Below are 84551 nucleotides of genomic sequence, written 5' to 3' on the forward strand. Positions count from 1 at the left end.
CTCGGTTCCGGTGGATGGCCAGTCCTTTCCGGTTCGGGACTTTCACCCGGCGGGTCACAATAAGAGGTTTCCGATCACTCAAATCATTTCGCGATCATCCCCCTCTTCCAGGCTTTGCCTGGCGCAAGGAAAAGCTCGTACCGAATTGCGCAGGATTGTCGTTTGTCTTCGAGGAGCGTCGCCGGGAGCATAGCCGGGCTATGTGACCGGCGGCGCGACGAAGAAGGCGAGCGAAAAGACCAGCAAGGCGGTATGAGCTTTGACAGAAATCGCCTTAGCCTAGATGGAAACTGCCGCCATTCTGTCGCCTGCTGATTCTGCAACCAGCGGCTGGCGTCGAGTGGTGGCGGCGCTGGTGGCATTTGAGTCTAGTAGACCGTTCCAGCTTGTCGTGCCACTCTGTGCCGGCGGCGAGCTAACGGCTTTGGCACTGGGTTCCAGCATCCTGCCGGAACGACGGCAAAATAAGGTGGAACGTGGGACTAGCCACGCCGGCGACGGGCGTTAACGAGCAGAAGGAGGCCGCTCACGATCAATACGCCAGTCGTAGGGGCAGGGACTTGAACAGGATCACCCAGGAGATCCTGGCCTCCGTCGAGCTGAAACCAGCGAACACCGCGGTCGCTCAACGGCTCGGTGGTTAACATGGCGGTGAAGGAGCGTTCTAGGAGCTCAACGCCCCTTGAATCCAGTGCATTCCAACTATCACTGGACGGAGAGACACGAAAAATGCCACTTGTGATGTCCATGTCCTCGGCCGCGTCCACTTCATAAAGGCTCTCCCAAATCCCGATTTGGATCGCACCGCTCATCCAGCCAGCCTGCGGATTGAGCCAATTCTGCTCGCCATAGGCCAAACCATAGGTGTATTGATCCGTACCGAGCACCCAATTCAGTGCCCCGAGAAAGTCGAGCACTTGACCAAAGTTGCGGATGACATCTGTACCGTTCGTCGCCGTCTGAACCAACGTATCGTCCGAGATACGGAGGACGCCGTAGGTGTTCTGCTCTTTCTTTAGATTTTCGAAGAGGTCGGCACAGTAGAGCAGCACATCATCCTCGCTGCGGTACAGCGAGGCAGGGTCGAACGGATCACCGGGTACGGCCTCCGCCTCGCCACCAAACAGACCGGCATCGACTCGCACTGTGCGGCCCATTTTGCCGTTGTTGAACTCTACCTTGACGCGATCGCGTCCGGCGGCAAAAAGCTGCCCGCCGAAGTCAAATTGGATCTGGCCCTCTTGGTTCGCTGCTTGATACTCTGACAACCATATCGGCCCTGCGACCGCTCCGGACATGATGCCCAACATCAGCGCCGCTGAGCACGATACCGCGATCCTAATCCTGCGCCGATGAGGGTTTGCGCAATTCGTTAGTGCTCCCAGTCGGTTAATGAGCCGCATCGTTATCTAGCCTCGCGCTGATTCAGGAAAACCACGTTGACGGTATAGCAATTCTGTCGCTGCACCCAAGGAACTGGGTCACAGATGTCAAGTGGCTTAGCGAATCGGTGGCCAAAAGGCCGCACGATTTCACGGATTGCAGCGCATTAGAGCGGTGTGTCGGTTCGTTCGGCCACGGCAGCTGGCCAGTCGATGCGAGACTCGGCAATGTTGATCTCGAAGATCATGACCCAGCTGGCAATGCCGCTGAGCGTCAGCGGTTTGTTGATTTTGATGGGAATGCTAGTGCTGCTGCTGCGACGCTCGTTGGTGAGCGTCGGCCTAGTATTGGCGGGGCTGGCGTGGCTCTGGCTTTGGGCGATGCCGGCGTTCTCCGAGGGCGTACGCGCCATGTTGGAAGGCCAGTATCCGCCGTTGGCGCTGGAGGCGATCCCAGAGGCTGGCGCCGTGGTGGTGCTGGGCGGCGGCGTAGAGCCCGCTGTTCCGCCTCGCCTGTTTCCGGACCTCGGTGATGCTTCCGATCGGGTCTGGCACGGGGTGCGTTTGCTTCAAGCCGGGAAGGCGCCTCGTTTGGTATTGAGCGGCGGGGCGTTGCCCTGGCACGCCGAGGGCGGCCCGGAGTCACAAGCGATGCTTGCGTTCGTCACGGATCTCGGCGTGCCAAGGGAACGCGTGTTGATCGAGTCGCAAAGCGCGACGACGCGCGGCAACGCCGTTGAGACGGCCCAGCTGATGGCCGAGCGGGGCGTCAGGCGTGTCCTGCTGGTGACCTCCGCGCTCCATATGCGCCGGGCGGAGGCGGCGTTTCGGGCGGTTGGGCTCGAGGTGGTCCCGGCGGCGACGGACCATGAGGTCGTCGAGCAGGCGAGCACCGCGTTGGACTATCTGCCTGATGCCCAGGCACTGGCGGACAGCTCCCGGGCGTTTAAGGAGATCTTGGGGCTGTTTGTTTATCGGCTGCGCGGCTGGGCGCGCTAAAGGATGGGGTCAGCGTTGTACCGGGCTATTCTGCTGGCAGGCGATGCTGTCCGAGGCGTCGGCGTAAGAATCCGGAACGAACGGCTCAGGTTCGGCAGCGCTCGTGTCAGAGACGACTCCAGATGCCGCCCCACTGATGATTGCGTGAACGAGAAGAACCGTTTAGCTTCCGCGAGTCAAGGGGAGCTGCGCTGGTCTAGGCCTCGTGCCGAAATACGGCGAGCCAGACATTGTTGTGGACCACTGGCCAGATTCTGCTGCTTTGGGCTGGCGTAAGCCGCTATAATCGGAGTCTGGTCAGACTCTTAGAGATGGTGCCGAGGAGAGGACTTGAACCTCCACCTGGTTTCCCAGACATGGACCTGAACCATGCGCGTCTACCAATTCCGCCACCTCGGCAGGGTGGGCCGTCGACGGCCGCAACCGTGACGAGCCGTGAAGCTTAGTGAGACAGGACGGCCTTGTCAACGGTAGACTAGCAAGTTCGATGGACGTAACCAGAGTACAGCGTGGCACGACGAAAAAAGGCCCAATCCGCCCGGAACCTTGACCCGCATCGCGAGCGCGAGGCGAAGAAGTACGAGAATCCCATCCCGAGTCGGGAGTTCATCCTCGACACCCTGACCGAGCACGGCGCACCAGCGCGCTTCGATGAGATCACCGCGCTGCTCGGTCTCGCCGACGAGCAGGACCAGGTCGCGCTCGAGCGCCGGCTCGGTGCGATGGTGCGCGACGGCCAGCTCCTGCGGAACCGGCGCGATGCCTTCTGCCTGGTCAACAAGCGCGATCTCGTCGCCGGCCGGGTGATCGGCCATCCGGACGGCTTCGGCTTCGTGAAGCCGGATGATGGCGGCGATGACCTCTACCTCTATCCGAAGGAGATGCGCGCCTTGTTCCACGGCGATCGCATCGTCGCGCGGGTCACCGGCAAGGATCGGCGCGGGCGGCTCGAGGGCGCCGTGGTCGAGATCCTCGAGCGCAGCACCCAGAGCGTGGTCGGGCGGCTCTATTCGGAGAGCGGCGTCGGCTTCGTGGTGCCGGACAACAAGCGCCTGACCCATGATGTGATCATCCCGAGCGATCGGCTCGGCGGGGCGGAGCAGGGCCAGATCGTGGTCGCCGAGATCACCGATCAACCGACCAAGCGCACGCAGCCGATCGGGCGCGTGGCCGAGGTGCTCGGCGAGCACATGGCGGCCGGGATGGAGACCGACATCGCCATCCGTGCGCATGACCTGCCAGTGCACTGGCCGGAGGCGGTCGAGCAGGCGACCAGTGCCTTCGGCGAAACGGTGCCGGAGGCCGCCAAGGAAGGCCGAACCGATCTGCGCGCGCTGCCGCTGGTGACCATCGATGGCGCCGATGCGCGTGACTTCGATGATGCGGTCTACTGCGAGCGCAAGCCCAAGGGCTGGAAACTGCTCGTCTGCATCGCCGATGTCTCGGCCTATGTGACGCCGGACAGCGCCTTGGACCAGGAAGGCTTCGAGCGCGGGAACTCGGTCTACTTCCCGGATCGGGTAATCCCGATGCTGCCTGAGGTGCTCTCGAACGGCCTCTGCTCGCTGAATCCGCAGGTCGACCGGCTGTGCATGGCCTGCGAGCTCTATGTCAGCCGTGACGGCAAGGTGACGCGCACCCGCTTCTTCGAGGCGGTGATGCGCTCGCACGCGCGCCTGACCTATGATCAGGTCGCGGCGATGCTCGATGACGGCGACCCCGAGCTCAGCGAGCGGCATGCCGGGCTGCTGCCGCACCTGCATGAGCTCTACGCGCTGTACCAGGCGCTGCTCGAGGCCCGGGCGGCGCGCGGCGCGATCGATTTCGACACCGTCGAGACCCAATTCGTCATCGACGAGGCTGGCCGGATCGCGAGCATCGAGCCGACCGTTCGCAACGACGCCCACCGGATCATTGAGGAGTGCATGCTCGCGGCCAATGTGGCCGCCGCGCGTCTGTTCCAGCGCAAGAAGATGCCGGCGCTCTATCGTATCCACGAGACGCCCAAAGAGGAGAAGCTCTCCGATCTGCGCGATTTCCTGGCCGAGCTCGGGCTCAATCTGCCGGGCGGCAGCAAGCCGACCGCAAAGGACTACGGCACCCTGCTCGATGCGGTGCGGGGGCGGCCAGATTTCCACCTGATCCAGACTGTGCTGCTGCGTTCGATGCAGCAGGCGATGTACAGCTCGGACAACGTCGGTCACTTCGGGCTCGCCTACGACGCTTACACCCATTTCACGTCGCCGATCCGCCGTTACCCGGATCTGGTCGTGCATCGGATCATCAAGCACATCCTGGCCGGCGGCACTGCGGCCGATCTCGACTACTCGAAACCGGAGTTGCAGCAGATCGGCGAGCATTGCTCCGGCACCGAGCGGCGCGCTGACGAGGCGACGCGCGATGTCGAGCACTGGCTCAAGTGTGAGTTCATGCGCGACAAGCTCGGCGAGGAGTACGAGGGCACCATCACCAGCGTGCAGGGGTTCGGCCTGTTCGTCGAGCTCGACGGGGTCTATGTCGACGGGTTGGTGCACATCACCGCGCTCGACAACGACTACTATCACTTCGACCCGGTCGGGCACCGGCTCACCGGCGAGCGCACCGGGCAGGTGTATCGGCTCGGGGATCGCTTGCGGGTCAAGGTCGCGGCGGTGAATCTCGAGGACCGCAAGATCGACTTCGTGCTCGCCCAGCCCGCGCCGCCGCCTAAACGGCGCACGCGCTCGAAGCGGCGCAAAAAGCCGTCGTCGGCGTGATCCGGCGCGCAGTCACCAGCAGCGGCCAGGTACTGCCGATTGGGAGGCCTTCGCGCGATACGTCCGCGAGCGTGGGCGATGGTTGGCCCTGCGCTTGCCGGTACGCTTGCTCCTGCGCAATGCTGGGCGGTCGCTGGTGCTGCTGGCATCCGTTGGTCGCCGGGTCCGAGCCATTGAGCGGCCCGTCCGGGCTATCACAGCGGCTGCCGCGAACAGATGCCTGAGAGCCGGCCGAAGCATGCATCGCTCGTCGCCGGCATCAACAGTGTGCGCAGCGCGTTGAAGTTCGGCCCGGGCGGTGTCGCCGAGCTGTGGCTGGATCGCCAGCGCCGTGATCGGCGGCTCGCGGAGCTGGCGGCGCTGGCCCGTGAGGCCGGGGTGGCGGTGCGGCAACTCGAGCGTGAGGCGCTGGACTTGGCAGCTGAGCAGGCCAATCACCAGGGCGTGCTCGCCTGGGTGCGGATGCCCGCGGCCCGCGGCGAGCGGGATCTCGACGGCATCCTTGATGCCGCCCAATCACCGCCGCTGGTGCTGGTGCTCGACGGGGTGAGCGATCCGCACAATCTCGGCGCCTGCCTGCGCAGTGCCGATGCGGCCGGCGCAGCGGCGGTCATCGCCCCGAAGGACAAGGCGGTCGGGCTGACCCCGGTGGCGGTCAAGGTCGCCAGCGGCGCGGCGGGCTCGGTGCCGTTCGTGCAGGTCACCAATCTGGCGCGGACCTTGGCGGCCCTGCAGGCGCGGGGCCTCTGGCTCGTCGGTCTCGCCGAGGAGGCCTCGGCATCGCTGTTCGAGACCGAGCTCAGCGGTCCGATCGCGTTGGTCCTCGGTAATGAGGGCAGTGGTCTGCGTCGCCTGACGCGCGAGCGCTGCGATCTGCTCGCCGCACTGCCGATGCGCGGCCAGGTCGAGAGCCTCAATGTCTCGGTCGCTGCCGGGGTCTGCCTGTATGAGGCGTTGCGTCAGCGCTTGGACGTCGATTAGGCCCAGCGTCATGGGGTCTGTCTGGACCTTCAAGGAACGCTGTCTTCGGTCGAACAGTCTGTCTGAATCAGTGGCGCCAAATCTGTCTTACCCGAACGCGCTCCAGCGGAGGTAAGGTAACGATTGTTTCCGTCGGCGGTGTGGAATCCTGTCTAAACCGCGTCCAGAGACAGAAACGTCATTTTTCCGCAGCAGGCGCGGTCAAAATTGCACATCCCAAACTGGACGCAGTGTAGACGAGGTTGCACATGACCAAAGAAGAAGAGCTAAAACAGGCGATCTTGCGCGACCTGCCGGCACTGTTGCGGTCCGATCCCGAGCTGCGGGCCTGGGTGCTGGCGGTTACCAATGATGCCTATGCGGATCGGCAGCGCACCGAAAGCCGATTCGACCGGTTGCTCGACGAGCTGCGCCGCGACCGCGAGGAGCAGTCGCGCAAGTGGGAAGAGCAGAGTCGTCAATGGCAAGAGCAGGGTCGCCAATGGCAAGAGCAGAATCGTAAGTGGGATGAGCAGAATCGCAAGTGGGAAGAGCAAAACCGCAAATGGGATGAGCAAAACCGCAGGTGGGAGACGCTACGGATCGAAAGCGATCGTCGCTGGGAGAAGGCCGACCAACGTTTTGAACAGCTCCATCAAGAGATCATGGAGCAAGCCAAGAAGCATGATCGCGGCATTGGTGCGCTGGGATCACGCTGGGGGATGCAGGCCGAGTCGACCTTTCGCAATGCGCTTGCCGGTATCTTGGAGGAGAACTTCGGGGTCAATGTGCGCCATGTGGATGAGTATGACGACGAGGGAGAGGTCTTCGGTCGCCCCGATCAAGTCGAGCTGGATATCATCATCTACGATGGCCAGCTGCTGATCTGCGAGCTGAAGTCGTCGATCGACAAGGCGGGGATGTACAGTTTCGAGCGCAAGGCACGGTTCTACGAGCGCAAGCACGGCCGCAAAGCGACGCGGCTCCTCGTGATCTCGCCGATGGTCGACCCGCGCGCCCAACAGGTCGCCGAGCGGCTCGGGATCGAGACCTACAGCGACTCGATCGATGTGAAGACGCTGTAACCGGCCTGCGCTCGGTGCGCGAGCGCATGCGGACAGCTGGCCGCGCGCGGCGCGGTTGCGCACAGTGTTCGGGGCGGGCAAGCGCTAATCGGGAGGCAGCTCCCCGTTGGCGATGGCTTCGGCTTGCCTGCCGGAATCGGCCTGGATGCCAACCTGATCCGAGGCCTCGCCATTGTCCACCAGCGGCTCCCCGCTCAACAACGCCAACACGAGCAGCGCCAGGATGCCGATCCAAAGCGCACCGGCGACCGACCAAGCCCGGAGACCCCGCTCGACATCGCCAGGGGGCTCGTTGCAGACGCGCTCATAGCGGTCGATCGCGAAGCGCGCGATCCGGGCCGCGGACCGTCCGAGCGGACGCCAGAGCCAGCCGCCGAACGCCTTCACGAGCGCGCCAATCGGTCGGCTCAGTACGATCAGGTCCCCAGCGGGGATCAGACCGATCAGCGGCTTGAGCCAATCAGGATTGCGCCAGGCCGCGAGCGCGACCAGCGTCGCCAGCACGACGCCGAGCGGCACCGCGACGCTGTTGGTGGTCCAGCTCGTCGCCTTGCCGAGCACGAACGGGAACAGCGCGACCAGCGCGATCAACAGCGCCCAGGCGATCCCGGGCCAGAGATAGCCGGGCGCCGAATGCGTGCGGGTGCCGGCGCTGACCCAGATGAGGCGGCCCATCAACAGGGTCGTGCCGACGGTCGAGACCGTGACGGCCGCCGCCACCCAGGGCCAGTCGGCGCCCTCGATGACCGGTTTCAGCGCATATTTGGCGACCGCGCCGCTGGTGAACGGCGCGCCGACCAGGGCCAACGCGAGGAAGAGCAAGCCGCCGAGTACGAGCGGTTGGACCAGGGCCGGCCGCAAAGCCGCCTGCTTGCGCAGCCCCACCCCGAGGAACAGGCCACCCTTGGCCAGCGCATGACTGGCGGCATAGAGGGCGATGCCGGCGACCCCGACCGGCGCCAGCGCCGGCTCCATCAAGACCAGGCCGAGGACCAGCATCAGCAGGCCCATCTTGCTGACACTGGAGTAGGCCAAAATGGCCTTGGGGTCGGCCTGGACGAGCCCGACCGGCAGCGCATAGAAGAGCGTGAGCAGCCCGCCGGCAGCCAAGAGACCACCCCATTCCGGCAGCGCCTGGGTGCCGACCGGCAGGAAGCGCAGCCAGCCCAGCAACGCGACCTTGATCATGGTGCCGCTGAGCACGGCACTGGCCGGCACCGGCGCGGCCGGATGGGCGAGTGGCAGCCAAAGATGTAACGGGACCAGTCCAGCCTTGACGCCGAGGCCGAGCAGGACCAGCGCAATGGGCAATGCGGTGAGCTGCGCCAGATCCTCGGGGCTCGGCTCGGTCGAGCCGGTCTGCTGGGCGATGATCACCAGGGCCGCGAACAGGCTCACCTCGCCGAGCAGCGCCATCACCAGATAGACCTTGCCGGCGCGCAGTGCCGACGGTGTCGCGTCGTGGATCACCAGCCCATAGGAGGCAAGGCCCATCATCGCGAAGCCGGCATAGAAGCTGAACAGGTCCTGACCGACAATCAGCCAGAGGTTGCCGGCCATCGCCAGCAAGAACAGTGCACCGAAGCGTCCCGCGTGCTCGGCAGTGCGAAGACTGAAGGCGCTGTAGACACTCGCGATCAGCCATAGCATTGCGGTGAAGAGCAGATAGACCTGACCGACCGGGTCGAGCTCCAAGGCCGTGCCGAGGAACAGCCAGGGCAGCTCGAGGCGCGTGCCGACCGGCAACAGCAGCGCCGCGAGCAGCGCCGGCAGCGGGCCTAGGATCGTCAGGAAGCCGCGCCAATGGGCCTTGCTGGGAACCGTGATGGGGGCCGTGCTGGGGACCGCAGCGGTAACGGCCCCATCGGTGGCGCTGCTGGCCCGCCAGCTACCGCCCTGACCGGCCACCGGCCAGGCCAGTAGCAGCGGCCACACCCAGGCCGCGACGAGAAGCCAAGGGATCAAGGTCATAAACCGTACTCGCGTCTGGCGATCAGCGTGGCCCACTCGAGTGGGCTGAACGGCGCGGCCGCTAGCAGCCCGGCGATCAGGCAGAACGCGGCGGTGATCACCGGCGGCCAGAGCAGCGCACCCAGGGTCTCGAAGCGCGATTCGAAGCGGTGCTCGTTCGGCCAGGCGTCTGGCGGCGGCCGGAACCAGGCCTTATAGAGGATCGGCAGGAAGTAGCCAGCGTTCAACAACGTGCTCGCCGCGAGCACCAGCAGGACCCAATGCTGACCCGCCTCGACCGCGCCGAGGCCGAGGTACCATTTGCTGACGAAGCCGGCGATCGGCGGGATGCCGATCATGCCAAGGGCGCCGACGGTGAAGGCGAGCGTCGTCCAGGGCATCCGACGGCCGACGCCATCCATCTGACTGACCTTGTGCACGCCGAGCGTCTCGGCGTAATTGCCGGCGCAGAAGAACAGGGTGATCTTCATGATGCCCTGATGCACCAGGTGCACCATGCCGCCAATGGTCGCCACTGGCCCGAGGATCGAGGCGCCGAGCGCGATGTAGGAGACCTGGCTCACGGTCGAATAGGCAAGGCGGGCCTTGAGCCCATCCTGGGTCAGGGCCTTCACCGAGCCATAGACGATGGTGAGCGAGGCCCAGACCCCGAGGATGATCAACAGGCCGAGCTCGGCGGCGAAGTCGACGCCGTAGACATCATAGACCACGCGCACGATGCCGAAGGCACCGGCCTTGACCACGGCGACCGCATGCAGCAAGGAGCTCACCGGTGCCGGCGCCACCATCGATTGCGGCAGCCAGCCATGCAGCGGCACCAGCGCCGCCTTCACCCCCAAGCCGAGCAGCAGCAGCAGGAAGATGGCGATGAGCTGCGGATGCAGCGTGCTCGCCATGTCGGACAGGACCCCGCCTTCGACGAAATCCACCGGCCCGGTCAGGGCGCGCAGCCAGACCGCCCCGACCAGCAGCGCCACCCCGCCGCCCATGGTGTAGGCGAGATAGATCTTGGCGCCGCGCGTCGCCTCCGGCGTGCCGCGATGCGCGACCAGCGGATAGGTCGCCAGCGTCAGGATCTCGTAGAAGATCACGAAGGTGAGCAGGTTGCCCGCGAGCGCGATGCCGACGGTCGCCGAGACGCAGAGGCTGAAGAACCCGAAGAAGCGGCTGCGGTTCGGCGAGTGCTCGAGATAGCCAATCGCATAGACCGTGGTGACCAGCCAGAGCACCGACGAGAGGGTGACGAACAGCACCGACAGCGCGTCGGCATGCAGCACCAGGTCGAGCCCTGGGGCGATGGTCAGGCGGCTCTCGAACACGCCGCCGAGAAAGACGCCCCAGATCAGCGTACCGACGAGCACCAGCTTGATGATGGCGCCAAACATATTGAGCACGCCGCGCAGCAGATGGCTCTCTTCCTTGACCAGGAAGATGAACGCGCCCGGCAGCATCGAGCTGAGCACGATGGCGCCGGGAAGCAGCGCGGTCCAGGACAGCATCTGGCTCATGCCGGTGCGGCTCCAAAGCCGAGAATGGCCCAGACCGGGCCGGCCGCAAGGCCGAGCAGGGCGACCGAGGCGAACGCGAGCAGCAGGGCCGGGATCTCGGAGCGGGCGTTGGTAACGAACTGCAATGGCGTCGGTTCGAGGCCGAAGGCGCGGCTCAGCACCCGAAAGACATAGGCCGCGGCGAGCAAGGTGCCAAGGACGGTCACCGGTAGCCACCACCATTGCCCGGTCTCGAACGCGCCGCGCATCAGCACCCATTTGCCGATGAAGCTGCCGCTCGGCGGCAGGCCGACCAGCGCCGAGCCGGCCAGCGCGATGCTGAAGGTGGTCGCCGGCATGCGCTGGGCGACGCCGCCGAGCTCGCTGATCCGGTCATGGCCGGCCTTCCGCTGCACCAGCCCGGCGGCGAGGAAGAAACCGGCCTTGGCAAAGCCATGCGTCAGCGCCATCAGCACGCAGGCCGCGAACAGATCGTCGCGCGCCGTGCCCGGCGGCAGGCTCGCCAGCAACGGAAAGAACAGGAACAGATAGCCGATCTGGGCGACCGTCGAGTAGGCCGCGAGCAGCTTCAGACGCTGCGCCCTCAGCGCGCGCCAGGAGCCCCAGAGCACGGCGCCGGCTCCGAGCAGGCCGAGCAGGGTGGCCGCACCAATATCGGCGATCGGCGCGAACAGCTCGGTCCACAGGCGCAGGATGAGATAAAACGACGCCTTCACCACCAACGCCGAGAGGGCCGCGCTGACCGGCGCCGGGGCGTTCGCGTGTGCCGGCGGCAGCCAGAAATGCAGCGGGAACAGCGCCGTCTTCAGCGCCAGGCCGCTGACCATCAACGCCAGCGCAGTCGCGGCGATCGGGGTCGGGCCGAGGCGCTCGCCGAGCAGGCCGATATCCAGGGTTCCGTAAGCGGTATAGAGCAGCGCGACGCCGAGCAGATAGGTCAGCGAACCGAGTAGCCCGACCAGGAGATAGCGCAGATTCGCCGCGATCGCCTCGCGCTTGCCTGTCAGCGCGCCGAGGGCGGCGGCACTCAAGCCGAGCAGCTCGAGCATTACATAGAGATTGAATAGATCGGCGGCGAGGAAGACGCCGTTGAGCGCGCTCCAGAGCAGCAGCCACAGCGGCCAGAAATGGCGCGCCTGCGCGCTGCCCGCGAAGTAGCTGCCAGCGTAGATGCTGATCGCCAGCGCGACCAGGCTGGCCATCGCCAGCAGCGCCGCCGACAGGCCATCGGCGCTGAGGCCGATGCCCAAGGGCACGCCCCAACCGCCGAGCACAGTACCCAGATCACCATGCAGCCAGACCAATAAGGTGATACCGAGGCCACTGAGGCTGGTGGCGAGCGCTGCAAGCGTGCCTACCAGCGCGGACCGGACCGGCAGCGCGGTCGCCAGCAGGCCGCCGAGCAGCGGCACCAGGACCGGCAGGATCAGCAGATCAGCCATGGGGCGTCTCTGGATGGAGCGTCTCTGGGGTGAGATCGGCTGGGGTGAGATCGGCTGGGGTGAGCTCGGTTGGGGTGCGCTCGGTTGGGGTGCGCTCGGTTGGGGTGCGAGGTGGAGGCGCTGCGGAGGACGCTGACGCGGACTCCGAGCGCCCCTCTGCATCAGCGGCTGACTCCTCGGCCTGCTCGAGCCGCCGATGGAGCGCAAGCACGAGCGCGGTGGCGCTGACTGCGACGACGATCCCGGTGAGCACCAGTGCATGAGGCACAGGGTCCGGCGGCGCCGTGTCGCCGCGGTAGGCGATGGCGATGAAGACATGGAATACGCCGCCGCCGGCGATGTTGATCGCGATCAGCTTGCGCAGCAGCGCCTCGTGCACCAGCAGCGACCAGAGCCCGAGCGCAAACAGCAGGATGCCGGCGCCGCCATACAGGAATTGTGCGCTCATCGCTGGACTGTTCTGCTTTGGCCCGTTCCGTTATGGGCTGTCCCGCTGCCCGGGCGGCCACCGACATAGGCGGCGGTCAGGGTCACGCCGATCGCGACTGTCGCCGCGCTCTCGATCAACAGGATCAGCCATTTCGCCTGCCCAGGCGGGTAGGTGAGAAAGCCGAAGCCGCTCGCCAGCAAGCCGCCGCCGACCACTGCGAACACCCCGGCGCCCAGGACCACCAGCCAGCGTTGGGCAGGCTCGCCCGGAAGTCCTGCCGACGGTTCGCCGGACAGGCGCAGGATGACACCGGCCGCGCCGAGCAGAGCGCCGGCCTGGAACGCGCCGCCCGGTGCATGACCTCCAACCCAGAGCAGGTAGCCGCCAGCCAGGATCGCGAGCGGCACGATCCAGTCCACGAGCGCGGCGAGTGCCGGCCCGGAACGCTGATAGCCGGCCGGTGCCGGGCCCAGGGACCAGATCCCGAGCAGCGCTGCGAGCAGGACCGCGAGCTCGAGCAAGGTATCGTAGGCGCGGTAGTTGAGCAGGACCGCCGTCACTGGATTGCTCACCCCCGTCTCCTCGAGCCGCGCCGAGGCCAGCTCGGCTAGACGCGGCCCGGGCTCGAGCGCCAGCGTCGCATGCAACGCCCACAGCAGCAGTGCGGCGAGCAGCGCCAGCAGGATGCCCAGCAGCAACGCGAGATCACGCTTCATGCGCGCTTGTCTCCATCGCCCCCGGCGGCCTCGTCGCGGTGAGCGGCGCGCCGCGCCGCGGCCAGCATCAGCGCCCCACCCATGCCGGCGCCGATGGCCGCCTCCGCCAGCGCGATATCAGGCGCTCGCAGGCGCGCCCAGACCAGCGCCAGCCAGAGCCCAAAGGCGATGAACAGCATCACCGCGCGCCGCGGCTCGGGGCTGAGCACGGTGGCGAGTGCGAGCACGATCAGGGTGGCCAGCAGCACCAGGTCGAACAGCAACAGCAGCGTTGGCATGCAGACGGCTCCCGGCTACAGGATGTCTTCGCCGTCGCCGCGCACGGCCCGTTTGGCGATCAGGTGGGCGCCGGTCGCGCCGGCGATCATGACCAGCACCCAGAGCAAGAGCATCTTGAGGGCGAAGAACAGGTCTGGTGCCTGTGGAAGCACGGCGAGCATGATCAAGCCGAGCCCGAGGTTGTCGGCCTTGGTGAGCGCATGCAGACGCGAATACAGATCCGGGAGCCGCAGCAGCCCGACGGTGCCGGCGATGAAGAACAGGGCGCCGCCGCAGGCGAGCAGCGTCGAGATCAGGTTCAGGATGAGCCCGAAGGTTGGCTGGTCCATCGCGAAAGCCCCAGTTCAGCTTCGATCTTGACCGATTCGGCGTCGAGTAAAGGCCGCGACCGAGACCGCAGCGAGCAGAGCGAAGATCAGGCCGACATCGATCAAGGCGGGGATGCCGAGCGTCGCGGCGAGCAGCAGCAGGACGGCGATGCCCGAGGTACCGAGCAGCTGAGCCGCCATCATTCGGTCCGCCGGCGAGGGGCCGATGATGACGCGCACGAGGCCGGCAGCCATGGTGATCAACAGGACCAGCGCTATCGCCAGGAACGCAGTGGATGGGGTCATCTTGGGCCCGATTCCAGTGAGTCGCCGAATAGGGCCGCGACGACCGCCTCCAAGCGGGCGAGGCCGGGCTCGAGGTCATCACGCGCATCCAACGCATGGATGTGGATCAAGCCGTCGCGCAGATCGGCGCTCAGGGTGCCAGGCAAGAGACTGATGGTATCGAGGAACACGACCCGGGCCAGGGGATCGCCGAGGCGCGGGCGATAGGACTGGAACCCCGGATGAATCCGCACCCGCGGGCGCAGCACGCGGAGTGCCACATCGAGACCACCGCGGATTGATTGGAGCAAGAAGAAGGGCGTGAAACGCACCAGGCCGAGCAGCCGCATCCCGGCGCGCCCGTCGCGACCGGTGTCGGGATGCAGCCGCAACGAGGCCCAGGTCGCGGACAGCACGGTCGGGGCCCCGATGATCCAGCTCGCTGGGCTGCCCCCGGCGAGCACCGCCCACAGCGCCGAGAACAGGCCCAAACGTCCGAGTGGGCCCATGAACCGGTGTAGTGATCGCGGTCGGATCATTGGAACATCATCCGGGTAGCGGCTTTGGCTCAGCCGCGCTCCAGCAGCACGCGCAGATCGATGATCGCGGCATTCGTGCGCCCGAGATAGGACGCGAGCACCAGCGAGTGGTTCGCGAGCACGCCGAAGCCATGGCCGTTGAGCACCATCGGGCTGTACTTACGCACGACCGCTTGCTCGAGATCACGCAGGATCTGCTCCATCGAGATCTCGGCGTTCTTCTGCCGCAGGACCTGGGCAAAGTCGATCCGCACCGCCTTCATCATGTGCAGCAGCGCCCAGGCATAGCCGCGCGCCTCGTAGAAGACATCATCGATCTGGGTCCAGGGCGTCGCCTCGGCGGCCGTCGCCTCGGCCTCCGTGGCTTCGCCCGCGGCGTTGGACTGCTGGCCTTCGATCGCGGCGGTCAGCTCGGGGTCGCCGACACTGGCGGCAAGGCGCTGGCCATAGCTGCCCAGGCGTTTCTCGACCACCTCGAGGTAGGCGCGCAGGTTGTCGGCCCGAGCGTAGAAGCTCGCGCTATTGTCATTGCCCGAGACCAGGGCCTCGAGGAACTGCTCGAGGTTATCGACGCCGTCCACGTACATCTCCTCGGCCGAGGGCAGGAACCAGGCCTCGGAGTCGAAGTTGAAGTCGGAGTCGGCGCGCTGCAACAATGGACTTTCGATCGACTGCGACTGCGAACGGGTGAAATCGTTGCGCAGCGAGCGCACCGAGTCGCGCAGCTCGGTGAGGACGCCGAACTCCCAGTTCGGCATGTTATCCATCAGCACACCCGGCGGGAGCATGTCATTACGCAGATAACCGCCCGGCTTGTGCAGCATGGTTTTGGCGACGCGGATCTGGGTCGCGACCACCGCCGTGCCCGGCACCTTCGACGCCGGCGCAGCGTCACCGGAGATCGCATCGCTGCCGATCATCTCGGCGAGGTTTTCTTTGACCGAGAATGGCTTGGGCTGGACCGACCAAAACATGCCCAGGCCGCTGATGACCAGGACCAGGACGATCAGCCCCACCGGCCCGAGGCGGGCGATGTTGGCCTTCTTGTGCTTGCCGCTCGCGCTTGCGGCGCCAGCCTGCTCGGCCGCACCAGAGAGCGGCCGAGAGGCTTGCGGCTCCGCCTTTCCGGAACTCTGTTCTGCGCTCATTTTTGAGATACCCAATAAACTGTTTGCAAGAGCATGTAAGAATACGCAGTCGATCGCGCGCTTGGCCATGCCATCGCGCAGCCGCGCCGGGCAGGATGCCTTGCGGTTGCATGCGTTGCAACGGTGACCGCACGGCCCTTGATCTTCGTCTCGACTGCGTCTTGATGACTGCCAGCGAAGTGGCAGCGCTCTATATTAAAGCAACTTGGGTGCGGCCGCGGCGGCGCAATCCGGTCGGTGCGCCGTTCGCTCGACCGCGGGCCGAAAAAAGGGGGGCCGCAGCCCCCCGTCCAAACAGTCCGTTGGCCGGCCATTGAGGCCGGCGAGCGCACCTCGGTCGTCAGCTGAAGATGTCGTGCACGATATTGTCGTACCAGCTGTAGGCATACTCGACCTCACGCTTGAGCGCGAAATCGGGTGCATCGGCGGGAGTCAGTCCACCAGAGCCTTCGACGCCGGCGATGGTCGAGCCGTCTTCACTCAGACGATAGACGGCAGCCACCGAGATGCCGTAGTCCTTGCCGATGATCGAGTAGCAGGTGTTCACATAAGCGGGGATGCCTGGCTCCTCGTCGTTCAGCAGCGCGATCACGGCGGCGGCGGCGACCTTGCCCTGGCTGTTGGCCGAGTAACCTGACTTCGGCATCGCCGTCGCGATACAGGCATCGCCGATCACATGGATACCCTTGTGCAGGGTCGACTCGAAGGTCTTCTTATCGACCGGGCACCAGCCGCTGTCGTCGGTCAGACCGGCATCCTGGGCGATCTTGCCGGCCGCTTGCGGCGGGATCACGTTGGCGACGTCGGCCTTGACCTCATCGAAGTTGGTGTAGAGCGTCATCGTCTCCGGATCGACCCGATTGACGCCGGCATCCGGGCCGGGCCGCCATTCGATCAGGCTGTCATCGGTGCCGAAGCCGTAGAGTCGCTCCCAGCCCTGGGTGAACAGGCCCTGCTTGGAGAACTTCTGCTTGTTGTCGAGGATGATTACCTTCGACTTCGGCTTCTCGTTCTGCAGATACATCGCGATCTGGCTGGCGCGCTCGTACGGCCCCGGCGGGCAGCGGAACGGATTCGGCGGTGCCGCGATCGCGACCACGCCGCCATCGTCCATCGCCTCGAGCTGACTGCGCAGGATCTTGGTCTGCTCGCCGGCCTTCCAGGCGTGCGGCATCGTCTTGGCCGTCTCCTCGCTGTAGCCCTCGATCTTGTCGTAGAGGATCGAGATGCCGGGCGCGACGATCGCGCGGTCGTAGGCGAAGGTCTCACCCCCTTCGGTCTTGACCTCGTTCTTCTCGGCATCGATGGCGGTCGCCTTGTCGTGCACGATATTGATGCCGCGCGCCTTGAGGCCGTCGTATCCGTGCTTGATCGCCTCGAGCTTCCGGGCGCCGCTGATCACCTCATTGCTCATGTAGCAGGTGTAATACTCCTTATTCGGCTCGATGAGGGTCACATCGATGCTGTCGTCGGCCATCTTGATGTACTTGGCCGCGGTGGCCCCGCCGGTGCCGCCGCCAACGACGACAACCTTCTTGGACTCGGCGCGTGCAATGTGCGGGAAGCCGACCGCGCTGACGGCAGCGATGGCGCCAGTCGCTTTGACGAATTCACGGCGATTGAGACTCATGGGCGATCACTCCTGCTTGTAGTCTTGCTGGCTGGCGTAATAGGCGTAGAGGGCGTCGAGCGATTCCTCGCCGTGCTCCTCGAGCATCTGGTCGAGCTTTCGTCCCATCTTCTTCGGCAGCATTCGACGGTCGGCGCGGAAGTCGGCCATCGCGTTTTCGAGGTAAGGGGTCCATTGCCCGGCGAGGATGATGTAGTCCTCCACATCGACAAGTGCCTTGCCGCCCTCTTCGTGGCACTTCTCGCAGAAGCGGTCGTGCAGCTCCTCGCCGTCGGCGACCAACGACTCATCGTAGGACTGGTCAACGGGCTGGAACGCCTGCTCCTTCAGGTATTCACCCATCTGGATGAGCTCGTCCTCGCTATACCCGCGGGCGATCCGCCCCATGATCGTCGAATAGGTATCCCCCTCCTGAAAGGCGATCATCATGTCGACGAAGACCAGCGGGTCCATGCCGGCGATGCTGGGCGAGGCTGGCCCGACGCTGTTGCCATGGGTGCCGTGGCAGCCTGCGCAAGTGTCGACGAGCATCTTGCCGGTCGCGATATCGGTTAGGTCTTCGGCACTGACGCCGTGCGACAGGCCGAGGGCGAGCGCCCCGCCTGCAAGTGCCGTGATTAGACGATGCTTGGCCATGCTTCCTCCTTTGGGAAATGTGCAAGGTGGGGTTTGGAGTCGATCTCCGTCCCGATATGCCGGGACTCGGCCCTTAGTCCTCGGGTCCCGGGCATCCAGTCGGGGCGCGCCGGAGGCTACGGCGGCCCCATGGATTCAATGGCCTCCAGATTGCCGCTGCGGCGTGCTAGGTCGGCGGCCGAGAGGCCCTCATTGTCCTGCAGTGTCGGGTCCGCGCCGTGCTCGAGGAGCGCGTTGACGATCTCGACATGACCCTGGCTTGCGGCCCACATCAGCGCTGTGTCGCCGAGCTCATCCCGTGCATCGACCTTTGCGCCGAGTGCGAGCAGGGTCTCAACGACCTGCTTCTGGCCCTGGTCGGCGGCAATGATCAGCGCTGTCGCGCCTTCCTCATCGCGGCCATCGATGTCAGCGCCGTGCTTTGCCAGCAGTTCGACCACCTCGGCGTGCCCCTTCGCTGCAGCCTGCATCAGCGCCGTGCGTCCATGCTTGTCAGCCGCCTTGGGGTCGGCACCACGGTAGAGGAGCTGCTCGACGATCTCGGTCAGGCCATAGCGGGCACTGATCATCAGGGCATCCCAGCCGGCGCGGGTGCGGTCATGGACGTGCGCGCCGCGCTCGATGAGCATCGCAGTAATGCCGTAGTGGCCATTCTCAGCGGCGAAGGTCAGCGCTGTGCAGCCGGCAACGGTGCGGGCATTGACATCGGCCCCGCGTGCGAGCAGCGCTGAAACCGTGTCGAGATTGCCGCCTTCCACTGCCGTCATCAGCGCCGTCTTGCCGAATTCACTGGCCGAGTTGATGTTTGCGCCTTGGTCGAGCAGCGCGTCGACGGTCTCGGTGTCACCAATCATCGCAGCGAGTCGCATCTCGCGGTCGAGCTCGGCGTCGCCGGCCATCACCGCTGCAGCGGTCGTCATCATCGCAGCGAACAAGGCCCGGCGAATCTTCGGGATGGTCACCATCTCGGTCGTCCTCCGCTGTCGATCCGCGTCAGGCTGGATGGATGCCAGGGGACGCGGTACCTGGTGGCGATCCGTCGAGACCGAGGACTTGGACTCACTCATCGTCCGGCTCATAGGGCTCATAGTGAACGAGACCCTTGTGGCAGTCGATGCAGGTCTTGCCCCGCTCCTCGGCACTGGCGTGACGGCTGCGCGCGGAGCGGCCTTGCTCGGAGAGGTCCATGTTCGAGAATTCATGGCAGCTGCGACATTCCCTTGAATCGTTGCGCTCCATCCGCGCCCAGACCCGTGAGGCCATGTCCCAGCGGTGCGCTTCGAACTTCTCGGGCGTGTCGATCGTGCCGGCGATCTCGTGGTAGACGTCCTTCATCGCGACGACCTTGGCGATCATCTTTGGGATGAAGGGTTTGGGTACATGACAGTCCGCGCAGGTGGCCTGGACGCCGGACTGGTTCTTGTAGTGCAGGCTCTCCTTGTACTCTTCATACGGGATCTGAAGCGAGTGGCAGGAGACGCAGAAATCCATCTCATTGGTGTAAGCGAGGCCCGTGGAAAAGAGCCCGGCGAACAGGATTCCTGCGATAAAGATGACGCTGACGAGCACGACTCCCAAGCGGCGACCGCGCTTTGGGGTTCTCGCCGCGCCTTGCCCATTCGGGGTCGGCATTGGCACCCTCTCGGCTTATGGTAATCATGGGTTCCGAGCATCGGCCGCGACTCGTGTCGACCCAGCTGTGCTCGTTCCCCTCGGGACGGGCCTGAGTCCAGACCCGTTCCGCTTATCGGTTGTTTTTCACGCCGCCGATACTACGGGATCGCAATGACAATTGCCAAGTCGGTGCAGTGTTACTTGACGGTTGCGCTAGGGTATCGCTGCCGGATGACGCGGCCCCGGCCGGGCGCGGTTGAAGGGGGCGTCTGTTCGGGGGGCTCAGCCTTGATCGCTCCGCTGCGATGTCCCGTTCCAGAGCCGCAGCGCGTTGCGCAGTCCGGCACGCTCGAACTGCGCGCGCGAGATCCCTTGCCGGCGGATCGCGTCGAGCAGGCGGTCGATCTGCCTTTCGGCGGTGAGCCAGTCGTCGGTGGCACCATCTGGCGTGAAGCCGCGCTGCTCGGCGAGGAAGTAGGCAGCGACTGCGATCATCTCGCTGCGCTCCTCGGGGCTCACGATCATCGGGACATGATCTTCTCTGGGAGCAATCATCGGTTCTGTTCAAGGGAGCCCAAAACGACACCGGGATGGATAGCGAACCGATTATGCCAGCCTGGGGTGGCAGATCGGCGTGTCGCGGATGATGCGAATCAACCGGACGCGGTAACATGGAAGGCTGTGGCAGCACCATGCCCTATTGCCTGAGGAGAGGACCGTTCAGATGACCGATGAGAAGCCGTCGCTGTTTGAGCGATTGCAGCCCCTGATGCAACGATTGCAGCCCCTGATGCAGGAGGCCAAGCGCCTTTCCATCCGAGGCTTGAAACTCGCGCGCCACTGGCTGGGGATCGCTGCGCGCGAGACCTGGATCGTACTGAAGAGGCTGCCGATCGCGTCGTACAGCTTCTTTTGGGCGATGGTGAGCCCTGAGTACGCGCAGCGCCTAACGGACCTCTATATCGACGGCGCATCGACCCTGACCAATAAGGCGTCGCGGCAACGGGCGGTGGAGGCCCCTCGGCCACCGCAGGCGGTGCTGCAGGAATCGGGGCCGGATTCGGCGTTGGTGCTGCTGTCGTTGCTGCAGAAGGAGGGCCGCTTCCTAGACTTCCTTCAGGAAGAGGTCTCAGGGTATTCGGACCATGAGGTCGGCGCTGCGGCGCGGGTCGTGCACGACGGCTGCCGCCGTGTCCTCGATGATCATCTCAGCATTGCGCCGGTGCGTGATGAGGCGGAGGGGAGTCAGGTGACGCTGCAGAAGGGCTTCGATCCCTCGGCCGAGCGCCCAACCGGTCATGTCATCGGCGAGCCTCCGTTCACCGGATCGCTCGTGCATCGGGGCTGGCGTGCGCTGGACGTCCGCCTGCCCCAGGTCGCGAGCAGTCGCGACGTTCGGATTCTCGCACCAGCGGAGGTAGAGCTGTGAGCGCTGCGCGTTATGCCATCGGGATCGATCTGGGGACCACCCATTCGGCCTTGTCCTATGTCGAGATCGCAAAATGCGAAGGCGAGGAGGTCGACCAACGCATCCTGGCGATCCCGCAGCTGACCGCCGCAGGCTCGGTCGAGGAGCGGCCGCTGCTGCCGTCGTTCATCTACCTGCCGCACCCGGATGAGCACACACCGGGCGATCTAACCCTGCCTTGGGGCGGTGATCCGAACCGGGTCATCGGCGAACATGCGCGGCGTCAGGGCGTGACCACGCCGATCCGCCTGGTCGCCAGCGCCAAGAGCTGGCTCTGCCATCCGGATGTGGATCGCAAGGCCGCGATCCTTCCGCCCGAGGTGCCGAGCGACGTCCAGCAGCTCTCGCCATTCGAGGCCAGTGTGCTCTATCTGAGTCACCTGCGCGAGGCCTGGAACGGTGCCCATCCCTATGATCCGCTCGACGGGCAGGATGTCACCGTCACGGTGCCGGCCTCATTCGATCCGGCCGCGCGCGAACTGACGGCCGAGGCCGCGAAGGCGGTCGGCATCGACAACCTGGTGCTTCTGGAGGAGCCGCAGGCGGCGCTCTACAGTTGGGTCAACGACAGCGTCGGACGCTGGCGCCATGATGTGAAGGTGGGCGACATCATCCTGGTGGTCGATGTCGGCGGCGGCACCAGTGACTTCTCGCTGATCGCGGTGACCGAGCAGGACGGCGCGCTGGAGCTGACTCGGGTTGCGGTCGGCGAGCACATCCTGCTCGGCGGCGACAACATGGACCTGACCCTGGCCCATGTCGTCAAGCAGAAGCTCAAGAAGAACGGTGTCGAGCTCGACCGCTGGCAGCTGCAGGCGCTCACCCACGGCTGCCGCCAGGCCAAGGAGGCGCTTCTGGCCGATGCCGAGCGCGAGGCCTATCCGATCGTGGTCCCGAGCCGCGGCGCCAAGCTGATCGGTGGCTCGATCCGCACCGAGCTCACCCGCGATGAGGTGACCGATACCCTTATCGAGGGCTTCTTCCCCGAGGTCTCGGTCGACGAGCGCCCGGCCCAGCGCGCCCGCGGCGCCCTGACCAAGGTGGGGCTGCCCTTCGCGCAGGACCCAGCCGTGACCCGCCATCTGGCGGCCTTCCTCGGCAAGCAGGCTGGTGCGACCGAGGATCTCGAGGGCTTTGTCGAGCATGCGCACTGGGCGAGCTTCCTGCACCCGACCGCGGTGCTGTTCAACGGCGGCGTCTTCAATGCCGAGGTGCTGCGCGACCGGGTGCTGCACGTGCTGAACCAATGGCTCGCGGCCGAGGACGCGCCGGCGGCGCGGTTGCTTGAGGCACATGACATGGACCTGGCCGTCGCGCGGGGTGCGGCGTTCTATTCGTATGCCCGCAATCACGGCGGTGTGCGCATCCGCGGCGGCACCTCGCACTCCTACTATGTCGGCATCGAGCGCAGCATGCCCGCGATCCCGGGCATGGAGCCGGAGCTGCATGCCCTCTGCGTCGTTCCATTCGGGCTCGAGGAGGGCAGCGAGCCGGTGATGCCGCCGCAGGAGTTCGGGCTCGTGGTCGGCGAGCCGGTACGCTTCCGTTTCTTCGGCTCCAGCGTTCGGCGCGAGGATCAGGTCGGCGATCTGCTCGAGGAATGGTCCGAGGACGAGCTCGAGGAGCTCGAAGAGATCCAGACCAGCCTGCCGGCGGACAAGCTCAAGCGTAGCGAGGTCGTCCCGGTGCGCCTGCAGGCGGCGGTGTCGGAGGTCGGCACCTTGGAGCTGACCGCGATCCCGACCCAGGGCAAGGCGGTCGGGGAGACCAGCGATTGGAAGGTGTCGTTCAATACGCGCGGCGGCAGTAACGCCGACGCCGAGTGAGGCGATTGCCTCAGCACGCCCAAGGCCCGCGAGTTGCGTCTCAGCAGACGGCGTAGGCGCTTGTCTGTCAATAACTTGAACACGATTTGCCAGCCGGTCGGGTCGTTTTGCTCGCTCGCGAGCGATGCCTGATTCAGTTTCTTCGCGGACAACCCCTAAGGAGTTTTGATGACGCTATCCGTCGGTTTCATTGGTCTCGGTATCATGGGGCGGCCGATGGCACTCAATCTGCGGCGGGCCGGTCATGCGTTGGCGGTCTGGGCGCGGCGTCCGGAGGCGACGGCGGCATTGACCGAGGCCGGGGCCGAGGTCTGCGCCTCGCCGGCCGCGGTGGCCGCCCGCAGCGAGGTCTGCTTCACGATGGTCGCGGATACCGAGGACGTCGAGCAGGTGCTCCTCGGCACTGGGGACTCGGGGATGGAGCCGGTCATCGCCGGTGCCCAGCCGGGCAGTGTCGTGGTCGACATGAGCACGATCGCGCCGTCGGCCGCAAGGCGCATCGCCGAGCGCCTCGCCTCCGCCGGGATCGAGATGCTCGATGCGCCGGTCTCGGGCGGCGAGCAGGGCGCGATCGACGGCACCCTGTCGATCATGGTCGGCGGTCCGGCTTCGACCTTCGCGCGGGTGCAGCCGCTGTTCGAGCGGATGGGCCGCCACATCGTCCATGTCGGCGACCAGGGCGCCGGCCAGGTCTGCAAGGCCTGCAATCAGGTGCTCGTCGGCCACACCATCGCCGGGGTCGCCGAGGCGTTGCTCTTGGCCGAGGCCTCGGGGGTGGACGGGGCCAAGGTGCGTGAGGCGCTGCTCGGCGGTTTTGCCAACAGCCGCATCCTCGAGGTCCATGGAAAACGGATGCTGGACGGCGATTTCGCCCCCGGCTTCAAGGCCAGGCTGCATCAGAAGGACCTGCGCATCGTGCTCGAGGCGGCCAACGAGCTCGGCCTGGCGCTGCCGGGAGCGGCGCAGGTGCAGCAGGGGCTGAACGCGCTGGTCGGCCAGGGCGATGGCGAGCTCGATTCGGCCGCCCTGTATCAGGTGCTGAAGCGGCTGAACGGCGGCGACTCGACACATCCCGACCGTGATCCCTGATCGTTTTACTGGTGGTCTACACTTCATTGGGTAAGAGGGGAAATGCGGTAACGGGACATGACGCAACGACAATCCAGTGATGACGCCGAGCGTGTCGATGCGGCCTTCAATCGGGTGCTGAAGGCGGAGGCCGAGGCGCAGCGCGCGTTGGAGGATTGTCGCAAGCGGGCCGCCGAGCAGATTGCAGCGGCGGAACAGGAGGCGCGGGCGATCCAGAGTCGGGCGGAACGGCGTATCGCAGCGGCCCATCGGATCGCCGATCAGGGGATCGAACGCGCGCTCGATTCGCTGGCGCAGCATGCGAGCGCGCGCCCTGAGCCGGACATGCCGCCGCGCGCCCGGATCGATGCGCTCGTCGCAGCGCTCGCCGCCGAGCTCACGGACGGGGACCCGGACGGGAACCTGGACGCTCACCCGGATGGGAACTGGGGCGAGTAGCGCGATGAGACTCGCCTCCCGGCAGCGGCGGTTCGCATTCGCGCAGGCGCGTATCCAGGCTCGCTATGGCGAGCTACCGGATGCGGCCGACTGGCGCCGGCTCGCCGGTACGCGCGGGTTCGGTGCTTGGCTCGAGGAGGCGCGCAACGGCCCGTTCCGGGACTGGATCAAGGGGCTTTCAGCCGCGAGCCGGGCGCAGGAGATCGAAGCGGTGCTGCGCAATCGGCTGCTCTTGGAGATCGAGGCGGTCGCCGACTTCGTGCCCGCTCCCTGGGCAGATGCGGTGCGCTGGACCGGATGGCTGCCGTTGCTGGGATTGCTGGAGCACCTGCGTGCTGGCTGTCCCGCGCCAGCCTGGGCCTTGACGCTTGCGCCGATGCAGTCGCTGCTCGATGACGCGGGCACGCTGCTGCCCGATCGGGTCCAGCGCTCGGAGCTCGCTCCGCTGTTGGAGACCGATGCAGAGGGCTCGTTGGGCCAGCACTGGATCGCCACCTGGCGGCAACGCTGGCCAGCGACGACTGCGGCGGTACGCGCCGACCGAGCCGCGGTCGAGCAGCGTGTCCAGGGCCATCTGAGCCGCTTTCGTCACAGCACGACGGAGGCGGCCTGGAACGCCCGGCAGCAACTGCGCGAGCAGCTGCGGCTCGACTTTCACGGCCTTGGTCTGTCTCCGGTGGCGCCGTTCGTCTACCTCCTGTTGTTGGCGCTCGACCTGGAACGGGTCCGCGGCGCCTTGCTTGACCGGGCGCTCTTCGTCGAGCCTGCTTCTGCGCCTACTGCGCCTACTGCGCCTACTGCGCCTACTGCCCCTGCTGCGCTGGAGGCGGCCTGATGCTGCGGCCGGTCGCCACGCGCTGGTTCGAGGTGCTGTGTCCGCGCCGCGAGGCGGTGCGGACGCTCGCCGAGCTGGCACGGACCGGCGCGGTCGAGCTGGAGCTGCGGCGGCCGGAGGCGGGCGAGCGGCTGCTGGCGGAGATCACCTCTGGCCTGGATCGCTACCAGGGCCTGGCGCGACGCTATCAGCGCTATTGGCAGCGCGGCCGGCTGCGTCACGGCCCCTTGCTGGAGGCCCCGGCGCAGGTGATGGAACGGGCGCTGGCACGCATCGCGGCCTGGCGTCGCGAGGCCGATCCGCTGATCGATCAGCTCCAAGCCAGTGAAGAGGAGCTGACCGGTCTGCGCTGGCTCGCGCAGATCATCGAGCAGTTGCGCACCAGCACCCTCGACTTTGCGGGCTTGACCGCGGCCGGGCCGTTCCTCGGCAGCTTCTGCACGATCCTGCCGAAGCACACCCGGCTCGATCTGCCGCTGCCGATGTTGGCGCGCAGCGTGCCCTGGCATCAGGAGGATTGCTGGGTCCTGCTCGGGCCTCGACGGCGTCTCGAGGGCGCGATGGCACAGGTCAAGGCGCAGCATGGGCGCATCCTGATCCGCCCGGATTGGCTCAAGGGCGATGCAGCGACCGCATTGACCCTGATCCAAGCCCGTCGCGCCGAGCTCTCGGAGCGCATCGTCGAGCATGATGCAGCGCTCGATACGCTGTTCGACGCGTATGCGCTGGGCGACTGCCTCGGCGACCTGCTGTGGCTGGACTGGTTCAGCCGCCAGGTCGGTGGGCTCGAGCCCGCCAGTGCAAACCTCTCCTGGATCACCGGCTGGACCGACGATCTCGACGGGCAGCGGATCAGCGCGGCCCTGGATCAGGCCGGAACCCGGGCGCTGCTGCGTCTCACGCGGCCGCCGCCGGGTGCAAGGCCGCCGCAGATCCTGCGCAATCCGGGCTGGCTGCAACCGTTCGAGCTGTTCGCCCGGGCACTCGGCGTGCCGGGTGCGGACGAGGCCGATCCGACGCCGCTCTTGGCGCTGGTGGTGCCGCTGCTGTTCGGCTACATGTTCGGCGATGTCGGCCAGGGACTGGTGCTGATGGGCCTCGGGCTCTGGCTGATGCGCCGCCACCTGCTCGCGCGCCTGCTCGTGCTCTGCGGCGCCTCGGCGACCGTCTTCGGCCTGTTGTTCGGCAGCCTGTTCGGCATCGAGGGGCTGATCCCGGCGCTCTGGCTGCATCCGCTCGCGCATCCGCTGACCGTGCTCCTGGTGCCGCTGGTGTTCGCGGTGGGGCTGTTGTCGGTCGGTCAGCTGCTCGCCGGCTTCGGGGCGCTGCAGGCGGGGCGCCTGGGCCAGTGGCTCGCGGTCGATGCCGGCCTGCTGCTGCTCTATCTGGGCCTGGCCGGGATGCTCGCCTGGCCGGAGGCGGGGCTGGGCTGGATCGCGCTGCTCGGGCTGGGCTGGTACCTCGGCGGTGCCTATTGGCTGGCCCAGCGGCTGCTCGGGGCGCTGGCGGCGGTCGGGCATCTGGCCGAGAGCGCGCTGCAACTGCTCACCAATACCCTGTCGTTCGCGCGCGTCGGCGCCTTCGCGCTGGCCCACGCGGCCTTGTCGGTGGCCGTGGTCACCATGGCCGAGGCCGCGCCCGGCTGGGCCGCGCTGCTGATCCTGCTGCTCGGCAACCTGGTCATCGTTTTGCTCGAAGGGCTGGTGGTCTCGATCCAGACCACGCGGCTGGTGCTGTTCGAGTTCTTCAATCGCTTTCTTCAGGGCACGGGGCGCGTCTTCCGGCCGCTGCCGGCGCCGCCAGCCCTGGTATCCGGAGGTGCCTCATGAACAAGTCCGTTCTCGTCGCGGCAAGCCTTTTCGTCAGCGCCCTGCTGGTGGCCGGGCTGGCAAGTGTGATCCTCTGGCAGCCGCACGCCTTCGCCGAGACCGAGATGGTCGCGGTCACCGAGCGCATCATCGATCCCAGTGTGCAGAAATGGGGCTTCTTTGCAGCGGCGCTCGCGACTACGATCGGCGCCTTGGGCGCGGCCTATGCGGTGGCGACGGTCGGCGCCGCATCGGTCGGGGCCTTGGCCGAGAAGCCGGAGATCTTCGGCCGGGTCGTGATCCTGGTCGGTCTGGCCGAGGGGGTGGCCATCTACGGCCTCATCATCTCGGTGCTGATCCTGAACAAACTCTGAGCCGGACGCATGGCGAGCCACTGCGTCTTCATCGGCGACGCGATCGGCGCCGCGGCCTGGCGGCTGGCCGGCGCGGACTGCCGCACGCCGGCGCTGAATGCGGTTCCGGCCCTGCTGCGGAGGTTGCAGCATGCGCCGCGACCGGACCTGATCCTGATCAGCGCCGACTATGCGGCGGCCGTGCCGACCGCGCAGCTCGATGCGCTGCTCGCCGCCCAGGCGCCGCGCTGTCTGGTGATCGCCGATGTGAGGGGCCAGCGTGAGCCGGCCGATCAGACCGCGGCCCTGAAGCGGCAGCTGGGGCTGGCGGAATGAACCTCGACGCGCGCGAGCGGGCGTTGCTGAAGCTGGTGCAGGACGAGCGCGAGCGGGCCTGCCGCGCGCTCCTGAGCGAGGCCTCCCAACGGGCGCAGGCAATCCGGCAGACGGCCTATCGACGCGAGCGCGCCGCGCTGCATCAGCGCATCGTCGCCGAGCGCGCCCGGGCCGAGGAGCTGGTGCGCGCGGCCGCCGCGCAGCGGGCAACGGCCGAGCGCCGGCTCGCCGAGCAGACCGATGCCCAACTGCTGGCCGCAGCCTGGCCGCAGCTGCGCGCGCAGTTGCAGGAACGCTGGGCGCAGGCGCCGACCCGCCGGCTCTGGGTGCAGCGTGCATTGGAGCAGGCGCGCCATCGGCTGCCGCCGCGCGCCTGGAGCATCCGCTATGCCGCGGGCTGGACCGGAGACGAGCAGGAAGCCGCCCTGTCCGCGCTCGACCCGACCTCGCTGCGTGAGCCCGCGCCGAGACCCGATCCGGCGCTGAGACCGGAGCCGGATCGGCGCCTTGATGAGGGGCTCACCGCCGGACTGGTGGTGACCGCCGACCAGGCGGTGCTGGATATGAGTCTGGAGGGACTGCTCCGGGATCGGGCCTGGATCGAGGCCCGGCTGTTGGCGCTGGCCAAGCATAAGAGCACGAGGTCGCCGCGATGAGCGCGCGCGCGATCGCGACCTGGCTCAGCGGCCCGGTGCTGCGCGCCGCGCCCGAGGGCGCCTTCGTGCTGCGCGAGGCGGTGCTCGTCGGGGAGCAGCGCCTGTTGGGCGAGGTCATCCGGGTCGCGCGCGACGAGATCACGATCCAGGTCTACGAAGACACCTCGGGGCTAAGGCTGGGTGAGGTGGTGCAGGGGACCGAACGGCTGCTCTCGGTGCGCCTGGGCCCCGGTATCCTCGGTGGGATCTTCGACGGCCTGCTGCGGCCGATCGCGTTCGACCCGAATGATCCCGAGACCGCCTGGGTCCAGCCGGGACTGCATCAGCGGGCGCCGGGCCGATTCCATTTTCGGCCCTCGGTCGCGGTCGGCGACAGGCTCGCGCCCGGCGCCGTCCTCGGTGAGGTCGCACCGGAGGCTGAGCCAGGCCCCGAGCGAGACCTTGCCGAGCGGGGCCCTGCCGGGTCCGGCCCTGCCGACGAGGCAGAGGCCGCGCCCAGGCTGCGGCAACGGTGCCTCTTGCCGCCGGACGCCCAGCCCGGCGAGCTGATCGCACTCGCCGCGGCCGGCGATGTCCTCGAGGATGCCCCGATCGGGCGGATGCGGGCCGCCGACGGCAGTGAGTATGCGATCAGGCTCGCGCATCCCTGGCCGGTGCGCCTGCCGCGCCCGGTCGCGAAGCGGCTGCCGGCCGACGAGCCGATGCTGACCGGTCAGCGCATCCTCGATTGCCTGTTCCCGATCGCCCGCGGCGGCACGGCGTCGATCCCGGGCGGCTTCGGCACCGGCAAGACGGTGCTGCTCGAGACCATCGCCAAGTGGTGCGATGCCGATGTGATCGTCTACGTCGGCTGCGGTGAGCGCGGCAACGAGCTGGCCGGGCTGCTGGCCGAGTTCTTGGAGCTGGAGGACCCGCGCAGCGGCCGGCCGTTGCTGGAGCGTACGGTGGTGATCGCCAACACCTCGAACATGCCGGTCGCGGCGCGCGAGGCGAGTATCTACACCGGCATCACGGTCGCCGAGTACTTCCGCGACCAGGGCCTGGACGTGGCGCTGATGGCGGACTCGACCAGCCGCTGGGCCGAGGCCTTGCGCGAGGTCTCCGGGCGGCTTGGTGAGCTCCCGGGCGAGGGCGGCTATCCGGCCTATCTGTCGAGCCGCCTGGCCGATTTCTATGAGCGGGCGGCGCGGGTCGAGACCCTGGCCGGCGCGCAGGGCTCGGTCAGCGTGATGGGGGCGGTGAGCCCGCCCTCGGGCGACTTCTCGGAGCCGGTGACCAACCACACCCGCCGCTATGTCGGCGGTCTTTGGGCGCTCGATGTGCGCCGGGCGCAGTCGCGCTTCTATCCGGCGATCGATCCGCTGAGCTCCTACAGCAACAGCGTCCAGGACCTGGCCCGCTGGTGGCATCGCGAGGGCTGCACCCGCTGGGAGGCCTTGCGGCGGCGGTTCCTGACCCTGTTGGAGGCGGAGGCGCGCCTCGAACGGATGGCCCGCATCATCGGCCGCGACGCGATGCCGGCGCCGCAGCGGGTCACGCTGCTCGCTGCGCAACTGGTCAACGAGGCCTTCCTGCGCCAGTCCGCGTTCTCGGCGATCGACCGCTTCGCCTCACCGCAGCGCCAAGCGGTGATGATGCGTCTGATCGGGCGCTTCATCGAGGAGGCCGAGGGGCTCCTCGAGCGCGGTGTCGCGCCCGAGCACTTGGCGGGCGCGCCGGTGTTCCGCGCCTTGATCCGGATGGGCGAGGAGATCGGCGAGGGCGACTGGGAGCGCTTCTCGGCGCTGGATCGGGAACTGACGGCGACCGCGCATCGGCTCGTCGAGGAGGTCGAAGCCGTGCAGGCCGAGCAGAGCGAGCAGACCGAGGGGGATGCGAATGCCGGACAGGGCGCGGCCTGAGGTGGCGCGCGGGCGACGGCGCTGGGCGCAGGAGAAACGGCGATGTATGCGCGGCTGAGCGGCGAGGATATCGCAACCCGGATCGACGGCCCGCTGCTGTTCCTGCAGCGCAGCGTCGATGTCGGGCTCAACGAGGCGGTCGAGGTCGAGGATCGAACCGGGCGGGTGCGGCTCGGGCGCATCGCCGCGCTGGATCAGGACTCGGTGACCGTCGAGATGCTGGACGCGACCGCGGGCCTTGGCATTGCTGGCGCGCGGGTGCGCTTCTTCGGCGAGCCGCTGCGCTTCCATGTCGGGCCGGGCCTGCTCGGGCGCGTCTTCAACGGTGTCGGCCGGCCGCTCGACGGCGGGCCGCCGGTCGCGGCGCAGCAGGCGTTTCGGGTCGATGGCCTGCCGCTCAAGCCCTCCGCCCGGCAGGCCCCGAGCGAGTTCCTGGAGACCGGCGTCACGGTCATCGATCTGATGAATTCGCTCGTACGCGGCCAGAAGCTGCCGCTATTCGCCGGCGGCGGCCTCCCGCATGACCGGATCGCTGTCGATATCGCCTGCAATGCGCGCCTGCCGGGCGCCCAGCGCGAGCGACGCGGCGCCGAGTATCGCGCATCGCAGGAGGGTGAACACGGGTCCGGGCAGGCGGGTAGACATCGGGCCCGCCATGGGGCCGGGCAGCGGCGAGGACATGGGGCGAGCAATGGCGTTGGGGAGGGGGCCGGCGCTGAGCAGGGGCCCGGCGCCGAGACCGGGTATCGAGCCGCACAGGGGGCGGCGCATGGCGCAGGGCACGGGACCGAACGGGGCGACGACGAGTTCGCGATCGTCTTCGCCGGCATCGGCATCCCGCACGGCAGCGCCGAGTTCTTCCGCAGCCGCCTGGAGCAGAGCGGGGCGCTGGCGCGCACGGTGCTGTTCCTGAATCTGGCCTCGGACCCGAGCGCTCAGCGCCTGCTGACGCCGCGCTTCGCGCTGACCGCCGCCGAATATCTGGCGTTCACGGAAGGCAAGCATGTGCTGGTGATCCTGACCGATCTCACCAACTACTGCGAGGCGTTGCGCGAGGTCTCGGCGAGCCGCGGCGAGGTGCCCAGCCGCAAGGGCTATCCCGGCTACATGTACTCGGACCTGGCGACCCTCTACGAGCGCGCCGGGCGCATCCGCGGGCGGCCGGGCTCGGTGACGCAGCTGCCGATCCTGACCATGCCCAACGACGATATCACGCACCCGATCCCGGACCTGACCGGCTACATCACCGAGGGTCAGCTGGTGCTCGATCGCGCTTTGCACCGCCGCGACCTCTATCCGCCGATCAAGGTCCTGCCGAGCCTGTCGCGGCTGATGAAGGACGGCACCGGCGCCGGCCTGACCGACCCCGATCATCCGGCCCTGGCCGCCCAGCTCTATGCCGCCTATGCCCAGGCGCAGCAGACCCGGATGCTCGCGAGCGTGGTCGGTGAGGACGGGCTGACCGAGCAGGATCGGCGTTACCTCGCCTTCGGCGAGCGCTTCGAGACCGAGGTCGTCGCTCAGACCGGCCGCCGCACCCTGGCGCAGAGCATGGAGGCCGGCTGGCGGGCGCTGCGCGGCCTGCCGCAGCATGCGCTGACCCGTCTCTCCAACCAGCAGATCGAGATCCATCTCGCGGTGGCTGACGCCGCAGATAACGCTGACACGTCCGATGATGCTGACACGTCCGATAATGCTGAGGCAGCGGCTGTCAATGCGGCCCAAGACGTCGATCAGGGCTCGGATGCGGACTCCGACGCGGGCACCGATGCGGATTCCAACGCCGGCTCGGATGCGACCTCTGGCGCGGGCTCGGATTTGGGCTCCAAAGTCGGTTCCGGTGTGGGCTTGGAGGCGGGCCCGAAACGAGGCGCGACGGCGAAGCCGTCCGCCTGAGGGCATGGTCATGAACGATCGCGAGCTGGTGCCGACCCAGAGCGCCTTCTTGGAGCTGAAGGCCGAACGCGCCGGAATGCAGGAAGGCTATCGCTTCCTCGACGAGAAGCGGCTGATCCTCGCGGCCGAGATCCTGGCCAACCTCAAGACCTACGAAGCCCTGTTGCGGGACTGGCGGGCGCTCGAGCAGCGGGCGCGCGCGTCATTCCGCGCGGCGATCGGCCGCCACGGGCTGGAAGGCCTGACGGTCTATCCGCCACTCCAGGCCGATTGCCGGTTACATTGCGCGAGCCGCTCGGTGCTCGGCGTGCGGATCGAGGAGCCGCACGAGACGAAGAGGGAAGGGTCGAGCAGGGCGGAGCCAGAACCGAGCGGGCCAGAACTGAGCAGGCCAGAATCGAGCAGGCCAGAACCGAGCAGAGCAGGGTCGAATAAGGCAGGGCCGAATGGGGCGCAGCCCCAAACGGCTTTCGATGAGGCCGACGAAGAATCAGCGGAATCGATTGCGGCGGGCGATGCGCCGACCGGAAAAACCGATCCGGCCCCGGCCGTCTTCAGCAGTGTCTTCCAGAGCCCGGAGGCCGATGCCTGCCGAGCGGTCTTCGCCGAGCTGATGCCGATCGCGACCCGTCTCGCGGTCCTGACCGGGAACCTGGAGCGGCTGCGCGGCGAGTATCTGCGCACCGCCCGCCGCGCGCGAGCGCTCGAGAACCTGCTGCTGCCGGAGCTCGATGCGCAGCTAAGCCTGATCGAGAATGCACTGGAAGAGCAGGAACGCGAGGAAGCGGTGCGCGTTCGCTGCATCGGTCGGCCTTAAACCTAGTGCAAGACAGTGGAAATCCCGAGACCGATTGTTGCTGCCCGCACTGGTCATGAGGTAGGAGCCCGCTGGTCGTGAGGTAGGTGCCTGCTGGTCGTGAGGTAGGAGCCCGCTTGCGGGCGATCTTCGCCGCTGCGCGCGCGGCGTGGTCGCCTGCAAGCGCCCACAGCGCTGCGAGCTGAGGCGATTTCTGTCAAAGCTTATACCGCCTTGCTGGTCTTTTCGCTCGCCTTCTTCGTCGCGCCGCCGGTCACATAGCCCGGCTATGCTCCCGGCGACGCTCCTCGAAGGCAAACGAAAATCCTGTGACCGCTTCGCAAAGCATGCAGGCCTTTGCAGCGATTGCGACTCTGGCGCTCACCGAAACGCGCCTACAGGTGACGGCAGCCCGACTGCGGTTTCTTGGTTGAACAATCGAACCGATGGACAAGCTCTGGAAGCAGATCACCCCCTCCGACTACGCCTGGGAACACGAGGCCCTGGACTTCCTGCGGCACAAGCTGCCGGACCATGAGCCCTACCGGGTCTGGGCCAACTTCGAGTTCATCGCCCAGGACGGCTCGATCAACGAGGTCGACGCCCTGGTCGTGACCCCCAAGGGCGTCCACCTGGTCGAGATCAAGTCCCATCCCGGCGCGATCAGCGGCGATGCCGGCAGCTGGGTCTGGAGCTTCGAAGGCCGCCGCCGCGTCTTCGACAACCCGCGCCTGCTCGCCGAGCGCAAGGCGAAGAAGCTGGCGTCGCTGCTCAGGAGCCAACGCGCGGCCCTGGCCAAGCGCGGTCAGGCGCGCATCCCGTTCATCACCGCGCTGGTGTTCCTGTCCGCGCCCGAGGTCGTCAACCGGCTCCAAGGGCCGGCCCGGCTGCAGGTCTGTACGCGCAAGAACCTGATCGACACCCTGACCCGGCTCGCTGGCAACGGCCGCGACCGGACCGTCGATCGCCCCACCTCCAAGCTCGTCGCCCGCGCGCTCGAGGAGGCCGGCATCAAGGAATCGCTGCGGGCGCGGCGGGTCGGGCTCTACGAGCTCGGCGAGCTGCTCGACGAGGCCGACCACTTCCAGGATTGGCTCGCGACCCATTCGGAGACCGGGCTGCAGCGCCGCATCCGCATCTATCTGACCCGCGGCAAGCCCGAGGCCGAGGCGCAGACCCTGCACAAGGCGGCGCGACTGGAGTTCCGGCTGCTCGAGGGACTGGAGCATCCCGGCATCCTGCGCGCCCGCGAGTACCAACAGCACGACCAGGGGCCGGCCCTCGTCTACGAGCACGACCCGGCCGCCGAGCGGCTCGATCATCATCTGCTTGGACTCGGGCTCGGACTCGACCGCGAGCGGCGGCTGGAGCCCCTCGCGGCCCTGACCCTGATGCGCCGTCTCGCCGAGGCGGTGCAGTACGCCCACGCCCACCGGCTCTACCATCGCGCGCTGAGCCCGCAAAGCGTCTATGTCCGGCCCGAGCCCGACGGCAGTCTGAGCGCGAAGATCGGCAACTGGGCCACCGCACAGCGCGCGGCCGAGCGCGAGCGCGTCCAGCAGACGGCGCTCAGCCACCTGAGCCAGGTGCTCCAGGAAGAGGCGGGCCCCTATCTCGCGCTCGAGGCCCATTCATCGATGGCCGCGGCCAGCGCCGACACCGATGGCATCTATCTGGACGTCTTCTCGCTCGGCGCCATCGCCTATCTCTTGTTTACCGGCAAGCCGCCGGCCGGCAACGACCTGGAGCTCCAGGACAAGCTCAGCCGCGGCGCCGGACTGCAGGTCACCGATGTGCTCAACGGTGCCTCCCGACCGCTGCAGGACCTGGTCCAGTACGCCACCCATCCGGACCTCGGTGCCCGCATCGGCTCCGCCGCCGAATTCCTGGAGTTCCTCGACAAGGTCGAGGACGAGCTGACCCGGCCCGACAGCGAGCGGCGCGCGGACCCGGCCGGTGCTGGCCCCGGCGACACCTTCCCCGGCGGCATCGCGGTCAAGCGGCGTCTCGGCCGCGGTGCGAGCGCGGTCACCTTCGTGGTCACCCACCAGGGCGAGCAGCGCGTGCTCAAGCTCGCCGCCGATCCGGCGCACAACCCGAGCCTGCGCCAGGAGGGCGAGACCCTCGCCAAGCTCCGGCACCAGGCCGTGATCCCGCTGCACCAGTGCTGCGAGCTGCTCGGCCATCAGGCGTTGATCATCGACCACGCGGCCGAAGGCTCGCTGGAGCGCCGCCTGCGCCATGAGGGCGCCTTTCAGCTCGAGCTCCTGCAACGCCTCGGCGATGACCTGTTGGGCGCCCTCTGCCATCTCGAAGAGCGCGGCATCGCCCACCGCGACATCAAGCCCGGCAACCTCGGCCTGACCATGCAGGGCAATCGCCTGCACCTGGTGCTGTTCGACTTCTCGCTGTCCCAGGTCGGCGCCGACAACATCACCGCCGGCACCGCCGCCTACCTCGACCCCTTCATCCGCGATCCGGGCCGCCGGCGCTGGGATGACTACGCCGAGCGCTTCGCCGCCGCGCTGACCCTCTACGAGATGGCCACCGGCACGCTGCCGGCCTGGGCCGCGCAGGAGGGCATGCCGCCGCTCATCGACGGCGCGCTCGAGATCGATCCGGTTGTCTTCGATCCCGGCATCCGCGACGCCATGGCCGCGTTCTTCGCCAAGGCCCTGGCCCGGGATGTCAAGCACCGCTTCGGCAACGCCGAGGACATGCGCCTTGCCTGGAACCGGGTCTTCGTGCCCGCACAGTCGCAGACGAGCCGGCATCCCACGGCCGGGGAGATGCAGCCGTCTGCGCCCGAATGCCCGGTCGCCGAGGCGCAGCCCGACACCCAGATCGGCCTGCTGCCGCTGTCGACGCCGGCGCTGGACACGCTGAGCCGGCTCAATGTCAACAGCGTGCGCGAATTGCTCGCATTGCCCCGCAACGAGCTGGTGCGCATGACCGGCGTCGGCACCCAGACCCGCCGCGAGCTCTCGCAGCTGATCGCCCAGCTGCGCGACCGGCTCGGGCAGGGGCCCGCTGCGCCGCCGGCGGCGCCCGCCGAGGGCGATGGCGTCGACGCCGGCGCCGGCGGCCATCCGGCCAGCATCGATCAGCTCGTCAGGATGATCCTGCCTCAGTGGGCAAGTCAGCCGGGGTCAAATCAGCCGATGGCGGGTCAGCCGGGCCGGGCGGGCGATGTCGAGCGCCGCCGCTTCCTCGCCGCCTACCTGGGCCGGCTCGACAGCGAGCACCAGGGACCGGACCAGGACCTGCACTGGCCGACGCCGGTGACCCTCGCTGCCGCGCTCGGGCTCGACGCCGAGCGCGCCCGCGCGCTGCAATCCCGCGCCGTCGCCCTCTGGGCCAAGAACAAATCGATCACCGCGCTGCGCCATGAGCTCGCCGCGCTGCTCGACGAGCACGGCGGCGTCATGACCGCGCTCGAGCTGGCCGAAGCGGTGCTGCTGCGCCGCGGCTCGGTGCAGGGGTCGCCGCTGCGCGAGCGCTGGGCGCGGGCGGTGGTGCGCGCCGCGGTCGAGACCGAGCTGGCGCGCGCCGAGCCGCGCTGGATCATCCGCCGGGCCGGCCGCCGCATCCTGGTGGCCGACAACAGCGACCTGCGCGGTGAGGAGCGGGCCGACTATGCGCAGGCCCTCGGCGAGCTGGCCGACCAGTGCGCCGAGCCGGCGGCGGGTGGCGCGCCGCTGCTGTCCCCAGTGCGGACCCTGGAGATGATCCGCGCGGTGCCGGCCCCGCTCGCTGATGCGCGCGCCCTGGCCCGGTTCAGCAACCACCGGCTGCTGCGCCTCGCCGCGGCCGCCTCCCAACAGGCCGCGTTGTCCAGCCGCGCCGAGCTGTACCCGCGCGGCCTCGGCGCCGAGCGCGCCATCGAGCTGGCCCAGGGGGCGCTGCTCGGCGCCCGCGCCCTGAGCGTCGCCGAGGTGCACAATCGCGTCCACGGGCGCTACCCGGAGGCGCAGCCGCTGCCTGGTCGGCCGCAGCTCGACGCACTGATGCGCGGGCTCGATCTCGGGTTCGAGTGGAACAGCGGCTTCACCTTGCCCGACGGCAGCCGCGGCGCCTACTGCCTGCCGCGCGCCGGCCTCACCGCTGCCAGCAGCCTGTACGATTCGAGCCGCTTCGGCAGCGGACTGCCCGCCGCATCCGCCGGGCTGGAATCCGCCGCTGGGGACGCGGCGCTCGCCGCCGAGCAGCGCCAGCAGGCCTTCGACGACCGGGTGCGCACCGCCCTCGACGAGCACCGCTTCCTGGCGCTGAGTGTGCGCCCCGCCGACGCCCAGCGCGCGGCGCAACGGCTGCAGGCGCGCTTCGGCCTCGTCGCCATCAGCTTCGACGCGCTGCTCCTGCGCCAGCTGCGCCGGCTCTGCGACGGCATGGCCCGGCCGCCGGACTGGCAGGTCGTGCTCCGGGCCGATGCGGCCGCACCCGGCAGCATCGACTGGTCCCGCCTGCAGGGATTGGTGCAGCGCGTGCTGCCGGAGCTGACCGCCGCGCTCCTCGGCCCTGACGGCGCAGCCGGCGCGCCGGTGCTGCTCACCGACACCGGCCTCATCGGCCGCTACGGCCTGGTCGACAGCTGGCTCGCCGAGCTGCGCCGGCGCCTCGCCGAGGGCGAGGTCGGCCACGCGCTGCTGCTCTTGATCGCGAGCGACGGCACCGGCCCCGGCGCCCGCATCGAGGGCGTCAGCGTGCCGGACGGCCCCGGCCGCCGCGAGCACGCGGCCATCCCGAGCCAATGGCTGCAGGCGGCCGCCGATGGGCGCCGGTAGCGACGGCCGGGACATGCCATCCGGTGGTCCGAAGACTGAGAGGCAGATCCGGCGCCGACTTGACGAGCTCGGCGCGACAGGATGACATCGCGATAGGCCTGGCTTGATCCCTGGCACCAGCAAGAGCAAAAACAGTCCGCGCGACCTCACCGTCAACATGCTACGCACGATCCACATTGAAGGATTCAAGTCCATTGCATCCGAGGCGCTGGACTTAGGACGAGTCAATTGCTTTATCGGTGCCAACGGCGTCGGCAAGAGCAACGTTCTCGAGGCCATCGGTATCCTAGGTGCCGCGGCCGCTGGGCGCGTGGACGATGAATCACTGTTGCATCGAGGTGTCCGGGCGGGAACGCCGACGCTCTACAAGGCGGCGTTCACCGGGGCGCGTGTCCCACCGCATATCATGCTGAATGCCGAGAGCGAAGCGGGTGCCGGTTACCGGGTTGCCTTGCTGAATCCCCTCAATGATCCGCAGCCCGCTTGGTCCTTCAAAACAGAGAACCTCTACGCCGGTCAGTCGGGCAATCTTGTCACGCGCGGTGTCAAGTCGGTGAATCTTGAACCCACGGCCGGGCTTGCTGCGCTGCGATTGGTCGATATTCCAGCGGGCTCTCCTCCTGCAAAGCTGATGAGCGGTCTCAAGAATTATGCGATCTACTGCCCCAACACGCCGGTTCTGCGCGGCTTGGAGCCAGATTCGCAAGCCCGCGCCCCTGTCGGACTGTGCGGCGGGCGACTTGCCGAGGCCGTTCAGGAGCTGAAGCGCCAACTGGACAAGGACTCGTCGGACGATTCGCGCGCAGACGTTCAGGCGGGGCTTGATGAGAACCTGTTCGAGAGCGTCATCGAGCTGCTGGATTGGGTGGATGATCTCGACACCACCGATGCGCCCGGCGCACTCTTGTCGAGTTCGGTGCCGCGCGGCCGACTCGTGCTGAGATTCAGGGACCGATTCATGAGTCAGAGCAGGAACCAGCTGACCGCCTATGACGCCAGTGAAGGCGCCCTGTACGTTCTGTTTACTGCGGTCTTATGCCTGTCGGACGCCGCGCCGCAGATCTTGGCGATCGACAACCTCGACCAAGCGCTGAACCCAAGGCTCGCGACACGACTCACCGCTAGTCTTTCGCATTGGCTCGAACGCAGCAATCCACACCGGCAATTGCTCTTCACGGCCCATAATCCAGCGGTGCTCGACGGTCTCGACCTCGCCGACGATGGGGTGCGCCTGTTCGCGGTCGAGCGCACGACTCAAGGCCAGACCAGATGCCGGCGCATCAGGCCGACCCAGGAGTTGCTCGAGCAGAACCGACAATATCCGTTGTCCCGCCTCTGGCTGCGGGGCGATCTGGGCGCCGTGCCAAATGTCTGAGCCGCGCATCGGCATCGTGGCCGAGGGCACGACAGATCATGTCGTGATCACTTCCGCACTCACCGCGATCCTGCCGAAAGCACCGATTGTAACTCCGCTGCAGCCGGAACCGACGCTGCCAAGACTGGGCGGCGGTTGGTGTGGTGTCCTCAAATGGTGTCTCCAACGGGCGGGAGAAGGCGTCGGGCGACTGGAGGATGACCCGACGTTGGAGGGTTTCGACCTGATCGTGCTGCATGTCGATGCAGATGTCGGTGGAGCGATCTATCCCAATTGCGGCTCCGGGATTGAGGAAAGCGAGTCGAGGCTCGGGGCACTGCCCTGCGCCAAGCCCTGTCCGCCCGCCGCCGATACCGCTGATGCCCTGCATGCTGTCGTGCTGAGCTGGCTGGGTATCTCGTCGTTTGGGCCTCGAACCCTGCTATGCATTCCATCCAAGGCCATCGAGTCTTGGGTTGCTGTTGCCCTGCTGCCGGCGGACCATGCCATCCGCGCAAATCCCGTCGAGTGCCTGAGCGGGATGGAAGACCGGCTCAAAGCCCTCCCATTGGCACAGCGCATCAAGAAGACCAAGCGTGATTACCAGAGACGTGCGGCGCCGGCGGTGGCGCAGCATTGGGGTGACATCCGCGCTTGCTGTGAACAGGCGGAGCGGTTTCACCAAGCGGTCGCGAAAGCGCTGTTGCAATAGGGGCGGACACCAACAGATCGCACGGTGATCGCCCCAGCGCCTCGCCGAGGGCGAGGTCGGCCACGCGCTGCTGCTCTTGATCGCGAGCGACGGCACCGGCCCCGGCGCCCGCATCGAGGGCGTCAGCGTGCCGGACGGCCCCGGCCGCCGCGAGCACGCGACTATCCCGAGCCACTGGTTGCAGGCGGACTGGGCATCAGAGGCGTTCGGGCTGCGCCGCGGCCCAGAGCAATAGGTGGGTGTCGAGCAAGAGCTTCACGAGGCGGTGTCGCCGCCGAAGAGGGCCTCGATCTCCTGGCCGCCCATGCGGTCGAAGTCCCGTTTGATCTGGTCATCGCTGCAAGGCCGGATTCCGCTCGGGCTCCGAGACGCTCACCGCCTGCTCGGCCCGGATAAGATGGGCCCTGTGCGACGCTAGGCGATCTTCGACATCCTGATCGCCGGTCGCCGATGACGGTCCCCGAAGACATGAAGGACGTTTCTGCAGCATGATCGACCCCCAGCGCCTCCTCGCCGACCTCCAGGACCTGCTGCCGCAGCTGGAGCAGGACATCCTCGACTACGCGCAGGCCGAGCCCGAGCGCGCGGCGGCCCTGCGCGCCGAGTACGAGCAGGCGCGGTCGGCGGAGCGCACCGCCGAGCACTTCACCGACTGGCGCGCGGCGCAGGTGACCCAGGCCGCCGCGGCCTGGGTGCTGACCGGCGTCTTCGTCCGCTTCCTGGAGGACAACGGCCTGCTCGACGCCCCCTATCTTTCCGGCCCCACCGATGCCGACCAGGCGCATCAGGGCCGCGGCGGGCTAGCGCAGGCGCGCGACCGGCTCACGGTCTATTTCGACGCCCATCCGACCCATGCCGAGCGAGATTACCTGCTGTGGGTCTTCGCCGAGCTGGAGCCGCTGCCGGCCATGGCCGAGCTGCTCGACCGCGCCCACAACCCGTTGTGGCGGCTGCCGGTCTCGGCCGACGGCGCCAAGGCCCTGCTCGACTTCTTCCAGCGCCTGGACCCGGAGACCGGCGCCATCGCGCACGACTTCAGCTGCGCCGCCGACGGCGCCGGCTGGGACACCCGCTTCCTCGGCGACCTCTACCAGGACCTCTCGGAGGCGGTCCGCAAGCGCTATGCGCTGCTGCAGACGCCCGAGTTCGTCGAGTCCTTCATCCTCGACCATACGCTCACCCCGGCCCTGGCCGCGTTCGGCCTGCCGGCGGTGCGCCTGATCGACCCGACCTGCGGCTCCGGGCACTTCCTGCTGAGCGCGTTCCAGCGTCTGTTCGCCGCCTGGCAGCGGCGCGAGCCCGCGACCAACGCCCGCGCCTTGGCCCAGCGCGCGCTCGATGCCGTGCATGGGGTCGACATCAACCCCTATGCGGTCGCGATCGCCCGCTTCCGGCTGCTGATCGCGGCGATGGAGGCCAGCGGGGTTCGATCCCATGGGGGCCGGCTCAAGGACGCGCCGGACTTCCATCTCAACCTCGCCGTCGGCGACGCGCTGCTGCACGGCCCGCGCCACGAATGGGAGGGGCAGGGCATCCAGGCCGACCTGCTCGACGACGGCCTCGCGCACTGCTTCCAGAGCGAGGACGCGGCCCGGCTGCGCGCGATCCTCGGCCAGCGCTACCACTGCGTGGTCGGTAATCCACCCTACATCACCGTCAAGGACAAGGCGCTGAACGCGGCCTATCGGCACAAGTACCCGACCTGCCACCGGCAATACTCGCTCGGCGTGCCCTTCACCGAGCGCTTCTTCGATCTCTGCCTGCCGGCGGGCGCGGACGCCGGCGGCCAGCAGCCCGCCGGCTTCGTCGGCCTGATCACCGCCAACAGCTTCATGAAGCGCGAGTTCGGCCGGAAGCTGATCGAGGCCTTCCTGCCCGGCAAGGCCCTGACCCATGTGATCGACACCTCCGGCGCCTACATCCCCGGCCACGGCACGCCGACCGTGATCTTGTTCGCGCGCAACGAGCGGCCGAACGGCGGCGCGATCCGCGCCGTGCTCGGCATCCGCGGCGAGCCGAGCACGCCCGGGGATGCGGCGCAGGGCCTGGTCTGGCGGTCCATCGTCGAGCTGTTGGAACGGCCGGGGAGCGAGAACGAATTCGTGAGCGTCGTGGATCAGGAACGGGGCTCGTATGGGAGCCACCCTTGGAGCTTGGGAGGCGGGGGGGCCACGGAAGCAAAAGTGCTTATCGAAGCGGCCGCGAAACATACTCTAGGCGAGTCCGTAACGGCAATGGGCCGAATCACTCATACCGGAAGTGACGAAGCCTACTTTCTCCCCAATGGCTGCTTAGCGCGGCTAGGTATTGCCTCTGACTCTGTGAAGGCGCTCGTGGAAGGCGATACGGTTCGTGACTGGCAGATTGAGCCGGTCACGGAAACCTTGTTTCCCTATGGACCGGATCTTCAAGCGATACACGATGATCCTGCGGATAGGCGAATCCGGCTTCTGTGGCAACGGAAGCCCTATCTCGTCCGCCGACGAGAGCCTGGAGGAACTCATGAGGAAATCGGGCTCACTTGGTTCGAGTGGAGCCGGTGGCACCCTGAACGTTTCTCGGTGCCATTGGGGGTCACCTTCGCCTTTGTCGCCACCCATAACCATTTCGTCCTCGACCGCGGCGGCAAGGTCTTCAACCGTTCCGCGCCGGTGATCAAGCTGCCGGCTGGCGCGAGCGAGGCGGATCATCTGGCGCTGCTAGGGCTTTTGAACAGCTCCACCGCCTGCTTCTGGATGAAGTGCATCTTCCATAACAAGGGCAGCACGGTGGACGACCGCGGGGCGCGACAAACGACGGTGGCGTTCGAGAACTTCTACGAGTTCACCGGCACCGGCCTGAAAGACTTCCCAATCGCCTCCGACCCCAACCACCAAGCCCGCGACCTCGCCGCCGTCCTCGACCGGCTCGCGCAGGACCTCGCGAGGCTGGACCCGGCCGAGGTCCTGGCCGCCACCCCCGAGGACCACCCTATCGAGATCAGGTCCGCGCTGGCCAGCGCCGAGCGCGACGCGGATGGGCTCTGGCGTCGGATGATCGCGCTGCAGGAGGAGCTGGACTGGTGCTATTACCGGCTCTACGGCCTGACCGACGAGGACCTCTGTTACCGGAGCGAGTCGGCCCCGAGCCCCGCTGAGACCGCCGCCGGGACTGCCGCCGAGACCGCCATCGGGGCCGTGCCCGAGCTCGCGCTGGGCGAGCGCCCGTTCGAGATCCGGCTCGCCCGCCGCGTGCAGGCCGGCGAGACCGAGACTACCTGGTTCGAGCGCCACCGCAGCCAGCCGATCACCGAGCCGCCATCACATTGGCCCGCCGACTATCGGGAGCTGACCCACCGCCGGCTGCAGGCGATCCAGGATAATCGCTGGATCAGGCTCGTCGAGCAGCCCGAGTACAAGCGCCGCTGGAACCGTGAGCCCTGGGCCAAGCGTCAGCAGCGGGCGCTGCGCGACTGGCTGCTCGACCATCTGGAGCAGGCGGCGCGCGCTGCCGGCGCCGAGCTGATGACCGGCGCCCAGCTCGCCGATCGCGTCCAGTCGCGCGATGATCCGCAACAGCGCTTCCAGCAGGTCGCGGCCCTCTACAGCGGCAGCGACACCTTCGACCCGCAGGCCCTGGTGGTCGAGCTGATCGCCGAGGATAGCGTGCCGCAGATGGCCGCGGCGCGGCTGAAGCCGAAGGCGATGGTGAAGTTCCGCGCCTGGCAGGAGACCTGGGACCAGCAGCGCGCCGAGGATGCGATCGATGCCCGCGTCGAGCGACCGGAGTCCGACCCGGCTCATCTCAGCGCCGAGGCGGCGGCCCGGCTCAAGGCCGAGCAGATCGGCGCGATCCCGCTGCCGCCCAAGTACGCGAGCACCGATTTCCGCAAGCCGAGCTACTGGGGGCTCCGAGGGAAACTGGACGTCCCCAAGGAGCGCTTCTTCAGCCTGCCCGGCTGCGAGAAGCCCGGCGACAGCACACCCGTCATCGGCTGGGCCGGGCTCGACCACCTGCAGCGCGCCCAGGCCATCGCCGCCTGGTATGTCGAGCGCAAGGAGCGCGACGGCTGGGACGCCGATCAGCTCATGCCGATGCTGGTCGCCCTCGACGAGCTGATCCCCTGGCTCAAGCAATGGCACAACGCGCTCGACCCGACCTACGGCACCCGGATGGGCGACTACTTCGAGGGCTTCCTGCTCGAGGAGCTGCGCAGCCTGGAGCGCCCGCGCAGTGATCTCACCGACTGGCAGCCCCCGGCCGCCACCCGCGGCCGCCGGCGCAGATGAGCGTGCGCCCGGGCTGATCGTTCCCACGCTCCGGCTTGGGAACGCGTCCCTGCCCGCTCCAGCGGCCCGTGTGAAGGAAGGAGGACATTGATGGGCCGCAGTCGCTACGTCATCACCGAGCCCGACAAGCCGCATTTCCTGCGCGAAGCTGATCGCCCTGCTCGAGCAGGATCGGGTCGTGCGGCTCCTGGAACGGCTCCGGTTCCCCGAGAAGCGCCACAAGACGGACCGGGAGTACCAGTTCTGGTCAAGAGGGCTCACATGCGGAGATGGTCTTCAGTGAGGCGCTGATCTGACCGCCGGGCGCCGGCCGGGCCTTGACGATGTCGCCGTGACCCGATGACATAGCCGCAGACACGATGCGTTCCAATCACCGGGAGCAGCCATGAAGCTCGATTTGCCGCTGGATCAGATGTCCACCGAAGACAAGCTCCAGGCCATGGAGGTGTTGTGGGAGTCGCTCAGCCGAGACGCGGGCGAGATCGCCTCTCCGGCCTGGCATGGGGAGGTGCTTGCCGAGCGCCTGGGTGCCCTGGAGCGCGGCGAGGTGGAATTCGAGGACCTGAATGAGGTAAAGCGAAAGATCCGCAGGCAGATCTCGTGAAGATCAGGCTACTGCCGAGCGCCCGAGAGGACTTGGTGAACGGCTACCGCTTCCTCGTCCAGCGCGGACGCACACGGACAACCCCATGACGACCCTGATCAAAGACCTGATCCCGATCCCGGAGCGGGTGCAGCGCAACGACTTCGTGCTGAACCTGGCGCACGGGCTGGAGCCGGAGGCGGTGGCGCAGACGCTGGCGGACTATGTGGTGACGCCGCAGCTGGCGCGTTGCTTCGAGGATGCGCTGGGCTTCATCAGGAGCGCAGTAGCCGGCGGCGCGAGCGGGAATCAGAACCGCAACAAGGGCGCCTATGTGCACGGCAGCTTCGGCAGCGGCAAGTCGCACTTCATGGCGGTGCTGGACCTGCTGCTGCAGGGGCACCCGGATGCGCGCGCGATCCCGGAGCTGGCGCCGGCGGTGGCCAAGCACAGCGAGTGGATGCAGCGCTGCAACATCCTGCTGGTGCCCTATCACATGATCGATGCGCCGAGCCTGGAGGCCGGCGTGCTCGGCGGCTATGCCCGCTGGATCGCGCGCCGGCATCCCGAGGCGCCGGCGCCGGGCTTCTATGTGGCCAACCGGCTGTTCACCGACGCCGAGGCGCTGCGCGGTCACATGGGCGACGCGACCTTCTTCGCCGCGCTCAATGCGGCGCGCGCTGAGGCGGGGCGGGCCGAGGCGGGGCGGACCGATGCCGCCGACGGTGCGGCCGATGCTGTCAGCGGCTGGGGTGATGCGAGCGGCGGCTGGGGCGATGCCGCCGGCGATTGGGGCGATGCCGCCGGCGGGTGGGACGCGGCGCGCTTCGATGCCGTGGTGCGCGGCGAGGCCAGCGCGGAGGACCGCGCGGCGCTGGTCTCGGCGCTGGTCGACAGCCTGTTCCAGTCCTATGCCGATGTCGCGGCGAGCCGGGGCGCCGGCTTCGTCGACTTCGACGAGGGGCTGCGCATCCTCACCGCCCATGCCAAGGCGCTGGGCTATGACGCGGTGATCCTGTTCCTCGATGAGCTGATCCTGTGGCTCGCGACGCGGCTGTCGGACCAGACCTTCATCAGCCGCGAGATCCAGAAGATCGTGAAGCTGGTCGAGGCCGGCATCCCGCGCGCGCTACCGATGGTGAGTCTGATCGCACGGCAGCGGGATCTCAGGGAGTTCGTCGGCGATCAGTACAGCGGCATGCAGCAGACCATCTTGAGCGATGCCTTGCAGTACTGGGAGGGTCGCTTCCACAGCATCACGCTCGAGGACCGCAACCTGCCGGTGATCGCCGAGCGCCGGCTGCTGGCACCGGTGGACGCGGGCGCCAAGGCGCGCATCGACGAGGCCTTCGCCCAGACCGAGCGCATGCGCGAGGAGGCGTTCAACCTGCTGCTGACCAGCCAGGGCGACCGCGCCATGTTCCGCAAACTGTATCCGTTCAGCCCGGCGCTGGTGCAGGCGCTGGTGGCGCTGTCCTCGGCATTGCAGCGCGAGCGCACGGCGCTGAAGGTGATGCTGATGCTGCTGGTGGCCCAGCGCGAGCAGCTGGTGCTCGGCCAGGTGATCCCGGTCGGGGACCTCTACGACGTCATCGCCTCCGAGGCCGAGCCCTTCTCTGAGCTGATGCGCGCGCACTTCGACAACGCCAAGCGGCTGTTCGAGCGCAAGCTGGTGCCGATGCTGGAGGGCGAACACCAGGTGCGCTTCGCGGACCTGGACGCGCTGCCGGCCGACGATGCCCGGCGGATCGCGTTCACCAACGACCTGCGGCTGCTGAAGACCCTGGTGCTGGCGGCGCTGGCGCCGGAGGTCGAGAGCTTCAAGCAGCTGACGGCGACCAAGCTCGCGGCGCTCAACCACGGCACCATCCGCTCGCCGGTGCCGGGGCGCGAGGCCCAGACGGTGCTGACCAAGTGCCGCAAGTGGGCCGGGCAGGTGGGCGAGATCAAGATCGCCGACGAGGTCAATCCGACCATCGGGCTGGCGCTGTCCGGCGTCGATACCGAAGGCATCATCGAGCAGGCGCGCATCAACGACAACGACGGCAACCGCCGCCGGCTGATGCGCGAGCTGGTGTTCGATGCCTTCGGCATCCGCGACGATGGCCAGCTCTTCGTCGAGCACGCGATCCTGTGGCGGGGCACGCGCCGGCGCGTCGAGGTGCTGTTCCAGAACGTCATCGAGATCACCGACGACAGCGTCTTCGAGGCCCGCGGCGAGCAGTGGAAGCTGATCATCGACTTCCCGTTCGACGCCGGCGGGCATACCCCATCGGACGACCAGGCGCGGGTGCGCGAGTACGAGGCCGCCGGCGGGCAGTCGCTGACCCTGTGCTGGCTGCCGTATTTCTTGAGCGAGCCGATGCAGAAGAACCTCGGCAAGCTGGTGGTGCTGGAGCAGGGGCTGAAGAGCGACGACAGCTTCAGCCGCTACAGCAGCCACTTGAGCCCGCAGGATCGGGCCAGCGCGCGCACCTTGCTGGAGAATCAGCGCAGCCAGCTGCGGGCGCAGCTGCGGGACACGCTGATCGGCGCCTATGGCGTGGCCGAGCCGATGCCCGGGTCGCTGGCGAACGTCGGGCTGCTGGAGACGCAGATCATGTCCCTGCAGCCGGGCTTCAGCCCGCGCCCGCCGCGGGGCACGACCATGGCCCAGGCCCTGGAGCAGCTGCTCGCGCAGGCGCTGGCGTTCCAGTATCCCGATCATCCCGAATTCGAGGACGAGGTCCGGACGGCGGACCTGGGCAAGGTCTTCGGCGAGCTGCGCCGGGCCTTCCATGCCGCCAACGGCCGCATCGAGGTCGACACCCCACTGCGGCCGCTGATGCGCCGCATCGCCCAACCGCTCGGGCTCGGCGCGATGCACGAGCGCCATTTTCTCTTCAAGCCGGACTGGCCGCAGCACCTGAGCCGTGAGCTGGCCAAGGCGGCCGGGCGGGGCGCGGCCGAGCACGGCGACGGGATCAGCGTCGCGCGGCTGCGCCGGGCGATCGACCAGCCGCGGCCGCGCGGCCTGCCGCTGCCGGTGCAGAACCTGCTGATCATGGTCTTCGCCGAGTACGGGCAGTATGCGTTCACCCTGCACGGCGGGCCGGTCGAGCAGGTGACGCTGAAGGAGGTGCGCGACGATCTGGTGCTGGTGAAGCAGGCGCTGGCCGACCCGGCGGCTTGGCAGCAGGCGCTGACCCATGCCGGTGCGCTGTTCGGGCTGACCCTGAGCCCGCTGCTCACGGCCACCAACCAGAACCGGCTGCAGGAGGAGGTGCGCGCGTCGGCCGCGGCGAGCCTGCCGGCCTGCCGCGCGCTGGTCGATGACCTGACGGCGCAGCTCGGCGCGCTCGGCCTGCCGCAAGCCGGCAACCGGCTCGCCAATGCGCGGCTGGCGGTGCAGGTGCTCGAAGGGCTGCAGGAGCAGGAGGGGCCGGCGCTGGTCGAGGCGCTGGCGGCGATCGAGCCGGCCACGAGCCTGCAGGCCCTGGCCAAGGGCATGGCCTCGGCGAGCCGGGTCAGCCATGCGCTGGCGGACAACAACTGGGCGCTGCTGACCAAGGTCTGGAGCGGCGGCGACCCCAAAGGCGAGCGCATCAAGCAGGCCGTGACCGCGGCGCTGACGGCCGACGAGCTGGTCACCGAGCTCGCGCCGACGCTGAAATGGGCGCAGGACGAGGCGACAGCGCTGATCGCGCCAGCGCCGTCGCGGTCGCCAATGCAGCCAGGGCCGTCGGATCTGCATTCGAGCGCCGGGGCGGTGGAGCCAGCAGAAACGCCGCCGCTGCGTCCGCCGCCGGGCAATAAGGTGGTCAGGCAGGAGGCGAAGAGCGGCCTATCGGCGCGCGAGGCCAAGCGGGTGCTCAGTGAGCTCGCCCCGCTGCTGGAAGAGGGCGTGACCGTTGATCTGAGCTATCGCATCGTCGGCGAAGACTGAGACGGCCCTGATGGTTCCCGACCTCAGCGTGGGAACCCGAGTCCGCGACGCTCCGGCGTCGCGTGGCCCGGGCCGCTGGAGCGGCCGGGTATGCGTTCCACGCTGGAGCTTAGGACTGATCACGAGGCGATGGTCGTAGCGGGCGGACACCCGGCGTTTGGGCACTGGGCGAAACGGTGGTGATCGAGGCAGATTGCTCGATCTGGATTTTTAGGTGTATAAGCGCACAAACATCTACCTGAGGCGTCTCGATGACCCGTTGGAACCTTGCCATCTCATCGGAAACCGACCAGGCCGTGCGGCTGTTCCTGGCGCGCCACGGCCGAGCGCGTAAGGGTGATCTGTCCCGCTTTATCGAAGAGGCGGTGCAGGCGCGCATCCTGGAGATCACCACGCACGAGGCCAAGGCCGAGAATGCCGCTGTGGACCCCGCCGAGCTGGAAGCGATGGTTCAGGAGGCCCTCGACTGGGCCAACGACTGGGCCAAGCGCTGACGATGCGTGTCGTGCTGGACACCAATGTGCTGTTCAGCGCGCTGATTTCGCCGCACGGCTGTCCGCATGCGATCTATCGCGCCTGGCGTTCCGGCCGCTTCGAGCTGGTAACGTCCAAGGCGCAGCTCGACGAGATCCGCCGCGCGAGCCGTTATCCGAAGTTTCAGTCGGTCCTACAGCCGACGAGAGTCGGGCTCATGGTGAACAACCTGCAACGAGCGATTGTGCTCGAGCGGTTACCTGTCGATGTGGATGTCGATGATCCCGATGACGCATTCCTGATGGCGATGGCGGAAGCCGGTGATGCGGATTACCTCATCACCGGCGATCGCCGCGCGGGCCTGTTGCAGCGGGGCCATGTCGGGCGAGCCCGAATCATCGAGCCAACGGCATTCTGCGAGACGGCGCTCTGAAAGAGGAAGGCGGTGACGCTCCTGGACGAGACGACCCTCCCGAAACCGATCCTGGCCCAGGTGCGGGCGATCCTCGCTCGCGATGCGGACGCGGATCGGATGGCGCTGGTCTGGCCGGACCCGATCACGCCGGCCGAGCGGGTGCAGCAGGTCGACGGCGTCGCGCTGCGGTTCGTCTGGTGTGCGTCGGAGCTGGCGCTGCGCGAGCGGTTGGTCGCCAATCGGGGCGCCCCTGGAGCGGCTCCCAAGGCCGACCCCGAGGCTGATCCCGGGGCCGATCCCGAGGCCGATCCTGAAGTCGTCCTCGAGGCTGCTGCCGGCGAGACCGGGCAGGCAGCGGGCGACCCGCGCCTGGTGCTGCTGACGCCCCTCGACGAGCGGCGCCTGTCGCGCGATCTGCTGGCGCGGCTGTGGGGGCATGCGCCGAAGCGGATCAGCCCCTGGCGGACGCTGGAGCAGCTGCTGCGGCTGCGGGAGATCGACCCGCGCTTGACGACCAAAGACTATCGCTGGATCAGCGCCTGCCTGCTCGAGCAATACGATCGCTACCGCGATCGGGTCCAGTTCGGCGAGGTGCTGGATTTCGATCTGGCGTGGCGGGCGCTGGCGACGGCGCTGTTGGACCTGGACGGCGAGGGCCTGGACCTGGACATGCTGCTGGACTGGTCGCAGCGGCCGGATTCGACGGCGCGGGTCGCGGCGCTGCCGGAGCCGATGGCGCAGCACCTGGAGGACTGGCTGCGGCCGCGGCTCGGGGAGCAGGTGCAGGTCGTGCTGGCGCTGTGGCGCAACGGGCAGGCCGGCGGGATGCTCGCGATCGGGCTGGTCTGCAGCCTGCTTTACGGGCGCGAGCGCCAGCCGAGCGACCGCCAGCCGAGCGACCGCCAGCCGAGCGACCGCCAGTCGAGCGACCGCCAGTCGAGCGACCGCCAGCCGGGCCGGTCGGCGCTGGCGACCCTGCTGCAGGCGCGCGGCCGTTTCAGCGAGCGCCTGCTGGGCGGGGCCGCGATCCCGGAACCGCTGCTGGCACGCTTCGGCGCCGCGGCCGTCTCGCACCTGGAGCGCGCACTGGCGGCGAACCCGGCGCTGGAGATCGGCCCCATCGTCGATGCGGCCGAGCAGCTGCTGGCCAGCCTCGAGCTGACGCAGCTGGCGGTCGAGTCCGATCTGCTGCCCAAGGGCTACGCGCTGCGGCTGACGGCCTTCACCCAGGCGCTGGAGCAGGTGTTGGATCAGGTGTTGGATCAGGTCTCGGAGCCGATCCAGCCGCAGTCCCCCGAGCGGCCCCCCGAGCGGTCCTCGAAGCAGTCCTCCAGCCCATCCGCGCAGCAGCCCAAGAACCGGGCTCCAGGACGGCGACGAGCCCAAGTTGGGCTCACACAATCCATCCTGGCGGCGCAAGAGACGCTGGCGCAGCTCGAGCGGCATCGGCTCGCGGGTCGACAGGACGCGGGCAGGGCACAGCAGCTGCAGACGGCACGGATGGCGCTGCGCGCCTGCCAGTGGCTCGCGACCAGTCCCGCAAGCGACGCGCCGCCGGCGGCCGCGATCCAGGACTACCTCGCCCACGGCGGCTGGCTCGATTGGGCGCGCAGCAAGCTCTGGCGTGGCGACGCGCACGAGCCGCTGAGCCGCGTCTACAAGCGCCTCTCGGCCCGACTCGCGGAACGCCGGGAGGCCTTCAACCAGGGCTTCGCGCGGCATCTGCCGGCGATCGCCCGGGGCGACCGGATCGCCGACTGGGTCGTGCCGATCGAGGACGGGTTGGCGCAGCGGGTGGCGCCGCTGGCGGACGCGCGTCCGGTTTTGCTGGTGGTGCTCGATGGGATGAGCCAGGCCGTCTATCGTGAGCTGGCCGAGGATCTGCTGCGCCATCACTGGGTCGAGCTGCAGCCCCTCGAGCCCGCCGCCGAGACCTGTCTGCTGGCGGCGTTGCCGACCATCACCCGGCTGTCCCGCTATGCGCTCTTGTCGGGCAGCCTCGGTGAGGGCGTCAGCAGCGACGAGAAGCGGGCCTTCGCGAGCCATGCGGCGCTGAGGCGGGTCTCGTCGGCGAAGGCGCCGCCGCAGCTGTTCCACAAGGCGGAGCTGACCGAGCCCCGTAGCGGATCGCTCTCAGAGCGCCTGCGTGCGGCCATCGCCAGTGAGCAGCCCAGGGTGATCGGCGCCGTGGTCAACGCCGTCGACGATCAGCTCAGCAGCAATGCCCAGCTCGGTGTGCCCTGGTCGCTGGCCGCGCTGGCGGTGCTGCGGCAGATGCTGGAGGCGGCACGGGAGTCCGGGCGCTTGGTGGTGCTGACCAGTGACCACGGTCATGTGCTCGACCACGACATGCAGCGACGGCAGGCGGCGACCGACGCGGAGCGGTTCCGGTCCGCCGCCGAGCTGTCTGCAGGGGCCGAGCCGGAGCCGGGCGAGGTCCTGGTCGAGGGCCGGCGCGTGGCCACGCCGGAGCAGCGGGTGGTGTTGCCTTGGTCGGAGCAGCTGCGCTACGGGGCTCAGAAGATGGGCTATCACGGCGGAGGCGCCCCGCAGGAGGTGCTGGTGCCGTTCGGGGTGTTCCGCAGCGCCGGGGATTCCGCGCCGGTCGCGGGCTGGCAGGAGGTGCCGCGGCGCGAGCCCGACTGGTGGCTGCTCGATGGCGAGACCGCCATGACATCGAAGACACGGTCGTCCAGCGCGGCGCCGGCCGGCGTTGAGGCGGCGCCGTCGCCGGCGCAATCACCGGCGCGATCATCGGCGCGCGATGCGGCGAAGGCCGCGGGGCAGCTGGCGCTTGATCTCGCGGCCGAGACGGCCGCAACCGGAGGTCATCGCGATGCCGGGCCCGACTGGATCGACGCGCTGCTAGCCTCGCCGGTCTACCAGCAGATCAAAGGCCGCGGCGGGCGGGTTCCGATCAGCGACGCGCAGTTGCGCCGCCTGCTGAGCCTGTTGGCCCAAGGGGATGGGCAGCAGATGATGGAGCCGCTGGCGAAGGGGCTGGGCATCCCGTCCATCCGCCTGCCCGGTCTTCTTGCCGGGGCTTCGAGGCGGCTGAACCTGGATGGCTATCCGCTGCTGTCGGTGGATCGTGCAGCGAAGACCGTCAGGCTCGACATCCGGTCGCTGCGCGTCCAGTTCGAACTCGACTGATGGCCGTCAGCAGCCAGCGCCGGGCCGACATCATCGACGCGCTGCGGCGCGGGACGGTGCCGGAGGACGGGCTGGACGCGCTGGCGGTCGGCCTGGGTCCGTTCGCCGCGGCCTTCGAGGCCGAGCTCGAGCGCGCGAGCCAGGGCCGCGGGCAGTTCAAGGCGGTGCGCGGCGAGTATGGCAGCGGCAAGACCTTCCTCGCCCGTTGGCTGCGCGAGCGCGCCCATCAGCGGGGCTTCGCCTGCGCCGAGGTGCAGGTCTCCGAGACCGAGACGCCGCTGCACCGGCTGGAGACCGTCTACCGCCGCCTGATGGAGCGACTGACGACCGCGGAGACACCCTCCGGCGCCTTCCGCAACGTCATCGAGTCCTGGTTCTTCACGCTGGAAGAGGACGTGCTGGCCCAGGGCGAGCTGGACCCGGACGACGCCCAGGCCCTGGTTACGGCCACCGATGCGCTGATGGAGAAGCGCCTCGGTGAGGTGGTGCGCTCGGCGCCGGCCTTCGCGCTGACGCTGCGCGCCTACCGGCGGGCGCTGCTCGAGGGCGCCGACGAGATCGCCGACGGGCTGCTCGCGTGGATGGCCGGCCAGCCCAATGTCGCCGCATCGGTGAAGCGCTATGCGCAGATCAAGGGCGACATCGACCACTTCGGGGCACTGAGCTTCCTGCAGGGCGTGCTGACCATCCTCAAGGACTCCGGGCATCCGGGCCTGCTGTTGGTGCTCGACGAGGTCGAGACCCTGCAGCGGATGCGCGCCGACGGGCGCGACAAGAGCCTGAACGCGTTGCGCCAGCTGATGGACGAGATCGACAGCGGCCGCTTCCCGGGGCTGTACCTGCTGATCACCGGCACCACGGCCTTCTTCGAGGGGCCGATGGGGGTGCAGCGCCTGCCGCCGCTGGCGCAGCGTCTGGCGGTGGATTTCACCACCGATGCGCGCTTCGACAACCCGCGGGCGGTGCAGATCCGGCTCAAGGGCTTCGATCTGGCGGCGCTGCGCGAGGTCGGCTGCAAGGTGCGCGACCTCTATGCGGCCGGCAGCGCGTCGGCCCGGGTGGCACAGGTCGTCGATGACGCGCTGGTGGCCTCCCTGGCCGAGGCCGTCACCGGCCAGCTCGGCGGCAAGGTCGGTATCGCCCCGCGGGTGTTCCTGAAGAAGCTGGTGGGCGATGTGCTCGACCGGGTCGACCAGTTCGACGACTTCGATCCGCGCCAGCACTATGCGCCGACCCTCGATGAGCGCGAGCTGACGCCGGTCGAGCGCGCGGCGCGGTCGGCGGGCGGCGTGGACGATATCGAGCTGGATCTTTGAGGTTTTCGGTACGCGTGTCGGCGCTACCCGTCGCTGCCTGCGCTTGCCAAATGGTGCCGATACCTGGGATGTTGGCGTAATCACATGAGTCATCGCAACGGGCCCGAGCATGGTTGAACTGAAGATCATCAGGATAGGTAACTCGCTTGGCGTGCGTTTGCCGCGTGAGGTATTGAGCCGTATGCACCTGGCTGATGGCGATAAGCTGATCCTGACCGAGGCGCCGGAGGGCGGCTATCGACTGTCGCCTTACGACCCGGAGTTTGAGCGGCAACTGGAGATCGCGGAACAGGGTATTCGCGAATACCGCAACACGCTGCGTGAGCTTGCCAAGTGACTGCGCCGGTCTGGCTCAAGGATGAGCTGGCGTTGGTGCTGCACGAGCGGCTGGTGGCCGGCTTCGGCGGTCGCGCCGGGGTCCGCGACCAGGGCCTGCTCGAATCGGCAATGGCTCGTCCACGGCAGATCGCCACCTACGGCAGCAGCGACATCGTCGATCTTGCCGCTGCCTATGCCGTGGGTATCATCCGCAATCATCCCTTCATCGACGGCAACAAGCGAGTCGGCTTCATGCTGGCCTATATCTTTATGATTCGCAACGGGTATCGCCTTACGGCCGGCGAAGCGGCAGCCACGCGAGCCGTGTTGGACCTGGCGTCCGGGGACCTGAGCGAGCACGCATTCGCACGCTGGCTTGCCGATCATTCGGAACCGGCTTGACCGCATTCGACCAGCTGCATCCGGCGCTGCAGCATCACATCGTCAACAGTCTCGGCTGGCGCTCGCTGCGGCCGCTGCAGGAGGCGGCCATCGCGCCGATCCTGGCCGGCGAGCATGCACTGCTGCTGGCGCCGACCGCGGGCGGCAAGACCGAGGCGGCTGTGCTGCCGGTGCTCTCGAGGGCGCTGAGCGAGCACTGGCAGGGACTCGGCGTCCTCTATCTCTGTCCGATCAAGGCGCTGCTGAACAACCTGGAGCCGCGTCTCGCCCATTATGCCGGCCTGCTCGGGCGCCGCGCGGCGCTGTGGCACGGCGATATCGGGGCAGCGGCCAAGGGCCGGCTCCTGAGCGAGCCGCCCGATCTGCTGCTGACGACGCCGGAGTCGCTGGAGGGGATGCTGGTCTCGCGGCGCGTCGATCAGCGGCGGCTGTTCGGCGGGCTGCAGACCGTCATCATCGATGAGCTGCATGCCTTCGCCGGCGATGACCGCGGCTGGCATCTGCTGTATCTACTCGAGCGGCTGAGCCGCCTCGCGGGCCGCGAGCTGCAGCGCCTGGGTCTGTCGGCGACCATCGGCAATCCGCAGGCACTGTGCGATTGGCTCGCCGGCGGCTGCGAGCGGCCGTGGCGGGTGCTCGACCCGCCGGCTGAGGCCGGCCAGGTCACGGCGGGCGCTGCCGCCGCCAACAGCGACGTGGAACTGGACTGGGTCGGCAGCCTGGAGAACGCCGCGCGGGTGATCGCGCGGCTGCACCGCGGCGAGAAGCGCCTGGTCTTCTGCGACAGCCGGGCACGGGTCGAGCAGCTGGCACTGGCGCTGCGGGCGCTCGGGGTGCGGACCTTCGTCTCCCATAGCTGCCTGAGCCTGGAGGAGCGCCAGGCCGCTGAGGCGGCCTTCGCCGCGGGCAGCGATTTTGTCATCGTCGCGACCAGCACGCTCGAGCTCGGCGTCGATGTCGGCGATCTCGATCGGGTGATCCAGATCGACGCGCCGACAACCGTGGCGTCCTTCTTGCAGCGCATCGGCCGTACCGGGCGGCGCGCCGGTAGCCGGCGCAACTGCCTATTCCTGGTGACGCGCGAGGACGCCTTCCTGCAGGCCGCCGCCCTGCTGCAGCTCTGGCGCGAGGGCTATGTGGAGCCGGTGACGCCGCCGCCGCTGCCGCTGCACATCTTCGCGCAGCAGATCATGGCCCTGGCGCTCCAGGAGGGCGGCATCAGCGCCGCCGATTGGCCGCACTGGCTCGGGCGCCTGCCGGGGCTGGCGGATCTGGAGCCCGCTCAGCTCGATGCAGTGCTTGCGTACATGCTCGACACCGGCATCCTGCATTCGGACCAGGGTCTGCTCGGCCTCGGCGGCGAGGGCGAACGCCGCTTCGGTCGCAAGCATTTCCTGGAGCTCTTGTCCGTGTTCGTGAGCCCGCCGCTGGTGCGGGTCTTTCACGGCCGTCAGGAGATCGGCGCGGTGCATCAATCCACCTTCATCGTGCAGCAAGAAGGCCCGACGGTGTTGAGCCTCGGCGGGCGCGCGTGGCGGACGACGCATGTCGACTGGCCGCGCCGCAAGGCGTATGTGGAGCCCAGCGACGGGCGCGGCCGCTCGCGCTGGCTCGGTGCCGGGCAGCCGCTGCCCTTCGCGCTCTGTCAGGCGATGACCCGCGTCCTGGCCCGTGAAGGCCATCCGGTGCGCTTCTCGCGGCGGGCGTCGGACAGGATGGAGACCTTGCGCGAGGGCTACGACTGGGTGGCGCCGGGGCGCTCCGTCCTGGTCCTCGATGAGGACGGCGCGGTGCGCTGGTGGACCTTCGCCGGCAAGCTCGTCAACGCCGCGCTGGCCCATGCGCTGCGCGATCAGGCGGCGACGGTGCGGACCGACAATCTCTCGATCGGCTTCGACGGTGGCGTCGATCTCGATGCGTTGCGGGCCGTGATCCTGCGCGTCTTGAGTGCGCCGTTCGCCGGGATCGAGGTGCCGCTGGACGAGGATTTCATCGCCGAGCTGAAATTCGCCCGCTGCCTGCCGGCTGAAGCACGCGCGCGGGTGCTGGCCACGAGATACGACCTTCGCGATGATCTCCAAGCGCTGTCAGCCTATCCGCTCGCGCTGGTCCGGCTGCGCGGTTGAGCCTATACATCGAGGTTGTCGCCTTGTGCCCTAGCCGAGCGACCGCCCACAATGCGGCGCCCTTGATCGATATCCTGTCCCTTTGCCTTGGCCTTCGCCTTGGCCTTTGCTGGTTCAGCCCTAGGCCGCATCGGCCGCGGTGCCCGATCGGGTCGCCACCAGCAGTAACGAAGCGCCCGAATCGCTTGGTCTCGTGTTCGGTCGGAACAACCATCGAAGTGAATCGGCCCGTCGTCAGGCAATCGCTTAGCCATGTCAGAGGGCCGTGAAGCCAGACTTATGAGGGCTGCATCATGACGTTCCAGGGCTCGATTGCGATCCATCCGCCGGCCGCGTCGCCGAGCGCCCAGGCACTTCCTGGGGTGCGGGAGCAGTTCCCGATCCTTCGCCAGCACAGCGGGGAGCAGGACCTCGTCTTTCTGGACAGCGCCGCCAGCACCCAACAGCCGACGGCTGTGATCGATGCGGTCGCCGACTATCACCGCCACCGGCATGCGAACATCCATCGCGCGGTCTATCGGCTCTCGCAGGCCGCAACCCGTGATTACGAGCAGGCGCGCGCGATCGTGGCAGCCTTCATCAATGCGGCCGAGCCGGAATCCTGTCTGTTCACCCGCGGCACGACCGAGGCGATCAATCTGGTCGCTGCGAGCTGGGGGCGGGCCAACCTGCGCCCGGGTGATGAGATCATCCTGACGCGACTCGAGCATCACTCGAACATCGTCCCCTGGCAGCTCGTCGCCGAGGCGACCGGGGCGCGCATCCGGGTGGTGCCGATCAACGCGCTCGGTGAGCTCGATCTGGACGCCTATCGCGCACTGCTGTCGCCGCGCACCCGGCTGGTCGCGGTCAACCATGTCTCGAATGCGCTCGGCACCATCAACCCGATCGAGACGCTCATCGCCGAGGCGCATGCCGCCGGCGCGCTGGTGCTGATCGATGGCGCGCAGTGGATCGCCCACGGCCGCACCGATGTCCAGGCGCTCGATGCGGACTTCTACGCGTTCTCGGGCCACAAGCTCTATGGGCCAACCGGGATCGGGGTGCTCTACGGCAAGCGCCATCTACTCGAGGCGATGCCGCCGTACCAGGGCGGCGGCGACATGATCGAGCGCGTGAGCTTCGCCGGCACCACCTATGCGGGGCTGCCGAACCGCTTCGAGGCCGGCACCCCGAACATCTCCGGCGCGGTGGGGCTCGGCGCGGCGATCGACTGGCTCGCTGCGCTCGATCTCGACCGGGTCGGGGCCTATGAGCAGGCGTTGCTGGCCTATGCGACCGAGCGGGTCGAGGCGATTTCCGGCGTCGAGATCAAGGGTCGGGCCGCGCGCAAGAGCGGGGTGATCTCGTTCGTGGTCACCGACCCGCCAGTGGCGGCGCTCGATGTCGGGACCCAACTCGATCTGCGCGGGGTCTGCATCCGCACCGGTCATCATTGCTGCCAGCCGTTGATGGAGGATCTCGGTGTGGCGGGCACGGCGCGGATGTCGTTGGCCCTCTATAACACCCGCGAAGACATCGATCGCTTCGCCGACAGCCTGGCCGAGATCGTCGACCAAGCCCGTTCCGATGCGGCAGCGAAGGCCGAGCGCGCTCGGGACCGGCAGCAAGCGGCGGCGAGCGCCGGAGAGCAGGGGGCGATCGAGGTCGCCTATCCGGCGGCGACGGCGCCGTCACCGGAGGCCGCTGCCGAGGCGATTGCTGATGATTTCGCGCTGCTGCCGGATTGGCCCACCCGGCATAACTATCTGATCGAGCTCGGCGAGCGGCTGCCGCCGATGCCGGACGCGCTCAAGACCGAGGCGAACCGGGTGCAGGGCTGTCAGAGCACCGTCTACCTGTCGGCGCGGCGCAAGCCGGGCGCCGATACCGAGATCGAGTTCCTCGCCGACAGCGATGCGGCGATCGTCCGCGGTCTGATCGCGTTGCTCGAGCAGCTGTGCTCGGGTCAGTCGGCCGAAGCGATCCTGGCCTTCGATATCGAGGGGTTCTTCGCGCGGCTCGGCCTGGATCAGCATCTGAGCCTCTCGCGCCGCAACGGGCTCGACGCGATGGTGCAGCGCCTGCGGGCGTTGGCGGCGCAGCGGCAGGCCCCGGCGATCGGTCAGTCCAATTGCTAAGAGACCCTATCAAAACGGCCGCTCAAGTTGCGCAAGCGACTGATCTAACTGGACGCATGAGCCAGGCTGTTCGGCATTCTAAGGCGCGTCCGGCTTCGGACCGCTCATTCGGTCACGCAACGGTCTTGAGAGACCCGAGCGAGATGTCCGATCAGCCTGAACAAGCTTCCTGATTTCTGCTATGTCTCCGACGAATCAGGTCCGAGCGAGCCGTTGGCTGGATGCGGTCGAGCGGCTCGGTAACCGACTGCCCGATCCGGCGACCCTGTTCGCGCTCGGCACCCTGCTGCTGATGCTGCTCTCGGCGCTCGTCGCCGCACTCGGCTGGCAGGTCGAGCGGGTCTCGGCCGAGGGCGTTCAGCGGGTCGGTGCGGTCAGCCTGCTCAGCAGCGATGGCCTCTGGTGGCTGATCTCGCATCTGGTCGAGAACTTCGTCACCTTCCCGCCGCTCGGGCTGGTGCTGGTCGGGCTGCTCGGGATCGGCGTGGCCGAGCGCTCGGGCCTGCTGCCGGTGCTGCTGCGCCGGCTGCTCGATGCCGCTCCGGCATCACTGTTGACGCCGGCGACAGTGCTGGTCGGTATCCTGTCGTCACTGGCGCTCGATGCTGGTTATGTCGTCCTGCCGCCGCTGGCCGCCGGCCTGTTCCTGGCCGCCGGGCGCTCGCCGTTGGCCGGGATCGCGGCGGTGACCGCCGGTGTCACCTGCGGCTTCTCGGCCAACCTCTTCCTGACCGGGCTCGATCCGCTGCTGGCCGGGCTCTCGAGCGCCGGCGCCCAGTTGCTCGACGCCGATTACCAGGTCGCGATCACCGCGAACTGGTGGTTCATGATCGCCTCGACGGTGGTGCTGACCGCCGTTGGGACCCTGGTCACCCACCGGCTCGTCGAGCCGCGCCTGTCGCAAGCAGGCGCCGCCGGAACCCAAGACGAGACAGCAGCCGCATCAGCGGGCTCGAAAGGTGTCGATCCGGCAGGCCCGGCAGATCGCGATCGGGCAGGCCCGGCAGAGGGCGAGTCCGCCCGGGCGGCCGAGGAGCGGGGCCTGCGCTGGGCGGCGTGGGCCTTGCTGCTGCTGATCGCCGCGCTGCTGGCTGCGGTGCTGATCCCGGGCGCGCCGCTGGCCGGCGACGGCGAGCATTTCCCGCGCTGGATGGAGGCGATGGTGCCGCTATTGCTGCTTGTGTTCCTCAGTACCGGGCTCGTCTACGGGGTCGGTGCTGGCACCATCCGCTCCGATCGCGACGCGATCGCGATGATGAGCGAGACGATGCGCGCGATGGGGCCCTACATCGTGCTGGCATTCTTCGCGGCGCAGTTCATCGCTTGCTTCGCCCAGTCGCGGCTCGGCGAGATGCTCGCGATCACCGGCGGGAGCTGGCTCGCGTCCCTCGGCCTGCCGCTCGCGCCGCTGGTGCTGAGCTTCGTGGTGCTGGTGATGCTCGGCAATCTGGTCATGGGCTCGGCCTCGGCGAAGTACGCCTTCTTCGCGCCGGTGTTCGTGCCGATGCTGATGCAGGCTGGCGTGAGCCCGGAGCTGACGCAGGCCGCCTATCGCGTCGGCGACTCCGTCACCAACGGCATCACCCCGTTCAATCCGTACCTGGTCATCATCCTCGCGTTCGTCCGCCGCTACGTGCCGCAGGCCGGCCTCGGAACCCTGCTCGCGCTGATGCTTCCGTACACGCTGGTGTTCGCCCCGGTCTGGACGCTGATGCTCGGGGGATGGGTCCTCGCCGGCTGGCCGCTCGGGCCGGGCGGGGCGCTTTCCTATCACCCGGGCTGACCGCGCTCAGGCTGTCGAAGAACGGCCATCCTGGCCGGCAACCGGACCGGGATCGGCCAGCCTGACCGGCTCGGTCGGGATGTGCACGGCGGTTTCCTCAGTTCAGACCGCCCAAACATGCCTCTATCCTTGCCGTTGAAGAATTCTGGCATCGTATTTGCTTTTATCGCGTTTGAGATGCCGCTACCCGCTTTTCGGGTTTTCGGCTCGGAATCGCAGTCTCCCCATGCCGGGGCGGCAGCGAATCGAAAGCAACGAGCTAAGGCGATTTCTGTCAAGGCTCATACCGCCTTGCTGGTCTTTTCGCTCGCCTTCTTCGTCGTGCCGCCGGTCACATAGCCCGGCTATGCTCCCGGCGACGCTCCTCGAAGGCAAACGAAAATCCTGCGCAATTCGGTACGAGCTTTTCCGGCAATCGCCTAACCAAATCACAGCAATACGTGGAGAAACAGCAATGCGAGTACGCAATCTGCGTTTGAACTTGTTGCGTTGGCTTGGCGTGCTGCTCGTGAGCGGCGGATTGGCCGTCGCTGGGCCTGCGACACCCCCGGCGCTTGCCACCGAGGGTGTCGCTAATAGCGGTGCGCAGGTCGAGGCCAGCACCAGCCAACAGACAGAAACGGCCTCGGAGGTGTCGGGACCTTCCGGTCAGGACGTGAATGAGGTCGACGCGAAGGCCGGCGATGCGACCGCACAACAGCGCGACCGGGTCATTGCCGATGCGGTACAGGCGATCGCCGAGACCCGCCGAGCGGTCACGGCTCTGGAGGAAGATGATGTCGATGCAGCGCTGAAGGCGCTGGAGGCAGCGACGGGCAAGCTCGAGTTGATCATGGCGAGACGCCCCGAGCTGGCGCTGGCGCCGATCGATGTGCGGGTCGTCCAGAGCGACCTCTACGCCACGCCGGAGGATGTCACCGACGCCGTGAAACAGGCCCGCGACCTTCTTGGCGACGGCGAGTTGCAAGAAGCCCGTCTTCTCGTCGCGAATCTCGCCAGCGAGGTCGTGGTCGAGACCGTGAACCTGCCGTTGGCGACCTATCCGGACGCCATCAAGGCCGCTGTGCCGTTGATCGATCGGGGTGACCTTGAGGCAGGGCAGCGACTGCTCGAGAACGCGCTCAGCACGCTTATCGTCCGGACCGAAGCCGTGATCCCGGTGCCGATCGTGCGCGCGCAGGAACTGCTTGCAGAGGCCGACGAGTTGGCCAAGACGGAGGACCGTAGCGACGAGCAGAACGCTCGCCTCGCGCAGCTGCTCGAGGCCGTGCGCACCGAGATCGAGCTCGCCGAGCGGCTGGACTACGGTGACGACGAACAGTTCGAGAAGCTGTATGCCCAGCTGCGGACCGTCGAGAAGAAGACCGAAGGCGGTCAATCCGGTAAGGGCTTCTTCGATTCACTCGATAAACAGCTCAGTGCACTGTTGCCGTTTTGAGGAGGTACATCATGTCGACGAATCTCCAGCAATTCCGTGAAAACATGACCGATGCATGGGACCGGCTCGTCCAAGGATGGAGCCAAGGCTGGAACGAGCTATCTCGCCGTGCCTCTGGGGCGATGACCCGATTCGGGCCGAAGCGTCGCGGCGATGGCGACGAGCCCAGCCGGCATGCGCAGCAGCATGCCTTGCGCAGCAGCGGTTGGGGCGTGCTCGCGGCCGAGGTCTTCGACGACGAGGATCGGGTCCGGGTGCGCTTGGAGGCGCCGGGCATGCACAAGGATGACCTCAATCTGACCGTGCTCGACAATTGCCTCCTCGTCCGCGGCGAGAAGCATTTCGAGGATGACCGCAGCGACGGACGCTACCGCATCACCGAGCGTGCCTACGGCGTGTTCGAGCGCTCCATCCCGCTACCGGCGGCGGTCGACAGCGACCGTGCCGAAGCGCGCTACGAGCATGGCGTCCTCCGCGTCGAGCTGCCGAAGACCGCGCCGCAGGGACGCCGGCGCGTCACGGTCGGCTGATGGTCGGCCGGTGGTGGGCTCAAGGTCCATCGAGTATCCGTGCGATGACCTGCTCCAGGGCCCGGCGGGGCCCCTGGAGCACCAGCACATCCCCGCCGCGCAGCTCGGTGTCCAGCAGGGCTCCCGGCACGCGGATACCACCGCGGCGCACATCCAGGAGCTCGACCCCGACAGACGCGAAGCCGAGCTGTTCCGGCGTCTTTCCCACCGCAGGGCTGTTGCGCTGCAGCGTGACCGCATGCATCTGCGGTCCTTCCCGATCCGCTCCGCTTTCGTCATCCCCATCGCTCAAGCCGCGACCGTCACCGGAATCGCCGAACACCGCGCGCAGCGGCGCGTAATGCTCAAGCCGCACACGCTCGACCGCCGCCTCCACCCGGGAATGCGGCAGACCGAGCAGCAGCAGCAACTGTTGGGTGAACTGCAGGCTTGACTCGAGCCGCTCTGGGTACAGATCGGCGCCGATAGCGCGCAGATCCGCGTCGTGCTCGGCACCGGTTGTACGGATCAGCACTGGGGGCAGGTCGCCCTGCTGCTGGAGCTGGAGCAGTGTCCGGGCCAGGCGATCGCCATCGCGACAGGTCACGGCAAGGGCCGCAGCGCGATCGAGGCCAGCAGCGCGCAGGATACCGGGGCGGGTGCAGTCGCCGTATGCGACCTTCGCGCCGGCGCTGCGGGCCTGGCGGACCCGTTCCGGGTCCAGATCGAGCGCCAGAGTCGCGATGCCCTCGCGCGCGAGCACGGCGGCGAGGTTCTGTCCCCGATCGCCGAAACCACAGATGAGCACGTGGCCCGACAACTCCGCGCCCTCATCGGCGAGTTGTGCCTCCGGCGCCGCGTTGGCTTCGGACTTGCGCCGGCCGGTCAGACGCGCAGCGATGAGGCCGTTGAAGCGCACCAACAGCGGCGCGGCGGCCATGCTCAGGACGAGCAGCGCCAGCATCGATTGACCGACCGCAGCGGGAATCAGCTCTCGCTCCAACGCCGAGGCGAGGAGCAGCAGGCCGAGCTCACCACCTTGAGCCAGACAGAGTGCGCCGCGCCAAGCAATCTCCCCTGACTGCCCAAAGAACGCAGCCAGACCGGCCACCAGCGCGGCCTTGACCAGGATCAGGCCGAACAGGGCCGGCAGCAGCCACAGTAGTTCGCTCGCGAGCAGGGCGAGATCGAGCTGCATGCCGATCGTGGCGAAAAAGAGTCCGAGCATCAGATCCCGGAATGGACGGATGTCCGCCTCGACCTGATGGCGGAAGGGCGTCTCGCCAAGGAGCATTCCCGCCATGAAGGCGCCAAGCGCCGGGGACAGACCCACGAGCTCGGAGAGCAAGGCCGCGGACAACGCCAGCAAGAGCGTCGTCAGCATGAAGAGCTCGAGCGATCTCGTTGCGGCAACCCAATGAAGGATGGCCGGCAACAGACGCCGCCCCAGCACAATCATGGCTACGAGCGTCGTGGCGGCCACCAGGACACGCCCGCTCAAACCGCCGAGCGCGGCGCCATCCGCCTCGGTCAGCGCCGGGAGCGCGGCCAGCAGACCGATCGCGGCCAGGTCTTGGAACAGCAGTACCGCGACGACCAAACGGCCATGCGGCGCCGCGAGCTCGAGCTGCTCGGCGAGCTGTTTGAGCACGATCGCGGTCGATGACATCGCCAGGGCGGCGCCGACCGCGAGCGCCCCAGCACCTGCGACATCGTCGCGCCACCACCAAAGGGCGCCGCCGAGCACCAGCGCGGTCAGTCCGATCTGGGCGCCGCCGAGACCGAAAACCAGCCGCCGCAGCGCCAGCAGTCGCGAAACCGAGAATTCCACCCCGATCGTGAACAGCAGCAAGACGACGCCCAGCTCGGCGAGGAACCGGGTCTCGGCGGAGTCCGGCAACAGGCCCAGCGCGTGCGGCCCTGTGAGGATACCGGTCGCAAGATAGCCAAGCACCGGCGACAACCCGAGCTGGCGGCAGAGCGCGACGGCCAGCACGCCCACAGCGAGCAAGATCAGGACATTCTCGAGCAAGGGTTCGACCATGGTCACGGAAGATCGGTAAGAACCGGGGGAGGGCGGGGAACAGCGGCCTGCGGAGCAGGCTTTCGGGTGCTTGCGCCCGGCAGGTCAGGCGGACCCCTTTCCGCGGCAGGAATTCGCACGCATCCGAAACGCAAAAGAAAGCGGCCCGCGCCCGGAATACCCGAAGGCTTCCGCAGCGCGCGCCGCCTGAGGCGATTTCTGTCAAAGCACATACCGCCTTGCTGGTCTTTTCGCTCGCCTTCTTCGTCGCGCCGCCGGTCACATAGCCCGGCTATGCTCCCGGCGACGCTCCTCGAAGGCAAACGACAATCCTGCGCAATTCGGTACGAGCTTTTCCGGCAATCGCCTGAGTTGATGTCCTTCCATGGACCTTGCCGTCATCTCAGCTAGCGAGCCTTCAGTCCGTCTTGACCTCGATCTTGCGCGGCTGCAACTCGGCCCGTTTAGGGATACGAACCCGCAACAGGCCGTCTTTGAGATTGGCTTCGACCTGCTCCGTGTCGAGCTCCGAGCTCAAGCTGAAGTTGCGCCGGTAGCGGGTTCCGCGCACGTCGGCGTAGAGTGCTCGCATCCCCTCGGGCATTGTGATGGCGACCTCGCCCTCGAGCGTGAGGCTGTTCCGGTCGACCTGGATGTCGAGGCGATCCTTGGCGACGCCGGGCATATCGGCCTCGACGACGATAGCGTTTGCGTCTTCGAAGATATCGACCGCCGGACGCAGGATGAGCTCGCGCTCGGTTGGGGCGCGCAGCGCGCCGTCCTCTTGCCGGGTGGTCATCTCTGTCTGCTCATTCATCGTCAACCTCCTCGATTCGCCAAAGTGAAACGCAATACGCGGTCATTGCACCCTGATCTGGCGGGGCTTGCCTTGCTCGCTGCGCTGGACCTGGACGTGAAGTACGCCGTCCCGGTACGCGGCCTCGACGCGGTCCGGATCGACGTCCTCGGGCAGCGTCATGACACGGCGGAAGCCGCCACCGAAACGCTCGCGGAGGTAATAGTCGGCATCGCCCTGGCGCTCGATGGCGCGTTCGCCGCTCATCGTCAGCAGATTACGCTGCATCGAGATATCGAGCGTGGACGGGTCGAGCCCGGGCGCGAAGGCATAGACGTGCACGGCGTCGTCCGAGGCGGCGATGTTCACCGGCGGGAAGCTGCCACGGGCCGTCGCCCGGATGCTGGCCGGTGCGCCCCAGGCGCCGAAGGCGTCATCGAGCTCCCGGTTGATGCGGGCGAACTCGTCGAACAGGGTGTCGAAGCTGGTCGGATAACCGAACATGGGTTGACCTCCTTCTGTTTTCGGATCGGCGAGTGGTCAAAGCCACCCGAATAAGCTCACCAAGCAGAAAGCAAGAAAGAGGCCAGATTTTGAAATCGCAGCGCGGCGCGTCCCGGCGGCCCGTCTCAGCCCAGAATCGGTTCGGATCGACGGCTCCGGCGGGACGCGATGCCCGCCTGCATGCTCAGTCGCTGGCTTCAGTGGTGTCCAGGGCCAGCCAAATCGGCCGGCCAATTGTGGTCAAGGCGGCCAATCTGGCCGCGTCGTTCGGCGTTTGGCGCTCAGCTCGCGTTCAGCTTGCGGCGCAGGGTGCGCTCGCCAATGCCGAGCAGCTTGGCGGCTCGACTGCGGTTGTAGTCAGCGGCCTTGAGCGCCGCATCGATCAGCAGCCATTCGGCCTCGGCCAGAGTGGTGCCCAGGGGGATGAAGACGCCATCGACCACACCGGAGCGCTCGCGGCCAGCTCGAGGCAGGAGCGGGTACAGCAGCGATGCCGGCAGCTCGCGCGTATCCTCCGCGAGTCGAACGGCAAGACGCGCCATCAGGTTGCGCAGCTCGCGCACATTGCCGGGCCAATCGTGCCGCGCGAGCAGCTCCGACGCCTCTTGCGTGAGCCGCGGCATCGGCGGCTGCCATCCCATGTCCTGCAGGCCGTGATGGAGGAAATGCTCGGCTAGGAGCGGAATGTCGGTCCGTCGCTCGCGCAGCGGAGGCAGCATCAGCGGCAGCACATTGAGCCGATAGAGCAGGTCTTCGCGGAACAGTCCCGAGGCGAGGCGCTCGTCAAGGGCACGATGGGTCGCGGCTACGACGCGGACATCCACAGTGACCGCGGCCTCGCCACCGATGCGATGGACGGCGCGCTCCTCCAGGACCCGCAGCAGCGAGACCTGGGCCGGGGGCGGCATCTCACCGACCTCGTCGAGAAAGAGGGTTCCCTGATGCGCCTGCTCGAAGCGGCCGCGGTGGCGGCGCAGCGCGCCGGTGAAGGCGCCTTTCTCGTATCCGAACAGCTCGGCCTCGAGCATCCCGTCCGGAATGGCGCCGCAGTTGACCGGCACGAAGGGACCCTGATCGCGCGGACCGAGACCGTGCAGCGCCCGGGCCACGAGCTCCTTACCGGTGCCCGTCTCGCCCTGGATCAGGACCGGCTCCCGGCTGCGGGCGAAACGCGGCACATCGGCCAGAGCCTGTTCCATGCTGGGGTCCCGGCAGAACAACCAGGGTCGTAGGTGCTCGCATACCACGCAGGGCTCCTTGGGATCGATACCGTCAAACTGCCATGAGTTCATGAGCCTGGCTCAGGGGTGCTGGGCGGTCGCCGCGCACCGGGCTGCGGCCGGACCGCTCGAGTCCGGGATCTTACACCGCCAGATTCGACGCCCAGCGCCTCTTTATCAATGCCGCACGGTACCCTCGCAGTTCTCGCACGCTGATTGGTTGGCAGCGCTTGACAAGGGAGCGGCGGAACACATTAAACCCGCAGTCGAAACAGCAAATCCCAGTATTCATAGGGTGCTGCTGGAACAGGAGACCCTGGACGAAGACGAGCTGCGGGCAATGACGCGCGACCTAGAACGCGACGCAGTACGCCGCCCCAGCCCCGACAAGCCGATCCAATCACCTACCTTAGCCCGACTCACGGCCGATAGCCGCAGACCGCGTGCAGTGGACACGCCGCCCCGGTGGAGCCGGCAGCGCATGCCCGCTGCTCCGAGCAGGAGTGGCACGCTGCCCGAGCAACCCGATACCTCAATGATCTGGAGCCTCGCGGGAACCTCAGGCTCCGGCGGGGCGACCTGGGCCCTGTCCACGACGATCGCGGTGCAGTTGGAGGCTCACATGGGTAGTTCGAGGGATGATGATGAAGCCGCGCTTCGGCCACAGGACGCCCTCCCCGCGGAAGCCCAAGCGTATGACCCCGAATAGGGACAACAACCCGAGCGTTGCCGAGATATAGACGAAGAGTCCGTGAGCGCCGAGCAGGCGCATCGAAACGCTGGCGAGCAACGGCCCAAGCGCAGCGCCGGCTCCATAGATCAGTACCAAACGGCTCGCCACGGCGACCACCTCGCCCTCCGCGATTCGGTCGTTTACATGCGCGATGCTGATCGAGTAGATCGGAATCGCCAAGCCCACAAAGGCGAAGCCTGCACCCATCAGCGCGGCGCTTGGTCTTTCCGGCAATGCAGCAATCGCGAGCGCGGCCAAGGCCGCAATCGCGCTTGCAGCGATGATTACGAAGCGGCGGTCGATCATGTCGGACAACCGCCCTAGCGGCCAGGTTAATGCGAGTGCACCGGACATCGTGATCGCCATGAACAGGGCGATGCCCTCGTCTTCGAATCCGACGCGCGCTGCGAAAACCGGTCCCATGCCCCAGAACGCGCTCATCGCCATCCCCACCGCAAAAGCGCCCGCGAAACCCAACGGGGACAGCTGAAACAGCCGTTTCATCGAAACGCGATCGGCGGCAGTCTTGCCCGGTATCCCCGCGCGCGTCAGCGTGATCGGCACCAACGCCAACGAGAGAAAGATAGAGGTCACGGCGAACAGGACGAAACTCTCCGTCGACGCGAGCGTTAGCAAGGGCTGACTTGCAACGTAGCCGAGCACCAGTATGACGTTGTAGATCGCCAGCATCCGGCCACGCTGAGCAGGCTCAGCCGACGCATTGAGCCAGCTCTCGATGACGACGACCAGGCCGGCATAGCAGGCCCCGAAGAGCAGGCGAAAGAGGAACCAGGCGACCGGGGCAATGAAGAGAGGATAGGCGATCGCCAGCGCGGAACAGATCGAAGCCAGCGCCGCGAAGGCCCGGATATGACCAACTGATTCGATCAGGCGAGAGGCGTAATAGGAGCCGGCGGCAAAGCCCAGGAAATACGCCGACATCATGAGGCCGATCGTGACGGAGGACATACCCTCGCTCTCGGCCCGCACCCCCACCAGGGTTCCGCTGAGACCATTGCCGATGACCAGCATCGTCACAGCGACGAAAAGGGCGGATAACTTGACGATCGGTGAGGTCGCTGCCTGCGGTTTCGGGCCGTTGGCGACCGCTCGATCTGCCGGGCGGCTTTCAACCATGTGCGTTGTCCTGCTTTTTGTAACCTACGGATTGTTGCTATCGTCGAGCTGCAAAATCCGCCCCCGACCCCGAACGGTATCGCAGAATAGTATATCGGCTAAGGTCGACGGACTGACCGCCCTTAAGATCGCCAGAGCCATGGCCTAGAGCGAATGCGGGATGTCCCGCTTTGAAGCGACAGTGCGCCTCGTACAAGCGCTGGACCCGTGTGGCGACCGGATGAATAACTCGCTCCTGTCGATGCTGCGGCGCACACTTGGCGTCCCGCAATACCAACTGTCCATTTTCCCTGCAGGGGTTCGACGGGGCGAACTGCGGCAGTGCGCTAGTGCCCTGATGTGTCCGATCATCGGACGCACGCCCTGTCAACCATCCTTGTCCGCCGATTGATTCGCCAGCGATAGACCAGATGTCTGCGCGGCCGATGAGGTGAAGTCGGCCTCCGAAATAAGCAAAACATTTTAGGAGCAAGATAATGCTGCGATTCATCGCTACGATATTGCTGCTGGCGTCGTTCAACCTACCAGCCGCCGACAACGCGATCGAGGTCACGCGGACCCCGGCGCCGGAAGGGGCCGAGGTCTACTTCATCGAGCCGACCGACGGCGCGACCGTCCCGACCACCTTCACCGTCAAGTTCGGCCTCAGGAACATGGGCGTCGCCCCGGCCGGGACCGACAAGGCCGCCACCGGTCATCACCACCTCCTGATCGACCAGGAACTGCCCGCGCTCGATCGGCCGATGGGCGGCGACATCATGCACTTCGGCGGCGGCCAGACCGAGACCGAAGTGACCCTAGAGCCGGGCGAGCACGACCTGCGCCTGATCGTCGGCGATAAGAACCACGTGCCGCATGATCCGCCGATCTATTCCGAGCAGATCACCGTGACCGTGGTCGAGTAACGACGTCCGCGCCCAGTGCCGTCCGTCTCCGGACCCGTCCCGCTCCACCCGTCCTGCCTCGCAAGGGCTTGAGCCTAGAAACCGCAGTTGACCGCTTAGCCCAGCATGCAACCCTTTGCAATGGCTCCAATTCTGGTGCTTCATGAAGAGCACCCATGGTTGGCGGCCGCTACGACCACCCGTGCACGCCCCGCGCGGCGCCCAGCGTCGTTACAACTCGTTGGAATAGAATGACTATTCCGCCTCGTTGTGCCTTGCTGGACACCACGCGGGACGCACCCTGGCGGCCGTCCAACTGCGGTTTCTAGGTTGAGTCCAGCGACGGCTCGAATCTTTTTCGCCCCGGCACGGCCGCCGCTACCCAGACGAGATCGCCGCCGACGTCTCACTCGAGCGGCTGCAGCGCTTCTTCTTCCACAGCCGCGGTCGCTACTGGGTGCGCAGCGAGGTCCGCGAGCTGGGGACGTCGCATGAGTCCCTGCAGTCGCTGAGCGAGGCGCACACCCTGTTTGGGCTGGTTCCCAAGGTCTCTTCGGAACCAAGTCAGCAGCCTCCCGGGGGTTAGGTCTTTCCGATCTGCCGTGATGGCAGGTCGCCCCTCGCCGTACCCGCCTCGCTTTTGTGGGACTCCAGGCGAGGTGGTAGCATTCGGGCACCTCTCGAATCTCCCTGGGCGCGGCCCCGACAGGCAGAACCGAGATGGCGCGATCAACTCGCTTTCAACCCCGCCTGGATTTGGAGAAGCCTTGTGTTCGCGGCGCTCGCGGAACACCGGGCGTGGTTAGCGCATTGCTCTGCTCGCTCAAGGTGCCCAGGAGCCGCCGGTTCTGTTCCGTATGATCACCGAATTACGCCTGATCCGTTGGAAGAGCTTTGGCGACGCGACGCTCTATGTCGACAGGGTCACCGTGCTTATCGGTACCAACGCGAGCGGCAAGTCCAACGCGCTGGATGCCCGACTATTCCTGAAGCGGATCAGCGAAGGTCTTTCGCTGACAGGTGCTCTACAGGGCGAACAGAGTCTTCCAGCAATGCGCGGCGGGCTCGAGTGGGTGTGCCTGAACAAGGGAGGGACCTTTACGATCGAGGTCCGGGTCGAGGGTGAGGACGGGCGCACGGTGTATGTCTACCGGTTGGGATGTATCGTCCAAGAGAACCGTTGTGATTTGGCGAGCGAATCCCTCCAAAGGCTCAGGTCTCGGACGGTCAAGCGTTCGAACGACGCCAAGCCCTACAGTATCTATCTGTTTCAGACCGATCCGTGCGCAGAAGATGCGGCATCCATCACGGCGCGGCTCTACAAAGAGAAACGCGGCACGCCACGGCCATCTTGCGCTCTGTCTCGGTGCTCCGACAGCTTTCTCAGCAACCGACGCGAAAGGAGATCGAGGCAGGCCTCCGGGAGATCCTGCGCGCGTTTCAAGGCATCTTCGTATTGGACCCGATCCCGGCGCACATGCGGCAGTACTCCCCGATGTCCGACGAATTGGAGCCGGACGCGTCGAACATTGCCGGTGTCATTGCGGCGCTTGCGCCGGAACGGCAACAGCGCCTCGAGCGGTTGCTGTCAACGTACGGCAGCCGCCTGCCAGAGAGGGACATACGCGGGTCGGCCTGCTGCTCGAGATGCTAACGAAGATCGGCGAGGCGCGCGGGGTGGATGTCCTGGTCACCACGCACAACCCGGCCTTCCTCGATGCAGCCGGGCCTGAGATGGTGCCGTTCATTACCGTCTCGCATCGCGACGCCAGGACCGGACACAGTCGCTTGACGCTCCTTGAGGACATCGCCCAGCTGCCGAAGTTGCTGGCTTCTGGGCCGGTGGGAACACTCTCAAGTGCCGGACGCATCGAGAAGGCATTGGCGTTCGAGGAATAATGCGTCGTCGGGGCAGGTGATGCGTCGCGTGATCGTGTTCGACACCTCCGTACTCTGCGTCTGGCTCAAGGCGTATCAGCCGGCGCCGTCGGTAAGGCAGCCGAGACGCCGCAGAAGGTAAGGCGGTCGAAAGCGGTCTCCGCGGGACCAACGAACCCGATAGAGCCGATTCGATGCGCAGGGACAGGTTGACTCACGACGAGATCGGTGCTCTTGCGCACTGGGCGATCGGTCTCTAGGATGCGTTATATGCATAACGTTTTTGGGAGTTCCCAATGCATAAGCGCATGACGATTACGCTCGACGAACCGGTGTATGAAGGTCTGCATCGCCGGATCGGTAAGCGCCGGATCAGCCAATTCATCGAGGATCTGGTCCGACCGCATGTTCTGGACTCGAGCTTAGATGATGGATACCAGGCGATGGCGGCCGACGCGGAACGCGAAGCTGAAGCCACAGAGTGGTGCAACGCGCTGGTGAATGATGTCGCCGATGAAACGCGGTGAGGTCTGGTGGGTCGAGTTTGATCCCGCCGTAGGCAGCGAAATCCGCAAGACACGACCGGCCGTCATCGTCAGCAACGATGCGGCGAATCGGCACTTGACGCGCGTTGTGGTGATCCCGCTGACCAGCAAAACCGCGCGACTCTATCCCGCGGAGGCCTTGGTGAGCATCGGGGGCCAGACAAGCAAGGCGATGGCCGATCAGATCATGGCCGCCGACAAACGGCGGCTGAAGGGCCGCCTCGGACACTTGAGCAAAGACGACATGCTCGGCGTCGAGACCGCAATCAAGTTGCATTTGGGGCTGCCGCAGTAGGTGCGTCGCGGGCGTGTATAGCCGCATTCGAGATGCGACATCTGGATCAAGGCGTGCCGAAGTCGCCGCCGACCGGCGCCGTCGCTCCCGTGGTGATGGCGATTACAACCCCGTCCAGCGCAAGAGACCTTTCGTCAATCGTGGTGCGTCGTGGCGACCCGGAACAGCTCCTCGTGGCCCATCTGCGTCAGCGCGGCATCGCGCTCCGCCGTCGTCAACAGGCCGGCCGCGGCCAATTCTTCGCGCAGCCTTGGCGGGATGCTGCCGGCGATGGGCTTGAACATCGCCTGGACGTCGTCGTCGCGCCTGTCCGCGATCAGTCCGTAGTCGATCCGCGCGACGAGATAGCGGTCGATCTCCTGTGCGGATTCGGGGACTGGCTCGGCGATTCAGCCGAGTTCCGCAGGCTGGGCGGGTTCGCCCTGCCATTCTGGAATCTCCTCCTCCAGGCCGAGGTTGGCGAAGCGCGCGGCGATGCGCGTTCCGAGGCCCTGCGTGTCTCGCGAGCTGCCCGGTAGGTCCGCCAGGGCCGCGGCGCGGAGAATCTCGCGGACCTCCTCCTCGGTACTGCGCCCATGCTGCCGGGCACGCCGGGTTAAACGCGCCTTGACGTCATCTTCGAGATTTCGAACGATCAATTGGGCCATCGTATCCGGTTCTTTCACTGCCGAGCTGATATCACGATATCTTACCGGTCCGAAGGGCGAAAGGGCGCGGCCAGCCGACCAGTCTTCTCCAGTCGGTACGAGCTTTTCCGGCAATCGCCTAAAGCCGCTGCTCATTCGTCGTCGGTCTTCCCTCGCCGCTCGCCGAAGCCTCCGCCACCCGGCGTCTCGAGCACAAACAGGTCGCCCGGATGGACCGCGCGGCTGTCGGTCGCGCCGAGCGGCTCGATGCGGCCATCGGCGCGCTCGATCCAGTTGCGGCCAACGGCGCCCGGCTCGCCGCCGGCGAGGCCGAATGGCGGCACGCGGCGCCGGTTGGCGAGGATGCCGACCTCCATCGGCTCGAGGAAGCGAATCCGCCGCTCGACCCCGTCGCCGCCATGGTGACGGCCGGCGCCGCCTGAGCCCGCGCGGATCGCGAACGACTCCAGCCGGACCGGGAAGCGCCATTCGAGCACCTCGGGGTCGGTGAGGCGCGAGTTGGTCATGTGGGTGTGCACGGCACTGGTGCCGTCGAAGTCCGGCCCGGCGCCGGAGCCGCCGCAGACGGTCTCGTAGTACTGGACGCGGGCGTTGCCGAAGGTGGTGTTGTTCATCGTGCCCTGGGCGGCGGCGAGCACGCCGAGCGCGCCATAGAGGGCGTCGGTGATCGCCTGGCTGGTCTCGACGTTGCCGGCGACCACCGCGGCCGGATAGGTCGGGCTCAGCATCGAGCCCTGCGGGATGATCAGCCGGATCGGCTTCAGGCAGCCCTCATTCATCGGGATCGCGTCGGCGACCAGGGTGCGGAAGACATAGAGCACCGCGGCGCGGCAGATCGCGGCCGGGGCGTTGAAGTTGGTCGTCTGCTGCGGGCTGGTACCGGTGAAGTCGACGGTCGCCTCGCGCCGTCGCGGGTCGATCGCGATCGCGACCCGGATCAATGCGCCGTCGTCCATCTCGAGCGCGAACTGGCCCGGGGTCAGCACCTTGATGACTCGCCGTACCGACTCCTCGGCGTTGTCCTGAACGTGGCCCATATAGGCCTGCACGGTCGCGAGCCCGAACTGCGCAACCATCTTGCGCAACTCCTGCACGCCCTTCTCATTGGCGGCGATCTGCGCGTGCAGGTCGGCGAGGTTCTGCTCCGGGTTGCGGGCCGGGTAGGGGCCGGCGGTCAGCAGCGCCATCACCGCCTGATCCCGGAACTCGCCGGCCTCGACCAGCTTCAGGTTGTCGATCAGCACGCCTTCCTCGTCGACGCGTGTCGACTGCGCCGGCATCGAGCCCGGGGTGATGCCACCGATATCGGCATGATGGCCGCGGCTGCCGACATAGAACAGGATCTGCGCGCCGGCATCGTCGAAGACCGGGGTGACGACGGTGACGTCGGGCAGATGGGTGCCGCCGTTGTAGGGGCCGTTGAGGGCGAAGACGTCGCCGGGCCTGATCCGGCCGCGGTTGTTGCGGATCACCGCGCGCACGCTCTCGCCCATCGAGCCGAGGTGCACCGGCATGTGCGGCGCATTGGCGACCAGCGCCCCGTCCGGGGCGAAGATCGCGCAGGAGAAGTCGAGCCGCTCCTTGATGTTGACCGAGAGCGCGGTGTTCTGCAGCCGATAGCCCATCTGCTCGGCGATCGACATGAACAGGTTGTTGAAGACCTCGAGCATCACCGGGTCGCTGTGGGTGCCGATCGCATCGGCCCGCTGCAGCGGCTCGGCGCGCTCGAGCAGCAGGTTGCCGATCGCGGTGACCTCGGCCCGCCAGCCGGGCTCGACGACCGTGGTGCCGGTCGCCTCGACGATGATCACCGGGCCGGCGATGCGGTTGCCCGGGTGCAGCGCGCTGCGCTGGTAGAGCGGGGCCTGATGGGTGGTGCCGCCGCTGCGCAGCGCGACGACGGCGTTGGGCTCCGGCAATGGGCCCGGCGAGACGGCGGTATCGGCATCCAGCTCGACGGCCTGGCCGATCGCCTCGACGACCGCGGCGGCGGCGACCTTGGGCTTGTCGGACATCAGGAAGCCGAAGCGCTCGTGGTAGGCGGCCTCGAACGCCTCGGCGAGTGCCCGTTCGTAATCGGGCTCGCGCTCGGGGAGGTCGACCTCGAGCGCGCTGTCCGAGCCCTGGTAGCGGACATGGACGCGGCGGACGACCCGGATTTGCCCCGGCTCGAGCCCTTGGGCGAGCAGCGCGTCATGGGCCTCGCGGGCGAGCGCTTCCAGCGTCGCCTGCAGCGCGCCGGAGGCGCAGACCTCGGCGAGCGGCTGCTCGAGGGAGCGCTCGCGTACGGCGCGCACATCGGCCAGGCCCATCCCGTAGGCCGAGAGCACGCCGGCGAGCGGATGCAGCAGCACCCGGCGCATGCCGAGCGCATCGGCGACCAGGCAGGCATGCTGGCCGCCGGCGCCGCCGAAGCTGACCAGGGTGTAATCGCTGACATCGTAGCCGCGCTGCACCGAGATGGTCTTGATCGCGTTGGCCATGTTCTCGACCGCGATCTGCAGGAAGCCCTCGGCGACCTGCTCTGGACTGCGCCGATCGCCGGTCTCGGCCCGGATGCGCTCGGCGAGCGCCGCAAAGCGCTCGCGCACGACGTCGCCGTCGAGCGGCTGGTCCTGATCCGGCCCGAACACGACCGGGAAGAAGGCCGGCTGCAATTTGCCGAGCATCAGGTTGCAGTCGGTCACCGTCAGCGGGCCGCCGCGGCGGTAGCAGGCCGGGCCGGGGTTGGCGCCGGCGCTCTCGGGGCCGACCCGGTAGCGGGCGCCGTCGAAGACGCACAACGAGCCGCCGCCGGCCGCGACGGTGTGGATCTGCATCATCGGCGCGCGCAGCCGCACCCCCGCGACCGGGGTCTCGAAACTGCGCTCCAGGGTGCCGGCATAGTGGGCGACATCGGTCGAGGTGCCGCCCATGTCGAAGGTGATCAGCCGTTCGAAGCCGGCCTGGCGCGCGGTGCGGACCGCGCCGACGATGCCGCCGGCCGGGCCGGACAGGATCGCGTCCTTGCCCTGGAACAGCTGGGCATCGGTCAGGCCGCCGTTCGACTGCATGAATTGCAGCCGCACGTCGCCGAGCTGGGACGCGACCTGGTCGACGTAGCGGCGCAGCAGCGGGGACAGATAGGCATCGACGACCGTGGTGTCGCCGCGGCCGACGAGCTTGATCAGCGGGCTGACCGCGTGGCTGGCCGAGACCTGGGTGAAGCCGATCGTGCGCGCGAGCGCGGCGATCTGCTGCTCATGATCTGGATAGCGATAGCCGTGCACGCAGAGCACCGCGACGGCGCGGACGCCGTCCTGAAACGCCTGCTCGAGGCGCGGCCGCAGCCCGTCGAGGTCGAGCGGCCGGATCAGGCTGCCGTCGGCGCCGACGCGCTCGTCGACCTCCTCGACGCGCTCGTAGAGCATCTCCGGCAGGACGATCTGGCGCTCGAACAGGCGCGGGCGCGCCTGCACGCCGATGCGCAGGGCGTCGCGGAAGCCGCGCGTGACCACCAGCAGCACCCGGTCGCCGTTGCGCTCGAGTAGGGCGTTGGTCGCGACCGTGGTGCCCATCTTCACCGCGTCGATCAGGCTGCTCGGCAGCGCGTCGTCGGCGCCGAGCGCGAGCAACTGGCGGATGCCCTCGATGGCCGCGTCGGCGTAGGCCTCGGGGTTCTCGGAGAGCAGCTTGTGGCTGCGCAGCCGCCCGTCCGGCGTGCGCGCGACGACGTCGGTGAAGGTGCCGCCGCGGTCGATCCAGAATTGCCAGCCGTGGCTCGATCCGGGCTCACTCGATCCGGGCTCTCTCGATCCGGGCTCACTCGGCCCGTGCTCAGGGTGGATGTGTCGACTGGGGCTCATCACCTGCGTCTTCTCGCGTTTCAGGGGATCGACAGCATCCTGCCAGTTAGTCTCCGGAGTGATCCAATGCAGGCCTCCGGCGGCGTTTGAGGCATCAGAAAATGGTCAGGTCTGGATTGTTGTGAATGGCTCAATCGCCGTCCGTGCGGAGTGTTGCGGGACATTTCCGGGTTGCATCCTGGGGTATTGGCCGTCACTGTACTGGTAGCCTCGATTCTCCTTGCTGCGCTGGCCCGGTCGATGCCGACCAGCGTGACATTCGTCAACCTCAGGTGGTCTTTCAATGTCCGATCTCACTCACGACGAACGCCTCGCCCTCACGCAGCGCACCATGGGGCTGCTCGAGAGCTGGGGGCTGTCCGCGGCCGACATGATGGTGCTGTTACAGCTACCGGAGAGCGTCAAGGCGCGCAACATCGCCCGTTTTCGCGAGGAAGAGCCGTTCCCCGATACCGTCGATGTCAACCGCCGGATCTCCTATCTGCTGCGGATCGAAGAGGCCCTGCACACCTACTTCCCGCGCAACCCGGAGATGCGGGATATGTGGGTCAAGCGCGGCAACAAGCAGTTCGGCAAGCGCGCGCCGGTGGCGGTGATGGTCGAGGACGGCGAGAGCGGCCTGATCTCGGTGCTGTCCCACCTCGACTGCACCTTCGCTTGGGACCTGACCGGCTCCAAGACCGAATACGAGACCACGGCCTAGACCCGCCACGGGTCGCGCTGCGCGGTGCCGGTCTCAGTCACGGAACAAGGCTCTGATTTGACCGGTTAGAACCTGTCCATCAACTTCTTCCCGATTTGCGGGCCAGCGTTGAGCGATCATCGGGAAGTAGAAAATGGACAGCCACTTAGCGCTGCTCTTGGTATCTGCCGCCGGGATGTCACCCTGGGCTGCGACCGGGCTCGAATCCGGCTCTGAGGCTGCGACGCGTGCCCTCAGGCACGCTCGTGGGTCGGGTTGAGCGCGGGTAGCCGATCGCGGCGGATGCGGTTTCCGAGCAGGCCGGCGAACGCCCCCCAGCCAGGACGCAAGGCCCGGCGCAGCGCCCGCTTCCATTGTTTGATATCGAGCTCGCCGCCGTTGTAGAGCGCGATATCCAACTGTTGCAGCAGCGCGCGGACGCGCTCGGCATCGGCCCCCGGCCGCAGGCGCAGGATGCGGTCCGCGACCCGCGGCAAGGGCTCGCGGCTCGGGGTGCGCAGGCTTTGACAGGCGCTGGTCTGGAACAGGAGTGCCCATTCGCTGGGGCTTTGCGCGCGCTCGGCATCGAGCGCGCAGCGGTAGACGCGCATGCTCGCGGGCGTCCACCGGCGCAGACGGTCGGCCAGCGTGCTGCGCAGGGCGCGCTGCCATGAGCGCAGATCGAGCCGCTTCAGTCCACCGGTGAGCGCGCCTGTCCAGCCCGCCAGCGCCCTGCGCAGGCGTTTGCCGAGACGCGGCGTCGTGTGATCGAAGGTCGTGCCATCAGAGGCGGTTCCACTGCGGGCGCTGACGGTGGCCACCGGTCGCTGAGTGCGATACCAGACTCCGGCCCAGTAGCCGAGCAGGAGCATCAGTAGGCCGCCGATCGGAATCCAGAACCAGCCCCAGTCGTCGGACTCCGCGCTGGTGCTGCTCCGGCCGAAGCCGAATGGACCGGCTTCGCCGGCCACCGAGAGGCTGCGGATCGGGACGCTCGAGCTCTCACGGCGTGCCGTCTCGACGTTCCACCAGTTGATCCGCACCGCTGGGAGCTGCAGACGGCCGCCGGAGTAGGGCACCAGCGTGTAGACCTCGGTGCGAACCCCCTTGATTTGTCGGCCATCATCGGTGAGACGACTGTCGACGATGGTCCGCTCGCGATAGCTGCGAAAGTCGCTCGAGGCCAGCATCGGTTCCAGGTCCGGCAGTTGGTCACCCAAGCCGCCGGTGGCCTCCATGCGCAGGGTCAACGTAACCGGCCGGCCTTCCTCCAGTGCGGTGGTCTCATCATCCAGCTCCCGCGTCAGCTGCAACGCCTGCAGCGGCAGCCAGGGCTGCACCGAGGGAACGACTGGCTGAGCGGTGAAGCGGGTCGGTGACTCGGCTTTGGCCGAGAACGGCACACCGCCGGCGAGCGTGCCAGACACCTCGAACGGACCCACCTCCAGCGGTCCGGGCCGCAACGGCGTGAGCGCGAGCAGATAGGTGTTGACGATCTCGCGTGTTCGGCCGCTGCCGCGGACATGGGTGCGCGGACCGCTGAGCTCTTCGAGCAGGATCGCATCGAAGCCCGAAAGCTCGGGCGAGGCTGTCGCGAGGTTGCCCGAGCTGATGACGTCAAGCTGCAGCAAGACCGGTTCTTGCACATAGGGCTTGTTATCGAGCAGCTTGACCTCGAGGCTTGGCTGAGCGCTCACGCTGGGGCGCCGTCCGTAAGGGCCATAGCGTGCTGGCGGGTAACGGGTCGGTGCGGTATTGGACGGGACCCGGTACTGCGGTGGTGGCTGCCGCCACTGCCCCGAGGGGCCGTAATAGCGCTCCGCCGGCTCGTTGGACTGACTGCCAAGAGGGTCCGGCGGAACGCCGCGGGCGTTGGTCGGCGAGGGCGGGCGAAAACTCCAAGGGCCTTGCTGCTGCGGCGGGTAGGTCTGAGCGAGCCGTGGCTGGGTGGCGAGATCGCTGGTCAACCCGCCCGGAGCGGGGTCCATGAGCGGCTGCATCGGCTGCTGCCTGTGACCTGGCGCGCCAATGGCCGATGCTGAAACCAGGGTCAGCATGAGCATGGCCCATAGCGCGATCAGCCCAGCCCGTTTCAGCTCACGCTGTTTAGCGGTTACCATGGTCGTCCCTCCTGCAGGCGGCCACCGGTCTCGCGTAGGCGCCTGAGCTCTTCCAAGCGGAACTGGTTGCGCAGCAGCATCGTCGGGTCGCCCTCGACCTGCTGCAGCCGTTGTTCCATCACGGCCATGCCCGGTCCGAAGAGGGCCTCACCATCGAGCGTCGGCCGGTCGCTGAGTCCGCGCTCCGGATCGAGCCCTTGCCAGGGCAGCGCGCCTTGCTGGTCGAAGCGCTCGATCGACTCTGCGGCCTGATCGGCGGAACGCAGATCGGGCTCCATGCGGTCTTTGGCGGCACCACCGCGCTGCTCGTCAGCCGCGCCCTCGCGCGCGTCGGAGGCACGGCGGCCGCGGTCGTCGTCGCCCTGATCGCCGGTGCTGGGGTCGTCGGGCTGTTGTTCCGGTGCGCGCTCGCCGCCGGTCCGGTCATCGGCAAGGTCTTGATCGCCGGCATCCGCCTCCGGATCGCGCTCCTCATCGCCCCCGGTCGCCGGCTGCTCGCGGCGCGCGTCATCGCCGGTTCGGCCCTCGTCTTCGCCTTCCTCGGCTGCGGCTCGATCGGTGTCGGGCTCGGTCCCTGCGTCGCCTGTCTCATCACTCGCGCCGGCGTCGTTGCCGTCCTGCTCGCCCTGTTCGCTTTGCTGCTCGTCGCCGCTGCGTCCGGCATCGCTTTCATGCTCGCCAGCGGCACCCGATTCGCTGTCGGATTGGTCTTCATCGCGACTGCCTTCGCTGCTGTCCTGATCGCGACCGTCCTGGTCCTCGGAGGCCTCGTCGCCGTCCTGTCCTTGTTGTTCGGAGCGCTTCTCGCCACCGGCGGTATCGGCTTGGGTCTGTTCGGCGCCTTCGCCGGACTCGCCGTCGCCTGTCTGCTCGCCTTGCTGCTGCCCCGTGTCGCCGGACGCTGATTCGCTGTCCTGCTCGCCCTGCTGTTCGCCCTGCTGTTCGCCTTCTTGCTGTTCGCCGTCTTGCTGTTCCCCTTCTTGCTGTTCCCCTTCTTGCTGTTCGGACTGTTGCTCGTCGGACTGCTGGCCCTGCTGTTCGCTATCCTGCTGCTCGGACTCCGATTCCTCGGACTCGCTCTGTTCGGTAGAGGCGTCCTGCTGCGCTTGTTGCGATGCCCGATCTTGCTCGGCGGTCGGTTCGGTCTCCTCCTGCTGCCGGCTCTGATCGCGCTCGAGCTCGGCTTGGGTTTCTTGCTCCTCGGCGAACGCCTGTTGCTCGACCTGGGCGAGTCGGGCGCGCGCGAGCGCCAGATTGTGCAGGGCATCGTCATGGCCCGGCTCAGCGCGCAGGACCGCCTCGTAGGCGCTGATCGCGCCGGCATAGTCCGCCTGGGCGAAGCGGGCATTGCCGAGGTTGTAACGCGCTTCGACCTGCACGGACGGTCGGTCGGAGTCGGCGAATGCGGCTTCGGCCTCGGCGTAGCGGCCGGCGCGATAGAGCGCGGCGCCGCGTCGGAACGGGTCCTTCAGGGTCGCGGCGGCGGCCGCGTACTCGCCGGCCTCATAGGCGGCGATCGCCGCTTGCTCGGCGTTGGCGAACCAATCGGCGCTGGCCGGGGGGCCGGCCAAGAGGAGGGCTGCGGCCGCCATTGGTGCGAGCCAGGATACCGATCGCCTGGTTTCGAAGCGCTGGGGCTGGAAGCGCTGGGCCTGGAAGCGATGCGATCGTAAGCGCTTGAGCCCAAAGTGATGCGGCTGGCTGCGGCCGACGCCCGGCGGTTGACTGGGGAGCGCTCCGATCCGAGCCGACCAGCTGGGAATCGGCCAGCTGCGCATTGGCCAGCCGGGAATCGGCCAGCTACGCATTGGTCGGATGGAGCTGGTCCAGAGCCACTTTGGCCCGATGAAAGCCGTTCGGATTGGAGCAGGCAACTCCGGGGCAGGCTGCCAGTGAACGGATTGCCTGCGAGGGTGCTGCCTATGCCCGCGCTGCTCGGTGCTCATGGTGTCCTCCTGCTTCCAGCGGGGCGCCCGGTGGTACCACGAGGAGTGCTCCCAGGAGGGCTTCCAGTCGGGCCCCCAAGGGTTGGCTCAGGGGTGTGCCCAGTGGTGCGCCTAGGGCTGCGCCCAAGGCGTCCAGCGGGGCGGCCGGTCCTGAGCCAGCCGCGGAAGCGCGGCAGCAACAACAGCATCAGCAGCGCGAGCGGAAGATAGAAGCGCTCATGCCAGACGCGGGTGCGATCGCCGCTCGCCTCGGCGCTTTGGCGGCTTTGCACCGCGCGCTCGAGGATGGCGGTGGTATCGGCGTCGCGGTAGTCGGCGCGCTGATAGAGCCCGTTGCCGGCGTTCGCGAGTGCGCGCAGTTGGTCTTCATCCAGCCGCGAGCGCACCGGTTGGCCCGATGGCCCGGTGAGCGGCCCGCGCTCGCCCGGGACCTCGGCGCCATCGAGGGTGCCGACACCGAGGACATGCAGTGGGATACCGCGCTCGGCGATCCGGCGCACCTGTTGCTTGAGCCCGGGCTCGGCGAAATCGCCATCGGAGATCAGCAGGATCGACTTGGCGCTGTCCTCGGGCAGGGCGGCCAGTAGCTGCTCGGCGCGTTCCAACGCGGCAGTGAGACGGCTGCCTTGGAGCTGGGACAGCTGCGTCGAGATGGCCGGCAGCGCCAGCATCAGCGCGCGGCTGTCCTCGGTCACCGGGGAGATCACATGCGGGACCGAGCTGAACGCGATCAGCCCCAGGCGCAGTCGCCGGTTCTGCAGGATCAGGTCCTGCACCTCCTGGCGGGCGCGCCCGAGGCGGCTCGGGGCGGCGTCGCTCGCGTCCATCGAGCGCGAGATGTCCATCAGGATCAGCAGGTTGTCACCGGGATGGAAGAGCTGGACCGAGGTGAAGTCCCAGCGTGGACCAGCCATCGCGGTGAGCAACAAGAGCCACAGCAGCGACCAGGCCGCGAACCGGCCCCAGCGCTCGCCCTGGCGGAGCTCGCGGTTCCCGGACAGGTGCGGCAGCAGGTGCGCATCGGCGTAGCGGTGGATCGGGCCGCGCGCCGCCTTGGCTGCGCTGCGCCAGAGCCAGAGCGCCACCAGCGGCAGGGCGAGCAGTCCCCAGAACCACTGCGGTTGGGCGAAATGGAAACCGGATTCAGGCACGGGACAGTCGACGCAATGAGCGCAAGCGGCCTTGCGGGAACAGCCCGAGCGCCAGCAAGGCCAGCAGCGCGAGGCCCAGCGGCCAGCGATAGAGGGGCTCGGGCAGGAACACGGTTCGGGTCTCGGATTCGGTCTTCTCGAGCTCGCCGATACGTTGCGAAATCTCCTGCAGCGCGCGCGTATTGGTAGCGCGGAAATAGCCCCCGCCGGTGATGTCGGCGATCTCTTGCAGGGTGGTCTCGTCCATGGTCAGGTCGTCCCAGTACTCGATCTGACCCTCGTGCAGGATCGGGATGCGCTCGCGTTTGCTGCCGACGCCGATCACGTAGATGCGGATGCCGGCCATGCGCGCGAGCGCCGCGGCCTCGAGCGGTTGAAAGCTGCCGGCGGTGTTGTCGCCATCGGCGATCAGGATCATCACCCGTGAGCCCTCGGGGCGCGTGCGCAGCTTCTTGACCCCGAGCGCGATCGCGTCGCCGAGTGCGGTGCTGCCGCCGGCGATGCTCGGGATCACGTCCCGTAGCAGCTGCTGCACGGCATGGCGATCGATGGTCAACGGCGACAAGACGAAGGCCTCGGTGCCGAAGATGATCAATCCGATGCGGTCGCCTTCGCGCGCGTCGATGAACCGTCCCATCACGCCCTTGACCACCTGCATCCGGTTGACCTGCTGGCCGCGGTCGCTGAAATCGAGCGCATCCATCGAGTGCGAGGCATCGACCGCCAGCATCACGTCATAACCGGCGGTGCTGACCTCGGTGTGCGGGACCAGCCATTGCGGGCGCATCAGCGCGAGTACGAGCCCGGCCCAGAGCAGGTAGAGCAGCAGCCGGCTCAGTCCGCTCATCAGATCCGGGCCGGCGCGGCGGGTACGGTAGGCCGACTCCAGCGCCTCCAGATACGGGTGCAGCAGGGTCTGACGCTGCCCCTCGAGCGGTCTCTCCGCGGCCGGATCGGACGAGCGCTTGGACGGCCAAAGCCAAGGCAGCAGGAAGGGCAGGATCAGCAGTAGGGCGAACCAGGGCCAGGCGAAGGTGAAGCTGCTCATCGCGATGCCTCCGGTGCATCGGTTTGGGTGCCAGCCAGTGTCCCGGTCAGGGTCCCGGCCTGTGACCCCGCCTGCTTGGCTTCGGCCTCGGCTGGATGCTCGGCCGCGGCGGCTGACGCCTGAACGGAGGTGGGCGCCTTGCTGCGCAGCGCAAGCCAGCGCAGCCTTCGGGTACGGCCGGTGCGCGGCCTCACGATGATCCAGCGCTCGGTGGCGTCGAGCAGGCGCTCGAGCTGTTGCTGATCGGCCTGGCTGATCGCAGCGTTGGCCCCGTTGCGCGTCTGGCCACCGGGATCGCTAGGGGGATGATTCGGGGGGTGGTCAGGG

At 67.6% G+C, this 84551-nt stretch carries 69 protein-coding genes, 1 tRNA gene and 1 pseudogene; 41 read left to right on the forward strand and 30 right to left on the reverse strand.

Going from position 1 to position 84551, the window contains the following annotated elements:
* Positions 1 to 482 precede the first annotated feature (482 nt).
* Positions 483 to 1310, reverse strand: coding sequence for a hypothetical protein (locus CKO40_RS10225; protein WP_200346110.1), 828 nt, complete (start codon positions 1308 to 1310; stop codon positions 483 to 485).
* A 300-nt stretch (positions 1311 to 1610) separates the two neighbouring features.
* On the opposite strand from CKO40_RS10225, the gene CKO40_RS10230 reads away from it, so the two are divergent.
* The gene (locus CKO40_RS10230; RefSeq protein WP_200346111.1) at positions 1611 to 2381 is read left to right on the forward strand and encodes a YdcF family protein; all 771 of its coding nucleotides are present in this window, start codon (positions 1611 to 1613) and stop codon (positions 2379 to 2381) included.
* 312 nt (positions 2382 to 2693) lie between these two features.
* Here CKO40_RS10230 and CKO40_RS10235 read toward each other — a convergent pair.
* A tRNA-Leu gene (locus tag CKO40_RS10235) sits at positions 2694 to 2780 on the reverse strand.
* 110 nt (positions 2781 to 2890) lie between these two features.
* On the opposite strand from CKO40_RS10235, the gene rnr reads away from it, so the two are divergent.
* The 3 genes from rnr (at position 2891) to CKO40_RS10250 (ending at position 7182) form a co-directional block, all read left to right on the forward strand.
* Positions 2891 to 5137 carry a ribonuclease R gene (gene rnr / locus CKO40_RS10240; protein WP_200346112.1) on the forward strand — a complete coding sequence of 749 codons (2247 nt, stop codon included), beginning with the start codon at positions 2891 to 2893 and terminating at the stop codon, positions 5135 to 5137.
* 216 nt (positions 5138 to 5353) lie between these two features.
* A complete protein-coding gene (gene rlmB, locus CKO40_RS10245; protein WP_200346113.1) occupies positions 5354 to 6118 on the forward strand; it encodes a 23S rRNA (guanosine(2251)-2'-O)-methyltransferase RlmB in 765 nt (254 codons plus the stop codon).
* A gap of 248 nt (positions 6119 to 6366) precedes the next feature.
* Positions 6367 to 7182 (forward strand): PD-(D/E)XK nuclease family protein, encoded by an 816-nt coding sequence (locus CKO40_RS10250; protein WP_200346114.1) that lies wholly within the window; start codon positions 6367 to 6369, stop codon positions 7180 to 7182.
* Between the two features lie 84 nt (positions 7183 to 7266).
* Here the strand turns inward: CKO40_RS10250 and CKO40_RS10255 are convergent, their stop codons facing one another.
* The 15 genes and pseudogenes from CKO40_RS10255 to CKO40_RS10325 form a co-directional block, all read right to left on the reverse strand.
* Positions 7267 to 9153: a complex I subunit 5 family protein gene (locus tag CKO40_RS10255; RefSeq protein ID WP_200346115.1), complete on the reverse strand. Its 1887-nt coding sequence runs from the start codon at positions 9151 to 9153 to the stop codon at positions 7267 to 7269.
* Positions 9150 to 10661 (reverse strand): proton-conducting transporter transmembrane domain-containing protein, encoded by a 1512-nt coding sequence (locus CKO40_RS10260; protein WP_242476953.1) that lies wholly within the window; start codon positions 10659 to 10661, stop codon positions 9150 to 9152. The genes CKO40_RS10255 and CKO40_RS10260 overlap by 4 nt, the downstream gene beginning before the upstream one ends.
* Entirely contained in the window at positions 10658 to 12103 is a 1446-nt protein-coding gene (locus CKO40_RS10265; RefSeq protein WP_200346116.1) for a complex I subunit 5 family protein, read from the reverse strand. The genes CKO40_RS10260 and CKO40_RS10265 overlap by 4 nt, the downstream gene beginning before the upstream one ends.
* 199 nt (positions 12104 to 12302) lie before the next feature.
* Positions 12303 to 12551, reverse strand: a pseudogene (locus CKO40_RS24305) (NADH-quinone oxidoreductase subunit K); the annotation flags it as partial.
* Positions 12548 to 13249: a Na(+)/H(+) antiporter subunit B gene (locus tag CKO40_RS10275; RefSeq protein ID WP_200346118.1), complete on the reverse strand. Its 702-nt coding sequence runs from the start codon at positions 13247 to 13249 to the stop codon at positions 12548 to 12550. The gene CKO40_RS10275 and the pseudogene CKO40_RS24305, both read right to left, overlap by 4 nt.
* Complete coding sequence (locus tag CKO40_RS10280; protein ID WP_200346119.1) at positions 13246 to 13527, reverse strand: Na(+)/H(+) antiporter subunit B; 282 nt, start codon at positions 13525 to 13527, stop codon at positions 13246 to 13248. Before CKO40_RS10280 ends, CKO40_RS10275 begins: the two co-directional genes overlap by 4 nt.
* Positions 13528 to 13542: 15 nt before the next feature.
* On the reverse strand, positions 13543 to 13857 hold the full coding sequence (locus CKO40_RS10285; protein WP_200346120.1) for a cation:proton antiporter: 315 nt from the start codon (positions 13855 to 13857) through the stop codon (positions 13543 to 13545).
* A 15-nt stretch (positions 13858 to 13872) separates the two neighbouring features.
* Positions 13873 to 14142, reverse strand: coding sequence for an MrpF/PhaF family protein (locus CKO40_RS10290; RefSeq protein WP_200346121.1), 270 nt, complete (start codon positions 14140 to 14142; stop codon positions 13873 to 13875).
* Complete coding sequence (locus tag CKO40_RS10295) at positions 14139 to 14660, reverse strand: Na+/H+ antiporter subunit E (RefSeq protein WP_242476954.1); 522 nt, start codon at positions 14658 to 14660, stop codon at positions 14139 to 14141. Before CKO40_RS10295 ends, CKO40_RS10290 begins: the two co-directional genes overlap by 4 nt.
* A gap of 29 nt (positions 14661 to 14689) precedes the next feature.
* Positions 14690 to 15808, reverse strand: coding sequence for a DUF2333 family protein (locus CKO40_RS10300; protein WP_200346122.1), 1119 nt, complete (start codon positions 15806 to 15808; stop codon positions 14690 to 14692).
* Positions 15809 to 16148: 340 nt separating this feature from the next.
* Positions 16149 to 17438: an NAD(P)/FAD-dependent oxidoreductase gene (locus CKO40_RS10305; RefSeq protein ID WP_200346123.1), complete on the reverse strand. Its 1290-nt coding sequence runs from the start codon at positions 17436 to 17438 to the stop codon at positions 16149 to 16151.
* 6 nt (positions 17439 to 17444) lie between these two features.
* Positions 17445 to 18074 carry a c-type cytochrome gene (locus CKO40_RS10310; RefSeq protein WP_200346124.1) on the reverse strand — a complete coding sequence of 210 codons (630 nt, stop codon included), beginning with the start codon at positions 18072 to 18074 and terminating at the stop codon, positions 17445 to 17447.
* Positions 18075 to 18190: 116 nt separating this feature from the next.
* Positions 18191 to 19141 carry an ankyrin repeat domain-containing protein gene (locus CKO40_RS10315; RefSeq protein WP_242476955.1) on the reverse strand — a complete coding sequence of 317 codons (951 nt, stop codon included), beginning with the start codon at positions 19139 to 19141 and terminating at the stop codon, positions 18191 to 18193.
* Positions 19134 to 19706 carry a NapC/NirT family cytochrome c gene (locus tag CKO40_RS10320; protein ID WP_200346125.1) on the reverse strand — a complete coding sequence of 191 codons (573 nt, stop codon included), beginning with the start codon at positions 19704 to 19706 and terminating at the stop codon, positions 19134 to 19136. The genes CKO40_RS10315 and CKO40_RS10320 overlap by 8 nt, the downstream gene beginning before the upstream one ends.
* Positions 19707 to 19970: 264 nt before the next feature.
* Positions 19971 to 20213 (reverse strand): DUF2934 domain-containing protein, encoded by a 243-nt coding sequence (locus tag CKO40_RS10325; protein ID WP_200346126.1) that lies wholly within the window; start codon positions 20211 to 20213, stop codon positions 19971 to 19973.
* Positions 20214 to 20412: 199 nt separating this feature from the next.
* Between CKO40_RS10325 and CKO40_RS10330 the strand changes: the two genes are divergently transcribed.
* From CKO40_RS10330 to CKO40_RS10485, 31 genes are all read left to right on the forward strand, one after another.
* Positions 20413 to 21117, forward strand: coding sequence for a DUF2760 domain-containing protein (locus CKO40_RS10330; protein ID WP_242476956.1), 705 nt, complete (start codon positions 20413 to 20415; stop codon positions 21115 to 21117).
* Positions 21114 to 22982 (forward strand): Hsp70 family protein, encoded by a 1869-nt coding sequence (locus tag CKO40_RS10335; RefSeq protein ID WP_200346127.1) that lies wholly within the window; start codon positions 21114 to 21116, stop codon positions 22980 to 22982. Before CKO40_RS10330 ends, CKO40_RS10335 begins: the two co-directional genes overlap by 4 nt.
* A 168-nt stretch (positions 22983 to 23150) precedes the next feature.
* Positions 23151 to 24071 carry an NAD(P)-dependent oxidoreductase gene (locus CKO40_RS10340; protein ID WP_200346128.1) on the forward strand — a complete coding sequence of 307 codons (921 nt, stop codon included), beginning with the start codon at positions 23151 to 23153 and terminating at the stop codon, positions 24069 to 24071.
* Positions 24072 to 24128: 57 nt separating this feature from the next.
* Entirely contained in the window at positions 24129 to 24509 is a 381-nt protein-coding gene (locus tag CKO40_RS10345; RefSeq protein ID WP_200346129.1) for a hypothetical protein, read from the forward strand.
* Positions 24510 to 24513: 4 nt separating this feature from the next.
* Entirely contained in the window at positions 24514 to 25344 is an 831-nt protein-coding gene (locus CKO40_RS10350) for a hypothetical protein (RefSeq protein WP_200346130.1), read from the forward strand.
* The gene (locus CKO40_RS10355) at positions 25344 to 27173 is read left to right on the forward strand and encodes a V-type ATPase 116kDa subunit family protein (RefSeq protein WP_200346131.1); all 1830 of its coding nucleotides are present in this window, start codon (positions 25344 to 25346) and stop codon (positions 27171 to 27173) included. The genes CKO40_RS10350 and CKO40_RS10355 overlap by 1 nt, the downstream gene beginning before the upstream one ends.
* Positions 27170 to 27526, forward strand: a complete 357-nt coding sequence (locus CKO40_RS10360) for an ATP synthase subunit C (RefSeq protein WP_200346132.1) — start codon at positions 27170 to 27172, stop codon at positions 27524 to 27526. Before CKO40_RS10355 ends, CKO40_RS10360 begins: the two co-directional genes overlap by 4 nt.
* Before the next feature lie 9 nt (positions 27527 to 27535).
* Entirely contained in the window at positions 27536 to 27841 is a 306-nt protein-coding gene (locus CKO40_RS10365; protein WP_200346133.1) for a hypothetical protein, read from the forward strand.
* Positions 27838 to 28497, forward strand: coding sequence for a hypothetical protein (locus tag CKO40_RS10370; RefSeq protein ID WP_200346134.1), 660 nt, complete (start codon positions 27838 to 27840; stop codon positions 28495 to 28497). Before CKO40_RS10365 ends, CKO40_RS10370 begins: the two co-directional genes overlap by 4 nt.
* Positions 28494 to 30398, forward strand: coding sequence for a V-type ATP synthase subunit A (locus CKO40_RS10375; protein WP_200346135.1), 1905 nt, complete (start codon positions 28494 to 28496; stop codon positions 30396 to 30398). The genes CKO40_RS10370 and CKO40_RS10375 overlap by 4 nt, the downstream gene beginning before the upstream one ends.
* A gap of 42 nt (positions 30399 to 30440) precedes the next feature.
* Positions 30441 to 32294 carry a V-type ATP synthase subunit B gene (locus CKO40_RS24310; protein ID WP_242476957.1) on the forward strand — a complete coding sequence of 618 codons (1854 nt, stop codon included), beginning with the start codon at positions 30441 to 30443 and terminating at the stop codon, positions 32292 to 32294.
* Positions 32295 to 32304: 10 nt separating this feature from the next.
* On the forward strand, positions 32305 to 33111 hold the full coding sequence (locus CKO40_RS10390; RefSeq protein ID WP_200346136.1) for a V-type ATP synthase subunit D: 807 nt from the start codon (positions 32305 to 32307) through the stop codon (positions 33109 to 33111).
* A 425-nt stretch (positions 33112 to 33536) separates the two neighbouring features.
* Positions 33537 to 37874 carry a BREX system serine/threonine kinase PglW gene (gene pglW / locus CKO40_RS10395; RefSeq protein WP_200346137.1) on the forward strand — a complete coding sequence of 1446 codons (4338 nt, stop codon included), beginning with the start codon at positions 33537 to 33539 and terminating at the stop codon, positions 37872 to 37874.
* A 157-nt stretch (positions 37875 to 38031) separates the two neighbouring features.
* On the forward strand, positions 38032 to 39249 hold the full coding sequence (locus tag CKO40_RS10400) for an AAA family ATPase (RefSeq protein ID WP_200346138.1): 1218 nt from the start codon (positions 38032 to 38034) through the stop codon (positions 39247 to 39249).
* Positions 39242 to 39940 (forward strand): hypothetical protein, encoded by a 699-nt coding sequence (locus tag CKO40_RS10405; RefSeq protein ID WP_200346139.1) that lies wholly within the window; start codon positions 39242 to 39244, stop codon positions 39938 to 39940. Before CKO40_RS10400 ends, CKO40_RS10405 begins: the two co-directional genes overlap by 8 nt.
* A 76-nt stretch (positions 39941 to 40016) precedes the next feature.
* The gene (locus CKO40_RS10410) at positions 40017 to 40175 is read left to right on the forward strand and encodes a hypothetical protein (RefSeq protein ID WP_200346140.1); all 159 of its coding nucleotides are present in this window, start codon (positions 40017 to 40019) and stop codon (positions 40173 to 40175) included.
* Between the two features lie 253 nt (positions 40176 to 40428).
* Entirely contained in the window at positions 40429 to 44208 is a 3780-nt protein-coding gene (gene pglX / locus CKO40_RS10415; RefSeq protein WP_200346141.1) for a BREX-2 system adenine-specific DNA-methyltransferase PglX, read from the forward strand.
* Positions 44209 to 44593: 385 nt separating this feature from the next.
* Complete coding sequence (locus CKO40_RS10420; RefSeq protein ID WP_200346142.1) at positions 44594 to 44812, forward strand: addiction module protein; 219 nt, start codon at positions 44594 to 44596, stop codon at positions 44810 to 44812.
* Positions 44813 to 44897: 85 nt separating this feature from the next.
* Complete coding sequence (locus tag CKO40_RS10425) at positions 44898 to 48716, forward strand: BREX-2 system ATPase PglY family protein (protein WP_200346143.1); 3819 nt, start codon at positions 44898 to 44900, stop codon at positions 48714 to 48716.
* Positions 48717 to 48967: 251 nt separating this feature from the next.
* A complete protein-coding gene (locus CKO40_RS10430) occupies positions 48968 to 49210 on the forward strand; it encodes a ribbon-helix-helix domain-containing protein (protein WP_200346144.1) in 243 nt (80 codons plus the stop codon).
* A 2-nt stretch (positions 49211 to 49212) separates the two neighbouring features.
* Complete coding sequence (locus CKO40_RS10435) at positions 49213 to 49623, forward strand: putative toxin-antitoxin system toxin component, PIN family (RefSeq protein ID WP_200346145.1); 411 nt, start codon at positions 49213 to 49215, stop codon at positions 49621 to 49623.
* Positions 49624 to 49635: 12 nt separating this feature from the next.
* The gene (pglZ, locus tag CKO40_RS10440) at positions 49636 to 52758 is read left to right on the forward strand and encodes a BREX-2 system phosphatase PglZ (protein ID WP_200346146.1); all 3123 of its coding nucleotides are present in this window, start codon (positions 49636 to 49638) and stop codon (positions 52756 to 52758) included.
* Positions 52758 to 54074 (forward strand): BREX system ATP-binding protein BrxD, encoded by a 1317-nt coding sequence (brxD, locus tag CKO40_RS10445; protein WP_200346147.1) that lies wholly within the window; start codon positions 52758 to 52760, stop codon positions 54072 to 54074. Before pglZ ends, brxD begins: the two co-directional genes overlap by 1 nt.
* A gap of 109 nt (positions 54075 to 54183) precedes the next feature.
* A complete protein-coding gene (locus CKO40_RS10450) occupies positions 54184 to 54411 on the forward strand; it encodes an AbrB/MazE/SpoVT family DNA-binding domain-containing protein (protein WP_200346148.1) in 228 nt (75 codons plus the stop codon).
* A complete protein-coding gene (locus CKO40_RS10455) occupies positions 54408 to 54794 on the forward strand; it encodes a type II toxin-antitoxin system death-on-curing family toxin (RefSeq protein ID WP_200346149.1) in 387 nt (128 codons plus the stop codon). Before CKO40_RS10450 ends, CKO40_RS10455 begins: the two co-directional genes overlap by 4 nt.
* Positions 54791 to 56920: a DEAD/DEAH box helicase gene (locus CKO40_RS10460; RefSeq protein WP_200346150.1), complete on the forward strand. Its 2130-nt coding sequence runs from the start codon at positions 54791 to 54793 to the stop codon at positions 56918 to 56920. The genes CKO40_RS10455 and CKO40_RS10460 overlap by 4 nt, the downstream gene beginning before the upstream one ends.
* Before the next feature lie 293 nt (positions 56921 to 57213).
* On the forward strand, positions 57214 to 59040 hold the full coding sequence (locus CKO40_RS10465) for a SufS family cysteine desulfurase (protein WP_200346151.1): 1827 nt from the start codon (positions 57214 to 57216) through the stop codon (positions 59038 to 59040).
* A gap of 181 nt (positions 59041 to 59221) precedes the next feature.
* The gene (locus CKO40_RS10470; protein ID WP_200346152.1) at positions 59222 to 60823 is read left to right on the forward strand and encodes an AbgT family transporter; all 1602 of its coding nucleotides are present in this window, start codon (positions 59222 to 59224) and stop codon (positions 60821 to 60823) included.
* A gap of 129 nt (positions 60824 to 60952) precedes the next feature.
* A complete protein-coding gene (locus CKO40_RS10475; RefSeq protein WP_207173554.1) occupies positions 60953 to 61162 on the forward strand; it encodes a hypothetical protein in 210 nt (69 codons plus the stop codon).
* Positions 61163 to 61277: 115 nt separating this feature from the next.
* Positions 61278 to 62261: a YfdX family protein gene (locus tag CKO40_RS10480; RefSeq protein WP_200346154.1), complete on the forward strand. Its 984-nt coding sequence runs from the start codon at positions 61278 to 61280 to the stop codon at positions 62259 to 62261.
* Between the two features lie 11 nt (positions 62262 to 62272).
* Positions 62273 to 62791 carry an Hsp20/alpha crystallin family protein gene (locus tag CKO40_RS10485; RefSeq protein ID WP_200346155.1) on the forward strand — a complete coding sequence of 173 codons (519 nt, stop codon included), beginning with the start codon at positions 62273 to 62275 and terminating at the stop codon, positions 62789 to 62791.
* Positions 62792 to 62810: 19 nt separating this feature from the next.
* On the opposite strand, the gene CKO40_RS10490 is transcribed toward CKO40_RS10485, so the two are convergent.
* From CKO40_RS10490 to CKO40_RS10510, 5 genes are all read right to left on the reverse strand, one after another.
* Entirely contained in the window at positions 62811 to 64814 is a 2004-nt protein-coding gene (locus CKO40_RS10490; protein WP_200346156.1) for a cation:proton antiporter domain-containing protein, read from the reverse strand.
* Positions 64815 to 65211: 397 nt separating this feature from the next.
* Positions 65212 to 65610, reverse strand: coding sequence for an Hsp20/alpha crystallin family protein (locus CKO40_RS10495; protein WP_200346157.1), 399 nt, complete (start codon positions 65608 to 65610; stop codon positions 65212 to 65214).
* 42 nt (positions 65611 to 65652) lie between these two features.
* Positions 65653 to 66093 carry an Hsp20/alpha crystallin family protein gene (locus CKO40_RS10500; RefSeq protein WP_200346158.1) on the reverse strand — a complete coding sequence of 147 codons (441 nt, stop codon included), beginning with the start codon at positions 66091 to 66093 and terminating at the stop codon, positions 65653 to 65655.
* A gap of 281 nt (positions 66094 to 66374) precedes the next feature.
* On the reverse strand, positions 66375 to 67385 hold the full coding sequence (locus tag CKO40_RS24920) for a sigma-54 interaction domain-containing protein (protein WP_200346159.1): 1011 nt from the start codon (positions 67383 to 67385) through the stop codon (positions 66375 to 66377).
* 487 nt (positions 67386 to 67872) lie between these two features.
* A complete protein-coding gene (locus CKO40_RS10510) occupies positions 67873 to 69183 on the reverse strand; it encodes an MFS transporter (protein ID WP_200346160.1) in 1311 nt (436 codons plus the stop codon).
* Positions 69184 to 69659: 476 nt separating this feature from the next.
* Here CKO40_RS10510 and CKO40_RS10515 point away from each other — a divergent pair, with 476 nt between their 5' ends.
* From CKO40_RS10515 to CKO40_RS10535, 5 genes are all read left to right on the forward strand, one after another.
* Positions 69660 to 70088: a DUF4399 domain-containing protein gene (locus CKO40_RS10515; RefSeq protein WP_200346161.1), complete on the forward strand. Its 429-nt coding sequence runs from the start codon at positions 69660 to 69662 to the stop codon at positions 70086 to 70088.
* 836 nt (positions 70089 to 70924) lie between these two features.
* Positions 70925 to 71800: an AAA family ATPase gene (locus CKO40_RS25335; protein ID WP_200346162.1), complete on the forward strand. Its 876-nt coding sequence runs from the start codon at positions 70925 to 70927 to the stop codon at positions 71798 to 71800.
* Positions 71715 to 71966: a hypothetical protein gene (locus tag CKO40_RS10525; RefSeq protein ID WP_200346178.1), complete on the forward strand. Its 252-nt coding sequence runs from the start codon at positions 71715 to 71717 to the stop codon at positions 71964 to 71966. The genes CKO40_RS25335 and CKO40_RS10525 overlap by 86 nt, the downstream gene beginning before the upstream one ends.
* Before the next feature lie 275 nt (positions 71967 to 72241).
* On the forward strand, positions 72242 to 72472 hold the full coding sequence (locus CKO40_RS10530) for an addiction module antitoxin (protein ID WP_242476959.1): 231 nt from the start codon (positions 72242 to 72244) through the stop codon (positions 72470 to 72472).
* Complete coding sequence (locus CKO40_RS10535; RefSeq protein ID WP_200346163.1) at positions 72459 to 72785, forward strand: type II toxin-antitoxin system PemK/MazF family toxin; 327 nt, start codon at positions 72459 to 72461, stop codon at positions 72783 to 72785. The genes CKO40_RS10530 and CKO40_RS10535 overlap by 14 nt, the downstream gene beginning before the upstream one ends.
* Before the next feature lie 134 nt (positions 72786 to 72919).
* Here CKO40_RS10535 and CKO40_RS10540 read toward each other — a convergent pair whose 3' ends face one another.
* The 3 genes from CKO40_RS10540 to CKO40_RS10550 form a co-directional block, all read right to left on the reverse strand.
* A complete protein-coding gene (locus CKO40_RS10540; protein WP_200346164.1) occupies positions 72920 to 73069 on the reverse strand; it encodes a hypothetical protein in 150 nt (49 codons plus the stop codon).
* 105 nt (positions 73070 to 73174) lie between these two features.
* Positions 73175 to 73432 carry a FitA-like ribbon-helix-helix domain-containing protein gene (locus CKO40_RS10545; RefSeq protein ID WP_200346177.1) on the reverse strand — a complete coding sequence of 86 codons (258 nt, stop codon included), beginning with the start codon at positions 73430 to 73432 and terminating at the stop codon, positions 73175 to 73177.
* Between the two features lie 131 nt (positions 73433 to 73563).
* The gene (locus tag CKO40_RS10550) at positions 73564 to 77277 is read right to left on the reverse strand and encodes a hydantoinase B/oxoprolinase family protein (protein ID WP_200346165.1); all 3714 of its coding nucleotides are present in this window, start codon (positions 77275 to 77277) and stop codon (positions 73564 to 73566) included.
* 283 nt (positions 77278 to 77560) lie between these two features.
* Between CKO40_RS10550 and CKO40_RS10555 the strand changes: the two genes are divergently transcribed.
* Positions 77561 to 77980 carry a DUF2384 domain-containing protein gene (locus CKO40_RS10555; RefSeq protein WP_200346166.1) on the forward strand — a complete coding sequence of 140 codons (420 nt, stop codon included), beginning with the start codon at positions 77561 to 77563 and terminating at the stop codon, positions 77978 to 77980.
* A gap of 233 nt (positions 77981 to 78213) precedes the next feature.
* On the opposite strand, the gene CKO40_RS10560 is transcribed toward CKO40_RS10555, so the two are convergent.
* The 5 genes from CKO40_RS10560 to CKO40_RS10580 all read right to left on the reverse strand — a co-directional run.
* Entirely contained in the window at positions 78214 to 80079 is a 1866-nt protein-coding gene (locus CKO40_RS10560) for a BatD family protein (protein ID WP_200346167.1), read from the reverse strand.
* Positions 80073 to 81650 carry a hypothetical protein gene (locus CKO40_RS10565; RefSeq protein ID WP_207173556.1) on the reverse strand — a complete coding sequence of 526 codons (1578 nt, stop codon included), beginning with the start codon at positions 81648 to 81650 and terminating at the stop codon, positions 80073 to 80075. Before CKO40_RS10565 ends, CKO40_RS10560 begins: the two co-directional genes overlap by 7 nt.
* A gap of 371 nt (positions 81651 to 82021) precedes the next feature.
* The gene (locus CKO40_RS10570; RefSeq protein ID WP_200346169.1) at positions 82022 to 83176 is read right to left on the reverse strand and encodes a VWA domain-containing protein; all 1155 of its coding nucleotides are present in this window, start codon (positions 83174 to 83176) and stop codon (positions 82022 to 82024) included.
* A complete protein-coding gene (locus CKO40_RS10575) occupies positions 83169 to 84224 on the reverse strand; it encodes a VWA domain-containing protein (RefSeq protein WP_200346170.1) in 1056 nt (351 codons plus the stop codon). The genes CKO40_RS10570 and CKO40_RS10575 overlap by 8 nt, the downstream gene beginning before the upstream one ends.
* On the reverse strand, positions 84221 to 84551 hold a 331-nt coding region (locus tag CKO40_RS10580), incomplete at its 5' end, for a hypothetical protein (RefSeq protein ID WP_200346171.1). The genes CKO40_RS10575 and CKO40_RS10580, both read right to left, overlap by 4 nt.

This window comes from Halochromatium glycolicum (assembly GCF_016584085.1).
GTDB classification, from domain to species: Bacteria; Pseudomonadota; Gammaproteobacteria; order Chromatiales; family Chromatiaceae; genus Lamprobacter; species Lamprobacter glycolicus.

Bases quoted from the DNA above. Each gene is read 5' to 3' on its own strand.
- CKO40_RS10225 (WP_200346110.1), bottom strand. From the start codon at position 1,310: ATGTTGGGCATCATGTCCGGAGCGGTCGCAGGGCCGATATGGTTGTCA.
- CKO40_RS10230 (WP_200346111.1), top strand. From the start codon at position 1,611: ATGTTGATCTCGAAGATCATGACCCAGCTGGCAATGCCGCTGAGCGTC.
- rlmB (WP_200346113.1), top strand. From the start codon at position 5,354: ATGCCTGAGAGCCGGCCGAAGCATGCATCGCTCGTCGCCGGCATCAAC.
- CKO40_RS10250 (WP_200346114.1), top strand. From the start codon at position 6,367: ATGACCAAAGAAGAAGAGCTAAAACAGGCGATCTTGCGCGACCTGCCG.
- CKO40_RS10255 (WP_200346115.1), bottom strand. From the start codon at position 9,153: ATGACCTTGATCCCTTGGCTTCTCGTCGCGGCCTGGGTGTGGCCGCTG.
- CKO40_RS10260 (WP_242476953.1), bottom strand. From the start codon at position 10,661: ATGAGCCAGATGCTGTCCTGGACCGCGCTGCTTCCCGGCGCCATCGTG.
- CKO40_RS10265 (WP_200346116.1), bottom strand. From the start codon at position 12,103: ATGGCTGATCTGCTGATCCTGCCGGTCCTGGTGCCGCTGCTCGGCGGC.
- CKO40_RS10275 (WP_200346118.1), bottom strand. From the start codon at position 13,249: ATGAAGCGTGATCTCGCGTTGCTGCTGGGCATCCTGCTGGCGCTGCTC.
- CKO40_RS10280 (WP_200346119.1), bottom strand. From the start codon at position 13,527: ATGCCAACGCTGCTGTTGCTGTTCGACCTGGTGCTGCTGGCCACCCTG.
- CKO40_RS10285 (WP_200346120.1), bottom strand. From the start codon at position 13,857: ATGGACCAGCCAACCTTCGGGCTCATCCTGAACCTGATCTCGACGCTG.
- CKO40_RS10290 (WP_200346121.1), bottom strand. From the start codon at position 14,142: ATGACCCCATCCACTGCGTTCCTGGCGATAGCGCTGGTCCTGTTGATC.
- CKO40_RS10295 (WP_242476954.1), bottom strand. From the start codon at position 14,660: ATGATCCGACCGCGATCACTACACCGGTTCATGGGCCCACTCGGACGT.
- CKO40_RS10300 (WP_200346122.1), bottom strand. From the start codon at position 15,808: ATGAGCGCAGAACAGAGTTCCGGAAAGGCGGAGCCGCAAGCCTCTCGG.
- CKO40_RS10305 (WP_200346123.1), bottom strand. From the start codon at position 17,438: ATGAGTCTCAATCGCCGTGAATTCGTCAAAGCGACTGGCGCCATCGCT.
- CKO40_RS10310 (WP_200346124.1), bottom strand. From the start codon at position 18,074: ATGGCCAAGCATCGTCTAATCACGGCACTTGCAGGCGGGGCGCTCGCC.
- CKO40_RS10315 (WP_242476955.1), bottom strand. From the start codon at position 19,141: ATGAGTGAGTCCAAGTCCTCGGTCTCGACGGATCGCCACCAGGTACCG.
- CKO40_RS10320 (WP_200346125.1), bottom strand. From the start codon at position 19,706: ATGCCGACCCCGAATGGGCAAGGCGCGGCGAGAACCCCAAAGCGCGGT.
- CKO40_RS10325 (WP_200346126.1), bottom strand. From the start codon at position 20,213: ATGATCGTGAGCCCCGAGGAGCGCAGCGAGATGATCGCAGTCGCTGCC.
- CKO40_RS10330 (WP_242476956.1), top strand. From the start codon at position 20,413: ATGACCGATGAGAAGCCGTCGCTGTTTGAGCGATTGCAGCCCCTGATG.
- CKO40_RS10340 (WP_200346128.1), top strand. From the start codon at position 23,151: ATGACGCTATCCGTCGGTTTCATTGGTCTCGGTATCATGGGGCGGCCG.
- CKO40_RS10345 (WP_200346129.1), top strand. From the start codon at position 24,129: ATGACGCAACGACAATCCAGTGATGACGCCGAGCGTGTCGATGCGGCC.
- CKO40_RS10350 (WP_200346130.1), top strand. From the start codon at position 24,514: ATGAGACTCGCCTCCCGGCAGCGGCGGTTCGCATTCGCGCAGGCGCGT.
- CKO40_RS10355 (WP_200346131.1), top strand. From the start codon at position 25,344: ATGCTGCGGCCGGTCGCCACGCGCTGGTTCGAGGTGCTGTGTCCGCGC.
- CKO40_RS10360 (WP_200346132.1), top strand. From the start codon at position 27,170: ATGAACAAGTCCGTTCTCGTCGCGGCAAGCCTTTTCGTCAGCGCCCTG.
- CKO40_RS10365 (WP_200346133.1), top strand. From the start codon at position 27,536: ATGGCGAGCCACTGCGTCTTCATCGGCGACGCGATCGGCGCCGCGGCC.
- CKO40_RS10370 (WP_200346134.1), top strand. From the start codon at position 27,838: ATGAACCTCGACGCGCGCGAGCGGGCGTTGCTGAAGCTGGTGCAGGAC.
- CKO40_RS10375 (WP_200346135.1), top strand. From the start codon at position 28,494: ATGAGCGCGCGCGCGATCGCGACCTGGCTCAGCGGCCCGGTGCTGCGC.
- CKO40_RS24310 (WP_242476957.1), top strand. From the start codon at position 30,441: ATGTATGCGCGGCTGAGCGGCGAGGATATCGCAACCCGGATCGACGGC.
- CKO40_RS10390 (WP_200346136.1), top strand. From the start codon at position 32,305: ATGAACGATCGCGAGCTGGTGCCGACCCAGAGCGCCTTCTTGGAGCTG.
- pglW (WP_200346137.1), top strand. From the start codon at position 33,537: ATGGACAAGCTCTGGAAGCAGATCACCCCCTCCGACTACGCCTGGGAA.
- CKO40_RS10400 (WP_200346138.1), top strand. From the start codon at position 38,032: ATGCTACGCACGATCCACATTGAAGGATTCAAGTCCATTGCATCCGAG.
- CKO40_RS10405 (WP_200346139.1), top strand. From the start codon at position 39,242: ATGTCTGAGCCGCGCATCGGCATCGTGGCCGAGGGCACGACAGATCAT.
- pglX (WP_200346141.1), top strand. From the start codon at position 40,429: ATGATCGACCCCCAGCGCCTCCTCGCCGACCTCCAGGACCTGCTGCCG.
- CKO40_RS10420 (WP_200346142.1), top strand. From the start codon at position 44,594: ATGAAGCTCGATTTGCCGCTGGATCAGATGTCCACCGAAGACAAGCTC.
- CKO40_RS10425 (WP_200346143.1), top strand. From the start codon at position 44,898: ATGACGACCCTGATCAAAGACCTGATCCCGATCCCGGAGCGGGTGCAG.
- CKO40_RS10430 (WP_200346144.1), top strand. From the start codon at position 48,968: ATGACCCGTTGGAACCTTGCCATCTCATCGGAAACCGACCAGGCCGTG.
- CKO40_RS10435 (WP_200346145.1), top strand. From the start codon at position 49,213: ATGCGTGTCGTGCTGGACACCAATGTGCTGTTCAGCGCGCTGATTTCG.
- brxD (WP_200346147.1), top strand. From the start codon at position 52,758: ATGGCCGTCAGCAGCCAGCGCCGGGCCGACATCATCGACGCGCTGCGG.
- CKO40_RS10450 (WP_200346148.1), top strand. From the start codon at position 54,184: ATGGTTGAACTGAAGATCATCAGGATAGGTAACTCGCTTGGCGTGCGT.
- CKO40_RS10465 (WP_200346151.1), top strand. From the start codon at position 57,214: ATGACGTTCCAGGGCTCGATTGCGATCCATCCGCCGGCCGCGTCGCCG.
- CKO40_RS10470 (WP_200346152.1), top strand. From the start codon at position 59,222: ATGTCTCCGACGAATCAGGTCCGAGCGAGCCGTTGGCTGGATGCGGTC.
- CKO40_RS10480 (WP_200346154.1), top strand. From the start codon at position 61,278: ATGCGAGTACGCAATCTGCGTTTGAACTTGTTGCGTTGGCTTGGCGTG.
- CKO40_RS10485 (WP_200346155.1), top strand. From the start codon at position 62,273: ATGTCGACGAATCTCCAGCAATTCCGTGAAAACATGACCGATGCATGG.
- CKO40_RS10490 (WP_200346156.1), bottom strand. From the start codon at position 64,814: ATGGTCGAACCCTTGCTCGAGAATGTCCTGATCTTGCTCGCTGTGGGC.
- CKO40_RS10495 (WP_200346157.1), bottom strand. From the start codon at position 65,610: ATGAATGAGCAGACAGAGATGACCACCCGGCAAGAGGACGGCGCGCTG.
- CKO40_RS10500 (WP_200346158.1), bottom strand. From the start codon at position 66,093: ATGTTCGGTTATCCGACCAGCTTCGACACCCTGTTCGACGAGTTCGCC.
- CKO40_RS24920 (WP_200346159.1), bottom strand. From the start codon at position 67,385: ATGAACTCATGGCAGTTTGACGGTATCGATCCCAAGGAGCCCTGCGTG.
- CKO40_RS10510 (WP_200346160.1), bottom strand. From the start codon at position 69,183: ATGGTTGAAAGCCGCCCGGCAGATCGAGCGGTCGCCAACGGCCCGAAA.
- CKO40_RS10515 (WP_200346161.1), top strand. From the start codon at position 69,660: ATGCTGCGATTCATCGCTACGATATTGCTGCTGGCGTCGTTCAACCTA.
- CKO40_RS25335 (WP_200346162.1), top strand. From the start codon at position 70,925: ATGATCACCGAATTACGCCTGATCCGTTGGAAGAGCTTTGGCGACGCG.
- CKO40_RS10525 (WP_200346178.1), top strand. From the start codon at position 71,715: ATGCTAACGAAGATCGGCGAGGCGCGCGGGGTGGATGTCCTGGTCACC.
- CKO40_RS10530 (WP_242476959.1), top strand. From the start codon at position 72,242: ATGCATAAGCGCATGACGATTACGCTCGACGAACCGGTGTATGAAGGT.
- CKO40_RS10535 (WP_200346163.1), top strand. From the start codon at position 72,459: ATGAAACGCGGTGAGGTCTGGTGGGTCGAGTTTGATCCCGCCGTAGGC.
- CKO40_RS10540 (WP_200346164.1), bottom strand. From the start codon at position 73,069: ATGTTCAAGCCCATCGCCGGCAGCATCCCGCCAAGGCTGCGCGAAGAA.
- CKO40_RS10545 (WP_200346177.1), bottom strand. From the start codon at position 73,432: ATGGCCCAATTGATCGTTCGAAATCTCGAAGATGACGTCAAGGCGCGT.
- CKO40_RS10550 (WP_200346165.1), bottom strand. From the start codon at position 77,277: ATGAGCCCCAGTCGACACATCCACCCTGAGCACGGGCCGAGTGAGCCC.
- CKO40_RS10555 (WP_200346166.1), top strand. From the start codon at position 77,561: ATGTCCGATCTCACTCACGACGAACGCCTCGCCCTCACGCAGCGCACC.
- CKO40_RS10560 (WP_200346167.1), bottom strand. From the start codon at position 80,079: ATGGTAACCGCTAAACAGCGTGAGCTGAAACGGGCTGGGCTGATCGCG.
- CKO40_RS10575 (WP_200346170.1), bottom strand. From the start codon at position 84,224: ATGAGCAGCTTCACCTTCGCCTGGCCCTGGTTCGCCCTACTGCTGATC.